The sequence below is a fragment of the Paracoccus alcaliphilus genome (assembly GCF_028553725.1).
Taxonomy (GTDB): Bacteria; Pseudomonadota; Alphaproteobacteria; order Rhodobacterales; family Rhodobacteraceae; genus Paracoccus; species Paracoccus alcaliphilus.
On record NZ_CP067124.1, the window covers coordinates 2,812,033 to 2,919,071 of the forward strand.

Annotated in this window: 126 protein-coding genes, 2 tRNA genes and 4 pseudogenes (2 of these 132 only partly in view); 60 read left to right on the forward strand and 72 right to left on the reverse strand. The window is 63.3% G+C overall.

The genetic code is table 11. From position 1 onward, the window contains the following. The 7 genes in view from JHW40_RS14555 to JHW40_RS14585 are tightly spaced (each overlapping or abutting the next) and all read right to left on the reverse strand, a layout consistent with a single transcriptional unit that may run on beyond the window. Positions 1–248: the 5' portion of a PDDEXK family nuclease gene (locus tag JHW40_RS14555; RefSeq protein WP_170851850.1), read on the reverse strand. 178 nt of this gene lie to the left of the window's left edge; only the first 248 of its 426 coding nucleotides appear in the window; it begins with the start codon at positions 246–248; its stop codon lies beyond the left edge, outside the window. Further along, positions 245–697, reverse strand: a complete 453-nt coding sequence (locus JHW40_RS14560) for an XF1762 family protein (RefSeq protein ID WP_244519239.1) — start codon at positions 695–697, stop codon at positions 245–247. The genes JHW40_RS14555 and JHW40_RS14560 overlap by 4 nt, the downstream gene beginning before the upstream one ends. Next, positions 694–885, reverse strand: a complete 192-nt coding sequence (locus JHW40_RS14565; RefSeq protein ID WP_090613489.1) for a hypothetical protein — start codon at positions 883–885, stop codon at positions 694–696. The genes JHW40_RS14560 and JHW40_RS14565 overlap by 4 nt, the downstream gene beginning before the upstream one ends. Further along, entirely contained in the window at positions 885–1,166 is a 282-nt protein-coding gene (locus tag JHW40_RS14570; protein WP_139208182.1) for a hypothetical protein, read from the reverse strand. The genes JHW40_RS14565 and JHW40_RS14570 overlap by 1 nt, the downstream gene beginning before the upstream one ends. Continuing rightward, positions 1,163–1,360, reverse strand: a complete 198-nt coding sequence (locus JHW40_RS14575; protein ID WP_244519240.1) for a hypothetical protein — start codon at positions 1,358–1,360, stop codon at positions 1,163–1,165. Before JHW40_RS14575 ends, JHW40_RS14570 begins: the two co-directional genes overlap by 4 nt. Continuing rightward, positions 1,357–1,899, reverse strand: coding sequence for an MT-A70 family methyltransferase (locus JHW40_RS14580; RefSeq protein ID WP_090613493.1), 543 nt, complete (start codon positions 1,897–1,899; stop codon positions 1,357–1,359). The genes JHW40_RS14575 and JHW40_RS14580 overlap by 4 nt, the downstream gene beginning before the upstream one ends. Then, the gene (locus JHW40_RS14585; protein WP_090613496.1) at positions 1,892–2,146 is read right to left on the reverse strand and encodes a helix-turn-helix domain-containing protein; all 255 of its coding nucleotides are present in this window, start codon (positions 2,144–2,146) and stop codon (positions 1,892–1,894) included. Before JHW40_RS14585 ends, JHW40_RS14580 begins: the two co-directional genes overlap by 8 nt. Before the next feature lie 121 nt (positions 2,147–2,267). Between JHW40_RS14585 and JHW40_RS14590 the strand changes: the two genes are divergently transcribed. The 22 genes from JHW40_RS14590 (at position 2,268) to JHW40_RS14695 (ending at position 10,643) form a co-directional block, all read left to right on the forward strand. Next, positions 2,268–2,615 (forward strand): hypothetical protein, encoded by a 348-nt coding sequence (locus tag JHW40_RS14590; protein WP_139208183.1) that lies wholly within the window; start codon positions 2,268–2,270, stop codon positions 2,613–2,615. 318 nt (positions 2,616–2,933) lie between these two features. After that, positions 2,934–3,113 (forward strand): hypothetical protein, encoded by a 180-nt coding sequence (locus JHW40_RS14595; protein WP_090613501.1) that lies wholly within the window; start codon positions 2,934–2,936, stop codon positions 3,111–3,113. Then, positions 3,113–3,289, forward strand: coding sequence for a hypothetical protein (locus tag JHW40_RS14600; protein ID WP_170851851.1), 177 nt, complete (start codon positions 3,113–3,115; stop codon positions 3,287–3,289). Before JHW40_RS14595 ends, JHW40_RS14600 begins: the two co-directional genes overlap by 1 nt. After that, positions 3,286–3,612 (forward strand): zinc finger-like domain-containing protein, encoded by a 327-nt coding sequence (locus JHW40_RS14605; protein ID WP_090613503.1) that lies wholly within the window; start codon positions 3,286–3,288, stop codon positions 3,610–3,612. The genes JHW40_RS14600 and JHW40_RS14605 overlap by 4 nt, the downstream gene beginning before the upstream one ends. Positions 3,613–3,635: 23 nt before the next feature. After that, positions 3,636–3,809: a hypothetical protein gene (locus tag JHW40_RS14610; RefSeq protein ID WP_211657328.1), complete on the forward strand. Its 174-nt coding sequence runs from the start codon at positions 3,636–3,638 to the stop codon at positions 3,807–3,809. A gap of 77 nt (positions 3,810–3,886) precedes the next feature. Next, positions 3,887–4,300 carry a methyltransferase domain-containing protein gene (locus tag JHW40_RS14615; protein ID WP_272848998.1) on the forward strand — a complete coding sequence of 138 codons (414 nt, stop codon included), beginning with the start codon at positions 3,887–3,889 and terminating at the stop codon, positions 4,298–4,300. Further along, the gene (locus JHW40_RS14620; protein WP_090613511.1) at positions 4,297–4,677 is read left to right on the forward strand and encodes a hypothetical protein; all 381 of its coding nucleotides are present in this window, start codon (positions 4,297–4,299) and stop codon (positions 4,675–4,677) included. The genes JHW40_RS14615 and JHW40_RS14620 overlap by 4 nt, the downstream gene beginning before the upstream one ends. A gap of 12 nt (positions 4,678–4,689) precedes the next feature. Continuing rightward, entirely contained in the window at positions 4,690–5,445 is a 756-nt protein-coding gene (locus tag JHW40_RS14625; RefSeq protein ID WP_090613514.1) for a hypothetical protein, read from the forward strand. Further along, positions 5,442–6,731, forward strand: coding sequence for a recombinase RecT (locus JHW40_RS14630; protein WP_090613516.1), 1,290 nt, complete (start codon positions 5,442–5,444; stop codon positions 6,729–6,731). The genes JHW40_RS14625 and JHW40_RS14630 overlap by 4 nt, the downstream gene beginning before the upstream one ends. Next, positions 6,728–6,967, forward strand: a complete 240-nt coding sequence (locus tag JHW40_RS14635; protein ID WP_090613519.1) for a hypothetical protein — start codon at positions 6,728–6,730, stop codon at positions 6,965–6,967. Before JHW40_RS14630 ends, JHW40_RS14635 begins: the two co-directional genes overlap by 4 nt. A 66-nt stretch (positions 6,968–7,033) precedes the next feature. Further along, the gene (locus JHW40_RS14640) at positions 7,034–7,420 is read left to right on the forward strand and encodes a DUF2312 domain-containing protein (protein ID WP_336390096.1); all 387 of its coding nucleotides are present in this window, start codon (positions 7,034–7,036) and stop codon (positions 7,418–7,420) included. Then, complete coding sequence (locus JHW40_RS14645; RefSeq protein WP_090613522.1) at positions 7,420–7,803, forward strand: VVA0879 family protein; 384 nt, start codon at positions 7,420–7,422, stop codon at positions 7,801–7,803. Before JHW40_RS14640 ends, JHW40_RS14645 begins: the two co-directional genes overlap by 1 nt. After that, positions 7,800–8,060: a hypothetical protein gene (locus tag JHW40_RS14650; RefSeq protein WP_139208184.1), complete on the forward strand. Its 261-nt coding sequence runs from the start codon at positions 7,800–7,802 to the stop codon at positions 8,058–8,060. Before JHW40_RS14645 ends, JHW40_RS14650 begins: the two co-directional genes overlap by 4 nt. After that, positions 8,057–8,866, forward strand: coding sequence for a hypothetical protein (locus tag JHW40_RS14655; RefSeq protein WP_090613524.1), 810 nt, complete (start codon positions 8,057–8,059; stop codon positions 8,864–8,866). The genes JHW40_RS14650 and JHW40_RS14655 overlap by 4 nt, the downstream gene beginning before the upstream one ends. Next, positions 8,866–9,084 (forward strand): hypothetical protein, encoded by a 219-nt coding sequence (locus JHW40_RS14660; protein WP_090613527.1) that lies wholly within the window; start codon positions 8,866–8,868, stop codon positions 9,082–9,084. Before JHW40_RS14655 ends, JHW40_RS14660 begins: the two co-directional genes overlap by 1 nt. Beyond that, on the forward strand, positions 9,084–9,239 hold the full coding sequence (locus JHW40_RS14665) for a hypothetical protein (protein WP_170851852.1): 156 nt from the start codon (positions 9,084–9,086) through the stop codon (positions 9,237–9,239). Before JHW40_RS14660 ends, JHW40_RS14665 begins: the two co-directional genes overlap by 1 nt. A gap of 4 nt (positions 9,240–9,243) precedes the next feature. Beyond that, complete coding sequence (locus JHW40_RS14670; protein ID WP_090613529.1) at positions 9,244–9,465, forward strand: hypothetical protein; 222 nt, start codon at positions 9,244–9,246, stop codon at positions 9,463–9,465. Then, positions 9,462–9,692, forward strand: coding sequence for a hypothetical protein (locus JHW40_RS14675; protein ID WP_090613532.1), 231 nt, complete (start codon positions 9,462–9,464; stop codon positions 9,690–9,692). The genes JHW40_RS14670 and JHW40_RS14675 overlap by 4 nt, the downstream gene beginning before the upstream one ends. Then, positions 9,685–9,906: a hypothetical protein gene (locus JHW40_RS14680; RefSeq protein WP_139208185.1), complete on the forward strand. Its 222-nt coding sequence runs from the start codon at positions 9,685–9,687 to the stop codon at positions 9,904–9,906. The genes JHW40_RS14675 and JHW40_RS14680 overlap by 8 nt, the downstream gene beginning before the upstream one ends. Continuing rightward, positions 9,893–10,171 carry a hypothetical protein gene (locus JHW40_RS14685; protein ID WP_090613535.1) on the forward strand — a complete coding sequence of 93 codons (279 nt, stop codon included), beginning with the start codon at positions 9,893–9,895 and terminating at the stop codon, positions 10,169–10,171. The genes JHW40_RS14680 and JHW40_RS14685 overlap by 14 nt, the downstream gene beginning before the upstream one ends. Then, on the forward strand, positions 10,171–10,371 hold the full coding sequence (locus tag JHW40_RS14690; RefSeq protein ID WP_090613538.1) for a hypothetical protein: 201 nt from the start codon (positions 10,171–10,173) through the stop codon (positions 10,369–10,371). The genes JHW40_RS14685 and JHW40_RS14690 overlap by 1 nt, the downstream gene beginning before the upstream one ends. After that, complete coding sequence (locus JHW40_RS14695; RefSeq protein ID WP_090613540.1) at positions 10,371–10,643, forward strand: hypothetical protein; 273 nt, start codon at positions 10,371–10,373, stop codon at positions 10,641–10,643. The genes JHW40_RS14690 and JHW40_RS14695 overlap by 1 nt, the downstream gene beginning before the upstream one ends. On the opposite strand, the gene JHW40_RS14700 is transcribed toward JHW40_RS14695, so the two are convergent. Together JHW40_RS14700 and JHW40_RS14705 are read right to left on the reverse strand one after the other, a co-directional pair. Then, a complete protein-coding gene (locus JHW40_RS14700) occupies positions 10,640–11,929 on the reverse strand; it encodes a site-specific integrase (RefSeq protein WP_090613543.1) in 1,290 nt (429 codons plus the stop codon). The genes JHW40_RS14695 and JHW40_RS14700 overlap by 4 nt on opposite strands. A 174-nt stretch (positions 11,930–12,103) precedes the next feature. Next, a tRNA-Ser gene (locus JHW40_RS14705) sits at positions 12,104–12,193 on the reverse strand. A 143-nt stretch (positions 12,194–12,336) separates the two neighbouring features. On the opposite strand from JHW40_RS14705, the gene JHW40_RS14710 reads away from it, so the two are divergent. Beyond that, positions 12,337–13,065, forward strand: a complete 729-nt coding sequence (locus JHW40_RS14710) for an alpha/beta hydrolase (protein WP_419182475.1) — start codon at positions 12,337–12,339, stop codon at positions 13,063–13,065. A 52-nt stretch (positions 13,066–13,117) separates the two neighbouring features. On the opposite strand, the gene phaZ is transcribed toward JHW40_RS14710, so the two are convergent. Further along, positions 13,118–14,470 carry a polyhydroxyalkanoate depolymerase gene (gene phaZ / locus JHW40_RS14715; protein WP_090613548.1) on the reverse strand — a complete coding sequence of 451 codons (1,353 nt, stop codon included), beginning with the start codon at positions 14,468–14,470 and terminating at the stop codon, positions 13,118–13,120. Between the two features lie 471 nt (positions 14,471–14,941). Between phaZ and JHW40_RS14720 the strand changes: the two genes are divergently transcribed. The 4 genes from JHW40_RS14720 (at position 14,942) to JHW40_RS14735 (ending at position 18,306) form a co-directional block, all read left to right on the forward strand. Continuing rightward, positions 14,942–16,741: a PHA/PHB synthase family protein gene (locus tag JHW40_RS14720; protein WP_244519241.1), complete on the forward strand. Its 1,800-nt coding sequence runs from the start codon at positions 14,942–14,944 to the stop codon at positions 16,739–16,741. 181 nt (positions 16,742–16,922) lie between these two features. After that, positions 16,923–17,378, forward strand: a complete 456-nt coding sequence (locus JHW40_RS14725) for a Phasin (protein WP_090613577.1) — start codon at positions 16,923–16,925, stop codon at positions 17,376–17,378. Positions 17,379–17,563: 185 nt separating this feature from the next. Further along, complete coding sequence (gene phaR / locus JHW40_RS14730; RefSeq protein ID WP_090613556.1) at positions 17,564–18,178, forward strand: polyhydroxyalkanoate synthesis repressor PhaR; 615 nt, start codon at positions 17,564–17,566, stop codon at positions 18,176–18,178. A gap of 38 nt (positions 18,179–18,216) precedes the next feature. Continuing rightward, positions 18,217–18,306: transfer RNA gene (locus tag JHW40_RS14735), tRNA-Ser, on the forward strand. Positions 18,307–18,882: 576 nt separating this feature from the next. On the opposite strand, the pseudogene JHW40_RS14740 reads toward JHW40_RS14735, so the two are convergent. The 23 genes and pseudogenes from JHW40_RS14740 to JHW40_RS24230 all read right to left on the reverse strand — a co-directional run. Further along, positions 18,883–19,923: pseudogene (locus JHW40_RS14740) on the reverse strand (recombinase family protein); the annotation flags it as partial. After that, positions 19,920–20,309: an HVO_A0114 family putative DNA-binding protein gene (locus JHW40_RS14745; RefSeq protein ID WP_051231117.1), complete on the reverse strand. Its 390-nt coding sequence runs from the start codon at positions 20,307–20,309 to the stop codon at positions 19,920–19,922. The pseudogene JHW40_RS14740 and the gene JHW40_RS14745, both read right to left, overlap by 4 nt. Continuing rightward, positions 20,306–20,659 (reverse strand): toxin-antitoxin system TumE family protein, encoded by a 354-nt coding sequence (locus tag JHW40_RS14750; RefSeq protein ID WP_029074223.1) that lies wholly within the window; start codon positions 20,657–20,659, stop codon positions 20,306–20,308. The genes JHW40_RS14745 and JHW40_RS14750 overlap by 4 nt, the downstream gene beginning before the upstream one ends. Next, on the reverse strand, positions 20,656–20,976 hold the full coding sequence (locus tag JHW40_RS14755; protein ID WP_029074222.1) for a hypothetical protein: 321 nt from the start codon (positions 20,974–20,976) through the stop codon (positions 20,656–20,658). The genes JHW40_RS14750 and JHW40_RS14755 overlap by 4 nt, the downstream gene beginning before the upstream one ends. Before the next feature lie 135 nt (positions 20,977–21,111). Continuing rightward, the gene (locus JHW40_RS14760; protein WP_029074221.1) at positions 21,112–21,333 is read right to left on the reverse strand and encodes a DUF2274 domain-containing protein; all 222 of its coding nucleotides are present in this window, start codon (positions 21,331–21,333) and stop codon (positions 21,112–21,114) included. A 2-nt stretch (positions 21,334–21,335) separates the two neighbouring features. Beyond that, positions 21,336–22,472, reverse strand: coding sequence for a TraB/TrbI/VirB10 family type IV secretion system protein (locus JHW40_RS14765; protein ID WP_029074220.1), 1,137 nt, complete (start codon positions 22,470–22,472; stop codon positions 21,336–21,338). Beyond that, complete coding sequence (gene trbG, locus JHW40_RS14770) at positions 22,469–23,470, reverse strand: P-type conjugative transfer protein TrbG (protein WP_029074219.1); 1,002 nt, start codon at positions 23,468–23,470, stop codon at positions 22,469–22,471. Before trbG ends, JHW40_RS14765 begins: the two co-directional genes overlap by 4 nt. Further along, positions 23,467–24,156: a conjugal transfer protein TrbF gene (trbF, locus tag JHW40_RS14775; RefSeq protein ID WP_029074218.1), complete on the reverse strand. Its 690-nt coding sequence runs from the start codon at positions 24,154–24,156 to the stop codon at positions 23,467–23,469. The genes trbG and trbF overlap by 4 nt, the downstream gene beginning before the upstream one ends. Beyond that, positions 24,153–25,514, reverse strand: coding sequence for a P-type conjugative transfer protein TrbL (gene trbL, locus JHW40_RS14780; RefSeq protein ID WP_029074217.1), 1,362 nt, complete (start codon positions 25,512–25,514; stop codon positions 24,153–24,155). Before trbL ends, trbF begins: the two co-directional genes overlap by 4 nt. Before the next feature lie 2 nt (positions 25,515–25,516). Then, the gene (gene trbK-alt, locus JHW40_RS14785; RefSeq protein ID WP_029074216.1) at positions 25,517–25,783 is read right to left on the reverse strand and encodes a putative entry exclusion protein TrbK-alt; all 267 of its coding nucleotides are present in this window, start codon (positions 25,781–25,783) and stop codon (positions 25,517–25,519) included. Between the two features lie 14 nt (positions 25,784–25,797). Continuing rightward, positions 25,798–26,574: a P-type conjugative transfer protein TrbJ gene (gene trbJ / locus JHW40_RS14790; RefSeq protein ID WP_029074215.1), complete on the reverse strand. Its 777-nt coding sequence runs from the start codon at positions 26,572–26,574 to the stop codon at positions 25,798–25,800. Next, a complete protein-coding gene (gene trbE, locus JHW40_RS14795; protein ID WP_029074214.1) occupies positions 26,571–29,063 on the reverse strand; it encodes a conjugal transfer protein TrbE in 2,493 nt (830 codons plus the stop codon). Before trbE ends, trbJ begins: the two co-directional genes overlap by 4 nt. Before the next feature lie 13 nt (positions 29,064–29,076). After that, a complete protein-coding gene (locus JHW40_RS14800; RefSeq protein WP_029074213.1) occupies positions 29,077–29,358 on the reverse strand; it encodes a VirB3 family type IV secretion system protein in 282 nt (93 codons plus the stop codon). After that, entirely contained in the window at positions 29,358–29,690 is a 333-nt protein-coding gene (locus tag JHW40_RS14805) for a TrbC/VirB2 family type IV secretion system protein (RefSeq protein ID WP_029074212.1), read from the reverse strand. The genes JHW40_RS14800 and JHW40_RS14805 overlap by 1 nt, the downstream gene beginning before the upstream one ends. After that, complete coding sequence (gene trbB / locus JHW40_RS14810) at positions 29,687–30,634, reverse strand: P-type conjugative transfer ATPase TrbB (protein ID WP_462139497.1); 948 nt, start codon at positions 30,632–30,634, stop codon at positions 29,687–29,689. The genes JHW40_RS14805 and trbB overlap by 4 nt, the downstream gene beginning before the upstream one ends. Before the next feature lie 194 nt (positions 30,635–30,828). After that, the gene (locus tag JHW40_RS14815; RefSeq protein ID WP_029074210.1) at positions 30,829–31,308 is read right to left on the reverse strand and encodes a hypothetical protein; all 480 of its coding nucleotides are present in this window, start codon (positions 31,306–31,308) and stop codon (positions 30,829–30,831) included. A gap of 10 nt (positions 31,309–31,318) precedes the next feature. After that, positions 31,319–33,307, reverse strand: coding sequence for a conjugal transfer protein TraG (locus JHW40_RS14820; protein WP_029074209.1), 1,989 nt, complete (start codon positions 33,305–33,307; stop codon positions 31,319–31,321). A 131-nt stretch (positions 33,308–33,438) separates the two neighbouring features. Further along, entirely contained in the window at positions 33,439–34,422 is a 984-nt protein-coding gene (locus JHW40_RS14825) for a LysR family transcriptional regulator (protein ID WP_051231116.1), read from the reverse strand. 27 nt (positions 34,423–34,449) lie between these two features. Further along, the gene (gene floR / locus JHW40_RS14835; RefSeq protein ID WP_029074208.1) at positions 34,450–35,664 is read right to left on the reverse strand and encodes a chloramphenicol/florfenicol efflux MFS transporter FloR; all 1,215 of its coding nucleotides are present in this window, start codon (positions 35,662–35,664) and stop codon (positions 34,450–34,452) included. A gap of 315 nt (positions 35,665–35,979) precedes the next feature. After that, complete coding sequence (locus tag JHW40_RS14840) at positions 35,980–36,942, reverse strand: LysR family transcriptional regulator (protein ID WP_029074207.1); 963 nt, start codon at positions 36,940–36,942, stop codon at positions 35,980–35,982. Positions 36,943–36,954: 12 nt separating this feature from the next. Beyond that, on the reverse strand, positions 36,955–37,950 hold the full coding sequence (rlmN, locus tag JHW40_RS14845) for a 23S rRNA (adenine(2503)-C(2))-methyltransferase RlmN (protein WP_207896397.1): 996 nt from the start codon (positions 37,948–37,950) through the stop codon (positions 36,955–36,957). A 171-nt stretch (positions 37,951–38,121) separates the two neighbouring features. Further along, positions 38,122–38,517, reverse strand: a complete 396-nt coding sequence (locus tag JHW40_RS14850; protein WP_230998746.1) for a hypothetical protein — start codon at positions 38,515–38,517, stop codon at positions 38,122–38,124. A gap of 60 nt (positions 38,518–38,577) precedes the next feature. Continuing rightward, a pseudogene (locus JHW40_RS24230) lies at positions 38,578–38,679 on the reverse strand (hypothetical protein); the annotation flags it as partial. Positions 38,680–38,703: 24 nt separating this feature from the next. Here JHW40_RS24230 and JHW40_RS14855 point away from each other — a divergent pair. After that, positions 38,704–39,461 (forward strand): IS5 family transposase gene (locus JHW40_RS14855; RefSeq protein WP_090613566.1). Its coding sequence is split into 2 segments (ribosomal slippage): positions 38,704–39,025 and positions 39,025–39,461, totalling 759 coding nucleotides; the frame shifts between segments, so codons are not numbered across the junction. Between the two features lie 165 nt (positions 39,462–39,626). On the opposite strand, the gene JHW40_RS24035 is transcribed toward JHW40_RS14855, so the two are convergent. The 8 genes and pseudogenes from JHW40_RS24035 to JHW40_RS14890 form a co-directional block, all read right to left on the reverse strand. Beyond that, positions 39,627–41,024 carry a DUF3363 domain-containing protein gene (locus tag JHW40_RS24035; RefSeq protein ID WP_371413031.1) on the reverse strand — a complete coding sequence of 466 codons (1,398 nt, stop codon included), beginning with the start codon at positions 41,022–41,024 and terminating at the stop codon, positions 39,627–39,629. Positions 41,025–41,081: 57 nt separating this feature from the next. Beyond that, positions 41,082–41,681 (reverse strand): annotated as a pseudogene (locus JHW40_RS24235) (hypothetical protein); the annotation flags it as partial. 313 nt (positions 41,682–41,994) lie between these two features. Beyond that, positions 41,995–42,927, reverse strand: coding sequence for a lytic transglycosylase domain-containing protein (locus JHW40_RS14865; RefSeq protein ID WP_125902098.1), 933 nt, complete (start codon positions 42,925–42,927; stop codon positions 41,995–41,997). Continuing rightward, on the reverse strand, positions 42,924–43,259 hold the full coding sequence (locus JHW40_RS14870) for a DUF736 domain-containing protein (protein ID WP_029076831.1): 336 nt from the start codon (positions 43,257–43,259) through the stop codon (positions 42,924–42,926). The genes JHW40_RS14865 and JHW40_RS14870 overlap by 4 nt, the downstream gene beginning before the upstream one ends. A gap of 34 nt (positions 43,260–43,293) precedes the next feature. Continuing rightward, positions 43,294–43,839, reverse strand: coding sequence for a S26 family signal peptidase (locus JHW40_RS14875; RefSeq protein WP_029076832.1), 546 nt, complete (start codon positions 43,837–43,839; stop codon positions 43,294–43,296). After that, complete coding sequence (locus JHW40_RS14880) at positions 43,836–44,354, reverse strand: DUF2840 domain-containing protein (protein ID WP_125902099.1); 519 nt, start codon at positions 44,352–44,354, stop codon at positions 43,836–43,838. Before JHW40_RS14880 ends, JHW40_RS14875 begins: the two co-directional genes overlap by 4 nt. Positions 44,355–44,412: 58 nt before the next feature. Continuing rightward, positions 44,413–45,489: a replication initiator protein A gene (locus JHW40_RS14885; protein ID WP_125902100.1), complete on the reverse strand. Its 1,077-nt coding sequence runs from the start codon at positions 45,487–45,489 to the stop codon at positions 44,413–44,415. Then, positions 45,490–45,759 (reverse strand): helix-turn-helix transcriptional regulator, encoded by a 270-nt coding sequence (locus tag JHW40_RS14890; protein ID WP_018426335.1) that lies wholly within the window; start codon positions 45,757–45,759, stop codon positions 45,490–45,492. Between the two features lie 461 nt (positions 45,760–46,220). On the opposite strand from JHW40_RS14890, the gene JHW40_RS14895 reads away from it, so the two are divergent. Beyond that, positions 46,221–46,508, forward strand: a complete 288-nt coding sequence (locus JHW40_RS14895; protein WP_029076834.1) for a DNA -binding domain-containing protein — start codon at positions 46,221–46,223, stop codon at positions 46,506–46,508. A gap of 18 nt (positions 46,509–46,526) precedes the next feature. Here JHW40_RS14895 and JHW40_RS14900 read toward each other — a convergent pair whose 3' ends face one another. The 3 genes from JHW40_RS14900 to JHW40_RS14905 form a co-directional block, all read right to left on the reverse strand. Further along, positions 46,527–47,162, reverse strand: a complete 636-nt coding sequence (locus JHW40_RS14900) for a DUF2285 domain-containing protein (RefSeq protein ID WP_244519412.1) — start codon at positions 47,160–47,162, stop codon at positions 46,527–46,529. Further along, entirely contained in the window at positions 47,095–47,415 is a 321-nt protein-coding gene (locus tag JHW40_RS24240; RefSeq protein ID WP_342665076.1) for a transcriptional regulator domain-containing protein, read from the reverse strand. Before JHW40_RS24240 ends, JHW40_RS14900 begins: the two co-directional genes overlap by 68 nt. A 91-nt stretch (positions 47,416–47,506) precedes the next feature. Then, the gene (locus tag JHW40_RS14905) at positions 47,507–48,034 is read right to left on the reverse strand and encodes an antirestriction protein ArdA (RefSeq protein ID WP_029076836.1); all 528 of its coding nucleotides are present in this window, start codon (positions 48,032–48,034) and stop codon (positions 47,507–47,509) included. A gap of 701 nt (positions 48,035–48,735) precedes the next feature. Here JHW40_RS14905 and JHW40_RS14910 point away from each other — a divergent pair. Genes JHW40_RS14910 through JHW40_RS14920 form a run of 3 tightly spaced genes read left to right on the forward strand, consistent with a single transcriptional unit; the run spans position 48,736 to position 51,714 of the window. Then, a complete protein-coding gene (locus tag JHW40_RS14910) occupies positions 48,736–50,274 on the forward strand; it encodes an ATP-dependent nuclease (RefSeq protein WP_243637709.1) in 1,539 nt (512 codons plus the stop codon). Then, positions 50,261–50,917: a UvrD-helicase domain-containing protein gene (locus JHW40_RS14915; protein WP_090618041.1), complete on the forward strand. Its 657-nt coding sequence runs from the start codon at positions 50,261–50,263 to the stop codon at positions 50,915–50,917. The genes JHW40_RS14910 and JHW40_RS14915 overlap by 14 nt, the downstream gene beginning before the upstream one ends. A 32-nt stretch (positions 50,918–50,949) precedes the next feature. Continuing rightward, complete coding sequence (locus JHW40_RS14920; protein WP_001389365.1) at positions 50,950–51,714, forward strand: IS6-like element IS6100 family transposase; 765 nt, start codon at positions 50,950–50,952, stop codon at positions 51,712–51,714. A gap of 450 nt (positions 51,715–52,164) precedes the next feature. On the opposite strand, the gene intI1 is transcribed toward JHW40_RS14920, so the two are convergent. Beyond that, complete coding sequence (intI1, locus tag JHW40_RS14930; RefSeq protein ID WP_000845048.1) at positions 52,165–53,178, reverse strand: class 1 integron integrase IntI1; 1,014 nt, start codon at positions 53,176–53,178, stop codon at positions 52,165–52,167. 145 nt (positions 53,179–53,323) lie between these two features. On the opposite strand from intI1, the gene JHW40_RS14935 reads away from it, so the two are divergent. The 6 genes from JHW40_RS14935 (at position 53,324) to JHW40_RS14960 (ending at position 57,724) form a co-directional block, all read left to right on the forward strand. Beyond that, the gene (locus JHW40_RS14935) at positions 53,324–54,115 is read left to right on the forward strand and encodes an ANT(3'')-Ia family aminoglycoside nucleotidyltransferase AadA2 (protein WP_001206356.1); all 792 of its coding nucleotides are present in this window, start codon (positions 53,324–53,326) and stop codon (positions 54,113–54,115) included. 163 nt (positions 54,116–54,278) lie between these two features. Continuing rightward, positions 54,279–54,626 (forward strand): quaternary ammonium compound efflux SMR transporter QacE delta 1, encoded by a 348-nt coding sequence (locus JHW40_RS14940; protein ID WP_000679427.1) that lies wholly within the window; start codon positions 54,279–54,281, stop codon positions 54,624–54,626. Then, positions 54,620–55,459: a sulfonamide-resistant dihydropteroate synthase Sul1 gene (gene sul1 / locus JHW40_RS14945; RefSeq protein ID WP_000259031.1), complete on the forward strand. Its 840-nt coding sequence runs from the start codon at positions 54,620–54,622 to the stop codon at positions 55,457–55,459. The genes JHW40_RS14940 and sul1 overlap by 7 nt, the downstream gene beginning before the upstream one ends. Positions 55,460–55,586: 127 nt before the next feature. Further along, the gene (locus tag JHW40_RS14950) at positions 55,587–56,087 is read left to right on the forward strand and encodes a GNAT family N-acetyltransferase (protein ID WP_000376623.1); all 501 of its coding nucleotides are present in this window, start codon (positions 55,587–55,589) and stop codon (positions 56,085–56,087) included. Between the two features lie 355 nt (positions 56,088–56,442). Next, positions 56,443–57,207, forward strand: coding sequence for an IS6-like element IS6100 family transposase (locus JHW40_RS14955; RefSeq protein ID WP_001389365.1), 765 nt, complete (start codon positions 56,443–56,445; stop codon positions 57,205–57,207). 196 nt (positions 57,208–57,403) lie between these two features. After that, positions 57,404–57,724 (forward strand): hypothetical protein, encoded by a 321-nt coding sequence (locus JHW40_RS14960; RefSeq protein WP_210319217.1) that lies wholly within the window; start codon positions 57,404–57,406, stop codon positions 57,722–57,724. 177 nt (positions 57,725–57,901) lie between these two features. Here the strand turns inward: JHW40_RS14960 and tnpC are convergent, their stop codons facing one another. The 3 genes from tnpC to tnpA form a co-directional block, all read right to left on the reverse strand. After that, a complete protein-coding gene (gene tnpC / locus JHW40_RS14965) occupies positions 57,902–59,467 on the reverse strand; it encodes an IS66 family transposase (RefSeq protein ID WP_272848971.1) in 1,566 nt (521 codons plus the stop codon). Between the two features lie 68 nt (positions 59,468–59,535). Then, the gene (tnpB, locus tag JHW40_RS14970; protein WP_119752217.1) at positions 59,536–59,889 is read right to left on the reverse strand and encodes an IS66 family insertion sequence element accessory protein TnpB; all 354 of its coding nucleotides are present in this window, start codon (positions 59,887–59,889) and stop codon (positions 59,536–59,538) included. Beyond that, positions 59,889–60,305 carry an IS66-like element accessory protein TnpA gene (gene tnpA / locus JHW40_RS14975; RefSeq protein ID WP_272848999.1) on the reverse strand — a complete coding sequence of 139 codons (417 nt, stop codon included), beginning with the start codon at positions 60,303–60,305 and terminating at the stop codon, positions 59,889–59,891. Before tnpA ends, tnpB begins: the two co-directional genes overlap by 1 nt. Here tnpA and JHW40_RS14980 point away from each other — a divergent pair. The 4 genes from JHW40_RS14980 to JHW40_RS14995 all read left to right on the forward strand — a co-directional run bounded on the left by JHW40_RS14980 (position 60,294) and on the right by JHW40_RS14995 (position 64,595). Next, positions 60,294–60,836: a hypothetical protein gene (locus tag JHW40_RS14980; protein ID WP_139208201.1), complete on the forward strand. Its 543-nt coding sequence runs from the start codon at positions 60,294–60,296 to the stop codon at positions 60,834–60,836. The two genes, tnpA and JHW40_RS14980, sit on opposite strands and share 12 nt — an antisense overlap. Beyond that, positions 60,833–62,524 (forward strand): hypothetical protein, encoded by a 1,692-nt coding sequence (locus JHW40_RS14985; protein WP_029076839.1) that lies wholly within the window; start codon positions 60,833–60,835, stop codon positions 62,522–62,524. The genes JHW40_RS14980 and JHW40_RS14985 overlap by 4 nt, the downstream gene beginning before the upstream one ends. Positions 62,525–62,778: 254 nt before the next feature. Next, positions 62,779–63,816: a hypothetical protein gene (locus JHW40_RS14990; RefSeq protein ID WP_139208202.1), complete on the forward strand. Its 1,038-nt coding sequence runs from the start codon at positions 62,779–62,781 to the stop codon at positions 63,814–63,816. A gap of 62 nt (positions 63,817–63,878) precedes the next feature. Then, on the forward strand, positions 63,879–64,595 hold the full coding sequence (locus JHW40_RS14995; RefSeq protein WP_029076841.1) for a toll/interleukin-1 receptor domain-containing protein: 717 nt from the start codon (positions 63,879–63,881) through the stop codon (positions 64,593–64,595). A 539-nt stretch (positions 64,596–65,134) separates the two neighbouring features. On the opposite strand, the gene JHW40_RS15000 is transcribed toward JHW40_RS14995, so the two are convergent. The 4 genes from JHW40_RS15000 to JHW40_RS15015 form a co-directional block, all read right to left on the reverse strand. Continuing rightward, positions 65,135–65,464, reverse strand: coding sequence for a M48 metallopeptidase family protein (locus JHW40_RS15000; protein WP_090614334.1), 330 nt, complete (start codon positions 65,462–65,464; stop codon positions 65,135–65,137). After that, complete coding sequence (locus JHW40_RS15005; protein ID WP_090614337.1) at positions 65,451–65,783, reverse strand: hypothetical protein; 333 nt, start codon at positions 65,781–65,783, stop codon at positions 65,451–65,453. Before JHW40_RS15005 ends, JHW40_RS15000 begins: the two co-directional genes overlap by 14 nt. A 140-nt stretch (positions 65,784–65,923) precedes the next feature. Next, entirely contained in the window at positions 65,924–66,397 is a 474-nt protein-coding gene (locus JHW40_RS15010; protein WP_419182447.1) for a DUF411 domain-containing protein, read from the reverse strand. 120 nt (positions 66,398–66,517) lie between these two features. After that, entirely contained in the window at positions 66,518–69,031 is a 2,514-nt protein-coding gene (locus JHW40_RS15015) for a heavy metal translocating P-type ATPase (RefSeq protein WP_090614465.1), read from the reverse strand. A gap of 153 nt (positions 69,032–69,184) precedes the next feature. Here JHW40_RS15015 and JHW40_RS15020 point away from each other — a divergent pair, with 153 nt between their 5' ends. The 4 genes from JHW40_RS15020 (at position 69,185) to JHW40_RS15035 (ending at position 71,535) form a co-directional block, all read left to right on the forward strand. Continuing rightward, positions 69,185–69,382 carry a heavy-metal-associated domain-containing protein gene (locus JHW40_RS15020; RefSeq protein ID WP_090614344.1) on the forward strand — a complete coding sequence of 66 codons (198 nt, stop codon included), beginning with the start codon at positions 69,185–69,187 and terminating at the stop codon, positions 69,380–69,382. Positions 69,383–69,894: 512 nt separating this feature from the next. Then, entirely contained in the window at positions 69,895–70,389 is a 495-nt protein-coding gene (gene copM / locus JHW40_RS15025; RefSeq protein ID WP_090614347.1) for a CopM family metallochaperone, read from the forward strand. A 120-nt stretch (positions 70,390–70,509) separates the two neighbouring features. Then, positions 70,510–70,908: a Cu(I)-responsive transcriptional regulator gene (cueR, locus tag JHW40_RS15030; RefSeq protein ID WP_090614348.1), complete on the forward strand. Its 399-nt coding sequence runs from the start codon at positions 70,510–70,512 to the stop codon at positions 70,906–70,908. Positions 70,909–71,067: 159 nt separating this feature from the next. Further along, positions 71,068–71,535, forward strand: coding sequence for a c-type cytochrome (locus JHW40_RS15035; protein ID WP_090614351.1), 468 nt, complete (start codon positions 71,068–71,070; stop codon positions 71,533–71,535). A 16-nt stretch (positions 71,536–71,551) separates the two neighbouring features. On the opposite strand, the gene JHW40_RS15040 is transcribed toward JHW40_RS15035, so the two are convergent. Both JHW40_RS15040 and JHW40_RS15045 read right to left on the reverse strand, forming a co-directional pair. Continuing rightward, positions 71,552–72,163, reverse strand: coding sequence for a class I SAM-dependent methyltransferase (locus JHW40_RS15040; protein WP_090614354.1), 612 nt, complete (start codon positions 72,161–72,163; stop codon positions 71,552–71,554). Between the two features lie 10 nt (positions 72,164–72,173). Further along, positions 72,174–74,492 carry a heavy metal translocating P-type ATPase gene (locus JHW40_RS15045; RefSeq protein ID WP_090614470.1) on the reverse strand — a complete coding sequence of 773 codons (2,319 nt, stop codon included), beginning with the start codon at positions 74,490–74,492 and terminating at the stop codon, positions 72,174–72,176. Positions 74,493–75,174: 682 nt separating this feature from the next. Between JHW40_RS15045 and JHW40_RS15050 the strand changes: the two genes are divergently transcribed. Continuing rightward, on the forward strand, positions 75,175–76,776 hold the full coding sequence (locus tag JHW40_RS15050; RefSeq protein ID WP_090614473.1) for an exonuclease domain-containing protein: 1,602 nt from the start codon (positions 75,175–75,177) through the stop codon (positions 76,774–76,776). Positions 76,777–76,819: 43 nt separating this feature from the next. On the opposite strand, the gene JHW40_RS15055 is transcribed toward JHW40_RS15050, so the two are convergent. After that, on the reverse strand, positions 76,820–77,005 hold the full coding sequence (locus JHW40_RS15055; RefSeq protein WP_090614357.1) for a hypothetical protein: 186 nt from the start codon (positions 77,003–77,005) through the stop codon (positions 76,820–76,822). Between JHW40_RS15055 and JHW40_RS15060 the strand changes: the two are divergent. Next, a pseudogene (locus JHW40_RS15060) lies at positions 76,953–77,857 on the forward strand (IS5 family transposase); the annotation flags it as partial. The gene JHW40_RS15055 and the pseudogene JHW40_RS15060 sit on opposite strands and share 53 nt — an antisense overlap. Positions 77,858–78,056: 199 nt before the next feature. Here the strand turns inward: JHW40_RS15060 and aroB are convergent. Both aroB and JHW40_RS15070 read right to left on the reverse strand, forming a co-directional pair. Next, positions 78,057–79,166: a 3-dehydroquinate synthase gene (gene aroB, locus JHW40_RS15065; RefSeq protein ID WP_090614360.1), complete on the reverse strand. Its 1,110-nt coding sequence runs from the start codon at positions 79,164–79,166 to the stop codon at positions 78,057–78,059. Further along, positions 79,163–79,711 (reverse strand): shikimate kinase, encoded by a 549-nt coding sequence (locus JHW40_RS15070; protein ID WP_090614363.1) that lies wholly within the window; start codon positions 79,709–79,711, stop codon positions 79,163–79,165. Before JHW40_RS15070 ends, aroB begins: the two co-directional genes overlap by 4 nt. A 138-nt stretch (positions 79,712–79,849) precedes the next feature. Here JHW40_RS15070 and JHW40_RS15075 point away from each other — a divergent pair, with 138 nt between their 5' ends. The 3 genes from JHW40_RS15075 to JHW40_RS15085 are packed head-to-tail and all read left to right on the forward strand — an operon-like array spanning position 79,850 to position 82,474. Continuing rightward, complete coding sequence (locus tag JHW40_RS15075; RefSeq protein WP_090614366.1) at positions 79,850–80,032, forward strand: hypothetical protein; 183 nt, start codon at positions 79,850–79,852, stop codon at positions 80,030–80,032. Then, positions 80,016–81,500: a hypothetical protein gene (locus tag JHW40_RS15080; protein ID WP_090614368.1), complete on the forward strand. Its 1,485-nt coding sequence runs from the start codon at positions 80,016–80,018 to the stop codon at positions 81,498–81,500. Before JHW40_RS15075 ends, JHW40_RS15080 begins: the two co-directional genes overlap by 17 nt. Then, positions 81,500–82,474, forward strand: coding sequence for a tyrosine recombinase (locus JHW40_RS15085; protein WP_090614370.1), 975 nt, complete (start codon positions 81,500–81,502; stop codon positions 82,472–82,474). The genes JHW40_RS15080 and JHW40_RS15085 overlap by 1 nt, the downstream gene beginning before the upstream one ends. Here JHW40_RS15085 and JHW40_RS15090 read toward each other — a convergent pair. Further along, a complete protein-coding gene (locus JHW40_RS15090) occupies positions 82,471–84,432 on the reverse strand; it encodes a tetratricopeptide repeat protein (RefSeq protein WP_090614373.1) in 1,962 nt (653 codons plus the stop codon). The genes JHW40_RS15085 and JHW40_RS15090 overlap by 4 nt on opposite strands. A gap of 112 nt (positions 84,433–84,544) precedes the next feature. Between JHW40_RS15090 and tkt the strand changes: the two genes are divergently transcribed. The 3 genes from tkt to JHW40_RS15105 all read left to right on the forward strand — a co-directional run bounded on the left by tkt (position 84,545) and on the right by JHW40_RS15105 (position 88,454). Next, positions 84,545–86,566: a transketolase gene (tkt, locus tag JHW40_RS15095; RefSeq protein ID WP_090614376.1), complete on the forward strand. Its 2,022-nt coding sequence runs from the start codon at positions 84,545–84,547 to the stop codon at positions 86,564–86,566. A gap of 98 nt (positions 86,567–86,664) precedes the next feature. Beyond that, the gene (locus JHW40_RS15100; protein ID WP_090614379.1) at positions 86,665–87,588 is read left to right on the forward strand and encodes a DMT family transporter; all 924 of its coding nucleotides are present in this window, start codon (positions 86,665–86,667) and stop codon (positions 87,586–87,588) included. Then, complete coding sequence (locus JHW40_RS15105) at positions 87,585–88,454, forward strand: lysophospholipid acyltransferase family protein (RefSeq protein ID WP_090614381.1); 870 nt, start codon at positions 87,585–87,587, stop codon at positions 88,452–88,454. The genes JHW40_RS15100 and JHW40_RS15105 overlap by 4 nt, the downstream gene beginning before the upstream one ends. A 36-nt stretch (positions 88,455–88,490) precedes the next feature. Here the strand turns inward: JHW40_RS15105 and JHW40_RS15110 are convergent, their stop codons facing one another. Beyond that, the gene (locus tag JHW40_RS15110) at positions 88,491–89,897 is read right to left on the reverse strand and encodes a class II 3-deoxy-7-phosphoheptulonate synthase (protein WP_090614384.1); all 1,407 of its coding nucleotides are present in this window, start codon (positions 89,895–89,897) and stop codon (positions 88,491–88,493) included. A gap of 141 nt (positions 89,898–90,038) precedes the next feature. Here JHW40_RS15110 and JHW40_RS15115 point away from each other — a divergent pair, with 141 nt between their 5' ends. The 3 genes from JHW40_RS15115 to JHW40_RS15125 all read left to right on the forward strand — a co-directional run bounded on the left by JHW40_RS15115 (position 90,039) and on the right by JHW40_RS15125 (position 92,831). Then, the gene (locus tag JHW40_RS15115) at positions 90,039–91,016 is read left to right on the forward strand and encodes a GlxA family transcriptional regulator (protein ID WP_090614474.1); all 978 of its coding nucleotides are present in this window, start codon (positions 90,039–90,041) and stop codon (positions 91,014–91,016) included. Between the two features lie 144 nt (positions 91,017–91,160). Beyond that, positions 91,161–92,255, forward strand: a complete 1,095-nt coding sequence (locus tag JHW40_RS15120) for a Hint domain-containing protein (RefSeq protein ID WP_272849000.1) — start codon at positions 91,161–91,163, stop codon at positions 92,253–92,255. A 57-nt stretch (positions 92,256–92,312) separates the two neighbouring features. Next, complete coding sequence (locus JHW40_RS15125; RefSeq protein WP_090614386.1) at positions 92,313–92,831, forward strand: GNAT family N-acetyltransferase; 519 nt, start codon at positions 92,313–92,315, stop codon at positions 92,829–92,831. Here the strand turns inward: JHW40_RS15125 and JHW40_RS15130 are convergent. After that, complete coding sequence (locus JHW40_RS15130; protein WP_090614388.1) at positions 92,792–94,393, reverse strand: bifunctional metallophosphatase/5'-nucleotidase; 1,602 nt, start codon at positions 94,391–94,393, stop codon at positions 92,792–92,794. The genes JHW40_RS15125 and JHW40_RS15130 overlap by 40 nt on opposite strands. A 150-nt stretch (positions 94,394–94,543) precedes the next feature. Between JHW40_RS15130 and JHW40_RS15135 the strand changes: the two genes are divergently transcribed. Then, positions 94,544–94,879 (forward strand): DUF952 domain-containing protein, encoded by a 336-nt coding sequence (locus JHW40_RS15135; protein WP_090614391.1) that lies wholly within the window; start codon positions 94,544–94,546, stop codon positions 94,877–94,879. Then, positions 94,876–95,934: a quinone-dependent dihydroorotate dehydrogenase gene (locus JHW40_RS15140; RefSeq protein WP_090614394.1), complete on the forward strand. Its 1,059-nt coding sequence runs from the start codon at positions 94,876–94,878 to the stop codon at positions 95,932–95,934. Before JHW40_RS15135 ends, JHW40_RS15140 begins: the two co-directional genes overlap by 4 nt. A gap of 75 nt (positions 95,935–96,009) precedes the next feature. Here JHW40_RS15140 and JHW40_RS15145 read toward each other — a convergent pair whose 3' ends face one another. The 12 genes from JHW40_RS15145 to pyk form a co-directional block, all read right to left on the reverse strand. Then, positions 96,010–96,945 (reverse strand): hemolysin family protein, encoded by a 936-nt coding sequence (locus JHW40_RS15145; RefSeq protein ID WP_090614397.1) that lies wholly within the window; start codon positions 96,943–96,945, stop codon positions 96,010–96,012. Beyond that, a complete protein-coding gene (ybeY, locus tag JHW40_RS15150) occupies positions 96,942–97,442 on the reverse strand; it encodes an rRNA maturation RNase YbeY (RefSeq protein ID WP_090614479.1) in 501 nt (166 codons plus the stop codon). Before ybeY ends, JHW40_RS15145 begins: the two co-directional genes overlap by 4 nt. After that, entirely contained in the window at positions 97,435–98,511 is a 1,077-nt protein-coding gene (locus tag JHW40_RS15155) for a PhoH family protein (RefSeq protein ID WP_090614400.1), read from the reverse strand. The genes ybeY and JHW40_RS15155 overlap by 8 nt, the downstream gene beginning before the upstream one ends. A gap of 127 nt (positions 98,512–98,638) precedes the next feature. After that, positions 98,639–99,358 (reverse strand): ABC transporter ATP-binding protein, encoded by a 720-nt coding sequence (locus JHW40_RS15160; protein ID WP_090614402.1) that lies wholly within the window; start codon positions 99,356–99,358, stop codon positions 98,639–98,641. Continuing rightward, positions 99,355–100,125, reverse strand: a complete 771-nt coding sequence (locus JHW40_RS15165; protein WP_170851878.1) for an MlaE family ABC transporter permease — start codon at positions 100,123–100,125, stop codon at positions 99,355–99,357. Before JHW40_RS15165 ends, JHW40_RS15160 begins: the two co-directional genes overlap by 4 nt. After that, positions 100,116–101,132: an alanine racemase gene (gene alr, locus JHW40_RS15170; protein ID WP_090614408.1), complete on the reverse strand. Its 1,017-nt coding sequence runs from the start codon at positions 101,130–101,132 to the stop codon at positions 100,116–100,118. Before alr ends, JHW40_RS15165 begins: the two co-directional genes overlap by 10 nt. A 61-nt stretch (positions 101,133–101,193) precedes the next feature. Then, complete coding sequence (gene pheS / locus JHW40_RS15175; RefSeq protein WP_090614410.1) at positions 101,194–102,273, reverse strand: phenylalanine--tRNA ligase subunit alpha; 1,080 nt, start codon at positions 102,271–102,273, stop codon at positions 101,194–101,196. A gap of 72 nt (positions 102,274–102,345) precedes the next feature. Next, entirely contained in the window at positions 102,346–103,707 is a 1,362-nt protein-coding gene (locus JHW40_RS15180) for a cytochrome P450 (RefSeq protein ID WP_090614412.1), read from the reverse strand. A gap of 106 nt (positions 103,708–103,813) precedes the next feature. After that, complete coding sequence (gene rplT, locus JHW40_RS15185; RefSeq protein WP_090614414.1) at positions 103,814–104,173, reverse strand: 50S ribosomal protein L20; 360 nt, start codon at positions 104,171–104,173, stop codon at positions 103,814–103,816. Positions 104,174–104,188: 15 nt separating this feature from the next. Continuing rightward, positions 104,189–104,389 carry a 50S ribosomal protein L35 gene (gene rpmI, locus JHW40_RS15190; RefSeq protein ID WP_090614416.1) on the reverse strand — a complete coding sequence of 67 codons (201 nt, stop codon included), beginning with the start codon at positions 104,387–104,389 and terminating at the stop codon, positions 104,189–104,191. A 95-nt stretch (positions 104,390–104,484) separates the two neighbouring features. Beyond that, positions 104,485–104,766, reverse strand: coding sequence for a hypothetical protein (locus JHW40_RS15195; protein ID WP_090614419.1), 282 nt, complete (start codon positions 104,764–104,766; stop codon positions 104,485–104,487). A gap of 44 nt (positions 104,767–104,810) precedes the next feature. Continuing rightward, positions 104,811–106,256, reverse strand: a complete 1,446-nt coding sequence (gene pyk, locus JHW40_RS15200; protein WP_090614422.1) for a pyruvate kinase — start codon at positions 106,254–106,256, stop codon at positions 104,811–104,813. 93 nt (positions 106,257–106,349) lie between these two features. On the opposite strand from pyk, the gene JHW40_RS15205 reads away from it, so the two are divergent. After that, positions 106,350–107,039 carry the 5' portion of an N-formylglutamate amidohydrolase gene (locus JHW40_RS15205; protein WP_244519270.1) on the forward strand. The gene runs 69 nt beyond the window's last position, so 690 of the gene's 759 nt are visible here — the first part of the coding sequence; its start codon is at positions 106,350–106,352; the stop codon falls past the right edge of the window.

Sequence of the window (107,039 nt, forward strand, 5' to 3'; positions counted from 1 at the left end):
TCGATGTCGGGATAACCCTTGCGCGTTCCCATGGCCTCGTTGTGGGCGATTTGGCGTTGGATCTGCTTGCCCGACAGGCCAATGCTGTTTGGGCTGTGGTGGATGCTGGCGGCCGGGAACAGGGCGCGCAGATAGGCAAGGATGTCCTTGTGGATCGGACCCTCGACATCGGATCTCTTGCGCTTGGGCGCGCGCAGGCCGGGCGCGCTGCCGTCATCCGGACGCAGGATCCTGACGGGGCGTGTCATGCCAACACCTCCCAGAGCAACTTCGGCCCTGTCGGATGTCGCGGCGCCGCGCGCGGGCGCGAGGGATTGGACCATTCACCGCTCCGGCGCACTCCGATCAGGTGCCATCCCGCGCCGCGCAGCGAAGCGCCGCCCTCGTCCGGTAGCGTGTACGTGCCAATCCGGTCGAACCCTAAGGCGAAGGCTGCGCGAGCGGCCTTGCCGTAAAGAAAGCTGCAAGCATTGGGGGTTCCGTCAGTGCAAAGGCGCGTGACCTCGGCTGTCATCCCGTCGTCGCGGATTCTCGAAACCGGGCGGCCAACAATGACGACGCCCACCAGAATGTCACCCAGCACGGCGCCGATACTGAACAGGTGGCCGACCACGGATGGGTGGTGCCGATGGTGAGCATCGACAAATGCGTTTGCCTCGGCCAACTTGAGGCGGATATGGCGCATCCGGGCGGTCACGGCTTCACCTCAATCCAGATGTTCTGCCGGTCCTCGTCGTGGATCGTTAACCGGCCCGCGCGGTATCCGCGCGAAAGAATGTCGCGTGCCTCGTCCATCGTCAGGCCGGCGCGCTCTGCGATCTCGCGCAGGCCCAGCTTCTGACCGCGCGCGGCGCGCATGAAGGCGATCGAGGCATCAGGCTGCATTACATCGCCCCGACGGAAGCCCGGCGCGGGTCGATGTCCGACGCGGCAACTTGCGACTGGTCGAATTGCGTCCTGACGCTGTGGGGCTCCAGCACACTGCTGCGCAGGTGTTTCGACCACCGCTCATCACGAAGTGCCCGGCGCAGCCTGGTGGGCTGGACGTTCAGTGTCTCGGCCAGATCCTCTATGGTGAAATTTGTGCCGTGCGTCTGGCAATACGCCCATGCGCGGAATTGCATTGTTTTCACGGTCGGGTTGAATGACATACGAGTCTGGGTCATGGGTCGACATCCCAGATGTTGCTGTCCAGATGCAGCGTCTCCGGGTGGTTGGCCGCGTGCAGGGCCAGCGCCGCCGCGCTGTGGTTGATGGCGACATCGGGCGAGCGGTTCAGCGCCATCTCGATCCCGGTGCTGACCCCGCCACCACCGGCGAAGCTGTCGATGATCAGGGGTGGGTGAGATTGATTGTTCATGCCTCAAACTTCACTGTTTCATTGCCGAACAGCGTCCATCCGTCGCGGGGACGGCGTGCGAACAGTTCCAGCTTTCGATGGTCAGGCAGGCGCGCGTCGATGATGTCGTGCAGCCATTCGGGTTTGCGCGAATGCTCGCGGCGCTTTCCGGGGATTATGGATGTCGGAAACAGTGCGGGCTTGGGGCAAGGGAAGCGCCCGCGGGTGGCGATGATGCAGGGCTCGTGCCGGTTCCGAGCCCAATATCCTGTGGCGATCCGGCCTTTATCCCAGATCAACCGGGACTTGGCCTTGAAGCCCCAGCTTTCCAGAACTTCATTCGCCCGATGCTCGAATGGCACCGTGATCCACAGCAGCAATAGCGCCTGCTTGGCCACGATTTCGCGCACCGGCATGGCCGCGATCTGTTCGACGGTCATGGTGGAATAGTGCCGACGGACATTCCTGCCGGGCCGGGCCACGCTGTTGCCCGAAAACGCCCATGGAGGATCTGCGATCACGACCTCGAATCCGCCTTCGGTGCCCGGCAGGTCAGGCATCAGACTTTTTCCGGGCTTTGCCTCGCCCCGTGAACCCGGGGATGAAGGCGGAAACCGGGATGTCGAGGCCGATCTTTTTACCGGCTTCGATGATGGCAGGGGCGTGAGCCTTCGGGATGATTCCGTCAGTCCCGCCCTTTTCCTTGGGTTGCGTCCATTTCCACGGTGCTGATCTCTGCACACCGCAGATTTCCGCTACCTTGGACGCGCCGCCAAGACGGCTGATGATGGTGTGTGCTGGTTCCATGCCTTACTGTAGCCAGAATAGCTACAGCGATCAAGTTGCTTTGTAGCTGTTTTGGTAACTGTAAGGTTGTCGCTATTCGCGATACATCTAATGTCTAGCGATAGACAAAGGTAAGTAAGCAATGACTGATTCGACGCGGGTCAAAAAAGAGCCGCAAACCCTCATGAACCAATGGGCAAAGGAGGCCATCGAACATTCAGGTATGACGATGCAGGCAGTTGCCGACGCGCTCTCGGCGCGCCGAGAATTGGGCGCATATGGCCGGTCGATGGTTCAGAAGATGACGAAGGAGCGCCGAGTTCGACTTGATGAGGCTGCGGCCCTCTCGGAAATCACAGGTTTTCCGCTTCCTGGCGAATCAAAGGGGCCTGAGCTTGTCGAGCAGATTCAGGATCTGAACCCTGAAAACCGGGCGATAATTGGCTCTCTTGTTGCGCAGCTGCTTGCCGCTCAAGAAGCAAAGAAATGACACTTGTCACGATAGATCTATCGGGTGCGGGAAGGGTCTGTATAAGCTGCGCAAGTCTTTCGGGTGTCATTTCCAGATCAGTCATTAAGGAAGGTTCACCCTACTATCCGGCATGAAATGCAGGAGTCCAGCGAAGAAAGTTACCATCCGTCAACCCTCATATTAACTGATTCTTGTATCCCGCCTGACTACGGCGGGATTTTGCTTATCAAAGCAATGCGATATCTGTGTATCCAATACGGCTACAAAAATGATTGCATGATGTAGCCAGTTTAGCTACAACGATTCCAACGGCAACAAACCGCTGGAATCGAACTCATGCCCCGTCGCATCGAAGCAACAAACCACTTTCAATACCACGATCCACGCGAAAACCGGGCACATCCGGGCGCGCAGTATCCCGAGCAAGACACCAATCGGGGGCACATCGCCCTCGGCCTGACCATCGTCGCCATGATCTTGGGCTGGGGCGCGTTCTTCCTGTGGGTGCTGCTGTGATGCGGGCCGCGGCGAATGCAGTGATCCTCGCGGTGCTGGCCTTTCTGGCCGCCGTGACCATGTACATTTTCCTCTTTGCCTTCACCTCTGACCCCGAGGCCGCGCGCCCCGCGCGTTGTGAAGGTCTGGGCGGCGCAGAGTGCTGGGCGGCCATGCAGCAAGGGTGGCAAGAATGACCGCCCCGAAATTCCTCTGTGATCGCTGCGACGGCACAGGCGAGAGATTTGACCGCCGCTGCCACACCTGCAAAGGGCGCGGCGGATGGTCCACGAGCCCGGAAGCGCGCGCCAAGGCGGCCAAGGCCGCGAAGGTGCGGCGCATCAGGGCGGCGCAGGAGCAGAACCGCAGCAACCCCGGCCTTTACATGGCCGTGGTGCGCAACTCGGCGCAAAGCGATTTCCTGAAATCCTTGCGGACGGCCGATGCGCGGGGCGAGGCGTGGACGACTTTCCAGCGCAACGCCGCCCGGCAGATTATCGACGCGAAGGGGTTGGCGTGATGTGGGGCCCGACCGACGGAAACATGATCGCGGCAGATGCGCACTACGGGCAGGACCGGCCCGAGGATCACGATTACTGCGCATCGTGCAACCGACCGTTCCGGCAGCCGGATCTGCTGGGCTTCATCGCACGGCAGGATGATACCGATTTCTCGCTCTGCGACGTGTGCGCATATGCACAGGATGATGAAGAATGAGCATTTGGGAACCCAGCGTCGGCGCGACGGACGAATGGTATACGCCAGCCTATGTGTTCGCCGCGATGGATCCGATTATGTTCGATCTGGACGTGGCCGCGCCGAAAGCTGGCCCGGTTCACGTCCCTGCGCATGAGTGGTTCTGGTCTGACAGCCTGAATTGTCAGTGGTGCGATTTTATCTGGATGAACCCGCCGTTTGGTGGCCGCAATGGGCTGGTCCCGTGGCTTGATAAATTCTTCGCCCACGGCAACGGCATCGCCCTGACACCTGATCGCACCAGCGCCCCATGGTGGCAGGATGCCAACCGGCGTGCTGATGCAACGCTGTTCGTGGCGGGCAAGATCAAGTTCGAGCGCCCAGACGGCAGCATCGGCAAATCGCCCGGCACCGGCACCACTCTGTTCGCAGCCGGTCCCCGCGCTGTCGCTGCGCTGCACCGCGCAGAGGCCGCAGGGTTGGGTGTGACCATGCGGAGGGGCGCAGCATGATCCGCCAGCCTACGCCCCGCGAAACGCAATACGATTTCTGGCGCCGCACAGTTGCCGGTGAGCGTGTCCCGCGCTTCGAGGACGAACCCCAGCCCGGACTCTACAAGCGTCGGATGGTCCGCAACGGGCCGTTCGTGCCGGTCGAAATCTGGCTGGAACAGCAGATCGACCCGGAAACGGGCGAACTGGTGGCAGACGAACGGTTGCGCGCGATCTGTAACGGAAGCCCGCGCGACCCTTATGCGATCTGGTCATACTGCCGCGCGATTTCCGAGTCCGAATACGACGGGCTGACCGGCGCGCACGCAACAATCCCCGACATGGCGGCAACTCACGTCGCCCTGAACTTGCACGAAATGGCCGCGATCCGGCCCTGACAGGAGGTCTAAATGGACGATCAAACACCGGCCGGTCCCGGCCACAACAGCCAGCTTCCCTACGATCCTGATGTGGTCGAGCGGCTGGAAACCCGCGTTCGCGAACTGGCCGACGCCGGGGGCGCATGGCTGGATCTCAAGACGATCGAGACAGAGGAACAGGCCGGGAAGCTGGCTGACCTGATCGCGCAGACGCGAGCCGCGTTCAAGGAAACGGACGATGCGCGCAAAGCCGCAAAGGAACCGCATGTTGAGGCGGGCAAGGCGGTCGATACAAAGTTCAAGACGCTGCTGGACCCCCTCGAAAATCTCGGCAAGTCGCTCAAGGCCATGGCGGCGGCTTACATGGACCAGAAGCGCATCGAGGAAGAAAAGCGCAAGGCCGCAGATCGCGAGGAAGCCCGTCGCCAGCAGGAGGAAGCCGACCGGCTGCGCCGCGAGGCCGAGGCCCGCAATGACGTAATCGCACAGGCGCAGGCCGAGGTAGCGGCGAAGGAAGCCGCCAAAGCCGCCAAAGCCGCCGCGAAGCCGGTCAAGGTGAACGTCGCCAGCGCCACGGGCGGCGGGCGCACGATGGCGATGCGCACGAATTATCGCGCCGAGGCCGAGAACATGAACCGGGCGTTTTCGTTCTTCCGCGACCACGCCGAACACGGCCCGAAGCTGCAAGAGTTCATCGAGCGGATGGCCGAGGCCGAGCGCCGCTCGAAAGACGGCGCAAAGGAAATCCCCGGCATCATTTTCCATGAAGAAAGGACGGCAGCATGAACGCGCCAGTCACCACCGGCCCGCGCGAGGCCCGACTCCCCATCAGCAAAATGCCGCTCCGTCAGGTCAACAGCGTCAAGGAAATGCTGGTCAACGATCAGGCCAAGGGCCAGCTGGGCGCCGTCGCGGCGGCGCACATGAAGCCTGAGCGAATGATGCGCCTGATTGCCAACGCGCTGCGCACCACGCCGAAGTTGGAGCAATGTTCGCCCATGTCCCTGCTGGGGGCGATGATGCAATGCGCCGGGCTTGGGCTGGAGCCGAACACGGTTCTTGGTCACGCCTATCTCATCCCGTTCGACAAGCGCGGGAAGAACAAGCAAACCGGGCGCTGGGAAGTCATCGGCACCGACGTTCAATTGGTCATTGGCTACAAGGGTCTTATCGACCTGGCCCGCCGTTCCGGCCATATCACGTCGATCAGCGCGAACATCCACTATTCGGATGACGAATTGTGGGAATACGAGGAAGGGACCGAGGCCACCTTGCGGCACCGGCCCGGCCCGCAGGACGGAGACAAGCTGCACGCCTATGCCATCGCCAAATTCAAGGATGGCGGGCACGCCTATGTCGTCCTGCCGTGGTCACAGGTGATGAAGATCCGCGACGGCAGCCAAGGCTGGCAGTCGGCGCTCAAGACGGCGACGCAATACAATAAGCCGGTCAATAGCCCGTGGGCATCGCATGAGGACGAAATGGCGAAGAAAACCGCCATTCGTGCGCTGTCCAAGTATCTGCCGCTGTCCACCGAGTTCCGCGATGCGGTCGAGGTCGATAACAGCCGGGCGGCCTTCGCGGATTTCGCGATGAACCCGACCGAAGGGCTGAACGTCGAGCAGACCGATTACATCGACGGCGAATATGGGTCCGGTGACGATCAGGACTATGATCAGGAAACCGGCGAGGTCGCCCAAGTTGAGGACCAGCGCGCGACCCAGCAGTCGATCGACCCGGAGCCGGAAAAGGAACCGGCCCCGCGCCAGCGCCGCAGCACGGCCAAGGCGGCCGATCACACCGACAAAACCCCGCACAATGACCGCCCCAAGCGCAGCGCGCCGAAGGACGGCGACAAGGTGGGCGGCGGCCTGTTCTCGATGTCGGACCTGATCCAGAAAATCGACCAGTCGATCAAAGACAATCTGACCGACGGCGCACCGCTGGATGAGACGCTGGAACTGTTCGACGCGCAGCTTGCCGAGATCAAACGGGATGCGCCCGACGAATATGCGGCGATGATCGAGGAATACGAAGCTTTCGTGGCTGAGCGTGAAGGTGAATCGCAATGAGCGCGGGCAACGAAAACAGCGGCGTGACGCCGGTCGATTGGCCCTATGGCCAGCAGCAGGATGGAAAGCCTGCGCCAGCCCCGAATGACGGCCACTGGCATCGCAGCGACGGCAGCAGGGTCAAGATGTCGGACATGAACCCGTATCACCGCGCCGCCGCGATCAAGAAGGCGGAACGCGCGGGCGACACGGCCGCCGCCGATGCGCTGCGCGCCTCCGGCCCTCTGCCGGAATGATGGTGATTTCCGGTGCGCAGCCCTGTGGGGCTGCCATCCCGAACTCATCATCAGGAGAGGGCAGAAATGTCGGACGACACAAAAGTCACGCTCAGGACGGGCGATGGACAGACCGTTTTGGAAACCACGACGGGGGGCCTGAAGGCTGCCGCAGATCGGCTGAACCGCAAGCCGCCGATGAAGGATGATCCCGATTTCAGCAAGCACAACCAGCAGGCCTACGACGTGACGGCTGGCGAATTGCGGCAGTTCATCGAGCAGGTCGAGCAGCTGGAATCGGAGAAGAAGGAGATCAGTGACCAGATCAGGGAAACCTTCGCAGAGGCGAAGGCGCGTGGCTACGACACCAAGGCTCTCAAGACGGTGATCAGCGAGCGCAAGCGCGACAAGGACGAACTGGCCGAGCATGAGGCCATCGTGGACCTCTACAAGCAATCGCTGGGGATGGCGTGATGCAGACCATGACCATTCCCGAATTCCATGCGGCGCTCATGGCCCAAGGCATGGATGATCGCGCCGACATGGCGATGATATGCCCCTGCTGCGGCACCGTGCAAAGCGCGCGCGACCTGATCGCAGCCGGCGCAGGGCAGGACTTCGACACGGTTGAGCGTTTCTTGGGCTTTTCGTGTGTCGGTCGGTGGACCGGCGCGGGATCGCCCCGTCGCAAGCCTGACGGACAGCCCTGCGACCGGACGCTTGGAGGGATGTTCCGGCTGCACAAGCTGGAAGTCATCGACAGTGACGGTGTGAAGCACCCTCGTTTCGAGGTCGCAACGCCCGAGCAGGCCCAGCAGCACGCGCATGAGATTGCGCAGAAGGTTGGTGCGGCATGACGGATCATATCGAAAACGGCGGCCCCGCGTTCCCGTTCAAGAGTGTATATCGTGACAGCCAAGGTATTGACCACGAAATTGTAAATAAAGGCCTGACCCTGCGCGACTGGTTCGCCGGTCAGGCGCTGATGGGTATTGGCGCATGGTGTCCTCGCAACTGTGAGCCTGGCTCGCCTGAATGGCATGAAGCGAGGGTAAAACTTGCGTATCGCGATGCCGACGCCATGTTGGACGCACGGAAAGGCGGTGCGGCATGACCGACCTTTTCACCAAGCCGGCGAAAGCTATCCGCCTGAAAGCGTCCGACATTCGCGCGGGCATGAAAAAACGCTGGTGCGATCCGCAATGGGCGATCATGTGGGAAGTCGGGGAAGGCACCGGGGCCATGTCCGGGCGCTATGCCGATGCTGTCATGATGTCGCTCTGGCCGTCGCGTGGGCTTGAACTGCATGGCGTCGAGATCAAGATAAGCCGCTCGGACTGGAAGCGCGAAGCAGCGGACCCAAGCAAGGCAGAGGCCATCGCCCGTTACTGTGATCGTTGGTGGGTCCACACCCCGCCCGGCATCGTGGACGATCTGTCAGACCTTCCCCCGGCATGGGGCCTGCGCGAGTTCGACGGCAAGCGTTGGACCACCATCCGCGAGGCAGAAAAAACTCACGCCGAGCAGATCAGCCGATCATTCCTTGCCGCGATGTTGCGCCGCGCCGATGGCGTCATGCAGGGCATGATCGCGGACGCAACACGCGAGGCGCGAGAAATTTCCCATGCGGAAGCCGAGCGCCAGCGCGCGCAGTTCAAGCAACAGGTCGATGATGCCGTGAAGCGGCGCACGGCAGTTCTGGAGGAATCCGCAGCCAATGTCGCCAAATTCGAAGCCGCTTTTGGCGAGGGACAAGCAGCCTCCTGGAACACTGACCCGGTAGCGTGGGGCCGCGCTGCGCGTGCATTGGCCGATTGCAGGGACGGCTTTTCGCCGCTCGTCGCCCGGCTCCGCAAGGCTGCCGACGAGATCGAGGCGCTGGAAGGGTTGGCGAAGAACCAGCCGGAAGGGGCGGCGTGATGTCTGGCCGCCCCGAACCCTTCTGGATGGTCAAGGGCGCTGGCCCGGCATCCTGCACGCACCAAAGCCGCCGAGCGGCCGAGATGGAGGCGGATCGCCTCGCACGGCTGCATCCCGGTCACATGTTCTTCGTCATGGAGGCTGTCGCCATGCATCGCCGCGTCGATGTCGAGCGCGTGGCCTTCCGCGAGGACCAACGAGAGGAAATCCCGTTCTGATGCCCCGCTTTAACGTGACCGTCCGCTATGAGCAGACGAAAGAAATCAAGGTCTATGCCCGCAACGAAACCGAGGCCGAGGAACGCGCCGTCGAGATCGTGGAAAGCTGGAACAACGTCCTTTCGGCCGAGGCCGACGACGTGAACGAGGAATGACGACATGAACAAGCCGATGCCTTCCACCGTTTCTGCCGCCATCGCCGCCGAAGGCCCGTTGCGCAGTCTGTTGAAAGCGATTCAGCGCGACGATGCGACATGCAACGGCGTGCAGGCCGAATGGACCCGACAGCTTCTCGGTTGGGTGATCGACGCTATCGAGGGCGCCGAGCCTGCGTGCGGATGGCCCAACCCGGCGCCCGTCCAGAAGGGTGACGGCCCATGAGTGATACCAACATGCTTGCGAAGCTGCGGGCCGCCGCTGACCAGATACGGTCTGCCGATGACAATTTGCTGCGGGCCATCGCGGCAATTGCAGCACATGCCCGGGTTCAAATCATTCCGAACGACAGCTTGTTCGGCGTCGAGGCCAGACCGGTGATCGTCCTTCCGGTCAGGATGTATGATCGCATGCTGGAAATCATACCGAACGATGGAGGCCGGGATGAGTGATCGGCCGAGATACTTTGCCCGGTCTGCCAGCGACCGCACCAATGACTGGCCACGCTGGTTCGTGGCCGACCGGTCGAAGGGCGGAATGAACGTGACCGCCGACCTGATCCGCGAATATCGAAACCCGGACCATTGCGGCGGGGTATTTCTTCCGAGGATAGCCGCAGAGGCGCTGGCCGCCGAAGCGAATGGGGCCAGCCATGACCCACACTGACCTGATCGCCCGGCTGCGGCTAAAGGGTCCGCAGGCCCACGAACAGCCAAATCATCATATTCGGCGGATGGAAGTCGAGCGCATCGAAGCCGCCGACGCCCTGACCCGGAACAAGACGCTGGAAGATGTCCTGTCAGAAATCCTTCAGCATGAGGAATGTAGCTTCTTTGGTCCCGACGCCGAAAAGCACAAGCGAGCGCAATGGCGAGGTATCAGGCGCAAGATAAAAGCCGCCCTAGCCACCGTCGGGAAGGGGGGAGGTTGATGGCGCAGGTCAACATCAGTCGCATAGAGCGCGCGTTGCTGATCACGGCCCGGGTGGTAGCTCACAACGCCGCTGCCCTGCCGATCTTCGAGCGGTTGGACACAGAATTGCAGGCGGCGCGGGCAGAATTGGCCGCCCGCCACACGGATGATCCTCTGGCGCGCGCACGCGCGTTGGCACAACTGCGGAGGGCTGGCTGATGGATTTCTTTGAACAGCTTGCAACCCTATGCTCGCGGGAAATGACCGGCGCCTTGAAAGACAAGGACGCGGATCGGGTTTCCTGCGTGATCGAGGGCCTGGCGACGATGCTGGGCCGCTCGATCGCCCGCGGCACTGGTGGCGACGGCGCTGAAATCGAGAAACTGCTGATGGGCTGCGAATCTCATGTGGCGGCCGAAGCGGCGGGCATGGCCGGGATGATGAACTTACAGGCCATGATGCGCGAGCGCCGGGGCGGTTCTCGGATTTAGAGGGCAATCGGGGACATTAGCCCGTGGACATGCGCCATATCGCCGCCCAGACCATACCGTTCCCGCTTGAGCCCATGCCCCATAAGGTCGCGCCTGATCCGCTCATCAATCCCGGCCACCAGCAACCGATCCTCGAACGAATGCCGCAGCCCATAGAAGCTGTGCCTGTCGCTTTCCAGCAGCTTGTTTTCGACAAGGAACTTGTTGACCGTTGCAGATAACGTGGCGCTGTTGGACGCATAGCGCGGAAACCCGTTCTTCATTTCCCTGAATGCCTCCAGGCTGATCCCGGTCAGGGGGATATACCTTTCGGAATGGGTGTTTTTCAGGGCCCGGTTGTCGTTCGGCTGGATCAGGATATGCGGAACCTTTCCGTCCAGCTTGATTTCTTTCGGCAGGAGGCCCGCACCTTCGCTTGGGCGATAGCCGGTATTGATCATCCCCAGCAGGATATAGCGGGCATCCGCGTTCAGCCCGTTCAGCGCGCCATCCTTCAACAGCGTGCCGGTGATCCATTCATCCGAGAACGGGACGCGGGTCCGCTTCTTGGCTGCGCTGTCGGACAGCGCCAGACCGTCGGTGGTGAATTTAAGGTCGATCCGTTTGACGCGGGCGACGGCACGCCACATGGCCGCCAGATAGGTGAAATCCTTGTTGGCGCTGGCGGCCAGCACCTCGCCCTTGGCCACGCGCTCCAGCCACCAAGCGCGAAAGGCGAACATATCGTCGGTGGTGATCTCGCTCAGAGGCTTGTTCTCGACGGCCTCGATGAAGTTGCGGGTGGCCTTCTTGCGCGGCGCCTTGTGGCGGCGCATCTGGTCGTCGTTCTTTCCCTGCACGCGGTCGGCAGCGACCTTGTAGAACTCGTCCACGGCTTCCTTGACGGTCAAGGATGGCTTGGGCGCGATGCCAAGGGCGGCGTCGGCTTCCTTCATGTTCAGCCGGTCGCGCTTGTCCACGACCGATTCGACCCGTTTCAGGATCTCGGTCAGCGGCAGCTTGGCCACAGCGTCGGCTTCCAGATACCGATAGCCCCGGCGCTGAGCGAGGTTGTGCGCCGCCTTCAACCGGCGCTCGCCCTCGGCATCGTGGCCTTCCAGCATGGCTTCCCAACCTTCGATCATCTGGGCCCATATCTCGGGGGCTTTGTGCGCGGCGATCTTCGGGCTGTCGGTATAGAGGCAGATGTGGACATAGCCCCGCGGTTCGACGGGGGCATATCGGGCGGGAACGCGGCGGCGGATGTAATAGTGATCCCCGCGCAGGAAGGGCTTGGGCGCTTTCATGGGGATATTGTCGCGGTTTCAGATACGGATTTCAATTTGTATCGTGTCCCTATTTGCGATACATCTTGTGAACCGCCATGTGAACCGATCCGGCACAAAAACAAGCAGCACCAGCGAGGCATCTAATGAAACGCTTACTTTTCAGGGGCTTGCGCGTCTCGAAAAATGGGAAAATGGCGGAGACGAAGGGATTCGAACCCTCGAGGCGGTTTCCCGCCTGCACCCTTAGCAGGGGTGTGCCTTCGACCACTCGGCCACGTCTCCGCCGTGGGGTCTAGCAGCGGGGCGGGCAGCAAAGCAAGGCCTGATCCGCAGCGCGGGCAAAAAATCTTTCGGTTGAAAACAGCCGCCTTTGCAGACAGGGAAAGAGGCAGGATCAAGAAATCGAGGAGGCTCGCGTGGTGGACATGCTTGAAACCGCTCAGGGACGCAGCATCGCCTATCGGCAGCGTAAGGGGCGTGGCACCGGGGTTGTCTTTCTGGGCGGCTTCCGCTCGGACATGACGGGGACCAAGGCGGAATGGCTGGACGAATGGGCGCAGCGGACGGGGCGGCCGTTTCTGCGCTTCGACTATTCCGGGCATGGTGCCAGCAGTGGCGCGTTCGAGGATGGCTGCATCGGGCAGTGGTTCGCCGATGCCACCGCCGCGATCACGACGCTGACTGATGGGCCGCAGGTTCTGGTCGGCTCCAGCATGGGCGGTTGGATCAGCCTGTTGCTGTCACGCGCTATGCCGGAACGGGTGGCGGGGCTGGTCACCATCGCCGCCGCGCCGGATTTCACCGAACAGGGGTACTGGGCCGGCTTCGACGAGGACCAACGACAGGTGCTGCTGCGCGAGGGGCGGATTGCCGTTCCCAGCGATTATGGCGACCCTTATGTCATCACCCGGCACCTGATCGAGGATGGCCGGGACCATCTGATCATGGACCGGGAATTGCCGCTGCCCTTCCCGGTGCGGATGTTGCAGGGCACTGCGGATGAGGATGTTCCGGTCGATTGGGCGCTGCGGCTGCTGGATCACGCCAGGGGCGAGGATGTCCGGCTGACGCTGATGAAGGGCGCGGATCACCGGTTTTCAACCCCCGAATGCCTGGAACTGATCGGGGCCAGCATCGAGGATCTGTCACGCTGACAGACAAAAGGCCGGGCATCGTGCCCGGCCTTGGTCGCCTTGGTGGGCGCGCTCAGACGGCGATCTTGCTGTTGTCACCGATCGAATCGCTGACGCCGCAATCGTCCTTGCGCGAACCGGCGGTCTTGCGGCGGCGCTTGGTCCGTTCGGGCTTGGCGTCGCTGGCATTGTCGTCGATGAAATCCAGCACCAGCGGGCGGATGTTCAGACGCCACGACTTGCCCGCGAAGATGCCGTAATGGCCCGCGCCGGGTTCAAGATGCTGAACCTTCTTCGAATCCGGCACGCCGCTGCACAGGTCCAGCGCGGCGACGCATTGGCCCGGCGCCGAGATATCGTCATTCGCGCCCTCGACCGTCATGATCGCGACATCCTTGATCTTGCTGATATCGACATGGCGGCCGTCCACCGTAAAGCGGTTCTGCGCGACTTCGAGATTCTTGAAGATCCGCTCGACCGTGGACAGATAGAATTCCGCCGTCATGTCCATGATCGCCAGATATTCGTCATAGAACGTGTTGTGCTTGTCGCCTTCCGAGGCCGTGCCGCGCGCCTCGTTGAAGATCTTGTCGATGAAGGCCTTGGCATGGGTTTCCGCATTCATCGCGATGAACGAGGACAGCTGCGCCAGACCCGGATAGACCATCCGCCCCGCGCCACGATATTTGAAGCCGACCGACTGGATCACCAGATGCTCCAGCTCTCCCATCGTCATGCGGTTGCCGAAATCCGTGACCTCGGTCGCAGCGGCGTCGGGATCGACGGGGCCCCCGATCAGGGTCAGGGTGCGGGGCTGGGCCTCGGGCTCCTGCTCGGCCAGCAACGCGGTGGCGGCCAGCGCCAGCGGCGCGGGCTGGCAGACGGCGATCACGTTGGTGTCGGGGCCAAGCACGCGGATGAAATCCGCCAGATATTTGGTGTAATCCTCGACATCGAACTTGCCTTCGCTGACCGGGATGTCGCGGGCATTGTGCCAGTCGGTCACATAGACCTCGCAATCCGACAGCAGCGAGGTCACGGTCGAACGCATCAGCGTCGCATAATGCCCCGACATCGGCGCCACCAGCAGCACCTTGCGCGGCATCGGTTCGCGGCGGGCGACGCGGAAATGGATCAGATCGCCAAAGACGCGCCGGGTGTGGCGTTCGACATAGACGATATGATCCTGCCCCTCGGCCCCGGCGATGGGCGGAATTTCCCAGTCCGGCTTGATGACCATGCGTGAAAAGCTGCGCTCGGTCACACGGCCCCATGCGCTCATCAGCTTGAAGGCCGGATGAGGGATCAGCGCAAAAGCGGGATAGGACGCGATGGCGCGGGCTGAAGCGCCCATCCATTCATTGGTATTCCGGATCGTTTCCATTGCGTCGTAGGAAATGATCCCCTTGACCCCTTTGATCGGCATGGCAGGTTACCCTTTGCTGCGTTGCGGCGGTCACTCTGCGCTTGGCAAGTTGCGGGGATACGGGAAAAGCCGGGTTTACGCCTGGACCGCCCTGCGCATATGATAGGGTGGTATTAGGGGGGATCAGGTTTCATGGCAAGCAGATCGGGACCAGCCGCCACCGGCCGCAAGCAGGCTTCGCGCGCAAAATCGGCATCGAAAGAATCCGCCGAAACGCAGAAAAAACAAGGGGCAAAGCCCATTGCGGCAGGGGTTTCCTCTGCCGCCGTCACGGCCAAACCTGACGTTGCGTCAACGTCAGCAAAACCCGCCCGCAAACGCACGCCAAAGGCCGTATCCGCAGATGCAGCGGCGCAGAAAAAGCCTGCCGCACGGCCTCGGAAAGCCGCCGCCAGACCCGCAGCAGAGGCCACGAAACCAGCCGCGACGGCGCAGGTTCCGCCCGCTTCCGGGACTGACGATGCGCCCACCATGCAAGAGGCGCTGAACCTGCTTGGCCTCGGCGTCAAGGCGCCCACCGCCCAGAAGCTGACCCAGAATATCGAACGGATCGACGCCCTGTCGCAGCGGCTGATGGCGGCGCTTGGCGAACGCATCAAGCATGATCCGGGTGTCGAGGGGCCGGGGCCGGATCTCTATCTGACTGCCGCCGGGGCCTGGATGAAGACGATGGCTGAGCAGCCCGCCCGGGTGATCGAGCAGCAGGTGAATTTCTGGGGCGAGACGCTGAAACACTATACCCGCGCGCAATCGGCGCTGGCGCGGGGCCAGCTGACCGTCACCGATGACGAGGATGACAGCCCGCAGGACAAGCGGTTCAAACATCCCTTGTGGCACAGCCATCCCTTTTTCAACTTCGTGATGAAGCAATACCAGATCAACGCAAAGGCGATGCGCGAGGCCGCGCAGGATCTGGAACTGCCCGACGAGGTCGCGCGCCGCCGTGTCAACTGGCTGACCAATCAGGTCATCGACATGCTGGCGCCGACCAATTTCCTGGCCACCAATCCCGACGCGCTGGAAAAGGCGATCGAGACCGAGGGCGAAAGCCTTGTGCGCGGTCTCGAAAACCTTGTGCGCGATGTCGAACGCCACGGCGGCGAGATGATCGTGTCGCTGGCCGACCGTGATGCGTTTTCCGTGGGCGAGAATATCGGCACCTCTGAAGGTCGCGTCGTCCACCGCACCCCCCTGTTCGAGCTGATCCAGTACAGCCCCGCCACCGAACAAGTGCATGCGCTGCCGGTGGTGATCTTTCCGCCCTGGATCAATAAGTTCTATATTCTTGACCTGAAGCCGCAGAACAGCCTGATCCGCTGGCTGGTCGAGCAGGGCTATACCCTGTTCGTCGTCAGCTGGAAAAACCCCGACGCCAGCTATGCCGAGACCGGGCTGGAGGATTACATCACCGCCTATATCGAGGCGATGGACAAGGTTCAGGCCGTGACCGGGCAAAAGCAGCTGAACGCGGTCGGCTATTGCATCGCGGGCACGACCCTGTCGCTGGCGCTGGCGTTGCTGAAACAGCGCGGGGATCAGCGCGTGAACTCGGCCACCTTTTTCACCACCCTGACGGATTTCTCTGAACAGGGCGAATTCACCACCTTCCTGCAGGACGATTTCGTCAACGGCATCGGCGACGAGATCGAACGTCACGGCATGCTGATGGCGCCGCTGATGTCGCGCACCATGAGCTTTCTGCGCGCCAATGATCTGGTCTGGGGGCCTGCGATCCGCAGCTATATGCTGGGCGAGGCGCCGCCCGCCTTCGATCTGCTGTTCTGGAACGGCGACAGCACCAACCTGCCGGGCCGCATGACGATGCAATATCTGCGCGGCCTGTGCCAGAGCAACGATTTCGCCGGCGACGGCTTCGATATCCTGGGCCACAGGCTGCACCTGTCCGATGTCACCGTGCCGCTTTGCGCCGTGGCCTGCGAAGGTGACCATATCGCCCCGTGGAAGGATTGCTGGCGCGGCGTGGCGCAGATGGGCTCGGACGACAAAAGCTTCATCCTGTCGGAATCGGGTCATGTCGCCGGGATCGTCAACCCGCCCAGCAAGAAGAAATACGGCCACTATACCGGCGGTCGCGATTTCACCAACGGCTTTCAGGCCTGGCGCGATTCCTCCAGCTTTGGCGAAGGCAGCTGGTGGCCGGTCTGGGGCGAGTGGCTGGCGAATCGTTCCGGTGAAAAAGTGCCGGCCAGACAGCCGGGCGAAGGGTTGGGGCCAGCGCCCGGCACTTATGTCCACGAACGCGCCCTCTGATTGCAAAAATAATATCCCGCCTTCTCAGGTTGATGCGCAAAACAGGCGACTGTGGTAGGCTTTTATTCTGCAATGCAGCAAAAATAACTTGAAATGCTGCGCCGCAGCATGCATATTGAGGCAGTGATAGAAATCACGCGGTGGCCCCAATCCATCACCCGCCGCGGAAATGGAGATTGAAATGGCTAAGACCCCCGACTTCACCAAGACCCTGCAAGACCTGTTCTCGAACTTCCCGGTTGACACCTCTTCGGTGAAAGAGGCGGTGAAATCGCAGGCCGTCCTGAACGAAAAACTGGCCCGCGTCGCCCTGTCGGCTGCCGAGCGTTCGACCGAGATTTCGGCCCAGTGGGCCAAGGACACCTTCGCCCGCATCGGCGAACTGGCCGCCCCCAAGGAAGAGCCCGCCGATTACGCCAAGGCGATGACCGATTTCGCGTCGGCCTCGGCTGAAGTCGCCGCCGAGCATATCGCCTCGTTCGGCGAAGTCGCCAAGAAAGTTCAGATGGACACCGTCGATCTGATGCTGACCGCTGGCAAGGACATTGCTTCGGACGCCCAGAAAGTGGCCGAAAAAGCGACCCGCGAAACGCAGGCCGCCGTCAAGAAAGCCACGACCGCTGCCGCCGCGAAATAATCCGGCGCCGATCGTCTGATCTTGTGGAAAGGGGGCCTTGCGCCCCCTTTTCCTATTCCGGCCGGGCCCGCGCCCCGGCATCCCTGCCGATCCTGTCGATTACGGCAGGTGCAGAATTTTTCTTTGCCTTTTCGCTGCGCTGCACTCATCATGCGGGAAATGTGACTGCCGAAAGGGGCCGATGAATGGCCACAAATGCCGCGCCGCTTCTGATCAAACGTTATGCCAGCCGTCGGCTTTATAACACCGAAACAAGCGATTACGTCACGCTGGAGGATATCGCCGCCTTCATCCGCGACGGCCGCGAGGTCAAGATCGTGGATCTCAAATCCGGCGACGATCTGACGCGCCAATACCTGCTGCAGATCATCGCCGAGCATGAAAGCCGCGGCGAAAGCGTCCTGCCAGTCGATGTCCTGACCGATCTGGTCCGCAGCTATGCCACCAACGCGCATTCGGTGGTGCCGCAATTCCTGGCCGCCAGTTTCGAGATGCTGCGCGAAAGCCAGTCGAAGCTGATGGAGAACATGACCACCATCCCCAACCCGATGAGCGGCATGGCCGGTTTCGAGGCGCTGCAACGTCAGCAGCAGATGTTCCTGAAGGCGATGATGGGCGGCTGGCGCAGCACCGGCTCGGCCCCCGACCCCGAGGATCTGCACGACGGCGCAGGCAATTCCGCGTCTCCGACAGCGCCCTCTTCCGGCAATGGCGATACGGGGGCCGGCGACGACGCAGACGACATGAGCGAGATACGCCGGCAACTTGCGGAACTTCAGAACCGCATCTCCAAGCTCTGACTTGCGTCTGCTTTTGCGACGGGCTAGATGATCCCGACGGAGCGGTGGCCGAGTGGTCGAAGGCGCACGCCTGGAAAGTGTGTAGGCGGGGAACCGTCTCGAGGGTTCGAATCCCTCTCGCTCCGCCACTTCGGAACAAAACCGGGAACGCCGATTCCCGCCGATTTCCCTCCCTTGGCGGCTACCAGCGTCCTCAACAGGACGTTTTTGCTTCCTTTGATGTAGATCGCGTCGTCTGCGACCTCGACGTGTTGGGCGAAGGCCCGGACGTGTTCCCGCCGATAGCCGCCCTTTCCAAGCCGCAGTCGGGTGCGTGCTTCGCTCGCCAGTTCCCGCACGGCTGCCCCGGTGAGGCGCTGGTGGGTAGAGCTTGCGAGCATGGCTTCGATCCGCGTGGCATCGGCCCGCGCCTGATCCCGAAGCGCCGTGAGGCCCGCGATGCGCTCGCCAAGGGAAGACTCGGCCGGGTCGAGCGAACCGGCTTCAATGGCATCGTAGAGGCGCTTGAGGCGGTTGTCGGCCTCGGCCGCGCGATGGTTCAACTCGGCAATATGCTGGCTGCGCCGCTCGACGCCTTCCTGCCGGCGATCCAGAAGCGAGGCGAGAACGTCTTCGATCCGCTCGGGGTCGAGAAGCCTTTCCTCGATATGCGTCACCACCATGCGGTCGAGCTTATCCATCGGGATCGCGCGGCCCTTGCAGCCTGTGTCGCCCTGCCGTGCCCGAATCGAGCAAGCATAGTAGCGATACCGGCCGTTCTTGCCGGTGCGCAGCGTCATTGCGCCTCCGCAATTGCCGCAATGGCAGATGCCGGTCAGCAGGTTCGGGCCGCTGACGACGCGCGGCGGCGTCACCTTCGGATTGTTGACCTTCAAGCGATTCTGCACGGCCTCGAATATCTCAAGGTCGATCAGCGGCGGCACGGCGACGGTGACGATTTCCTCCTCCGGCTTCACCACGCCCTTATTGGAGCGGCGATTGAAGCGATGCTCGCCGATATAGGTGCGCCGGGTCAGGACACGGTGAAGCTGGCCGATGCCCCAACGCCCGCCGTTGCGGGTAAACATGCGGTGCTTGTTCAGGTGATTGACGATGTTCTTGACGCCCATGGGGCCGGACGTGCCGTCGCCTTCCGATGCAAGGCGGAAAATCAGCCGCACGGTGTCGGCATGGAGCGGGTCGATCTCCAGCTTCTTCTTCATCTTCGCGCCGCGCTGCTCGGCATCGACGACACGGTAGCCGATGGGCGGCAGGGAGCCGTTCCAGAAGCCTTGCCGGGCGTTCTCCTTCAAGGCGCGCATGACGTGCTTGCCGTTCTCCTTCGACTGGTATTCGTCGAACAGCGCCATGATCTGCCGCATCATGACGTGCATGGGGTCGTCGCCCATCTCCTGCGTGATGGACACCAGCTTGACGCCGTTCTTGGCGAGCTTCCTGACGTTGAACTCCAGCTCGAAGTGATCGCGGAAGAACCGGCTGAACGAATGGACCACGACGACATCGAAGGGCGCGGGCTTGGACGTGCCGGCCTCGATCATCCGTTGGAACTCGGGGCGGCGGTCATTGGTGGCCGAAGCGCCGGCTTCCACGAAGGTTTCGACAAGCTGGTAGCCGCGCGAGACACAATAAGCCTCGCCCTGCTTGCGCTGGTCGGGGATCGACACGTCATGCTCGGCCTGCCGCGTGGTGGAAACGCGCAGGTAGAGCGCGGCGCGCAGCGCAACATGGGGACTTTGCATATTCATGACCGGACTCCTTCCGCCGTGCGACGTTCTATCAGCGGCAATTCCAGCTCCACGCGGTCATGCAGCACCTTAGGGACGAGCTTCTGGCCCTCGCCGGGGTCCATACGGATCAGGCCGTAGCTCGCCATCTTCTTGAGGGTTCGGGACAGGTTAGGCTTCGCCCGTCCCGTGATCCGCGACAGTTCCTCCAGCGAACCGGGTGACTGCTCGTCGATGACGCGCAGCAACTCGCGGTTCCCGCTCGAAAGGAGCTGCGCGAAGGATTCCATGGATGTGAACCACACCTTCGGATCGTCGGGTGCGGGCTTTTCCTCGCCTTTGGCGATCCGCATGGTGCGCGCCTTCATCTCGTCGTAGTCGGCAATCCCGACTTTCAATGTGGTCATGTTACGCCTCGTTCCTTCAACACCGCGTCCGCCGCCTGCCAGAAGTCGGCCAGCAGCGTGGCCGCATCCTCGTAGGCGTAGGGCTTCACGGTCTGGAGGCGATGCCGGTGGTCCATCGGCTCGCCCCGCCTTCCTCGGCCGACCGGATGGGCGTTATCGAATCCGACCAACCGTTCGCCCGAAGGCCCGTGAAGCGTGAGCGAATAATCGAGGCCGTGCGGCTTTTCCGGCGAGGCCGGAACGCGGGTGACGACGAACTTCACCCAATGGCCGCCCTCGGGATCGACAACGAGCACCTGTCCGTCGAGGTCCAGAAGCGTGTCGAGGCTCGGGTCACGATCCTCGCTCATGGCTTAGTGTTATCATCGGAGGATAACCGTTGCAAGTCCTGATTGCCAGGATCGTCGATTGGGCCGAACAGTCGGTCGAGCACGTCACCGAAATACCGCTCGAAGATTTGCAGTTCTTCCTCGGTGATCGGCACCTTCTCGGGCCAGTCGTCGAAGACAGGCAACGACACCACATCGACGATGCGAAGCGGCGACCTGCGGCGCTCCCGGCCGTCCGGCGTAGGTTCGTCGGCATAGTCGAAAAGATCGTCGGGAAGTGTCTCGGGGACCGGCTGTCGCGGTCGCCCTTTGCGGGCGCGACGGCGCTCTGCACACATGGAATCCTCCTTGGTTCTGGTGGATTCCGGGGCGCTGTAGGCCCCGGAATTGGGCGAACCATGGAGGGCAGTCGGCGGGCTGTAGCGTGCCGCATTTGCGTCTATGCGCTGGCGGCACCCCTGCCGGGATGGGACTCAGTTGGCGGCTCGCCGTGCCTTGGCGAAGCCGCGATCCGTGGCGATGAACCGCTCCAGCATGGGCACGATGAGCCTGACGGGATCGGCGACGGGCTGGCCGCTCTCGCGGGCCAGCACCTCGGCATAGGCGGTCAGATCGCGGTGAAGCGGCGCGGGTAGCTCCACCGTCACCTTCACGGGCTTGTCGTCGGGAAGCGGGCCGAGTTTCAGCTTGGTCATGGTCAACCTCCTGCCGGCTCAAATACAAGGTCGCGGGTGACGATGATCCTGACCGGGAAGCCGGGCCGGATGGTGAGAGTCGGCGCAACCTGCAACTGGCGCTGCACGATCTGCTGGCCCGCCTGATTGACGGTATCCTGCGCCCCGTCGCGGATAGCTCGAACAAGCCGGTCCTCGTCGCTGGTCGCCAGCTCCGTGCCGACTGCGAGCAGCGTGGACAGCCCTGCGGCCTTCATCAGATCCCACCAATGGTAATCAACCCCGTCTTCCAGCCCGGCATAGCCGCTGGCGTCCGCGCCCGGCAGGCGCTCAAGGACGATGGAACGGCCACCGGGCAGGATCAGGCGATTCCACACCAAGAGCACCCTGCGCTGGCCGAAGGTCACGCCGTCATCGTATTGACCGATGATGCGCGTCCCTTGCGGGATCAGGAGCAGGCTGCCGGTCGGGCTGTCATAGACGTTCTCGGTCACTTGCGCCGTGATCTGGCCCGGCAGGTCCGAGCGGATGCCGGTGATGAGCGCGGCGGGGATCACGGCCCCGGCCTGAAGGATGTAGGGCGATGCCGGCGGCGCGACGCGATCCGGCGCGATGGTCTGCCGGTCCACGGGTCCGTTGAGGAAAGCCGCGTGCCGGTCTTGCGTCGCGGGCTGTCCGCCGAGGCCGAGTCCTGCAAGGCCGGGCATGGACGTTCCTGCCGGCGCTCCCGTGCGTGGGCCGGACTGGAAAAACACGTTGCTCAAGCGCGCGGCTTCTTCCTCGGCGCGGCGGCGTTCTTCTTCGGGATCGACGGCGGGCGTCGTCATGACGGGCGGCGCGACCGGCTGTCCCCTGTTCTGCGCGTCGAGGATCGGACGGCCGAGGTCGCCGGGCAGCGCCGGGCCGAGCACCGGCCCCGTATAGTCGCGCGGCAAGCCGGACAGGCCGTCCGCCGTTGGGCGGTTCTCGGTCGAATAGAGTTCTTCGCCTCCCGGCCCTGCATCGCGGATCTGGAGCGCGTAGATCAGTGCGCCGCCGATGCCGAGCAAGGCGACCGCGCCGACGCCTGCCAGCATCTTGCGAGACAGGCGGGTGACGCGCGGCGGTTCGGCGCGCAGGCGCATGGGCGCGATGGTGTCGCTGATGGTGTTGTCGGTCATGACGGGGAGCCTCCGGTCGCGCTGGCGGGCTGTGCGGCAGCGGCCTGCGTCGGGTTGATGCGAACGATCCTGACGACCTGCTGGCGGTTGCCGTTGCCAAGGCGCAGCTCGGCCGCGCCGAACAGGCGGTCCACGATCAGGACGTTCTGGTGGACTCGGCTGTTGACGATCTGCGGTTCGCCATTCGTGCCGAGCACGAAAATCGGCGGCATTTCGCCCTGCACGATCCCGGCCGGGAAGACGACATAGACGCGCCGGCCATCGTCGAACACGGAAGCCGGCCGCCATGGCGGGTTGTCGCCCTGCACGTGCAATGCATAGCGGTAGTTCCGCGCAGCCTCGGCCGGGATGATCGGTGCGGCTGGAACGGTGTGACGCTGGCCGGCAGGCGGTGCGGGATAGGCCCATGCGACGGCCGGCATGTAGAGTGATTCCCGCGCGCGCAACTCGATCATGTAGGTGCGCCGGTCGGTGGTGACGACAAGGTTGGTGGAAATGTCAGGTCGCGTCGGTTTCACGAGGATATGGACGCGGCGGTTCGCACCGCTGCCGCTCTCGGTGTCGCCTATGATCCAGCGGGCGGTGTCGCCGGCCGCAATCGGCCCCGCGCCTGTCAGGCTCTCGCCCGGCTCCAGCGCAATGGTCGTGATCTGCCCGACTGCGGCATAGACCTGATAGAGCGCGCCTTCCGACCACGGATAAATCTGGATTGCATTGTAGTAGCCTTCCCGGCGCGGCTCGACGCGGGCGGCTGCATTGGCGTTCTCGACGCGGCCGGCCGGCGTCCCTGCGGCGGTTCCTCCACGCGCGACGGTCCATGCAGGGGGCACACGCAAAGGCCGGGGCGTGTTATCGGTTGCCGCCGCCTGCACGGTTGGCAGCGGGGGTACGCTGGCGTCATAGCTGAATTGCGGCGTCCGGTTGGTGGCGCAGCCTGCGAGCATGGTGGCAGAAAGCAGCACGGCCGCGATTGTGGGGGTGCGGGTGATCGTCCTCATTGGCTCATCTCCCGCGACCACGAAATTGCGTTGACGTAGATGCCGAGCGGATTGGCGCGCAGCCGTTCGGCATCGCGCGGCGGCTGGATGGCGATGGTCAGGATCGCGGTCCATCGTTCCGTGCTGGAAAGCTGGCCGTTCTCGAAATGGCGTTCGGTCCACGCGACGCGGAAGCTGTTGGGGGACGCCCGGATGACGCTAGACACCTCGACGGCGACCTGTTGACGGCCGACCTTGGCGAAAGGATCATTGGCGCGGGCGTAGTCGTTGAGCGCCGCCGCCCCGCGATCCGTGGTCCATTCGTAGGCGCGAAGCCAGTTCTGGCGGACAATGATCGCGTCGGCCGGGATCGCGCGGACCTGCTCGATGAATCGGCCGAGATGGAAAGCGATCTGCGGGTCGGTCGGGCGATAATCGGCGGCGGCCGGCGCGACGGTCTGCGCCTGTCCAAGATTGTCCACCTGCACCACCCACGGCACCACGGTCCCGCGCGCGGATTGCCAGACCAGCGCCGAGGCGAAGCCGGCCGACAGGATCAGGGAACCGAAGGCCATATAACGCCAGTTCCTCGCCTGCACGCGGGCCGAGCCGATACGCTCGTCCCATGCCTGCGCGGCCTTCTGATAGGGCGTCTCGGGTTCCGGCGATTTGCCGTAGTGGGTTGCTGGTCGTTTGAAGATGCTCATGAGCGGTCACTTTCGGAAAGGTTGATGGAGGAACCGGAGCCGTGGCTGTCGCCGGAGCGCACCGCATGGGCGGCCATGGTCGTGCCGTGGTTCATGGCCTGCGAGCGCCGCATCCGTTGCGCCCATGCGGGCGGGCTGCCGGCCGGGCCGGATGCTGCTGCGGTGGGATCGGCGCTCGCGCCGCCGACCGTGCCTGCGGTGGATGAGCCGCCGGTCACACCGAAGGCGGCGCGTGCGCCACCGGAAAAGCTGGACTTGACGCTCTCGGTGGCTTTCGAGACGGCGCGCTTCAAGGGAGAGACGGCGGCCGAGCCTGCGGCGCGGGCAACACCACCAAGGCCGGAAGCAACACCGACCGCGCCGGACTGGCCGAGCGCGCCGACGCTATAGGCTGCGGTTGCCGCGCCCGCGGCGGTCGCACCGCCGCGGACGGCCGCGGCCCCACCGGAGAGGGCGGCAGCACCGCCCTTGGCCGCAAGCATAGCCCCGCCGCCAGCGGCGACACCTGCACCTGCGACCGCAAGGCCGGTTCCCACGGCCGCGCCCGCGCCGAGCTGCGGGCCGCCAGAGACGATGCCGTTGGCGATGCCGGGGCCGAAGATGCCGAGGCCGAGCAGCGACAGGGCTGCCAGCACAATCGCCATGGCGTCGTCGATGGTCGGGGTTGCCCCGCCGAAACCGGCCGTGAATTGCGAAAATAAGGTGCTGCCGATGCCGATGATGACGGCGAGCACCAAGACCTTGATGCCGGACGACACCACATTGCCCAAGACCTTCTCGGCCATGAAGGCGGTCTTGCCGAACAGGCCGAAGGGGATCAGGACGAAGCCGGCGAGCGTGGTCAGCTTGAACTCGATCAGCGTCACGAAAAGCTGGATGGCGAGGATGAAGAAGGCCAGCACCACCAGCGCCCATGCAAACAGCAGGCACGCGATCTGGATGAAGTTCTCGAAGAAGCTGATCCAGCCCATCAGGTCGGAAATGGAATCGAGAAGCGGACGGCCGGCGTCGAGGCCGGTCTGCGCCACGCGGCCCGGCCGCATCAGATCGGTGACGGAAAAGCCGGTGCCCGAGGCCATGAGGCCGAGGCCGGCGAAACTCTCGAAGACGATGCGGGCGAGGTTGTTCCAATTGCCGATGATGTAGGCGAAGACGCCGATGAACAGCGTCTTTTTGACCAGCCGCGCGATAATGTCGTCATCCGCGCCCCATGCCCAAAAGAGCGCGGCGAGCGTCACGTCGATGACGATCAGCGTTGTGGCGATGAAGGCGACCTCGCCGCCGAGCAGCCCAAAACCACTGTCGATGTAGGAGGTGAAGACTCCGAGGAAATTGTCGATGACGCCCGTGTTGCCCATGGTCAGCGCGCCTCGCTGCGGTCACGGCCGAGGAAGCGGTCGCGGGATTCAGCCCAAGCGGCGAGGCAGTCGGCATCGCTTGCGGCGGCCTCGCCGAGCTGCTGGCAACGGCGCAGGCTGGCGCGCAGGGGATCGGGCGGCGGCTGGAGGGCCGAGGCCGGGAGCGGCGCGGAAGGTTCATCCTTCCGCGCCATGTCGATTGCGGTCACTGTCAAGGCAATCGCAACGAACACCACGGCCCCGAGCCGGGCCAGCATCTTGCCGTCCATGGCGAGCCTCCCGGTCAGTTGTTGCCGTTGTTGAACATCTGCGCGTTGCCCGGCAGGTAGCCGGTGCCGGGTGTCAGGAACCGCTCGCGCTGGATGCGGCCCTGTTCAGCAGCGGTCGCGCGCTCGGCCTCGGTCAGCGCGTCGGCCCGGCCATTGGCCGAGATGACCGCGATCAGGTCGGAAAGCTGCTGCGACTGGAGGGCGAGAAGCTGGTTGCCGGCCTGCGTGGCTTGCAGCGCGCCGGTCGCGCCTTGGCTCTGGCCGACCAGCGCGGCCATTTCGGCGCGGTTGCTGTCGATATTGCCGACCGCTCCCGCCTGCACGCGCATGGCGTCCTGCAAGCTGCCGACCGTGTTCTCCCACCGGCTGCGCGCATCGGCGACAAGCTGGGCGTCGGTCGCCGAAAGCGAGACATTGCCATATTGCTTCTGGAACGCTTGGTCGATCTGGCCGACCTCGAAGGCGATGTTCTGTGCCTGCCCGAGAAGCTGCTGCGTGCGCTGGACGCTCTGCTGGAGCTGCTGGAGCGAGGAATATGGCAGGCTCGCCAGATTGCGGGCCTGATTGATGAGCATCTGCGCCTCGTTCTGGAGGCTCTGAATCTGGTTGTTGATCTGCTCCAGCGTGCGCGCGGCGGTAAGCAGGTTTTGCGCATAGTTGGTCGGGTCATAGACGATCCGGCCGAAGCCGAATTGTGCATGGGCCGGGCTTGCCAGCATGGGCGAAAGCGCGACGGGCATGGCGAGCGCCAGCGCGAGGGCCGAGGCCCCAACGATCTTGGGATAGGTCATGGAAGAATCTCCTGTGTGGGGTGGCTATCGAGCGGGGCCGGCGCGGCGGATTCCGGCCGGTCGGCAAGATTGGTGAGGTTCGGGATCAGGTCGGCCGCCCAATCGACGCCGCGCTCGCGCAGCCATGCGGCGAGGAAGCCGTCGCGGCCGCGTTCGGCGACGATCTGCGCAATGAGGGTCTGGTCGGATTTGGCGGATGCGGCGCAGAGGGCGAGGCCGACTTCGGACAGGCCAAGCTCGAACAGGCGATTGCCGCGCCGTGACTGGCAGTAATAATCCCGCTTGGGCGTGGCCCGTGCGAGGATTTCGATCTGCCTGTCATTGAGGCCGAAGCGGCGATAGATGGCCGTGATCTGCGGCTCGATGGCGCGCTCGTTCGGCAGCAAGAGTCGCGTCGGGCAGCTCTCGATAATCGCGGGCGCGATGTTGCTGCCGTCAATGTCGGACAGGCTTTGTGTGGCGAAGATGACGCTGGCGTTCTTCTTGCGCAGCGTTTTCAGCCACTCACGGAGCTGGCCGGCGAAACCCTCGTCGTCCAGGGCAAGCCAGCCTTCATCTATGATGAGCAGCGTGGGGCGGCCATCGAGCCGGTCGCCGATACGATGGAACAGATAAGCAAGCACGGCAGGGGCCGCGCCGGTCCCGACAAGGCCCTCGATCTCGAAGGCTTGCACGTCCGCCGATCCCAAATGCTCTGTCTCGGCGTCGAGCAGCCGGCCATAGGCACCGCCGACGCAGAACGGACGGAGCGCCTGTTTCAGATCGTTGGATTGCAACAGCACCGCAAGGCCGGTGATGGTCCGTTCCTCGACCGGCGCGGAAGCGAGCGAAGTCAGCGCCGTCCAAAGGTGTTCCTTGACCTCGGGCGTGATCGCCAGCCCCTCGCGCATGAGGATGGCCGCAATCCAGTCCGCCGCCCATGCGCGTTCATAGGTGTCGTGGATGCGGGCAAGTGGCTGGAGCGAAACGGACGCCTCATCTCCTTCCGTGAGGCCACCGCCCAAATCGTGCCAATCCCCGCCCATGGCGAGCGCGGCGGCGCGGATGCTGCCGCCGAAGTCGAAGGCGAAAACCTGCGATCCCGCATAGCGCCGGAACTGCAAGGCCATGAGCGCCAGCAGCACGGATTTGCCCGCGCCGGTCGGGCCAACGACAAGGGTGTGTCCTACGTCGCCGACATGGAGACTTAGCCGGAACGGGGTTGAGCCTTCAGTCTTTCCAAAGAGCAAAGGGGGTGCACCGAAATGCTCGTCCCGTTCCGGCCCCGCCCACACCGCTGAAAGCGGGATCATGTGGGCGAGATTCAAAGTGCTGATGGGCGGCTGGCGGACATTGGCGTAGGCGTGTCCGGGCAGACTGCCGAGCCATGCGTCAACCGCGTTGACGCTCTCGGGCATGACGGTGAAGTCACGGCCCTGAACGATCTTCTCGACCAGGCGCAGCTTCTCTTGCGCCACGCGCGGGTCGGCATCCCATACGGTGACGGTCGCCGTGACGTAGGCCATGCCCGCCACGTCTGCCCCAAGCTCCTGCAACGCCATGTCGGCGTCGAGCGCCTTGTTCGCCGCGTCGGTGTCCACAAGGGCGGACGCCTCGTTGGTCATCACCTCTTTCAAGATCGCCGCGATGCTCTTGCGCTTAGCGAACCATTGGCGACGGATGCGGGTCAGCAACCGGGTCGCATCGGTCTTGTCGAGCAGGATCGCGCGCGTGCCCCACCTGTAGGGGAACGGCAGCCGGTTCATCTCGTCGAGCAGGCCCGGCATCGTTGCGGTCGGGAATCCCACGATGGTCAGGACGCGCAGATGTGTGTCGCCAAGGCGCGGCTCCAGCCCGCCAGTCAACGGCTGGTCGGCGAGCAGCGCGTCGAGGTGCATCGGCACCTCGGGCACGCGCACGCGATGGCGGTTGGTTGAGATGGTGGAATGGAGGTAGGTCAGCGTTGCGCCGTCATCCATCCAACGGCACTCGGGCATGAAGCCGTCGAGCAGCGCCAGCACGCGGTCGGTGCGGTCGATGAAGCCGCGCATCAGCTCCCACGGGTCCACGCCGGTTTTCTCGCGGCCCTCATAGAGCCATGCCTCAGTGCGGGCGGCTTCCTCGGCCGGGGGCAGCCAGAGGAAGGTGAGGAAGTAGCCGGACACGAAATGCGCGTCCGCTTCCTCGAAACCAGCCTTCCGTTCCGCATCGACCAGCGCCGACGCGGCATCGGGAAAGCGACTATCGGGATAGGTCGCCGCCTCGCTGCGCTGTGCCTCGACGAAGATGCTCCAGCCGGAGCCGAGACGGCGCACGGCGTTGTTGATGCGGCCGGCGACGGCGACCAGCTCGGCCGCGACGGCGGAATCCAGATCGGGGCCGCGAAACTTCGCGGTCCTCTGAAAACTCCCATCCTTGTTCAAGACGACGCCGGAGCCGACCAGTGCCGCCCATGGCAGATAGTCGGCGAGTCGGGTGGCGGTGCTGCGGTATTCGGCAAGGTTCATCATCGACGCGCCTCCCTCACACCGCCAGATGGCCGGGGATGCGCAGATGCCGCCGCCCGACCTCGACAAAGAGGGGATCGCGCTTTGCCGCCCACACGGCCGCGAAATGACCGATGGCCCAGATGGCGATGCCGACCAGCCAGAGGCGCAGGCCGAGGCCCACGGCCCCGGCCAGCGTGCCGTTCAGAATCGCGATGGAGCGCGGTGCGCCGCCGAGCAAAATATGCTCGGTCAGCGCCCGATGGACCGGGACCGTGAACCCCGGCACCGCGTCGAGCTGTTCGAGGCCGCCCGCCATCAGATGAGCGCCCCGCCGCCGAACGAGAAGAACGACAGGAAGAAGCTCGACGCCGCGAAGGCGATGGACAGGCCGAACACGATCTGGATCAGCTTGCGAAAGCCGCCGCCCGTATCGCCGAAGGCCAAAGTCAGGCCGGTCACGATGATGATGATGACGGCGATGATCTTGGCGACCGGCCCTTCGATGGACTGGAGGATGCTTTGGAGCGGTGCTTCCCACGGCATCGACGAACCGGACGCATGGGCGGCCGGGGCGAGCATGAAGCTGATGACAAGGGTGGATGCGGCGGTCGCGGCGAAGCGATAGCCGCGCGAAATCGTGCGGATCATGAAGATTCTCCTGTGCTGGTGGGGATTGCCAAAGGGATGGGATGCGTGATGCGGTAGTCGCCGTCCGGTCCCAGCCCTTCGACGCGGGCGAGTTCGGCCAGCCGGCGCGCGGAACCGCGCCCGGAAAGGACGGCAACGAGGTCGATTGTCTCGGCGATCAGGGCGCGCGGGACGGTGACGACAGCCTCTTGGATGAGCTGTTCAAGGCGGCGCAGCGCGCCGATGCCGGTGCCTGCATGAATGGTGCCGATCCCGCCCGGATGGCCCGTGCCCCATGCTTTGAGCAGGTCGAGGGCTTCCGATCCGCGCACCTCGCCGATAGGGATGCGGTCGGGGCGCAGGCGCAGCGAGGACCGGACCAGATCGGAAAGCGTCGCCACGCCGTCTTTCGTCCGCATGGCGACAAGGTTGGGCGCGGCGCATTGCAGCTCGCGCGTGTCCTCGATGATGACGACGCGATCCGCCGTCTTCGCCACCTCGGCGAGCAGCGCATTGGTCAGCGTGGTTTTGCCGGTGCTGGTGCCGCCCGCTACCAAGATATTGGCGCGGGATGCGACGGCTTCGCGCAGCGTTTCCGCCTGATCGGTGGACATGATGCCCGCCGCCACATAGTCGTCGAGCGTGAACACCGCGACGGCGGGCTTGCGGATGGCGAAGGTCGGGGCAGCGACCACGGGCGGCAATAGCCCTTCAAACCGCTCCCCGCTCTCGGGCAGTTCGGCCGAGACGCGGGGGCTGCGGGCATGAACCTCCGCGCCGACATGATGCGCGACTAGCCGAACGATGCGTTCGCCATCGGCGGCGGACAGTCGCTCGCCCGTGTCGGAAAGCCCTTCGGATAGCCGGTCCACCCAAAGGCGACCATCCGGGTTCAGCATCACCTCGACGACGGCCGGGTCTTCGAGCAGCCGGGCAATGGCGGGGCCGAGCGCGGTGCGCAACATGCGCGCGCCGCGCGCGATGGATTCCGGTTTTTGGTGGTTGGTGGTCATGTCGGCCCCGTTTCTTCATGGGGCGCGACAGGCAATCCCCAGATCGGGGTCGATTAAGAGAGACCGAAATGCGGCCGGTTCAACAAGTATCTATGAGGCGGCGGTGATCGGCGGCGAACGGCGGTAAATAGGATGGGTCCGAATACTCATTCTTGATCGCCGTTGCTCTCGGACTCGTCCGGCAACTGATCGTCGGGAAGTGAGTCGAGGTCACGCGACAGCTCCTTGAGGAACCTGTCGCCCGTCGCCAGACGCCGGCCGAGATTTTGCATGAAGCCCTCGAACCGCTCCGCGCCTTTCGCTCGGGCAGCGGATTGTGCGGCTCCCGTAAGCGGCGGTGTGATGGTCATCCAGAAATGGATGAACTGCGCGACCGTCTCGCCGAGGACGGCGAGATCCAGGTCGAGCGTGTCGATCTGGCGGCCGAGCTTGTCCATGCGGCGCGACATGGCGGCTTCAAGCTGGTCGTCGGCATCGCCGGACAGGTAAGATATGACCGCCGCCTCCACGATGGCGGATTTTGAGACATTACGGCGCAGCGCCACCGAGCGGCGCAGCGCCATCGCTTCGATCTGCGGAATGAGCGCGGGGTCGAAATAGAGATTCAGGCGGGTTCTGGTTGCCATGGTCGTGTCCTCAAAGGTCGATTCCGTCATCGGGGTTCAATGCGACCTGCCGCGCGACCATCCTCATACGTTGGCGCATGGCGCGGGCCTTGGCCGCGTCAACGTCCGGCTCGTCGTCCACAAACTCGAACTCCTGTTCGGGTGATGGCGGCGGGGCGACGATTTCCTCATGCTCAGGCAGCTCCGGCTCGCGGCGGATGCCAGCATTGGCCGGATCGCCCTCGGCCCCGTGTGCGGCGTCGGTCGCGGAATGGCTTTCCGCCGCGACCACACGGCCGGACCAATCATCGGCGGATGGACTGGGCGCCAGCGGAGCGGCGACCAGATCGGGCGGGGTCAGGATGCGTTCCTGCAACCGCGCGTCCTCGAAATAGCGGGCCTTGGTCGCGCGGATCGGCGGTGTGCCCGCGACCATCACGATTTCATCGGTGGGCGGAAGCTGCATGATTTCGCCCGGCGTGAGTAGCGGGCGGGCCGTCTCCTGCCGTGAAACCATGAGATGCCCAAGCCACGGGGCCAATCTGTGCCCGGCGTAGTTGGTGGAGTCGCGCAGTTCGGTCGCGGTGCCGAGTGCGTCGCTCACCCGCTTGGCCGTCCTTTCGTCGTTCGTGGCGAAGCTGACGCGCACATGGCAGTTGTCGAGGATCGCGTTGTTCGGGCCATAGGCGCGCTCGATCTGGTTGAGGCTCTGCGCGATCAGGAAGCCTTTGATTCCATACCCCGCCATGAAGGCGAGCGCCGATTCAAAGAAGTCGAGCCGGCCGAGCGCCGGAAACTCGTCCAGCATCAACAGCAGCCGATGGCGCTTGCCGGAGGTGGTCAGTTCCTCGGTCAACCGCCTGCCGATCTGGTTGAGGATCAGGCGAATGAGCGGCTTGGTGCGGTTTATGTCGGATGGCGGCACGACCAGATAGAGCGTGACGGGCTGGCGGCTGCCGACCAGGTCGGCAATGCGCCAGTCGCACCGCGCCGTCACCCGCGCCACCACGGGATCGCGGTAGAGGCCGAGAAACGACATGGCGGTGGAGAGCACGCCCGACCGCTCGTTCTCGGATTTGTTCAACAGTTCGCGGGCGGACGACGCGATGACGGGATGAGCGCCTGCTTCGCCGAGATGCGGCGTGTCCATCATCGCGCGCAAGGTTGCCTCGACCGGGCGGCGGGGATCGGACAGGAAGTTGGCGACGCCCGCCAAGGTCTTGTCCTTCTCCGCATAGAGAACATGCAGGATCGCGCCGACCAGCAAGCTATGGCTGGTCTTTTCCCAATGGTTGCGCTTGTCGAGACTGCCTTCGGGATCGACCAGAATATCCGCGATATTCTGCACGTCGCGGACTTCCCATTCCCCTTGCCGGACCTCCAGCAGCGGGTTGTAGGCCGACGATCTGGCGTTGGTCGGATCGAACAGCAGCACGCGGCCATGCTTCGCGCGGAAGCCCGCTGTCAGCGTCCAGTTCTCGCCTTTTATGTCGTGAACGATGGCGGATGCCGGCCATGTCAGCAGCGTCGGCACCACCAGCCCGACGCCTTTGCCGCTACGCGTCGGGGCAAAGCATAGGACATGCTCGGGACCGTCATGGCGCAGATAGTCCCGGTCGTATCGGCCGAGCAAGACGCCATCGGGGCCGAGCAATCCGGCCGCACGGATTTCCCGGTCCTCAGCCCATCGCGCCGATCCGTAGGTGGCGACGTTGCGCGCCTCCCGCGCCCGGATGATCGACATGAAGATGGCGGCGGCGATGGCGAGGAAGCCGCCCGATACCGCGATGATGCCGCCCTCGACGAAGATCGCGGGCGCGTAGGCGTCGAACGAAAACCACCACCAGAAGAAGGCGGGCGGATAATAGACCGGCAGGCCCGCCAGCTCGAACCATGGTGCTCCAAGCTGCGGCTGGAAGCCGAGGCGGAACGCCGTCCATTGCGTCGCTGCCCACACCATCACCAGAACGATGGTGAAGACGGCACCAATCTGCCCCCAAAGGATTCGGCCTCCGCGCATACAGGCTCCAGTCGGCAAAAAAAGACGGAGCCGATCAGAGAGTAGGCAAAATCGGGACGGGCAACAGGAAAGAGGATGCCGGAGGGCTGCCGGATACTATCGGCGGCAAATAGGACGGGTCGCCTTTGCCGTTATCGTGCCGGTCGAGTGCCATCGAGGAAACGATTGGGCGAATCGCCGTCACGCTTCATTTTGCCTGCGAGGTTGAGTAGATTTTTCAGTGCGGAGCTGCGATTGAACGGCGACCAGACGGCTGTAAAGGCAACCGGCTCCGGTTCATCGAGGAAGGGCAGGAAGACGATGCCGGTCGTCGGCAATAATGACGTGGCCTCGCCGACGATAGTGATGCCGAAGCCTTGTCCGACCATAGATAGCAGCGTGCCGCGCCCCACATCAAAGCGCAGGATCGACGGTGCGGGCCAACGCCCGGCAAGGCGCAGCACGATATGGTCATGGACCTGCGGGCCGGTGCCACCATAGCGAACAATGAAAGTCTCGCCGACCAGATCGGACCAAGTGATTGCGGACTGCCCGGCGAGGCGATGCCCATCCGATAGCACCACCACCAGCGGTTCGGTCCAGATCGGTCGGGTATGGCAGTCGGGCATCTCGGGCTTGCCCGCGACGAACGCCACGTCGAGCTGGTCAGCACGAAGCTGCATCACCGCATCGCGGGCCGTGCCTTCGGTTATCTCGACCTCAATGCCGGTATGGGCTTCCCGATAATGACGGATCAGCTCCGTGAGAAAGCTGCGTGGGATCAAGGCATGGATGCCGATGCGAAGCCGGCCACATTCTCCTTGAGCTGTCATGCCGGCGGTCTTCACCGCGTGATCGAGTTGATCGACACCCGCCGTGACACGCTCCATGAAGTGCCTGCCTGCGTCTGTTAGCCGAACGCCCCGCGCATGGCGCTCAAACAGCAGGATACCAAGGTTATCCTCCAGCGCTTTCACACGCGCGCTGACGCTCGACTGGCTGACGCCGAGTGCCTTGGCCGCATGCCGAAAATTCAGATGCTCGGCGACGGCGATGAACTGAACAAGGGAAATGAGCGGTATCCTGCCAGACAGGATACCGCCATTCACGAGGTTTCGATGGTTAGTGCGCCGCATCGGAGCGGGCCTGCCACCAGTCGTCGGTTAGACGACTGGCGACTTCTCGGTGGCAGTCCCACGGAGCCGAAGGAGCGCCAGCCCCAACGACACCAGCACTGCCATCGCCGTGGCGTAACAGATCACCGGCCACGCTGTGTCACCGTTTAACAGCGTCACCGCCAATGTCCCGACAATGCTGACTATCAGGCTTTGAACGCAGAAGTAGAACGCGACCGCTGATCCTGCGATGTCGTCGAACTCTGCCAAAGCGCCGTTCGCGGTAACGGACACAGTGAAGACAATGGCGACCGCCATGACCCACATCGGCACGATGAAGGTGAGGAATGACGGCGAACCGAAGAGTTCGCCGATCCCCAACAGGACCGCCCCGAAAACGAGCAACGCCATTCCACGCGCTACGCATCCCGCGATGCCCCATCTGGTGACAAAGGACTTCGCGAAACGAGTTGTCACGATCATTACAAGCGCGACAGTGGCGAAGGCAAAGCTGAATCCGATCTCGGAATATTCCGCTTGGCCTATGAGCACACGGGGAGCCGTCGAGAAGAAGACGAAGAAGGTGCCCATACCGGCGCTAAAGCCGATGGTGTAAACCCAAAAAGCCGGACTCGCGAAGATCGGCAAAACAGATCGGCGCGTCTTCGCTTGATCCAGAGGGCGGGTTTCGTGCCACCTGAAACCCGCATTTAGGAGTGCGAGCATCGCCAGTATAGCCAAAGCAATGAATATCGCCTGCCATCCCAAGAACTCGCCGATCAACGCTCCGGCGATAGGGCCGAGCGCAGGTACGAACGCCAGCATCGAACTGAAAAGGCCGTAGATGACGACACCCTCAGGACGACTGGCATAAACGTCGCGAACCGTCGCGAACGTCGCCACCAGCATGGCCGACGCGCCGACTGCTTGAAGCAGACGGAAAGCGACAAAGGCTGGTGCAGTTGAAGACCAAGCTGCTCCCAGAGACGCAATGACGAAAGCCGTTGCGCCCGCAAGTAGAATTGGCCGTCGCCCGATGCGGTCTGAGAGCGGACCAAAAATCACCTGGCCCACACCGAGCATCACAATATAGAGGCTCAACGTGAGTTGGATCATGGCGGGCGTCGTGTTCAGGATGCCGGGCATCGCTGGAACGACGGGGAGATAAATATCCATCGCCAGTGAAGCGAGGATGTCGAAGGGAGCCATCAGCAGTAGGGCTGCCGGCAGCGTATAGGCCCATGCAGGGCGTGTGATGGTCATGATAAGTCAACCGCTCGATTAAGAAATCTCGGGCGGCGTCTGCACATCAGCAATCACATGGGATTGGTCTCACAGAGCGCCGCAACAACAATTTTGCTGTTGCGGCTTACTTGTCTGCTGACTTTGGATTTCCCATGCTGACCACTCCACGATCACAAATTTGACTAGCTATCACTTATACGATCAGCTGTTGCCTCGCAATGCCGTATCGCTGGCTCGTAGCCACCCAATCCCCCGCTGTTGACGTTCCCGTCATTCTTGGCCGTATGAAACCCCTATGCCTTGCTTTGGCGGTTGGCTGGAACGGGCAGAGGTTCAGTCGACGCGGATCAGCCGACCCATTTCTTTTGCGAGAGAGAGCAGATCACGGAGCGCGGCGCTTCGATTGAACGGCGACCAGACGGCGGTAAAGGCAACCGGCTCTGGCTCATCGGCGAAAGGCAGGAAGGTGATGCCGGCAGTCGGCAGCAGTGCCGTCGCTGCCCCGACGATGGTAATGCCGAATCCCTGTCCGACCATGGATAGTAGCGTGCCACGTCCTACGTCGAAGCGCAGTATCGAAGGCGCGGGCCAGCGCCCGGCAAGGCGCAGCACGATATGGTCATGAACCTGCGGGCCAGTGCCACCATAGCGGACAAGGAAGGTTTCGCCGACCAGATCGGCCCAAGTGATTGCCGGCTGCCCGGCAAGACGATGCCTATCCGGTAGCACCGCTACCAGCGATTCAGTCCAGACCGGCCGTGTATGGCAGTCGGGCAGCTCTGGTGTGCCAGCGACGAACGCCACGTCCAGCCGGTCGGCACGAAGCTGCATGACCGCATCGCGGGCCGTGCCTTCGGTGATTTCGACCTCGATGCCGGGATGGTTTTCCCGATACTGCCCGATCAGATCGGCGAGGAAGCTGCGCGGAATCAAGGCATGGACGCCGATGCGCAGGCGGCCCCATTCCCCCGTCGCCGCCATGCCTGCGGTCTTCACCGCATGGTCGAGTTGATCGACGCCGGCTGCGATCCGCTCGACGAAGTGGCGTCCGGCTTCGGTCAACCGAACGCCACGCGCACGACGCTCGAACAGGAGGATGCCAAGGTCTTCTTCCAGCGCCTTCACGCGGGCGCTGACGCTGGATTGTGCAACCCCGAGTGCGTTCGCTGCGTGGCGGAAGTTGAGATATTCAGCGACCGCAAGCGTCTGGATCAGCGACAAGAGAGGTATGCGCGACCCGAGCAGCGTTTCACTTGATCGGAAGGCATCGTTCGCATGTCTTTTCGAACGCCGCATCCTAAGCTCCCGCTAGGCGGCCTTTTTTGTGGCTCCGCGTTTTTCGACCGGGATTCCGCGCAGATCGCGCAACCAGAGCTGACCGCATGCCGCCGAAATATCCCGCCCCTGTGTATCCCGCACCACGACCGGCACACCGGCGCGATCCAGCACTTCACGGAAAAGTCCGAGGCTGCGGTCGCCGGTTCGATCAAGCGCGATGCCATCGACAGGATTCCAGCGCATAAGGTTCACACGCGCCCTTCGCTTGTTCATGAGACCGGCAAGCCGTTTCGCATCAGCAAGCGTGTCGTTGATGCCGGGGAGGACCAGATAGACAAAGGTGACGATCCGGTTGTGCCGTTCCGCCCATGACGAAGCGCGCGCGATGACTTCCTTGATGTCGTGCTTACGCGATCCGGGGATGAGACGGTCGCGAACTTCCTGCGTCGTCGCATGCAGCGATATAGTCAGATTGATCGCCAGATGCTCTTCTCGCAATTGCGCTAGAGCCTTCGGTATGCCGATGGTCGAAAGCGTGATTCCCGTGGTGGGAAAATTCATCCCTCGCCGGTCGCGCAGGATACGAATCGCCTTCATCACCTGCTCGTAGTTGTTCAAAGGCTCGCCGATGCCCATGAACACGATCCGGTTGACCTTCGGCCCGAGTTGAACGACCTGTTCGACAATCTCGCCCGCCGAAAGGTTGCGCTTGAGGCCGGCTTGGCCGGAAGCGCAGAACTGGCAGGCGAAGGCACATCCAACCTGTGACGAAATACAGGCGGTGTGTCCGTCGTGACGACGGATCAGAACGCTTTCAACGGCATAACCGTCATGAAGGCCGAAAAGCACCTTCTGCGACCGACCGCCGCGCTCATGCGTGATTTTGCGAAGGCTCCGCAACTGGACGCCCCGAGCCTCTGACCAGTTCCGCAAGGCGCGCGGCAGGTCCATGTGTGGGCAGAACAGGTCGCGATAAGCGATTTGCGGCCCGCTGCTCGCGTTCAACGCATCGAACTCGTCGGCCATGAGGTTCAGCGCCAAGGTTGGCGCAGGCAGTGCTTTTTGTCGTTCGCCCCCCAACGGGCTGGGTTCTTGTATAGGCATGATAGTCGTTCCGGGTTTCCGTGCCCGGCGATACCGTGGCGCACGCCTTATAAATAACCGACACGACTGTTATAAACAACCCTCCAGATGGTGTTACCCGAACACATGGTCGGGATAGAGGACGGACAGAAGCATGTGGGTGCGCTTGGTCATGAAAGCCGCTAGCTCGCCTTCCGGCTCAACGAGCCATTGCATGCAAGACCCCTGAATGACCGTCTGAATCAAGCCGGCGGTATGCTCGGGTGGGCGCGGCCCGGCGGGCAGTCGTGCCTCGATAGCTTTCAGGACCAGTCTGTTCCGCTCCGCCGCAAGGGCGCGAAGCGACGGCTCCTGAACGTCTCCCCACAATAGAAGAAGGTAGCCTTCCGTTCCGGCACCGTCACCCATACCGGCGATGAGGTCCTTGAGCATCGCCCACAGCGGATCGAGGCCCTTTTCGGGACTCGCACCCGCGAAATAGTCGCGCACCTCCTGCGTGTTGCGCTCCATGACCTTTAGATGCAGCGTCGCCTTGTCTTTGAACCGCTGGATCAGTGCAGCCCGCGAGATGCCGACCGCTTCCGCAACATCGGAGAGGGTGAAGGCCGATGGACCTTTCTGAAGAAGGATGCCTAGGCTCAGGACCCATTGATTTGCGGCGTGCGATCTGATTCAGGCTCCTGAGGAGTCTGGATTATGAGCGATCTTTATTGGCTGACGGACGAGCAGATGGCTCGGCTGGAGCCCTATTTCCCTAAGAGCCACGGCAAACCTCGGGTGGATGATAGGCGGGTGTTGAGCGGGATCATCTTCGTCAACCGCAACGGTCTGCGCTGGCGGGATGCGCCGGCAGCCTACGGGCCTCACAAGACGCTCTACAATCGCTGGAAGCGGTGGAGCGAGGCTGGCGTCTTCGTTCGGATGATGGAGGGCCTTTCTGGCGCACAGGCCGAACGCCGGACCGTCATGATCGATGCCACCTATCTAAAGGCGCACCGTACGGCTTCGAGCCTGCGGGTAAAAAAGGGGGCCTCGGGCGACTGATCGGACGGACCAAAGGCGGGATGAATACCAAGCTGCACGCCGTCACCGATGCGAATGGACGCCCCATTAGCCTGTTTGTGACGGCTGGTCAGGTCAGCGACTACACCGGCGCGGCGGCTCTTCTGGATAGTCTACCCCGAGCCCAGTGGCTGCTGGGCGATAGGGGCTATGACGCGGATTGGTTCAGGGACGCCTTGGAAGCCAAGGGGATCACACCTTGCATCCCCGGACGTAAAACCCGCACCGAGCCCATCCGGTATGACAAGCGCAGATACAAACGACGCACCCGCATCGAAATCATGTTCGGTCGTCTGAAAGACTGGCGACGCGTTGCCACGCGTTATGATCGGTGCCCGAACGTCTTCCTCTCCGCCATAGCCCTCGCCGCTACAGTGCTCTTTTGGCTATGAGTCCTGAGCCTAGCGCGGTATCTAGAATGAACTCATCGCTATGAAGTTTCGGTCTCGGCATATCTTCTTTTCTACTGCTCGCTTGAATGATGGCCCCTACAATAGCCGGCATCCAGCGTGAGATACACGGGGCATGATAGATACCGGATGAAACACGCGTATGTGCTAAAGGCCAAGGTCATGCCTTCGCCCCAACTGCCACGACACCGATCCGCCCTGCACGACGCCAGTGATCTCGCGGCCGAGCTGGCGGTCGATCACCGGCCGCCACGGGACAAGCGTGAACTCATGGCTCTTTTCCACCACGGCGAACTTGCCGCTCGATAGCTGAACGGTCCCGGTGAACTTGCCGCTGACGTTCTCGCCGTCCGTGGCGGCACGGAACGGCAACCCCTTGCCCTCGGCCATCTCCGCGCCAATGCGGGCAACCTCCCGCTCGCGCAAGGTGGCGAGAAGGCTGCGCCGGTAGAAGATGCGGCCGTTCCGTGCTCGGGTGGCATCGCCCTGTTCGATGTGATGCTCGCGCCGCTGGTCCATCGCCTCACGCACCTGCTGGCCGAAGCCGGCCGGCGCAAGGTCGGCCGTTTCGCCATGGACCAATCGCCGGTCCAGCCATGTCGTGCCGTCCGATCCGATCTGCTTGCCTAGATCGACCGGGGAAAGGATGCGAACGCTGGCCTGCCGGTCACGGCCGGCGTCATAGGCGGCGGCGCGGCTGACCAGATCATCGGGGATGCGCCATTGGTCGGCGTCGATCCTCTCGACGATCCCGGCGCGGCGCAATGCCTCCAGTCGCCGGACATGGGCATCGACATAGCCCTCATAATCGCCGCCCGGAACGCGGCCCTCGAACTTCGCCTGCTCCAGATGGCGGCTCGGACGATAGATGCCGTCCTCGGTGATGGCGGCAATGGCGCGTTCGGACGGTCGGGCGGTCGCCTCGGCCGGGCCGATCTGGACGACGCTGCAAACGCGGGCGTCCTCCAGCCGCTCGGGCGCGATGCCTGCGATGTGGTGCGTCCTGCCGTCGATCCCGTCCACCACAATGGTCAGGTTCTCGCCCAGCTCGTCCGACAGGTGCTTGTCCACGACGCGGCCGACGATGGGTGTCTCTGGCGCTCCGTCATGGATTTGAAAGCTCATGGGATCGCGTTCGCCTCCCTGCGGGCCGAGCGCCTTCTGCATGGTGCGGATAATGTCGCCGCGCTCGCCCAACTCGCGCAGGGCCGGCTCCATGTCCTTGCTCAACTCCCAAACGCCGGGCGCGTGCTCGGTCGCCAGTCCCATCTTCTCCAGCTTGGCGAGACGGCGCAGGCGTAAGGTGCGCTCGAACTGGCGGCGCGGTGCGGCCGGTTCATGGCGCAGGTCGAGGAACCGGGCATCGGCTTCCTCGGCCATGGCGCGGTCAATCCGGGTGAAACGGTCCTGGTCTATCTCGGCCGACAGCTTGCGGGTCTGCTCGATTTCGGTGACGGGGCCGAGTTCCAGACTGGCAAGCTCGCTGGCGCGCTCCCGTAGGCCGTTGGCGAGGTAGTCGCCATTGATGATTAGATCCTCGCCCATCTCGTCGCGGCCGTTGACGATGACATGCACATGGGGATGGCCGGTGTTGTAGTGGTTGACGGCGACCCAATCGAGTTTCGTGCCGAGGTCGGCTTCCACCTGCTTCATGAAATCGCGGGTGTAGGCCGTGAGGTCCGATAGCTCCGCGCCATCCTCGGGCGAGACGATGAATCTGAACTGGTGGCGGTCGTCCTTGCCGCGATCAAGGAAGGCGTCGCCATCGGCGCGGTCCTCGGTCGCCGAATAGAGCCGGCCCCGCTCGCCGTCGCGTGACGTGCCGTCGCGCTGGACATAGCGCAGATGCGCGCGGGCGCGTGCGCCCTTCCACGCGGCCCGAACGCTGCGCTGCTTGACGATCACGCGGCGGCTGCCGGGCTGGCGATGATGCCATTGGCCGGAGATGTTCCGAGCGCGCACGAAGCTCGCGCCCCGGCCGCGCTTCACGCCCTTGCCGCTGGCGACCACGGCACGGGACCGCCCCGGCGATGACGGGCGAGCGGATGACGGCATGGAAGGATCGCGGGAGGCTGCTGCCTGATGCTGCCGGGTGATCTTCTTGACCTGCGTGAAAAAGCTCTTGGTCTTGCCGGCCTTCGGTGTGTCGGATCGGATACGGCCCGGCTTCGGACGGAAGCGGTTTTCATCGTCGGCGCTCATGGGCGCGACTCCTGATAAAACCACCGAAAAACGGCTGATATGGGCCTATGGTGCCGCTCGAAACCCAGCAAAGCCAAGGCTTTGTGCGAAATCGCGGCACGCGACCCCTCAAAACCATGGTGCCGGAACCGGCCACCTAACCAGTGTGCAGACAACAACAATTTCCAGAAGCGGCCCGATATGGTGCCGTCTTCTTTAATCTTGCCCTCCGCCCTTTCTGTCTTTTCTGCCCCTCCTGCCGGGAATCCTGCCGGGCGCAAACCTGCCCGACCGGATGCCGAAACCAGCGCCGCCGAGCGCGGGAACGCCGCCCTCATGGCGTTCCCCCGTCGCTGGCGCTCGCCACGAAAATGCTGCCGTCCTGCGGCTCCGCACGGGCGGGGTCGCGCGCCGGAACGGCAGCGCGGCCGTCGCTGGATTGCGCCTCGGACGGCGGCGCGGCGGCACCCCGCGTGTCGGCCGGGCGCATGACGAATAGCGGTGCCTCGCGCCAATCGGGCGGCGGTGCCGGTGGTTGCAACGGCGCATCCGATGGAGCCGCGCCGCCAAGGATCGGGGCGAGCGCGGCGACATAGGCGCGTGTCTCGGCGGGAAGCGGTCGGCCCGTCGCGTGGTGCTCGTCGTAGCGGCCGGGACCGGCATTGTAGGCCGCAAGCATCGCGCCGACATTGCCGTAGCGGTCGAACATCTCGCGCAGATAGGCCGTGCCTGCCATGATGTTGTCGCGCGGGTCGTAGGGATCACGGCCGAGGCCATGGCGGACGCGCAGGCCCGCCCATGTGTCGGGCATCACCTGCATCAATCCCATGGCCCCGGCCGACGAAATCGCGCGCACGTCGCCCGCGCTCTCGGCGCGCAGCACCGCGCGAATCCAGTGCTCGGGGATGCCGAAACGCTGCGACGCCTCGGCGATGTGCGCCGCATAGGGATGGGCGGCGGCCGGGCGCTCGACCGACGCGGATTGCGCGACAGCGACGCCCGATCCGATGCAGACGGAAAGCGCCCCCGCCAGCAGCAGGACGGCATAATGCCATGCCGGCCTGTCTCCGCTTCGCCGCCAGCCTGCCAGCGTGCTCGCTGCGGTCAAGGGCAAGGCGCAAGCGCCGGCCGATGGCCGCCCCTGACCTTCGCTGCGCGCGCCGGCCGTCTGGTCGCCGAGCGGGACGAAGGGATGAGACGGCTTTTCCGCGAACAAAGGGATGCCGATCTTTGACCGGATGACGGGCCGGACGCGCGCGGCCGTCATTCCTCATCCTCGATCTTCCGGGCGTGCTTCCAACGCAGGGTCCAGACCGAAGGATTGTCGTTGGACTGGAACAGTTTGGCGCGGATGGGGAACGGGAAAACCGGCCCCTCCAACCGCATCGACACGAAGTCGCCAGCGTTGTCGCTGGAGTCTTTCCATGCGGGGCCGGCGTCAGGGCCGTCCTCGCTATCGAGGCGCACGCGGTAGTCGGGCGCGTTTTTCACATCGCTCGGTTTGGCCGGGACGATGAACAGCTTTTCGTGGAGGCCGAACGAATGAAGCTCCCCCGCATAGCCGGTTTCGGTGCGGGTGAAGGTGCCTATCTCTGCCATGGAAATCTCCTGCGGTTGGTTTTTTTTGGGGGGGTCAGTACGTCGGCACGCGCCACTCGTAGCGGCCGACGCCTTCCTCATCGGTCCAGAGCGGAACCGCTCGGCCGATGACGGAATCTGCGGGGATGGGTCCGAAATAACGGCCGTCGAGGCTGTCGCGGACTTCCCAATTCATGAGGAAAAGCTGGTCGCCGCCGATGACGCGGCAGCCCTTCCAGACGGGCAGATCGCGACCGAGGCTGTCGCGCTCCAGCGCCTCGCCCATCTCGATCCCGTCAACCGTGATCGTGCGGCCGGCTCGGCAAACCCGCTGTCCGGGCAGGCCCAAGACGCGCTTCAAGAGCGGGACGCCTCGCGCGATATAGCCGCGCTCGACCATGAAGCTGGCGAGCGGTTCGGGCGGCATGATGGCGACCAGCTCGGGCACGTCGATCCGGTCTGCCGGCTCGACGGTGTAGAACCCGACTGGCGCGCTGGCGGTGGCGTTCCATATGAGTTTCGTCGGCGTCTTGACCGCGCTTGCGGCGGCGATGCCGATCACCGCCAGCGCCGTCACCGTAAGGGTGCGGCGGCGCGTCATGGCTCGATCCTTCGACGGTGAAGCCAAGCGGCATGTCGCTCAGGCGTGTAGGCGTGCGGTTCCAGATTGGCGGTCAAACGGTTGTGGACGTGCCGCCAGTGATCCGGCGAGGCGTCGGCCGGATCGAGGCCGAGCGCATCCACGGCGTCGATAGCTACAAGCGCACGCTGCACCTTGGGCCAGCCGTCGAGGCGCAACAGGATTTCGCCACCGGGGCGCACGAAGGGCAATGTCTGGAACGGCTCGCCGCGCCCGATGGCGCGCACAATGTCGATGCGCGAAATGACAGTGCCGTGCTCGCCAGATGCCCAACGGACGAAGGCGAAGACGCTGCCCGGCGCGAAGCCGACGACGCTGCGGCGGCGGTCGATGATCTGCTCGTAGCTCTTGCGGCCGAAGCGTATCCAGTGCTCGACCTTGCGTTTCTCGAAGGTCAGCTCGACCAATGTGGTGAAGGGCGCAGGTCCGTCCGGCAGCGGACGGCCGTGCGCGCTGCGGTGGGCGCGACGGGTCATTGTTCGTCTCCGGGGATGTGCTGGGGGCTGCGCGGGCACAGCGCGTCGAGCGCGGCCCTCATGGCTCGCCCCTTCGGGCAGAACCGGCACCACGCTTCGCCTGCGCGCGCGTCAAAGAAAAAGAGTTAGATTCTCTGTTAGATAAGTTAGCGGTCGGATTCCGCGTTTCAGGCCAAAGCGTTAGCTGCGGTTCGTGCGCCTGATCTGCCGATAGTGCTGCGCCTGATGTGCCGATACCCCGTGCGCCTGATCTGCCGATGGCATTAACAGGGTTATCAACAGTGCCTGTTGATGAGCTTTCGGGGCGGATGCGCAGCAGTTCGCGGTCGTCTTCCCGCTCGATCTGGAGCAGGTAGCCGGGAAGTTGCTGGCGGGCCGCGATCCGGCGCAGGTCGAGCGCGAAGTCGGACGGCCGGGCGAGGCTGCCGGATTTCTGGTGGAGGTGCGCGACCTCGAAAACCCAGCCGTGGCGCTGGTGCCCGGCGTGCTTTCGGGCGACGCGGTAAAGCCATCGCTCGATGCCGCCAGTCAGGCGGAAATAGGCCGGGTCGATGGTCAGGACCAGCGAACGGTCGATGACGCTGTTGTAGAACCATTCGGGCAGGACGAACTCCATGCCCTCGACGCGGCCGGCGCGCGTCGTCATTTCCTCCCACTCGTTGATCCATGAGAATTGCCGGCGACGCCAATGCGGGCCGTTGCGGATGGTGGTGGCGATGACGGTCGATTGCAGCCGCGCCAGCGCGGCTTTCAGAAGCCGGTATTGATGATTGCCGGTCGGCCGCCCGATGGCGCGCAACAGATGGTAAGGCGTAAACCGGACAAAGCGCGAAGTGGTGAGGCCGTTGTTCTCGGCCGCAACGATCTGCGAGGCCGCCCATATCAGCACATCGGCGTCCCATATGGTCGCCATGCCGTGCTCGGGCATCCCGAACACCTGCACCTCTATGTCGGCGGCCTTGTAAAGAATCGGCTTGGTGCGCGGGGTCTTCGCCAGCGAGAAGAACGGCCGTTCCATCAAGTCGCGCTGGTCGCGCGGCGGCGCGTCGCCGGTTGCGACCACGAAGGGGTCTAGGCGGCTACGCTCGCTGTCCTCGGTCGGCTGTGCGGGATCGTGGTCGTCCTCGCGCAGCATCTAGCAGTCGCCCCGTTCTTCGGGCGTAAGCGGACGCGCGGGAAAGACGGTGCCGGCGGTCTTGTCGCGGGTGGATTTGCGCTCGCCCGCCGCGCTCCAGTCTTCCAGATCGCGGACGGTGTAGAGGACGCGACCGCCGACTTTGCGATAGGTCGGCCCGGTGCCATAGGTGCGATGCTTCTCAAGGGTGCGGATGGATATGCCGAGGAAGCGCGCGGCTTCCTTGGTGCGCAACAGGCGCGGCGGCAGGCCCGCAAGTGGGTTGGGCATGGATCACCTCCAGTCGGGATTGGGCTGCCGGGGGCGGCAGCGGACTGTGGCGAACCATGGCGAGGGATCGGCGGCGCGTAGCGTGCCGCATTTGCGCCTATGCGCTGGCGGCACCCCCTTCGGGGCGGTGCGCGGCCAATAGATGAGGGATTTCAGCGGCTCATTGCCTGCTGCGCCGAAAAGCCAGAGACATTCCCACGCGGTTCGGTTAAGAATCGCAGCGGAGCAGACGCGCTGCTCTGGGGCGTAGTAACCCCTCACGAATGGCCGGTGCCAGCCAGAACGGCACCAACTCCTTGACCTATGGTCGGGGAGCCTGTGGCGTATACAACAGGCTTTCCGAGCTAAAGGCCATGGGGCCGTTTCGTGACGGTTACTAACTCCCCGATCACCAAGAGTCAGAGAGAATCGTTTGCGGGGGCGCACCGCAGACAAAGCTCTCTCGGATACGGGGAATGACTATGCGGGTTCCCGTCGAACTCGATCCAGATGTGGACGATGAAGCGCCGACCGGCGACACCATAACCGTCTATGACGAACAACATTACGTCACATATCTGCGTTTGCTGGATGCGAAGGCCGAGGGCGCGGACTGGAAGGAAGTCGCGCGGATCGTGCTGCACCGTGATCCGGCCGCTGAGGAACTGCTGACCCGCCGTTGCTGGCAAAGCCATCTCGAACGCGCGCAATGGCTATCGCGTGAAGGCTATCGGAAGATTCTGGAGCAGGCGGCAGCCAATAGGGCGTGAGGTCGATGGCCGTGCCCATCAACGCTTGTCGGGCTTGATCGGATAGTGGAGCAGAAGGCGATAGCCCCCGCGCATCATCTTGATGCCGTGCGCGACCAGGCGGCGGGCTTTGTTCTTGCGCGGATCGCTCTCGAAATCCTCCTTCGTGCCGCGAAAGCCGAGCAGGACTTCAGCGATGGTGCGATAGCTTTCGCCGCGCAACCGCGCGTCAAGCGCGCGCAGGGTCAAGATATGCCATTGCCGGAGTTGGGCAGGCACGGCTCGGAAATCAGGACCGGGCGCGCGACCGTTGAGGGACCGCCAAAATCGGCGGGCCGCGTGAGCACGCAGTTCCAGAAACGAATCCATCGGCAACGTGACGGCGTAGAATGCGGCGGCATCGGGCACGGCATCGGGCAGCCAGAATTGATGCGCGACGCCATCCACCTGCCAGATGCCGTGCCAACCATCGGCGGCGCGGCGCAAGTCAAGGCCATCGAGATGCGCCAGCGTCAATATTGGTTCGGTATCGCCGTTCTTGTGATCGACCGGCGACAACATCACCGCTTGCGGGTGAAGATTCGGATTCCAGATCGGCGATTGCGGGTCATGCTGCGCGTCGGGATCGCACGGGAAATCGCAAGCCCCAGCGATGTGCAAACATTTCGAGGTCACTGCCGGTCGGTTCCCCGGTCCTAGCGATGGTCTCGAAGTCCTGACGATAATCGTCATTCCGGCGCAGGTATTCCCAAGCGAAACCGGCGGCCGGAATTTGCTTCGCGTGTCTGTATGCCGCCGGCAAACGCCAGTCGATGCTTAGCATGGCGTCACCTCTCAAAGCCGGGGCGCGCGAGGCTGCGCCCGGACAAGAGAGATTCAAGTATCTATTCAAGTAATATAAGATGCTCAAAGCAGATATATTGATCATCTAACGCGATCAATATTGGTTATTTTCTTCTTAACACTATCTCGTTGAGTTTTACAGTCGTCGCCCGCATGTGCGAGCAAGCGACCGGCCTTCATCTGCTGGAAAACACATGGACCTCATCATGTGCGGTCTCTACGGTGAAAAGGTCGCCACTCATTTCAGCGTCTCGCGCCATTGCCTGCCAATCGACATAGTAGCGTAGCGCCTCGGGAATCGTGATGCTCTCGGTGGTCAGTTCCTCCATGTAATCGGCGAGACTGCCAAACTGACCATGATAGCAGTCCTGCAAGGCGGTTTCGGCTTGGTCCATGTCGCCGATGAACTGCTCCAGCAAGCCCGCGCCGAGTGCGCCATGCTCTGAGATGAAAGCGCCTATACGCGCCACGGTGTCGATGCCGGCATATTCGCTGATCGTGATGCCCTCGAAGCCTTCAAAGTCGTGGATGGCGTATTCCTCTGCGTGCGCGATGGGGGACCGTGCCAGCATGGTCACAATCTTATCCCTGATTTGGTCCGCGTCCTGATCCGCGTCGATCCAAGCCCCATGCAGATAGCCGCTATTGTAGGCGGCAAGGCAGGCCACATAGATGCGGGGGCTGCTCTCGGATATGTTGGTCATGTCTCTGATCCTCGGGTCTGAAGGTCAGCGAAGCGGAACGCCGCGCCTGACCTTCTGGCCGTCGCCGAGACTGGGGTAGCAACGAGCAAGGGCGACCGGGGTGGAGGGGGATCACCCGGCATGCACAAGCCCCTCGGGGTGCGGAAGGCTGGGGATGCCGCCCCGGACGGTTCCACTTACCTTGCTGGCGCGAGGGCAAGGCCCTTAGCAAAATTGTTGAGGATCGCGCGGCGGCGGCCGTGCCGGCCCGGAGGCGAACGCGCTTCCACATTGCGCTGTAGAGAGCCGGAGGGCAGCGAGTGGCAAAGCCACGCCACCACCTTTTCTCCGTCGCAAACATCCTGCAACAGACTGAACAGAAAGGATATTTCAGCGGTTCAAACGGCATCGAGCCAGTTCCGCGCCAATGGGGAGACTTCGGCCCTCCCCAAATCCCATCGACAAGGAAGCGTTCCTGCTCCCATTGACCCATAACCGAGGAGCTTTCGAGCTCCTCTGGACACTCCCGGTCAACCCTGAGCGGATTGGATGCCTTCAGGAGTTTCGCGCTCTGAACCATGGCCGAGCAACCAACAGGCGGATATTGACCTTTTGCTTCAGGGAGTCTCGATGCTATTCTAGGACACAGGGGGAGTGTCAAAGTGTTCATACATCGCGTCGTTATTCAAAATTACCGCTGCCTAAAAGCAGCGGATGTCATAATGAACGACAATCTAAACGTGATCGTCGGAAACAACGAATGCGGAAAATCTACGCTTCTTGAAGCCGTTCACCTCGCGTTGTCCGGTCAGCTCAATGGCCGACCGCTTGTGGTGGAGATGCACCCGTATCTGTTCAATCTCGACCTTGTACGCAAATACATCGATAGTCTAGCAGCAGGCGAGAAACCACACCCCCCGCACATCCTCCTTGAGGTTTATCTCGCCGACGACCCGAACCTGACTAAGCTCAAGGGCGATCACAATTCGCTTAAAATAGACCGCCCCGGCGTATCGCTCAGCATTGAGCTTAATCCATCACATGCCGAAGACTTCATTCAGTATGTCAGCGATCCCGCAGAAATTCGCACCGTTCCGATTGAATATTATCGTATCGTATGGCGCAACTTTGCAGGCAACGACATTGCCCACTCTCGCGACATTCCACTTCACGCGAGCCTCATCGACGCCAGCACGCTCAAGAACAATGCTGCCGCAAGCAGGTATGTCGTGGACATTGTTAAAGAGAGCCTGTCGGCACAAGAAAAAGTCGATCTTGCTCTCACTTATCGTCTGATGAAGGACCGCTTTCTGGAGCAGCCCAAGGTCAAAACAATCAATGACGCGCTTGCTCTAAAAAAAGGGAAGATCAGCGAGAAAACCATATCTGTTTCGCTCGACACGTCGGCCCGTGCGAGTTGGGAGGCAGGGGTAATGCCCCACCTCGACGACATTCCGCTCACGCTTGTCGGCAAGGGTGAGCAGAACGCCGTCAAGATCAAGCTCGCGATGGAGACGTCCGCCAAGTCCCACATCATCCTGATCGAAGAGGCGGAAAACCATCTCTCCTACGCCAGCCTCAACGAGTTGATCGGGCATATTTCCGCGAACGCGGGCACGAGACAGATTTTTATTACGACCCATAGCAGCTTTGTGCTGAACAAACTGGGCGTAGAGTCGGTGCTCCTGTTCCAGCGAGGCAGCGGCGTTCGGCTTTCTGATTTAGCAAATACGTCAACACAAGACTATTTCATGAAGCTGCCGGGCCACGACACGCTGCGTCTTATTCTCGCTAAGCGGTCCATTTTGGTCGAAGGCCCATCCGACGAGCTGATTGTGCAGCGCGGCTACCAAAAAAAGCACGGAAAGATGCCACTGGAAGATGGAGTCGACGTGATTTCCGTCAACTCCCTCGCCTTTAAACGCTTTCTCGAAATTGCGGTTCTGCTAAAAACCGAGACCGATGTCGTGACCGACAATGATGGCAGCGTGGCCGGGCTGCTGGCGAAATATGCTAATTACCTCACCTCGGATGTTGTCAAAATCCGGTACGACACGGACGAGACGGCCAAGACCCTTGAGCCACAGCTCGTCAAAAAGAACGGGCTGACAACCATAAATGCGGTACTCGGCAAGACTTTCACCGACGAAGCGAGCGCCATCGAATACATGGTCAAGAACAAGGCAGATGTAGCCTTGAGGTTCTTCGAGACCACCGTGGATTGGTCCGTGCCGGACTATATAGCCGATGCCATCCGCTAGCCGCATCGTTATAGCCGCCGCCGGCGGCGGCAAGACCACCCGCGTCGTCGATCAGGCGCTAGGTGCTGACACAGGCATTACGGCGCTTGTGACATACACGCGGAATAATATCCGCGAGATCGGGCTCAAGATGCATGAACGCTCAAGGGCGATCCCTCCGCATGTCGAGGTGATTTCGTGGTACACGTTCCTCTTGCATGAACTGGCCCGCCCCTACCAGTCAGCAATGCACTCCCGCAGGATCGATGGATTTTTTTGGACCGAAGGAAAGTCGGTCATTTATGCGCCGGAGGCCAACACGGCAGCACATTATTTTTCCGATGGCCGCCTAATCTACTCCGATAAAATCTCGAAGTTCATCTGCGCGTGCGACGCCAAATCCGGCGGTTCGGTGATGCGAAGGTTGCGGCAGCGGTTTGCCCATATCATCATCGACGAAATTCAGGACATGGCGGGCTACGACCTAGATTTGCTGGAGCTGATGCTCAGGTCGAACGTCAGGGTGACGTTCGTCGGCGATCACCGCCAAGCCACCTTTGCCACCAACAATGCTCCGAAGAACAAGGCTTTCCGAGGCCCGGCTATCATCAATAAGTTCGAAGCATGGAAGAAGGGGCTCTGTTGCAAAAATCGTGAAGCTTGAGCATGCTTGGCGGAGATTGGACGGACGGAACGATGACGGATTTCAAGTGGCGCCATTTCCAGGGTGATGTGATCCTGTGGGCGGTGCGCTGGTATTGTCGCTATCCGATCAGCTATCGCGACCTTGAGGAAATGCTGGCGGAACGCGGCATTTCGGTCGACCATACGACGATCTATCGCTGGGTCCAGTGCTACGCCCCGGAGATGGAGAAGCGGCTGCGCTGGTTCTGGCGGCGTGGCTTTGATCCGAGCTGGCGCCTGGATGAAACCTACGTCAAGGTGCGGGGCAAGTGGACCTACCTGTACCGGGCAGTCGACAAGCGGGGCGACACGATCGATTTCTACCTGTCGCCGACCCGCAGCGCCAAGGCAGCGAAGCGGTTCCTGGGCAAGGCCCTGCGAGGCCTGAAGCACTGGGAAAAGCCTGCCACGCTCAATACCGACAAAGCGCCGAGCTATGGTGCAGCGATCACCGAATTGAAGCGCGAAGGAAAGCTGGACCGGGAGACGGCCCACCGGCAGGTGAAGTATCTCAATAACGTGATCGAGGCCGATCACGGAAAGCTCAAGATACTGATCAAGCCGGTGCGCGGTTTCAAATCGATCCCCACGGCCTATGCCACGATCAAGGGATTCGAAGTCATGCGAGCCCTGCGCAAAGGACAGGCTCGCCCCTGGTGCCTGCAGCCCGGCATCAGGGGCGAGGTGCGCCTTGTGGAGAGAGCTTTTGGCATTGGGCCCTCGGCGCTGACGGAGGCCATGGGCATGCTCAACCACCATTTCGCAGCAGCCGCCTGATCGGCGCAGAGCGACAGCCTACCTCTGACTGCCGCCAATCTTTGCAACAGAGCCTCCGTCGCCATGCTCACCTCGCTTTGGTGCACACGAGTATTGAGCATAGTCGAGATTGGTGCAGATCACTTCTGATATTGAACTGTCAGGAGCTGGCTGCACAACAGCCATTACGCCCAATCAACTGGTGCAGTCGTCTTCTGAAAATGACATGCAGGGCGTGTCGCAAAACTTAGGACTTATGCGACGCTTACTGTCGTTTTCAGAAGACGGCTGCACTGAACGTCAGAAGCCGACTGCACTATAGCAGCGGAGGGGTTGGATCCATCAGGCAACGACGGGCTGCTGCCGGCCATCAGCGGACGCAGGGAGGACTTTCCGCAACCGGCCGTTCGATGCGGCACCGATGGCCTTCGCGCAGGGGTAGTGAATCCGCCAGGATTGACTTGCGCTGCCCTACCTCTCACTAGTGAGGGGCGGCAGCGCATCAAGCGGTGAGCGCACTCCGGCACCGCCAACTTTCAGCACATGCGTGTAAATCATCGTCGTAGAGACGTCGGAATGGCCGAGCAGATCCTGCACGGTTCGAATGTCGTAACCGCTGCGGAGCAAGGCCGTCGCGAACGAGTGGCGGAGGGTGTGCGGTGTGGCGGGCTTCGTGATGCCTGCTTGTTCTACGGCACGTTTGAAGGCGCGCTGAAAGGTCTGGTCATACATGTGATGGCGACGCACGACACCGCTCCGTGGATCGGTCGAATGCGTGTGCTGCGCAAAAACCCAGAACCACGGCCAGGAATGCCCGGCGCGCGGATACTTCCGCTCAAGGGCGTCGGGAAGCGCAACGCCGCTGCGGCCCTCGGCCTGGTCCTTCAGCCACCATGCCCGTGCACGCGACAGCTGCTCGCGCAGGCTGGGTGCCAAGCTCTCGGGTAACATCAAGGCCCGATCCTTGGAGCCCTTGCCCTCCCGCACGATGATCGTGCCGTGATCGAAATCCAGATCCTTGACCCGCAGTTGCAAACCCTCACTGATCCGCATGCCCGTTCCATACAGAAGCTGGGCGAACAAACGATGCTCGCCTTCCAGAAAACCGAGGATGCGAACCACTTCATCCGGGGTCAGCACCACCGGCAAGCGCCGCGACGGCCGAGGTCTTCCGATCTCCTGAAGCCAGGGCAGATCCGTGCACAGCACCTTGCCGTAGAAGAACAGCAAGGCCGCCAATGCCTGACGATGCGTGGAGACCGAAACCTTGCGCTCGTTCGCCAGCCAGGACAGAAATGCCTCGACTTCGCTGCTGCCCAAGGTTGCCGGGTGACGCACACCGTGGAAACGGATGAAGGCACGAACCCAGTGGACATAAGCCTGTTCGGTTCGTAAGCTGTAATGCAAGTAGCGTATGCGCTCACGCAACTGGTCCAGAACCTTGACCGAACGCAGCGGTGGTAACGGCGCAGTGGCGGTTTTCATGGCTTGTTATGACTGTTTTTTTGTACAGTCTATGCCTCGGGCATCCAAGCAGCAAGCGCGTTACGCCGTGGGTCGATGTTTGATGTTATGGAGCAGCAACGATGTTACGCAGCAGGGCAGTCGCCCTAAAACAAAGTTAGACATCATGAGGGAAGCGGTGACCATCGAAATTTCGAACCAACTATCAGAGGTGCTAAGCGTCATTGAGCGCCATCTGGAATCAACGTTGCTGGCCGTGCATTTGTACGGCTCCGCAGTGGATGGCGGCCTGAAGCCATACAGCGATATTGATTTGTTGGTTACTGTGGCCGTAAAGCTTGATGAAACGACGCGGCGAGCATTGCTCAATGATCTTATGGAGGCTTCGGCTTTCCCTGGCGAGAGCGAGACGCTCCGCGCTATAGAAGTCACCCTTGTCGTGCATGACGACATCATCCCGTGGCGTTATCCGGCTAAGCGCGAGCTGCAATTTGGAGAATGGCAGCGCAATGACATTCTTGCGGGTATCTTCGAGCCAGCCATGATCGACATTGATCTAGCTATCCTGCTTACAAAAGCAAGAGAACATAGCGTTGCCTTGGTAGGTCCGGCAGCGGAGGAATTCTTTGACCCGGTTCCTGAACAGGATCTATTCGAGGCGCTGAGGGAAACCTTGAAGCTATGGAACTCGCAGCCCGACTGGGCCGGCGATGAGCGAAATGTAGTGCTTACGTTGTCCCGCATTTGGTACAGCGCAATAACCGGCAAAATCGCGCCGAAGGATGTCGCTGCCGACTGGGCAATAAAACGCCTACCTGCCCAGTATCAGCCCGTCTTACTTGAAGCTAAGCAAGCTTATCTGGGACAAAAAGAAGATCACTTGGCCTCACGCGCAGATCACTTGGAAGAATTTATTCGCTTTGTGAAAGGCGAGATCATCAAGTCAGTTGGTAAATGATGTCTAACAATTCGTTCAAGCCGACCGCGCTACGCGCGGCGGCTTAACTCCGGCGTTAGATGCACTAAGCACATAATTGCTCACAGCCAAACTATCAGGTCAAGTCTGCTTTTATTATTTTTAAGCGTGCATAATAAGCCCTACACAAATTGGGAGATATATCATGAAAGGCTGGCTTTTTCTTGTTATCGCAATAGTTGGCGAAGTAATCGCAACATCCGCATTAAAATCTAGCGAGGGCTTTACTAAGCTTGCCCCTTCCGCCGTTGTCATAATCGGTTATGGCATCGCATTTTATTTTCTTTCTCTGGTTCTGAAATCCATCCCTGTCGGTGTTGCTTATGCAGTCTGGTCGGGACTCGGCGTCGTCATAATTACAGCCATTGCCTGGTTGCTTCATGGGCAAAAGCTTGATGCGTGGGGCTTTGTAGGTATGGGGCTCATAATTGCTGCCTTTTTGCTCGCCCGATCCCCATCGTGGAAGTCGCTGCGGAGGCCGACGCCATGGTGACGGTGTTCGGCATTCTGAATCTCACCGAGGACTCCTTCTTCGATGAGAGCCGGCGGCTAGACCCCGCCGGCGCTGTCACCGCGGCGATCGAAATGCTGCGAGTCGGATCAGACGTCGTGGATGTCGGACCGGCCGCCAGCCATCCGGACGCGAGGCCTGTATCGCCGGCCGATGAGATCAGACGTATTGCGCCGCTCTTAGACGCCCTGTCCGATCAGATGCACCGTGTTTCAATCGACAGCTTCCAACCGGAAACCCAGCGCTATGCGCTCAAGCGCGGCGTGGGCTACCTGAACGATATCCAAGGATTTCCTGACCCTGCGCTCTATCCCGATATTGCTGAGGCGGACTGCAGGCTGGTGGTTATGCACTCAGCGCAGCGGGATGGCATCGCCACCCGCACCGGTCACCTTCGACCCGAAGACGCGCTCGACGAGATTGTGCGGTTCTTCGAGGCGCGGGTTTCCGCCTTGCGACGGAGCGGGGTCGCTGCCGACCGGCTCATCCTCGATCCGGGGATGGGATTTTTCTTGAGCCCCGCACCGGAAACATCGCTGCACGTGCTGTCGAACCTTCAAAAGCTGAAGTCGGCGTTGGGGCTTCCGCTATTGGTCTCGGTGTCGCGGAAATCCTTCTTGGGCGCCACCGTTGGCCTTCCTGTAAAGGATCTGGGTCCAGCGAGCCTTGCGGCGGAACTTCACGCGATCGGCAATGGCGCTGACTACGTCCGCACCCACGCGCCTGGAGATCTGCGAAGCGCAATCACCTTCTCGGAAACCCTCGCGAAATTTCGCAGTCGCGACGCCAGAGACCGAGGGTTAGATCATGCCTAGCATTCACCTTCCGGCCGCCCGCTAGCGGACCCTGGTCAGGTTCCGCGAAGGTGGGCGCAGACATGCTGGGCTCGTCAGGATCAAACTGCACTATGAGGCGGCGGTTCATACCGCGCCAGGGGAGCGAATGGACAGCGAGGAGCCTCCGAACGTTCGGGTCGCCTGCTCGGGTGATATCGACGAGGTTGTGCGGCTGATGCACGACGCTGCGGCGTGGATGTCCGCCAAGGGAACGCCCGCCTGGGACGTCGCGCGGATCGACCGGACATTCGCGGAGACCTTCGTCCTGAGATCCGAGCTCCTAGTCGCGAGTTGCAGCGACGGCATCGTCGGCTGTTGCACCTTGTCGGCCGAGGATCCCGAGTTCTGGCCCGACGCCCTCAAGGGGGAGGCCGCATATCTGCACAAGCTCGCGGTGCGACGGACACATGCGGGCCGGGGTGTCAGCTCCGCGCTGATCGAGGCTTGCCGCCATGCCGCGCGAACGCAGGGGTGCGCCAAGCTGCGGCTCGACTGCCACCCGAACCTGCGTGGCCTATACGAGCGGCTCGGATTCACCCACGTCGACACTTTCAATCCCGGCTGGGATCCAACCTTCATCGCAGAACGCCTAGAACTCGAAATCTAACGTCCGTTCGGGCATCGAGGTCCATGTCGGGGTGGGACGGGCCCGTGGCTTCAAGATCACTTGCAGTCCGACCGCGATGTCTTGGTTGCGCGAGAGGTTGTCGATATCCTCCACTTCCATCATCAACCCTGGATAATGCCGCCGCCGTCATCGCCGCCGACGCCCGTGCCGGGCTTTTCGGGCCTGTCAGGCTTGCTCGGCCTTCAGCCTGCCTGGGCGAGATCTCCGGCGGACGGATTAACGGCGGAGCTTCGCCGCCTTTCGTGCGTGTGAAGGCCGAAGATAGTTCTCTCAGGCTCTGTTGCAAAAATCGTGAAGCTTGAGCATGCTTGGCGGAGATTGGACGGACGGAACGATGACGGATTTCAAGTGGCGCCATTTCCAGGGTGATGTGATCCTGTGGGCGGTGCGCTGGTATTGTCGCTATCCGATCAGCTATCGCGACCTTGAGGAAATGCTGGCGGAACGCGGCATTTCGGTCGACCATACGACGATCTATCGCTGGGTCCAGTGCTACGCCCCGGAGATGGAGAAGCGGCTGCGCTGGTTCTGGCGGCGTGGCTTTGATCCGAGCTGGCGCCTGGATGAAACCTACGTCAAGGTGCGGGGCAAGTGGACCTACCTGTACCGGGCAGTCGACAAGCGGGGCGACACGATCGATTTCTACCTGTCGCCGACCCGCAGCGCCAAGGCAGCGAAGCGGTTCCTGGGCAAGGCCCTGCGAGGCCTGAAGCACTGGGAAAAGCCTGCCACGCTCAATACCGACAAAGCGCCGAGCTATGGTGCAGCGATCACCGAATTGAAGCGCGAAGGAAAGCTGGACCGGGAGACGGCCCACCGGCAGGTGAAGTATCTCAATAACGTGATCGAGGCCGATCACGGAAAGCTCAAGATACTGATCAAGCCGGTGCGCGGTTTCAAATCGATCCCCACGGCCTATGCCACGATCAAGGGATTCGAAGTCATGCGAGCCCTGCGCAAAGGACAGGCTCGCCCCTGGTGCCTGCAGCCCGGCATCAGGGGCGAGGTGCGCCTTGTGGAGAGAGCTTTTGGCATTGGGCCCTCGGCGCTGACGGAGGCCATGGGCATGCTCAACCACCATTTCGCAGCAGCCGCCTGATCGGCGCAGAGCGACAGCCTACCTCTGACTGCCGCCAATCTTTGCAACAGAGCCGAAGAAGGCAGGACTAGTCTCGATTGACTACGAGAGCGAAACTTACCGCTGCAATCAGGCGCTTGCTAATCTTGGCGACAGCTTCTTCCCGAACGAGCCGAAAACGAAATCACTCAATGGCACGATCACAGGACACGACGGCGTGTTCCTCGTCAAAAGTGCCGACGTGGACGCCTACATGCATCAGTTCGCGCCGCAGGCTCTACGCTACTCCGCAGCAACGAACTGCGAGCTTCCCGGAGTCATGAATTTTGGAGAATCGAAAGGGCTCACGTTCGACCGCGTCATGATCTACCCGCACGGACTTGCTAAGAAATGGCTGAAAACCGGAGACCTCACTCATGTAGCTAAGTCGGTGGCGAAGATGTATGTTGCATCAACACGCGCGCGGTATAGTGTCGCGTTTGTCTATGACGGCGCGACCTGTGCTATCCCCGCCACTCGGTGGATGGCAGTCGTCTGATGGGCAACATCAAAACCAACTCAGCACCTAAAATCGCCTGTATCGGCTGGGGTTCGCTCATATGGGAGCCGCGTGATTTGCCTATAATTGGCGATTGGCATTCTAACGGGCCTAGCCTTCCGGTGGAGTTTGCTCGGCAATCCTCCGCAGATCATATGTAAGCGCGACGTTGCGGCCCTATGCTGCGAGGCTTGACGGCTGGTTGAAGCGCCATGGCATGAGGTCTTCGATACCGCTTTGTGGGTGACCGTCGAGGATGGCGCGCAGTGTGGCGGCGAGATAGTCGACCGGGTTCACGTCGGACATCTTGCAGGTAGCGACCAGCGAGGCGAGCATAGCCCAGTTTTCGGCGCCGACTTCATTCCCGGCGAAGAGTGCATTTTTTCTTGTCAGGGCAATCGGCCTGATCTGGTTCTCGACCGGGTTGGTGTCGAGCTCCAGCATGCCGTGCTCGAGGAAGCGGATCAGTCCGGGCCAGTGCGCGAGGGAGTAGCGGATGTCTTCGGCAAGCTGGGATTTCTGCGGTATGCGCGAGAGTTGGGCTTCCAGCCAGGGTTTCAGCGCCGCGATGATCGGGGCCGAATGCTCACGCCGGGCAGCAAGGCGCATAGCGGCCTCCTTGCTCCGCACGGACTTCTCGATCTGATAAAGCAGCGCGATCTGGCGCAGCATTTCCTCGGCAATGGGTGAACCATCGCTCTCGAAGCGCTTTACGAAGCGGCGGCGGACATGGGTCCAGCAATAGACCAGTTGCCACGGGCCATTGTCGCGCGCGATCTCGGTCATCGCGTTGTAGGACTGGTAGGCGTCGCATTGCAGGAAGCGGCCGTGGTATCCGGCGAGGAAGTTCAGCGGATGCGCCTTACCCCGGCCAGGGGCATAGTGGAAGAGCACGATGGGTGGGCCAGCCCCGCCATGGCCGCGATCATCGGATACGACGGCCCAGAAGAATCCGCTCTTGGTGCGTTTCAGGCCCGGTTCCAGCACCGGCGCGCGGGTTTCATCCACGAAGATGCGGTCTGCGCCACGCAGATGGGCACGCATCTGGTTGATGACGGGCATCAGGTGGAAACAGGCGCGCCCGACCCAGTTGCCGAGTGTGCCGCGGTCCAGATCGATCCCTTGCCGCTTGAAGATCTCGGCCTGCCGATAAAACGGCAGGTGGTCACCGAACTTCGAGACGATAATCCAGGCGATGAAGAGTTCCGTGGGCAGCCCGCCGGGCACGACATGCTCGGGGGCATGGGCCTGCGCGACAGCTTGCGAGCAACGGCGGCAGGCGTATTTCGGGCGCCGCGTGACCAGCACCCGGAACTGGGCGGGGATCACGTCGAGACGTTCGGACACGTCTTCCCCGATCCTGGACATCTCGCCGCAACCGCAGGGACAGAGCGTGCTGGCAGGCTCGATCACGCGCTCAACCCGAGGCAGATGGGACGGCAGATGCCCGCGGTTGCGCTTGGGCTTGCGGGGTGTTTCCCCGCGCGCCCGCTGCATCGCCGCTTCGGCCTTTTCTTGTGCTGCCTCGAGCACACCTTGAGCAAATTCGGCATCTTCCAGGGGCAGGTTGAACTGGTCGGGCGAGAGCTTTTCGGAGCGCTTGCCGAATTTCTCGCGCTGCGCCGCGTGCAGGATATCCTGCAGCCGCCGATTGGCCTCTTGCGTCTCGGCCAGCGTCGCCTCCACCTCGGCGAGGCGGGCCTTCAGCAGGGCGTTTTCGCGCGCAAGATCAGCTGTTTCCATGGCGGGAAGTGAATCACAGGATGCCCTTGCAGGCCAGCAAAAACAGGCGTTTCGACGCAGCCTGCCAGTCACCCCGCCGCCAGCGGGCGCCGCGCCCGTTCGGGTCGGACCAGCCGCCAATCCACGCCCTCAAACAGCGCTGCAAACTGCGCTCCGGACATGCGCATGACCCCGTCGCGCACCTGTGGCCAGACGAACTTGCCGCCCTCGAGCCGCTTGTGAACCAGCACCATCCCGGTCTGATCCCAGATCAAGAGCTTGATCCGATCCGCCCGCTTCGCTCGGAACACAAAGGCGGCTCCGCAGAACGGGTCCATCCCGAACATCTCCTGCACCGCCAGTGCCAGACCGTCGATCCCCTTGCGAAAGTCGACAGGCCGGGTCGCCACGAAGACCTTCACCGGGCCGCCCTGGCCGAACATCACGACGCCGCTGCCCGTGCCGCGCGGATTGCCCGGGTCAGTTGGCCCTCGTCGACACCAGGACCCGCGCGGATGGCGATGTCGCCCACCACGATTTCGAGATCGGACCCGGCGACAGCCGCCGAAGCCTCAGTCGCGCTGTCATCAACCACCAGTTCCGCGAAGAACGGCAAGGCCGCCACGCTTTCGGGCACCACCAAATTACCTTTGCGTATCTGCTTGCGCCAATCGTAAATCTGCCAGCGGGTCGTGCCGTGCTTGCGCGCAGTATCTGCGACCGTCACCCCGGGCATCATGCTCTCCGCCGCGATCCGCGCCCGCTCTGCCTTCGTCCGCCGCCGACGACCGCTTGGCCCCCCGATCACCTCAAGCCGCGAGACCCCGACGCCTATAGAGCCGTCCAATTGGACGCCCATTTTGCCGTCTCTCTCCAAATCCAAAACCTCCGCTGCACATGTCCAGCGGAGAATGAAGGCATCAACTCAAAAATGGCAGGAGGGGATCGGCGTCGCGCTTACGATCATATCACACTCGTCATAGTTGAAAGCGATCATCGCGTTCCCACGCTGTGGGCCGAGTTGAATGTGGAGACCGTCGCTCAAGCCGTTGAGGCGCTCAGGGTAAGGGAGGGCGTGCCCTATGAAAGTTCAATCGGCCGTTGGCCTAACGATACTCAAAAAGAATATCTATCGAGCGATGCTATAGCCGAGTGGGCAACAGCGAATGGAGTGCAGGCAGTTGTATGGACCGCGCTGCTGCCGGGAATGAAGGGAAATAGGGGTTCGATTCCAACCCTGGACGAATTAACCGTCCACCTCGCAAAGCTGGAAGGCTCAGCTCTCTCAAAAGCCAAAATCTACATAGCGAATGCGCCGTCTCAGATAGCCACGCCTTATCGGCAAGACCTTGCCAAGGCTTGCGAAACCTCGTCGAGCGATACGCTATGACAGATGGCGGCCGTAAGTTTTCTGAGCTGCGTCACGACCTGCTTGATCCACAAGCGGACCACTATGAGGTGCCTTTGACATTCGCCGCGACGCTGCGTGCGCACGGTTCATATGAGACCACGCGCTTCGTGCTGCGCCTCAGCCCGAAAAATCATGAGCTGGTGGATAAGCTTGAGGTAAACGCATACGGCGACGGTCCCATCCCTTGGGAAGCGATACAGGCTTACTCGACCTACATTCACGAGACCATACACTGGTGGCAGCATGTGGGCTCGACGTCAGGACTGCTGCTGAGCCTGAGCTATTTCTCGCAGCTACATTCGACAATGGACGAGCTTCGGGAATGCCTGAAAAGGTTTGGCCCGATCAAATCGCTGAAACGATATACCGATGAGGTGTTGCTGGACGAAGGATGGGAGGCTCAGGAAAAGCTCGCTCCAGCAAACTTTGCTGTAAATAATGCGCTCGATATATTCTACTATAAATCATACGCTCTTCGCCCAAGGCAGGCAATACAATGGATGATTAAAGATAATCATTTCGAAGACATTGGATATATGTATAGCATCGTTTACGGACAGCTTATCGGCTTGGTTTCAGGTGCTATCGATCCAGAATTCCAATTTTTGCCAAGCCTAGAGCGCCTCAGCGAAGAAACTCTTCGCTTACATACAGAAGGCCATGAGGGGTTTGTAAAAAACTCAAACGTGCATCTTCCTTATGTTGGACTTCACGCGATTTACGAAGGGCAGGCACGTTTCATTCAGCTTGATTTTCTTAATCGCGCGCGGGACGAGCCGTTGACCTGCGAGGAGTGGCGAACCGAGGGCTATCTCTCAGGCATATACGTTGAGGCTTTTGAAAGCTTCCTGAAGCATACGGAAACGGAATGGCCCTCTTCTCTTTCCGACCCGATTGTCCCGCTTTTCCTTTTGGTGTGCGATCTCGCGATCAATCCTACGCGCGGGCTCCCGTTTGATTTCGGCCATTTGGAAAACTTGATCCACCACGTCGATGTAGGAATACGGTTTGCCGAATTTTGCTTCGCGATCAAAGACGCACCGAATTTGAAATCCGCGATAAAGAAATTATCTTTAGAGGAATATGTTGAGGTTTCAAGCGAGCTTTGTAAAGCGCGCCATTACGACCATCCAATGGCAGCTTTGGAAGAGGTAGTGCGATGGGCGGAGGAATATCCGCTTGTTCAGCGGCTTATGGAGGAGCACCGGACATTCAAATTCAACCCTGAGAACCTGAATATCAGAGTCTTTCTTTCGCACTACATTTCGATGTGTAAAGACAAGTACGAACATCCGCACTTTTTCTGCTGGCCGGGGGCATATATGGCAGGTCATCCGAGCGAGGTGGATTTCCGACAAGTATGGTTGCGCCACTTGTCGCTGTTTAGCGACAAGGCCGACAAGGACGGGGTATACCCCCGAAAATGGCCCGACCGCTCTGAAAAGGCTGTGATGGAAACCTTCAATCGCTTTTATGGCACGATGGCGCTCTATGAATTAACCGAGCAATGGATTTTGCGCGATGGGCCGTTCAATTGTGATTTTAGCTGGATGTCTGACAATTACGATGAACAGTCTTTCAGAGGCTGGGCAAATGACAGTTTCAGAAAGGCTTTCGGGGCTGATCTTTCCGCGTTCAAAATTCTAGGCTCCAAGCCGCAGACGTAAATGGCAGGGGCGAAGTCCATCCAAACGTTGAATGCGCGCGGCAATGTCATGCTTTAGGTCACGTGCGACTATTTTAGAAAGCCGCCGATTCTAAGCTATGACCCGATATTCTGGTAGCGGCACACGGCAGCTTCCCACTCCATTCCCGACAAAACTACCACTGATTGTCACCTCTACTTGGAATACTTCCATTTCGGTTCTTGCTTGATCATTCTCGGCCCCGTACGCTCTTCGTCGCAGCGGGGGGCTGAACAATGGCAAAGCGTTTTCCATGGAAAAGAAATTACCTTATAATTCCGCCGTTTGTGCAGAGCGCACTTAATGACATTGACGGCGACTTCATCGCTGTCGCTGCGACAAAGAAAATCAAACGTGAAGATATTGAAGCGGGGCAGTATAGTCACGCTGGATTAAGCATAGACGGCTCCTTCATCATCGCCGTTGGTCCAACCCACCCCCCTGCCGATGCAGGAAAGTGGTCTGAGCGGAACGCTTATGGCTGGGACCGTAAGCGTGAGGATTGGCCGATGGTCCAGAAGACATGGACCTTCGAGTCACCCAACTTCGGGGACGGCGCGCGCAACGGCTGGACAATGCGTTCTTGGACAAAAGACGTTTACCAGCACCAAATTTTTGAACCGCAGGGCATGACCATCGAAGCGAGTGTACTTGAAGATAGAGGCGGCGAGCAGGTGGTAGTCAAATTTGCTCTCGCGCCCATGCTTAGCCGAAGCGCAGCCGAGTTCGACTTAATGCTGCTTTGGGCGATCAACGTCCTGCAAGAGAATACGGGCGTCACGGGCGTGTTCGCGAGCGACGCGACGCGCGAAGAATACATTTCAACCGTCGCGCTGGACTGGCAAATTTTCCCGCCGGGCAACGCTGACGAAGTTGTTGCTCGCTTGTTGGGATCGGCCGATCCGACGAACGCCGCCGACTTTGAGAAGCATGTTCGCGAGCGGGTGCGACTGTTCGAGGGTTTCGAGCCGAGGGCCTACATACGCGGTCAGGGCGGCTTCGGCTCATATTTCGGAGCACAGTTTGCTGACGATTTAGTCGTGTTCGAGAACCTTAGATACGGCAACGCGGTCTATTTGCTGTATCAAGATTGGAATGAAGCATCGCAACGGTCGCGGCTCGATCTTCTCCGCGATCAGGACGCACACTTTGATCGCGTAGTGCATACTGATGGATGGCAAGATAGGCTTGTATCACTGTTGCACGATAAGCTCTTTGAACGCGGCCTACGGCGGCGGCGGAGTGGCTACCGGTCAAAACGTAGCGGCCGCTGACTTGCTGGAAAACAACTTCAACGTTCCGACAGAACAGTGGATGAGCAGGAGGGGGAGAGCATATGGCTAGATGTACTGCACCAGTAAGGGGACACCGCTCGGCGGCGGCGGCAGCCGACTGCCCCGCATGCGGAGGGCGTTATGGTCGCTCGGGGGGGTATGGCAGCTACGGCAGTTACAGTGATTATAGTAGCTATCGGCCATCTCCCACCCCTTCTTCGTCGGTTAACCGGGGCGGTGGCAGTTCGGGGCAGCGCAGCTCAAAGCCGCGCTGGTCCCCATCGAGTTCCGGGGTGTGGTACACGACTGAAGAAGTGAGGACACTTACTCCTGTCCGTGAATCTGTCGAAAGCCTCGCAGTTTCGCAGCCTGATCTCCGAGACGTTTTCCTGTGCCACGCGTGGGATGACCGACAGGGGGCCGCGAAAGACCTTCATGACCTTCTCGAAGCGCGCGGTGTTCGCGTGTGGTTTAGCGAAAAGGACCTCGGCCTTGGGGTGCCAATGATGCGGGCGATTGACAAGGGCTTGGTGAACTCTCGCGTAGGTATCGTGCTGGTTACGCCGGCCATGTTGCGTCGCCTACCGGCAGAAGGTGTCGCGGACAAAGAGCTTTCAGCGCTTCTTCGACGTGAGCGGCTCGTGCCAGTTGTACACGGAACGACGTACGAGGAACTTGAGAAGGTCAGCCTTCTACTAGCGTCTCGGGCTGGGTTGAACACTGCCGAAGAATCTATGGCGGCAGTTGCGGCTAAGATTGCCGAGTTGGTCGCGGCTTAGGAAAATCGGGTGATAAGCGGGTTGAGCGTCCGAACTCGGGACTAGGTGCCACCAGATCGCGATTGTGCCTGAAAGGCGGGTTTCATGGAATGTCCGCTGGAACCCGCTACTCCGCTTCGCACCCCATTTTAGCCATTCGTTCTTGCTTCAATTTAGAGGGCTATAGCGTAGGTGTAGTTCTCCGTTTCGTCGGCTTCGGCCCGCCACTTGCCCTCGCGAAAGCGTTCTCCCCATCCGGCTCCGGCCGGATTTTTCCGTTGTTTTCGAGGGTTATGCGGGAAGAGCTGAGCACCGTGCCTGCCGCGCGGCGGCACGGAAGCGGTCTCTCAGGGTCGATATTCTCCGGACCTGATGACTGCGCCAGTTTGGTGAATTCTTCACAAGACATTGAATTTACAGAGGTTAATCTCCTGCCTGCTGAACACTTCGATTTCAGGGACATTCTTTGAGAAGGAACAGAAATCGAACCTTTGGTCGAATTACGAAGTGGCTGGGCTGTCCCTTCGACCCTCGAGTGGGACTTGTGTGGTGATGCCCGATCATCGAGAAACCCCTGACCGATTTCCGGCCAAGCGGTGCTTCTCATGTTCACGCCAGCGGGGCACATGCGCTGTCATCAGCGCCTTGAAGACTTTGCCATGGTTGGGAACCCGTAGATGCAGCAACTCGTGTGCGATCACGAAGTCCTGGAAGCACTTCTCCTGATCGGCCAGATCCTCGGCAAGTGTGACGATACCGCCGGTTGAGCATGATCCCCACTTGCGCGTCATGCGCTGGATTCGGACAATGCGCGGTGTCGCCTTCAGACGCTCACACCAGTAGTCGACCCGGGCGCGGAGAGAGGCGCGTCGGTCTTCAGGACTCGGCATCGTGATCGCCGTCGAGGAGGATCGCCAGCACCAGATCTACAACCCGGCCGCGATCCTCTTTGCCGAGCCCGAGAAGCGGGCGGTAGAGGGTGGCGCGCAGCTTCCGACGTTCGTCGTCATTGACCCTGGCGTTCGGGAAACGATGCATCTCAGTTTCCGCGTCGCGCGCCAGTTCCATGGCAGAAATGCCGGCGTTACGGAGAGGTTCGTCGTCCTTGAGGTTCCAGTAGACACCAAACGCTCGCGCGGAGAGCCCGCTATCCTTGGCGGCCTTGATCGCCTCCTCCTTTTCCTTTGCCAGCGCCGCCAGCATGTCCATGGCCGCGAGACCAGTGGTGTTTCGATTCTCCAGATCCTTCAGGATCCGCTCGGCCCGGTCCTTCGCCGACTACGGCGTCATGCGGGATCAGGCGCGCGCTTGCACTCGCCCCTGACGGCTATCGACTGGCTGCTCGGAACTCAGGCTGCGTCATAGCTCGAGAAAACTTCGGTCGATCCGTCACGCCAGATCAGGAACACCTCGTAAGCCTCGCGCTCGGTTTCCGGACCCATGCCGGGCGAACCGTAGGGCATCCCCGGCACCGCGAGCCCGATGGAGTCCGGGCGTTCCTCCAGCAGCCGACGGATATCGGCTGGCGGAACATGACCTTCGATCATGTAGCCCGCGATCCTGCCGGTGTGGCACGAACCCATCTCTTGCGGGATCCCGTTGTCGAGCTTGTAGCGGGCGAGCGCCGTTCCCATGCTCTCCTCGACCGTCACCTCGAACCCGTCGGCCTGAACGATCTCGACCCAGGCAGAGCAACATCCGCAATTTGGGTCCTTGAGCACATGAAGAGCAGGTCTTGCGTCGGCCACCGCGGGAACAGCGGCGGCGACCGAGGCAGCGCATGCGCCCAGCATCAAGCCTCGACGGGTAAATTTCAGTTTCATTTCTTCCTCCATTCTTTGAGGCATCGCCTGCGATTTTCCCGGTGCTTCATGGCATCTGTCCGCGAAGCTTTACCTCACGCACCGGGCTCTTTCCATGCGGCAGCATTTCTCAGTTCCTCATCATCGGCCGACGTCAGCCATCGGAGCACGGAAGCGCTTCAGCCTCAGTGCATTGCCCATCACGAACACGCTCGACATCGCCATGGCACCCGCCGCCAGGACCGGAGACAGGAGCCATCCGAAGGTGGGATAGAGCGCCCCGGCTGCAACCGGGATGAGCGCGGTGTTGTAGGCGAAGGCCCAGAACAGGTTCTGCCGGATGTTCCGGATCGTCGCCTTTGACAGCGCGATCGCATTCGGAACGCCCTTGAGGCTGCCCGACATGAGGACGACATCGGCGGCCTCGATGGCGATGTCGGTTCCGGTGCCGATGGCGATGCCGACATCCGCCTCGGCCAATGCGGGCGCGTCGTTGATGCCGTCCCCGACATAGGCAAGCCCGCCATGTTGGCGCTTCAGCGCCCTGACGGCCTCCACCTTGCCGTCCGGCAGCACCTCGGCCACGACCTCGTCGATCCCGAGCTGTCGTGCGATGGCGTCCGCCGTGCGCCGGTTGTCGCCGGTGATCATCGCCACCTTCAATCCGAGATCGTGCAGGGCCCGGATGGCCTCCGGCGTGGACGGCTTGATGGGATCGGCGACGGCGATGATTGCGGCGAGCTCGCCCTCGACAGCGGCATAGAGCGGCGACTTGCCCTCGTCGGCCAGTCGCGCGGCGATTGTGGCGAATGCACCGACATCGAGCCCGAGCTTCTCCATGAACCGGTCGGCACCGACCTCGACGTGGCGTCCGCCGACATCGGCGCTGACGCCATAGCCCGTCACGCTCTCGAACCGGGTCAGATCGGACAGCTTCAACCCGTCTGCCTCGGCGGCTTCGACGATGGCGCGCGCGATCGGATGCTCCGATTTCACCTCGACGGAAGCGATCAGTGCCAGAACGTTGTTGCGGGCATGACCACCGGTGGTCTCAAGGTCAGTCAGAGTGGGCTTGCCTTCGGTCAATGTTCCGGTCTTGTCGAGCGCGACCACGCGGGCGTCCTTGAGCGACTGCAGCGCTTCGCCCTTGCGGAACAGCACGCCCAACTCCGCGCCGCGCCCGGTTCCGACCATGATCGACGTGGGTGTCGCGAGGCCCATCGCGCAAGGGCACGCGATGATCAGCACGGCAACCGCATTGACGAGCGCGAAGGTGATCGCAGGCTCCGGGCCGAAGATCGCCCAGACAAGGAAAGTGAGCGCGGCCGCCGCCATGACGGCAGGCACGAACCACAGCGTCACGCGATCAACGAGCGCCTGGATGGGAAGCTTGGAGCCCTGAGCCTCCTCGACCATACGGATGATCTGCGCGAGCATGGTGTCGGCGCCGACCGCGGTTGCGCGGAAGGTGAGTGCGCCGGTCTGGTTGACGGTTCCACCCACCACGGTCGCGCCAGCCCGCTTCTCGACCGGCACCGGCTCTCCGGTGATCATGGCTTCGTCGACGAAGGACGCGCCCTCGACGACCTCGCCGTCCACGGCGATCCGCTCCCCGGGTCGGACATCGACAAGGTCGCCTGTCACGACGTCGCCAAGCGCCACCTCGACAACCCTGTCATCGCGGCGGACGCGGGCCGTCTTCGGCTGGAGACCGACAAGGCGCTTGATCGCTTCCGAGGTCCTGCCCTTGGCCCGAGCCTCCAGGTAGCGACCGAGAAGGATCAGCGTGACAATGACGGCGGCCGCCTCGAAATAGACGTTCACCGTTCCTGCGGGCAAAAGCTGCGGCGTGAATGTCGCCACAACCGAGTAGGTCCAGGCGGCCAGCGTGCCGACGGCGACGAGCGAATTCATGTCCGGCGCGGCCTTGATGAGCGCCGACAGGCCGATCCGGTAAAACCGCAGGCCCGGCCAGAACAGCACCACTGTCGTCAGAACGAACTGCAGGTACCAGCTTTCGCGCATGCCGATGGTGGTCATGACGAGGTCATGGACGGCCGGGATCAGGTGCGAGCCCATCTCCAGCACGAACACCGGCAGCGTCAGGATGGCCGCAACAGTGACGTCGCGGCCCAGGGCCGCTTGCTCCGCCTGCTTGCGGGACGCATGGGCCTCGTCGTCTTCGTTCCCGCTTACCGTCCGAGCCTCATACCCCGCAGAGGCGACTGCTGCGACGAGATCGCGATCCGTGACAGTGCCGGAAGTCGAGAGCGAAGCACGTTCGGTCGCCAGATTCACGGTGGCGGATGCGACGCCCGGAACTGCGAGCAGCGCCTTTTCCACACGCCCCACGCAGGACGCGCAGGTCATGCCATCGATGGCGAGCGTGACCCTGCGGCCTGGAACCTCGTAGCCTGCGTCTTCGATCGCCTGGACCAGCCTGGCCTGATCGACAGGCTGGACCAAGGTTACATCGGCACGCTCGGTGGCGAGGTTGACCGTCGCCTTTCCCACGCCTTCAACGCGGTTCAAGGCCTTCTCGACTCGCCCGACGCAGGACGCACAGGTCATCCCGACGACCGGTAGCGAAACGGTGGCAAGTTTTGGTGTCAGGTTGGAAGCGATCTTGGCGCTTCCTGTCGCGTGGACGTTCATCGTCAACTCCATTGGCGAGTGCTGTTGGAGCTCTTCTGCTCTTTCCAGTCACTGGAAGGTCAACACCCGATTTCGTGTTGATGTCGCCCCTTGACCTTCCACCAACTGGAAGCCCCATCTTGAAAGGTAAGCAGAACCCTTCAGGAGAGTGCCATGCAGTTCCAGATCGACAACATGACGTGCGGCGGCTGCGCCAGGAGCGTCACCAAGGCGATCCATTCGGTCGATCCGCAGGCGAAGGTCGACATCGATTTGCCCCAGAAGCGGGTGACCGTGGAGTCGGGCGTCGATCGATCTGCTGTTGCGTCCGTGCTCGAGGACGCCGGGTTCTCGCCTCGCCCCGCGGCATGACGCTCGGCCAATAGTCAGAAGCAGCGCCAAGAGGAACGCGCTTACTTGAAGCGGGTTGTAACTGCTGAGTAAGCGTCTTCCCTGGTGGATAACCATTGATGAAAAAATCAGCGCGGATTTCGAACCTGGCAATGGCAGCGTTACTGGCGCTGGCATTCGCCTTCGTCTGGCCGCCTGCCAACTTTGGCTCCCCATCATCCTATGATCACGCAGCGCAAGCGGAAGCCCATACTCACCAGGCTCATGCCAAACCGAGCGACCAGCACAGCCTTGTCACCGTTCAGATGGACGCCGACTGTGATGCTGCGGCACTAGGCTGTTGCATGATGGCTCATTGCTGTCCGGGGATTTCCGTCGCCCCGCATGAAATGACCACGATGGCTGTCTGCGACGAGACGACGACGGCAGCGGCGGTGTGGGGCCTAGGCAGCGACCCAGGGGTGATCCTCCCCCCTCCGCGACGTCCGTGGCTTTGATCGCTCGACAAACCAATACATTCAGGAGACCTCAAGATGACTATCGCAAAGACGATCCTTGCCGCGGCTGTCGCCGCAACCGCCTTCTCGGCACCTGCTCTGGCGCAGGACGCGGAATTCCAGCTCCCCGAGCAGTGCACGACAGCTGCAGCCTCGGGTGGCATGGACCATTCGGCCATGGGCCACGGTGGCATGCACGGCGATCAAGCCGGCGGCATGGACGCGGGCATGATGGAGATGATGGGCATGGGAGGCATGGACCTCGAATCCATGCCCGAGCATGTGCAGGAGAACATGCGCAAGATGATGATCACGATGCCGGCCATGCACGAAGGCATGATGATGGAGGATGCCGACGTTGCCTTCGCCTGTGGAATGATCGCCCATCATCAGGGCGCCATCGACATGGCCGAGGTTTTGCTCGAGCACGGCGACGATCCGCAGATGCGCGCGCTCGCCGAGGAGATCATCGCGGCACAGGGCCCCGAGATCGAGCGGATGACCACGTGGCTCGCTGAAAGCGCCAACTAAAGCCTCGCTGGCCGCGCGGGACAACCCTCGCGGCCACTTCTGTCCGCGCGCATCGAAATCACTTGAGCTTCCAGCGGCTGGAACGCTTATGTTGGCGGGAGCAGTGATGGAGATGCCGCCATGAACATTGGAACAGCCGCCAGGCAATCGGGCCTGCCGCCCAAGACGATCCGCTACTACGAGGACATCGGGCTCCTGACGGCCGACCGGGCTGCGAACGGCTACCGTGACTATTCCAACGAGGACGTCCACCGGCTGCGCTTCGTCCAGCGGTCCCGCAGCCTCGGGTTTTCGGTCGAGGAATGCAGGCAGCTGCTTTCCCTCTATACCGACCGCGACCGCGCCAGCGCGGATGTGAAGGCGATCGCCACCGAAAAGCTCGGCGAGATCGACCGCAAGATCGCGGAACTGACCGGGCTGCGGGAGATGCTCGGGCATCTGGTCGAAACCTGTCATGGCGACGCCCGCCCCGAATGCCCGATCATCGACGGGCTCTCGGGAAAGTCGCGCGACCATTAGGACTCAGGGGATCGGAATGATGATGGGCGACGGCATGATGTGGGGAATGGGACTGTGGGGCCTTGTGGTCGCTGTCCTCTTGGCGCTCGCCGTCGCCGCTCTCGTCAAATACGTTTTCTTTCGCTGATGGCCGGGTCCTGGCGCAGACGGGCGCACCGGATGCCGGTCAAACCTATCTTGCCCGACCTACTTCTGTTGCCCGCATTGTCCGCGTTGATCGGGCTCATGCCGCTTCCGGCCGCGGCGTTCCTTCACGCATCCGAGACAGATACCGGTGCCGGCCGCGCGCTTTACGTAGAGCACTGCGCGGCCTGCCACGGCGTCGATCTGGAGGGACAGCCCGACTGGCGCAGCTCCGACGCCAACGGCCTCTATCCCGCGCCGCCCCATGATGAGACCGGCCACACCTGGCATCATGATGATGCGATGCTCATCGACTACATCACTCGAGGCGGTCAGGCTGTCCTGGACGACATGGACGTGACCTTCACGTCGGGCATGCCGGGCTTCGGTTCTGTGCTGGACCAGAGCGAGATCGAAGCGATTCTGGACTACATCAAGTCAACATGGCCCCAGCACATTCGCGACGCGCAGGCGCAGCGGTCGAACGCGGCCTCCGCTGATTGATCGCCATCGGATTGAGTCAGGCCTTCCGGAAGAGCGCGAAGTGGAACCGCTGCACGCTGTCCCACGGCGTTCGGTGTTCGTGGCTCAGCGATCGGACGAGCCAATAGGCGCTACCCAGCCGTTCCGAAAGCAGGGCCGCATCATAACGTGCGACCGGCAAGCCGCTGCACGACGACGGACCATCTGGCGCGAACGTTCCGATGATGGCGTGGCCGCCGGGGACAAGGGCCCGATCCATGCCCCGGAGATAGGCGTCCTGATCGGAAGCCTCGGTCAGGAAATGGAACGCGGCCCGATCATGCCAGACGTCAAATCGGCCGGAGGGCTGCCAGTGCAGGACGTCTGCCACCACCCACTCGACCGGTGCATCCGGCGATAGCCGCGCGCGCGCCGTGCGCAAGGCGGTTTCGGAGAGATCGAGAACCGTTATGCGGCGGAACCCCTGGTCCAGCAGGCAATCCACCAGCCTCGTTGAGCCGGCACCGACATCGACGATGGCCGCATCCTTGCCCGCGCCTGTCTCCGCTATGAGGTCGAGCGATACCTGCGGACGGTCCTCGAACCAGTTTGTCTCGGCCTCCTGCTTGCTCTGGTAGACGCCTTCCCAGCGGTTCGGTGTCTCGGCCATCGTCAATCCCTCACAACTCGATCCGCCTGAGCCGCAGCGCGTTGGTGATCACCGACACCGACGACAGGCTCATCGCCGCCGCGGCGATCATGGGCGACAGCAACATCCCGGTAAGGGGGTAGAGCAGCCCGGCCGCGACCGGCACGCCAAGGGCGTTGTAGGCGAAGGCGAAGAACAGGTTCTGCTTGATGTTGCGCAGGGTGGCGCGGGCCAGCTTGCGCGCCCGGACGATGCCCATCAGGTCACCGCCAAGAAGGGTGATCCCGGCGCTTTCCATCGCCACATCGGCCCCCGTGCCCATGGCGATCCCGACATCGGCGGCAGCCAGCGCGGGCGCGTCGTTCACCCCGTCACCCGCCATCGCGATCTTGTGGCCGTCGCGGCGCAACTGGTCGATCAGATCCTTCTTGGCCTCGGGCAGGACGCCGGCGCGAACCTCGTCGATCCCGAGTTTGCCCGCGACCGCCTGCGCCGTGCGCTCGTTGTCGCCGGTCGCCATGATGACCCGCAGTCCCTGGGCATGAAGTTCCCTGATGGCCTGTGCGGTGCTGTCCTTGATCGGGTCGGCAACCGCCACGATGCCGGCAAGCGTGCCGTCGACCGCGATGAACATCGCCGTCTTGCCCTCGGCGCGCAGGATGTCTGCCTTTGCCTCGGCCTGCGTTGAGTCGAGCCCCATCTCCTTCATCATTGCCGCGTTGCCGAGCGCCACGACACGGCCGCCGACGCGGCCCTGCACGCCCTTGCCGGTCACAGCTTCGAAGTCCGTGGCCTCCTGGCGCGCGGCGCCCCGTGCCTCGGCTCCCTCGACGATGGCCTCGGCCAGCGGGTGTTCCGAGCCGCGCTCCAGCGCCGCAGCCAGCGACAGCAGGTCGGCCTCGGGAACATCGGCCAGCGCCACTGTGTCAGTCAGCTTCGGCTTGCCCATGGTCAAGGTGCCGGTCTTGTCCACGATCAGCGTGTCGACGCTTGCCATGCGCTCCAGCGCCTCTGCGTCCTTGATCAGCACGCCCGCCTGCGCGCCGCGCCCCGCCGCCGTGGTGATCGAGATTGGCGTCGCCAGCCCCAACGCGCAGGGACAAGCGATGATCAGCACCGAGACCGCCGAGGCGATGGCGAAGACCAGCGCGGGCTCGGGGCCGACGGTCAGCCAGACGACGAAGGCTATAATGGCGATGGCGACCACCGTCGGCACGAACACCGCCGACACACGGTCGGCCAGACCCTGGATCGGCGCGCGGGACCGGCGCGCGTTCGACACCATGGCCACGATCTGCGCCAGCACGGTGTCGGAGCCGACCTTTCCTGCCTCGATCACCAGAGAGCCGTTCTTGTTGATCGTGGCCCCGGTCACCGCATCGCCCGGGCCCTTTTCCACTGGCATCGACTCGCCAGTCAGCATGCTCTCGTCCAGCGAAGACCGCCCTTCGATCACCGTCCCGTCCACCGGTACGGCATCGCCGGGGCGCACGCGGAGCCGGTCGCCCTCCATGATGTTCTCGAGCGGTGCGTCGTATTCGGTGCCATCCGGCAGGATGCGCCGCGCAGTCTTGGGCGCGAGGTCGAGGAGCGCGCGGATCGCATCACCGGTCCGTTCGCGCGCCCGTAACTCTAGGACCTGACCCACGAAGACCAGCGCAACGATCACCACCGCCGCCTCGTAGTAGGTACCCACGCCGTGGCCCATCCGGTACTGCTCCGGGAACACGCCAGGCAGGAAGGTCGCGACCAGCGAATAGAGATACGCCGCCCCTACGCCAAGGCTGATCAGCGTCCACATGTTGGGTGACCGGTTCAGCACCGAGTCCCAGCCACGGCGGAAGAACGGCAGGGCCGCCCAGAGGATGATCGGCGTCGCCAGCACGAATTCGAGATAGCTTGCCGTCTGGTGACCGATCCAGTCGCGCACCGGCAGCGCCACCAGTTCGCCCATCGTCAGGATGATGAGCGGCACCGCCGCGGCGGCCGAGATCCACATCCGCCGCGTGAAGTCGGTCAGTTCCTCGCTGGGCTCATCCGAGGGTACCATCGGTTCCAGCGCCATACCGCAGATCGGGCAGGACCCCGGCGCATCGCGCACGATCTCCGGATGCATCGGGCAGGTGTACTGGACGTTAGCCGGAACAGCTTTCTTGCGGCCTGCGGCACGACCAGAGGCGTAGAACCAGGGATCGGCCTGGAACTTCGTCTGGCACTTGCCCGAACAGAAATGGAAGTCCTGTCCGTCGAAGGTTTCCGATCGGGTCTCCGGCTTCAGGGTCACCGTCATGCCGCAGACAGGGTCGATGGCCGTCGGTCCGGTTGCAGGCGCATCGTGGACCTTCGGCATTTCGGCGTCTGAGTGGACGTGGCCTGCGTGAGGATTGACGGTGGACATGGTGTTCTCCTTTCGCGGTCTCAGCCGCGTGAAGGCCGATGTTCGGGCCTTCAGGATCAATGTGCTCCTTCCTGTCACTGGAAGGTCAAGGTCTGATTGAACCAACCGCCGTCATAGCACATCGATGCATTGAGCTATGCTTGAGGACGCCCCACCGTCTTAAGGAAATCAATAACTTAAGGTGGAGAAGGTTGGATATCAGGCCCATTCCCTCCGCCACATTCAAATCGCGAACCCACGACGAGGCCCCTGACAGGGCCTTTTTTCTTTCTGTTTCAAAGGAGTTTAGCCGAGCCATCCGACTTTCGGAGACTGGGCGATGGCCCGAAATCGGTCTCTGAACGCTCTGCGTCTCTTTCCACCCGCCCTTCACCAAGATCGAGGCGGATTCAAAAGGTGACGTTCTTTCAGCCACTTGGCAGAATCGGATTGAGCCGGGGTTGAGGCGGGTTCGACCGCTGTCGATGCGATCAGAGACACCTGAGGGCGGCGTGGTTGTGCGGGGTGGCGCGAAGTCCTTGATGACAATCCAGCTTCTCCCTCATAGCGTGGAGCAATGTCGAACGGGCCTTGGACGGATGAGAAAACGGCCTGACCGCCGCCAGCTGATGTCCATGTGATCCGGATTTTGATGATGCATTTTTCTGCCGAAGACCTGCTTTCCGCCCTTCTCGAAGCGGCGCCCCGCCCGACTGTTGAGGCGCCGCGCGATGCGCGCGGCCTTTACGGCCTCGTCGATCATCTTGGTGATCTTCGCTATATCGGATCGACCAGTTCGACCGATCAGACCTTCCATGAACGGATCCACCAGCGCCATCGGACCGGCTCGGAAGGTATGAGCCACTACTTCTCGCAGATGTACAACACCGGCCGAATGTGGCGCGACCGCAAGGATGCGCTGACCAAGGCCGATGGCGATATCGCCAAAGCGCTGCGCAACGAATTTGTCGTCGATCACTGCCGGGCGGTCTGGCTGCCCCTGCCTGACGCCGTCGATATCGCCCGGCTGGAGGCGGAGGTGCTTTCCCTCGCGCCCGACCACGCCATTGCCTGGAACCGGCGCCGGACGCAGACCTATGATGAACCGACCGATCTGGTCGAAGCCACGCTGAGCCGCCTTGGATGGGGCGCACGGGAACTGGCGGCCATCGAGCGGCAGCGGCTGCGCTTCCTTGTCGCTATGGCCCGCAGCGGCGCGGCACCAGCGCCGAAGCCCGCGCCCATCCGGCTGGCCCGTGTCGCTCCCTTTCCGAAGGGCCCGTTCCGCTTCTTCGCGCTGGATGTCGAGACGGCGAATACTGACCGCGGGAGCATCTGCCAGATTGGCATGGCCTGCGTGCGCCCCGACAATTCCATCGAGACCTGGACGACCTATGTTGATCCGCAGGTGGATCGCTGGGTGTTCACCTATCTGCACGGGATCAGCGCCCGCACGGTCCAAGGCGCCCCGACCTTTGCCGAAGTTCTGCCAGTCCTGCAAAGTGCCTTGCAGGGTACGACTGTCTATCAGCACTCGGGCTTTGACCGCAGCGCGGTCGCTGCCGCTTGCGGAAACCGTGGCCTGCCGATCCCGCAGTGGGACTGGCGCGACAGCGTCCATGTTGCCCGCGCCGCCTGGCCCGAGTTGCGGGGCAACGGTGGACACGGCCTTGCAAGCCTCAAGCAGCGTCTTGGCCTGGTATTCGATCACCATGACGCAGGCGAGGATGCCCGCGCGGCGGCAGAGGTCGTTCTGCGCGCCGAGGGCGTTCAGCCTCTCCGCGCAGAGGCCCCGGTGCAGGCCGCGCAGAACCCGATTGCGGACGACGATGATTTTGATCTGATCGAGGGTGACGACCACATCGTGATGGCTGTGTCCGAACCTGCGGCGGCACCAATGCCGTCAGGCCCGATCCGGCACCCGCATGCCGGACGCCACATCGGTACGACCGAAATCACGCAGGGCAACATCGACAACAACCACATCTATCTGCGGAGCTTCTTCGAGAAGTTCCCAGCCGATGCAATCGGCGGATCGAACCGTGCCTCAGCCGCCCGGCGCGAGATTGCCGTCGACTGGGGCGGAGGCGCTGCGGTCATGACCGACCTCGACGGCGCGAAGCGGTTCTTCCGCAAGCGCAGCTGGATTCGCGAATTCTTCGAGGCGAACGGCACGCGAGCCGGGGACATGGTGACGGTCGAGGAGGTCGCGCCATACAGCTATCGTGTGGCGCACCAGCGGCGCTCCCCAGAATAAGGAATGGCTGGCGATGGAGGCTTGGCTTCCGCGCACCTGAAGGTCAGCCGAGCGCACGCTCGGCCTGTTCCTGCCAAGTCTCCCCCGCAAGAACGCTCAGATCGTAGAGGCTGACCGCCGAGGCCTCGCGTCCGCAGGTCAGCCGCTTCAGCACCTCGGGCGCGAGATAGGCCACCGACAAGAGCCTGAAGCGGATCGCAGTCGATACGACCGTGATGGAGAAAAACATCGCCCATCCGACGGATGCCCGGCTTTACGAGCGCGCCCGGGCTCTGATGGTCGGTCTGGCGAAGGAGGCCGGGATCGAGTTGCGCCAGAGCTATGCCCGTCTTGCACCGCGGCTGGCCATCCAGGTCGGGCGCTACGCCCATGCCCGCCAGTTCAAGCGCATGCGCAGGGCCCTGCGCCAGTTCAAGGGCTATGCCGGCAGGATCCGCCGGGACCTGCGCCGGCATTTGCAGGACATTCCGCAAGGCCCCCTGCGCGAGAGGGTTCTGGACGCGCTCTGGCTGGTCGGGCGCCTGCTGGAACAGGGGCCGAAGAGCAAAGACAAGCTCTTTTCCCTGCATGAGCCCGAGGTCGATTGCATCTCCAAGGGCAAGGCGCGGGTCCGCTACGAATTCGGCACCAGGGTCAGCCTCGCGACCACCCTCGACGGCGGCTTCATGGTCGGCGCCCGCAGCTTTCCCGGCAACCCTTATGATGGCCACACCCCGGCACCTGCACTGGAGCAGGTCGCGATCCTGACCGATACGAGGCCCAGCCTCGCCGTGGTCGACCGCGCCATGGCGTGGGCACCACCAAGATCCTGATCAGCGGCATGCGGCGCGGCATCACGCCGTTACTGGCCAAGTTCCTGAAACGACGCAGCGCCATCGAACCCGAAATCGGTCACATGAAGAGTGACGGACGTCTTGCCAGATGTCCGCTGAAGGGCCGCATCGGCGACGCGGTCTTCGCCGTTCTCTGTGCCTGTGGCCACAATATCCGCAAGATCCTGGCCCATATCAGGGCGCTTTGGGCCCTGCTACTCCATCTGATTGCGGTAACCACCTGGCGCGAAAGGCCCCTTCACAGGTAAGCATTGCCCGCCTGACACGGTTGTTCAGAGCCGACAACCTGGCCTATGCCACAGCAACTGCGAAAGACTGGACATCCGCCCGGCCTTTTTCGTGACAGCATATGCGGAACGTATCCGGCGGCTTGTCCGCCCAGCCTTTCCGCCCCCTCGATGGGGGTGGAAAGGCTGCGCCCGGCCGGGACGGAAGGCAGCCGCGCGGTCAGTCGCGCGCCGACGCCAGAACCTTATGCAGAACCTCGCCCCGCACGTCGTCGCTGACGAAAGCCTCACCGATGTCGCGGGCCAGAACGAAGCGCAGGCGGCCATCGACCACCTTCTTGTCCTGACCCATCAGCGCGATCAGCGCCGCGTCATCGGGCAAATTGTCCGCGATATCCGACAGCCGCGACGGCATCCCCATCTGCCGCAGATGTTCCAGCACGCGCGACGGTGCCTCCTGGCTGCACAGGCCCATCCGCGCCGACAGATCGAAGGCCAGCGCACAGCCGATCGCCACCCCTTCGCCATGCAGCAGCCGGTCGGAATAGCCGGTCGCGGCCTCCAGCGCATGGCCAAAGGTATGGCCCAGATTCAGCAGCGCGCGTTCACCCTGCTCGGTCTCGTCGCGGGTCACGATCCCGGCCTTCATCCGCACCGAATGGGCCACGGCATAAAGCCGTGCATCCATGTCGCACGACAGGTTCGGCGCGTTCTTTTCCAGCCAGCCGAAGAATTCCGCATCCCCCAGCAGCCCGTATTTCGCCACCTCGCCATAGCCCGCCAGAAAATCGCGCGGGCGCAGCGTGTCCAGCACCGCGATATCGGCCAGCACCAGCGAGGGCTGGTGAAACGCCCCGATCAGGTTCTTGCCGTGGGCCGAGTTGATGCCGGTCTTGCCGCCGACGCTGCTGTCCACCTGCGCCAGCAGCGAAGTCGGGACCTGCACGAAACGCACCCCGCGCCGCAGGATTGCGGCAGCGAAACCGACCAGATCGCCGATCACGCCGCCACCGAAGGCAATGACGATATCGCGACGCTCGATCTTCTGTTCCAGCAGCCAGTCCACGACCCGCATCAGATGCGGCCAGCTTTTGGTGGCCTCTCCGGCAGGCAGGCTCAGCGCCACGCTGTCGATCCCATCGGCCTTCAGCGCCTGCTGCAACCGCGCCAGATGCAGCGCCGCCACGGTCTCGTCGCTGACGATGGCCACGCGGGGACGCTGCAACAGCGGCGCGATTTCGGCGCCCGCGCGGTCGATCAGACCGGGGCCGATGCGCACGTCATAGGCGCGATCCCCCAGCGGCACATGAACGGTGGCTGTCTCGGTCATTTCATCTCCAGCAGGTCGGGTTGGGTCTTGCGGATCGCCTCGAGCAACCGGCTGGTCGCGGCCTCGACCGTCTCGCCGGATTGCGAGGGGAAACTCATCTCGGCCAGTGCATAGACCGGATTGCGCGCAGCCAGCAACTCGGTCAGCACCGCCTTGGGGTTGCTGGTCTGCAACAGCGGCCGTGTCTGGCGTTGGCGGACCCGGTGCCACAGCGTCTCCAGATCGCAGTTCAGCCAGATCGACAGCGCCTGCGCCGAGATCAGCTCGCGGTTTTCGGCCCGCATCCATGCCCCGCCGCCGGTCGAGATCACCCCCGGCGTGCCCTTCAGCAGCCGCGCCAGCACCTGCGTTTCGCGGTCACGGAAAAACGCCTCGCCGTCGCGGGCGAAAATCTCGCTGATGCTCATCGCGGCGGCGGATTCGATCTCGACATCGGAATCGGTGAAACCGACATGCAGCCGCCGGGCCAGTTCGGTTCCGATCACGGTCTTGCCCGCGCCCATCATGCCGATCAGGACGATATGACGCTTCAGCCGGCCCTTCATCCGCAACAGTCCCCCATTTCAGTCTCACAATTGCCGTGAATGGCGTGATCTTTCGGAAATTGCCATATATATTCGGGTTGACCGGCGAAAGACCGGGTCCGGCAAGGACGAAAAGGCAGGAAACAAGGGGCAAGACCGATGCGGCTGCTGAAGCTTGTGGTGGTGGTGATTCTGGCGGCCGTGGTCGCTCTGGTGGGCTATGCCTATTTTGGCGACATGGAGCCCCGGCAGAGAGAGGTTCGCGTGCCGGTGACGGATGCCGCGCCTGCCGCCGGCGACACTGCCGCGACCGATAGCGAGACCGATGCCGACAGCGAATAGAGCGTCATATGACCTGATCGCCGCCACCGCGCTGTGGCTGGCCATAAGTGCCGGGGCGGCGCTGGCACAGCAACAGCCGCTGTCGGCCAGCGACTGGCTGTCGGGCAGCGTGCAAGCCCCCGAGCGCGAAAGCTCGGCCTGGCGGCCCGGCGATGCCTCGCCTCCGGGGATGGGGCCGGGGGCGGTTCAGCCGGTGGCGGAATCCGGCGCCGTGGGCGAGGTTCAGGTGACCCGGCTGGATGGCGGCGATCCCGATGCGGGCGGCACCATCACCGCCCGCCGCGCCGGTCTGCCGCGCGATCTGTGGCAGGGCAGCGATGCGCAGGTGCTGGCGCCGCTGATCCTGCAAACCCCGGCCCGCCTGCCCGCGATGAATGTGCTGCTGCGCCGGGTGTTGACCGCGCAGCTGACGCCTCCGACCGGCGCCGATGGCAGTCGTCGCGGCCATCTGTTTCTGGCCCGGGCCGACCGGCTGCTGGACATGGGCGCGCTGGAACAGGCGCAGGCGCTGCTGGTGACGGCGGGGCCGGGCGATCCCGAAGTGTTCCGCCGCCTGTTCGACATCGCCCTGCTGGAGGGCGACGAGACCCGCGCCTGCGACATCATGAATGGCACGCCTGGCATCGCCCCCAGCTTTGCCGCGCGGATCTTCTGTCTGGCGCAGGGCGGCGACTGGGCCGCCGCCGCCGTCAGCCTGCACGGTGCCGAAATTCTGGGCCTGATCGACGAGCGGCAGGCGATCATGCTGACCCATTTTCTGGACGATGCCTTCGTTGACAGCGATGACGTTCTGGACCCCGCCGAACGCATGACGCCGCTGGATTTCCGCATCCACGAGGCGATCGGTCAGCCGCTGCCGACCTCGCCGCTGCCGGTGGCCTTCGCGCAATCCGACCTGCGGCTGAACAGCGGCTGGAAGGCCCGGCTGGAGGCCGCCGAGCGTCTGGCCCGCGCCGGGGCGATTCCCGCCGCCCGGCTGCGCCAGATCTATGCCGAACAGAAGCCCGCGGCGTCGGGCGGGGTCTGGGAACGCGCCAGCGCCATGCGCACGCTGGAGGCCGCTATGGCCGCCGGTGATGTCAGCACCGCCCTGCCCCGCGCCTTCGACGAATTCCGCGGCGCGGGCATGGCCGATGTGCTGGCGTCGATGGTGGCGGCGGATCTGCCCGAAACCACCGAGGGCCGCGCGGCCGAGATCGCCGGCTGGCTGCGGCAATGGCACGGGTTGCCCGTCGCCGATCCCGTCGCCGCCGATGACGCCCTGACCGCCGATCCCGTCCACCCCCCCGCCGAGGCGCGCGGAGAGGCGCTTCTGGCTGCGCTGGCCGATATCGACGCCGGGCTTGACGGTGATCTGACGCGGGCCGGGCGCGGGCTGGCGATGCTGACGGCGCTGGGGCTGGATGAGGATGCCGATCTGGCCCGCGCGCAACTGTCGCTGCAACCCCTGATCGGGCCCGAGAACTGATGGCCTCGGTCCTGCCCAAAGGCGATGGCACCGCGATCTCGGCCTTTCTGGATGCGCAGGCCGCCGAGGCCGGGGCGGCGCGCAATACGCTGCTGGCCTACGGGCGCGATCTGCGCGACCTGTCCGAATGGCTGGCGCGGCGCGATCTGTCGCTGGCCGGACTGACCCGCGAAATCGTCAAGGATTATCTGGCCTTTTGCGATGCGCAGGGCCTGTCGCGGGCAACGCGGGCGCGGCGGCTGTCCTCGATCCGCCAGTTCACCCGCTTCGCGCTGGAGGAAGGCTGGCGCGAGGACGATCCCGCCATCCGCATCAGTGGCCCCGGCCGCCCCCGCCGCCTGCCCAAGACGCTGGACCAGGCCGAGATCGAGGCAATGCTGGCCGCCGCCCCGGGCATCGGTCGCAAGCCCTCGGACCGGGTGCGCAACCTGTGCCTGATCGAGCTGCTCTATGCCACTGGCATGCGCGTCAGCGAGCTGGTTGCCCTGCCCGTCGCCGCCTGCCGGGGCGATCCCGCCGTGCTGCTGATCCGCGGCAAGGGCGGCAAGGAAAGGCTGGTGCCGCTGACCCCGCCCGCGCGGCAGGCGCTGACCGACTGGCTGCAATTGCGCGACAACCCGCCCGAGGGCAGCCCTCTGGCCCGGCTGATCGCGGGGCGCGGCGCGCGCTGGCTGTTTCCCGCGCCGGGTGCGGCGGGACATATGCCGCGTCAAAGCTTTGGCCGGTTGCTGAACGACATCGCGGTGGCGGCGGACGTCGATCCGTCCCGCGTCACCCCGCATGTGATCCGCCACGCCTTCGCAACGCATCTGCTGGAAGGCGGCGCCGACCTGCGCAGTATCCAGACGCTGCTGGGCCATGCCGATCTGGGCACGACCGAGATCTATACCCATGTGCTGGACGAGCGTATGCGCGATCTGGTGCTGAACCACCACCCGCTGGCCCGCAACGACCCCGCAAGGGACGAGGATTAAGCCGCCGCGCCCTGCCTTGGCCCGCGCCCCGGCTGACCGGTCTGGTCCAGCGCCATCGAAATCCGCCGCTGCTGACGCTGCATCAACGGGCTGTCCGGTCGCTGTTCCAGCGCCTGCTGCATGATATTCCGGGCCTGATGCGGCTTTCCCGCCTCGGCCAGCCGCCGCGCCATGGACAGTTGCAGCAGGGACGGATCCTCGGCCAGTTGCAGCGCCTCGCGCATATGCCCGATGCCGCGCTGCACATTGCCCAGCCGGAAGCAGGTATCAGCCAGCCGCTTGCGGATCAATGCATCCTCGGGGTGCAACCTTTCCAGCCAGTGCAGCATCCGCAGCGCGCGGGCATAGCGCCCGTGCAGCGACAGGATCGCCGCGGCCAGCCCGATTCGCTGCGCGTCCTCTTCGGTGTCAGGGGCTGCGGGCTCCTGCCCTTCGGTCAGTGCCTTGTCCATCTCTCGCGGAACAGGACCAAGGCCGCGTAGCTTCAGATGAATGTCGGGACCGCCGACCAGCGGGCGGCGCGCTGCATCATCGTCCAGCAGTTCCTCCCAATCAGCCAGATAGAACCATGGCCGCAGAATCGTGCTTTCCTCGCCGGTTTCGGTCAATTCCGGCGCAAGTCGGTGCGGAAACATCATCGCCCGCGATAACGGCCCATCACCTCCCAGCAGTTCCGCCGCCATCTGGCCCGTCCAAGGGGTATCGCCTGCCGCCTGCGAAAAAACCAGCGACAGAAATTCGTGCGCCGATGCCTCGCTGTCGGGATCGGCCTGAACATGCATCGCCACCAGCATGCTTCGGCAATGCTTGCGGTCGCGGCCAGCCATTCGCGGATCTGACATCCCGGCGCGGGCCGTGCGGCGTGCCTCGGGCAGTCGCCCCGCCGCCACCAGACATTCCGCCTGAATGCGCCGCACGAAGGGATGGGCCTGCATCAGCGCCTCGCGGTCCTTCAGCGCATCGGCCAGCCGCCCCGCCTGCCCCTGCCCGATGGCGTGGCGAGAGGCATATTGCAGCGATTGCGCCAGATCGCCGGGGGCGAAAAAGCTGTCCGGCGCGTCGATGACCCGGTCCAGCAGCGCCTGATAGGCCGCGATCCGCTGCTCGGGCGACAGGTTCTGCGGCAGGGGCACGAATTCGGCCTTGCCGATCGAGGCCGCCGCCAGCGAAAAGGCGCTGCCGCTGGAGGCCCCGATCCGGGCGCAGCGCGACATGATCAGCAGTTCCAGCATGTCGCGCTCGGTCGCCGTCAGCTTGTCCATGTCCAGCAGGCTGTCGATGGGCATGATCCGGTCGTTGCCCGCCGCCATGTGACGCGCCGCCGCCGGGGTATCGGTAAAGACGATCACCGCACCAGGCTGGGCATCGGCCCAGATCCGCAAAAACTCGTCCGGGGCGAATTTGGCCGCCCATGAGCTGAGCGACCACGGGTCGCCGTCCAGTAGATCGCCGCGCCGCATATGGATCGCCGCCGCCTGCGCCAGCCCGCCATCGACCCGTCTGGACAGCCGCTTTTCGGCGCGGGCAAGGATTTTGGCCAGACGCGGCGCCAGCGGCAGATCAGTGGCCAGCGCGGCAATCTCGGCACGTGCGGCATCGGGCGGCTCGCCCATGAAGGAGATGACATCGAAAGCCGCATCGCTGACGAAACGCTCGCCCACCCCAAGGCGCTGGCGCATATGGTCGGCGTCCAGCTTTTTTGCCAGCAGACCAAGATCACCACGCCCCGACAGATCCGGGGCCCTGTCCACGACAGAGATGTGGCGGGCGACGAAATCCTTGTCCAGAAACTCTCGTGGGTCGGTCAGTTCGGGATAGGGGCCGCCCGGCTCGGACAGCCAGATGAAGCGCGCCGGGCAATCGAATTTGCGCCCCAGCCGCAGAACGTTCAGCAGCCCGGTCAGACGTGCGCCGATCCGGTCCTTGCGAAAGCCGATGATTGCGGGAAATTCGCTCATGGAAAAGGTCCGTTCTGTTGCCGGAGGGACGCTAGCCCTGAACCCTCGCGCTTGCAACCGCACGGCTTCATGCCTAACAGGTTTGCAAAGTCACCAGCCCAGAGGGACCGCCATGGACATCGACGCCCGCCGCAAGGCCGACCCCGAACATTGGAAACTGGCCAGCGCGATCCGCGTGCTGGCGATGGACGCGGTCGAGGCCGCCAATTCCGGCCATCCCGGCATGCCGATGGGCATGGCCGATGTGGCGACGGTGTTGTTCCGCAACCACCTGAAATTCGACGCATCCGCCCCCAACTGGTTCGACCGCGACCGTTTCGTGCTGTCGGCGGGCCACGGCTCGATGCTGATCTATGCGTTGCTGCACCTGACCGGATACGAGCAGATGTCGCTGGAGCAGATCCGCAATTTCCGCCAATGGGGCGCGATCACCGCGGGCCATCCGGAATACGGTCATGTGGAAGGCGTCGAGACCACCACCGGCCCGCTGGGTCAGGGCATCGCGACCTCGGTCGGCATGGCCATGGCCGAAGAGGCGATGCGCGCCGAATTCGGGCCGGAACTGTGCGACCACCGCACCTGGGTCATCGCCGGCGACGGCTGCCTGATGGAAGGCATCAGTCAGGAGGCCGTGGGTCTGGCGGGCGCGCAGGGCCTGGGCCGGCTGATCGTGCTGTGGGACAATAACGACATCACCATCGACGGCCGGGTCAGCCTGTCGGACCGCACCGACCAACTGGCGCGCTTTGCGGCCTCGGGCTGGCGGGTGCTGTCCTGCGACGGCCATGACGCCGCCGACATCGACCGCGCCCTGACCGAAGCCGCGCAGGACGATGGCCGCCCGGTGCTGGTGTCGTGCAAGACCATCATCGGCTTCGGCGCGCCCACCCGGGCCGACAGCGCCAAGGCCCACGGCTCGCCCCTTGGGGCCGACGAGATCGCCGCCACCCGCAAGGCCTATGGCTGGGACGGCGTGGCCTTCGAGATCCCCGAGGACATCGCCGCCGACTGGCGCGCGATCGGCGCGAAAGGCGCCGGGGCCCGCAAGGCATGGAACGCCCGCGTCGATGCGCTGACCGGCGATTCCCGTGCCGAATTCAGCCGCCGCATCGGCGACGACGTGAACCCGCAACTGGCCCCGGCCATCGCCGCGCTGAAACAGCAGACGGTGGATGCCAAGCCCAAGGTCGCCACCCGCAAGGCCAGCGAGAATGTGCTGGAAGTGCTTAACCCGCATATGCCGGAAAACTTCGGCGGCTCGGCCGACCTGACCGGATCGAACAACACCAAGACCTCGGATCAGGGGATATTCAACGCCGAAAACCGTCTGGGCCGCTATATCCATTACGGCATCCGCGAGCATGGCATGGCCGCGGCGATGAACGGCATCTGGCTGCATGGCGGTTTCCGCCCCTATGGCGGCACCTTCATGTGCTTCACCGATTACGCGCGCGGCGCAATGCGGCTGTCGGCGCTGATGGGGCTGCCGGTGGTCTATGTGATGACCCATGACAGCATCGGTCTGGGCGAGGACGGCCCGACCCACCAGCCGGTCGAGCATCTGGCCATCTGCCGCGCCACCCCGAACACGCTGACCCTGCGCCCCTGCGATCAGATCGAGACCGCCGAGGCCTGGGAAATCGCGTTATCGCAGAAATCGACGCCTTCGGTTCTGGCCCTGTCGCGACAGAACCTGCCCTTGCTGCGCGAAGAGGGTTCGGGCGAGAACCTGACGGCGAAAGGCGCCTATGTGCTGCGCGAGGCCAGCGCCGCGCCTGCGGTGGTGCTGATGGCGACGGGTTCCGAGGTCGAGATCGCGGTGGCCGCGCGCGAGGCGCTGGAACAGGGCGGCACGCCAACCCGCGTGGTCTCGGTCCCCTCGATGGAGCTGTTCCGCGCGCAATCCGCCGATTACCGCCGCGAGGTTCTGCCGGAAAACTCCGTGCGCATCGCCGTCGAGGCCGCCATTCGCCAGCCTTGGGACTGGCTGTTGCTGGGCGAGCGCGGGCGCGAGGAGAAATCCGATTTCGTCGGCATGACCGGCTTTGGCGCCTCGGCCCCGGCGCCGACCCTTTACAAGGAGTTCGGGATCACCCCGGAGGCCGTGGTCGAGAAGGTCCGGGCGCTGCTTTAAGGGATTCCTGCCTCCGGCGGGGATTTTTTCACACCAGAGATGCAGCCGGTTTTTCGGGTCCGGCTGTGTCTTTTTGGGTTTGATCATGGGGTGCGGTGATGCGGGTTCTGGCGCGGGCCTTTGCGCTGATGGGGCGCGAACGCGACGGGCTGCGCCAGCCCGGAAATGACCAGCCCACAGGCATCGCGCTGCTGTTGCTGGCGGTGCTGGGATTCACCCTGATGGATGCGACGGCCAAGGCGCTGACGCAGGATTATCATCCAGTGCAGGTGGTCTGGACGCGCTTTGTCGGCAATCTGATGATCTTCGCGGTGATCTTTCGGGGGCGTCTGCTGGTGCAGTTGCGCACCCGCCAGCCCGGGATGCAATTCGCGCGGGCGCTGATGCAGCTGGCCTCGGTCGGGTTGTTCTTTACCTCGTTGCAATTCATCGGGCTGGCCGAGGCCACCGCGATCATGGATATCAACCCGGTGCTGATCACCCTGGGGGCGGCGCTGTTTCTGGGCGAGAGGATCGGGCCGCGCCGCATTGCCGGGATCGCCGCCGCGCTGGTCGGGGCGATGCTGATCATCCGTCCGAGTCCGGGCGTGTTCGAGGTGGCGGCGCTGCTGCCGCTGGCCGGGGCCTTCACCTATGCCGCAGGCGCCTTGCTGACGCGGATGGTGCGCAGCGATTCCGTCGCCACCTCGGTCACCTGGTCGGCGGTGGTGGGCACGGTGGCGACATCGCTGCTGGTGCCATTCCTGTGGCAGCCGGTCGCGCGGGGCGATCTGTGGCTGTTTCTGGCGCTGGCGCTGTTCGGCACGCTGAGCCAGTGGTTTCTGGTCCGCGCCTTCAGCATGGCCGAGGCCGGGGCGCTGGCGCCCTTCGGCTATACCGGGTTGTTATGGGCAGGTGTCTGGGGCTGGTTGTTCTTTGGCCAGTTCCCTGATCTCTGGACCATCGGCGGGGCGGCGATTATCGTGGCGGCGGGTCTTTATGTCTGGTCGCGTGAGGCGCAGGCGGCGAAAGCGAAAGAATGAGCGATACGACACCTTCCCTGATCGACCGGCTGACCAATGGCGTCTTTCTGGGGCTGATGGGTCTGGCCCGGCTGCTGCCCTATGAGCGGCGCATTCCCGCGATCGGCTGGTTCTTTTCCCGGGTCATTGCGCCCGTTGCCGGATGGCGGCAGCGGATCCGCGACAACCTGGCGATGGCGCGGCCCGATCTGGATCGTGCCGAGGTCGAGGCGCTGGTGCGGGCGGTGCCCGACAATGCCGGGCGGTCGCTGGCCGAGATCTATTCCGGGGACGAGTTCACCGCCCGTATCCGCGAGCGCGGCGTGATCGAGGGGCCGGGGCTGGTGGCGCTGGAACAGGCATTCGAGAGCCAGCGTCCGGTGATTCTGGCCTGCGCGCATTTCGGCAATTACGATGCGATGCGGGCGATGCTGGTGGCGCGGGGCTGGCCGGTCGGCGCGCTGTACCGGCCGATGAACAACGAGGCCTTCAACCGTCATTACGTCCCCGCCATCACCGCCATTGCCGAGCCGCTGTTTCCGCGTGGCCGGGCCGGGCTGGCGGCGATGATCCGCTTTCTGAAGGGCGGCGGCTGGCTGGCGCTGGGTTTCGATCAATATGACCGTCACGCCACCGAGCTGCGCTTTTTCGACCTGCCGACGCGGACCGTTCTGACACCGGCCGATCTGGCGCTGCGCCATGATGCGCTACTGGTGCCGATCAACGGTATCCGTCAGCCGAACGGGCTGGATTTCCGCATCCATATCGGCGACCCGGTCGAACATGGCGAGCCGCGCGACATGATGCAGGCGCTGAATGACGGGCTGGAGATGCTGATCCGCCGCCATATGGAACAATGGTTCTGGATCCACCGGCGCTGGAAGTGAAGGCCCCGCCGGGATGCGGCGGGGCGAAAGGCGGGGTCAAACGGCGCGAACCTGCCCATGCGGGGCGGCGGCTTCGCGGCGGTCGCGCAGTTCCTCGGCCACGAGGAAAGCCAGTTCCAGCGACTGGCTGGCATTCAGGCGCGGATCGCAGGCGGTGTGATAGCGGTCGGACAGATCCTCGTCCTTGACCGCGCGCACGCCGCCGGTGCATTCGGTCACGTCCTGACCGGTCATCTCGAAATGGACGCCGCCCGGAATCGTGCCCTCGGCGCGGTGGATGGCAAAGAACTCGCGCACCTCGCGCAGCACCGAATCGAAGGGCCGGGTCTTGTAGCCCGAAGCCGATTTGATCGTGTTGCCATGCATCGGATCGCAGGACCAGACGACATTCGCGCCCTCTTGCTGGACGGTCCGGATCAGGCGCGGCAGATGATCGCCCACCTGCCCCGCGCCGAAGCGCGCGATCAGCGTCAGCCGGCCCGCCTCGTTGCCAGGGTTCAGCTTCGCCATCAGCACCTTGAGGTCATCCGCCGTGGTCGAGGGGCCGCATTTCAGCCCGATCGGGTTCTGCACCCCGCGACAGAATTCGACATGTGCGCCATCGGGCTGCCGGGTGCGGTCGCCGATCCAGATCATGTGGCCCGATCCCGCCACAGGCAGGCCGGTGGTCGAATCGGTGCGGGCCAGCGCCTCTTCGTATTCCAGCAAGAGCGCCTCGTGGCTGGTATAGAAATCGACCTTGGACAGCTGATGCGCGGTGTCGGAGTTGACCCCCGCCGCCTGCATGAAGGCCATCGCGTCGCGGATCCGGTCGGCGATGTCGCGATATTTCGCGGCCTCGGGACCGCCGGTGAAGTCCGCGATCCAGCTTTGCACGCGATGCATGTCGGCAAACCCGCCGGTCGAGAAGGCGCGCAGCAGGTTCAGCGACGCCGCTGCCTGCGTATAGGCCGCCAGCATCCGCTGCGGATCGGGGATGCGTGCCTCGGGCGTGAAGTCGAAGCCATTGATGATGTCGCCGCGATAGCTGGGCAGTTCGACCCCATCCATCACCTCGGTGGGCGCCGAACGCGGCTTGGCGAACTGGCCCGCCATCCGGCCGACCTTGATCACCGGCAGTTGCGCCCCCCAGGTTAGTACCACCGCCATTTGCAGCAGGACCATGAAGGTGTCGCGCAGGTTGTCGGCGCTGAATTCGGAAAAGCTTTCGGCGCAGTCCCCGCCCTGCAACAGGAAGGCACGGCCTGCCGCCACCTCGGCCAGTTGCTGACGCATGCGCCGCGCCTCTCCCGCAAAGACCAGCGGCGGATAGCGGCGCAACTGCGCCTCGACCGTGGCCAGCGCCTGCGCGTCGGTATATTCGGGCATCTGGATGCGCGGATAGGCGCGCCAGCCGGCCTTGTCCCAGCTTTGGGTGGCGGTCGTGCGGTTCTCCTGCGTCATGGCATCTGCTCCTTGGGAATGCTGGGGCTGATATAGTCGCAAGCGCCGCGTGATGAAAGGGAAGAAACCCCGAAGATCCCCCCCTTGCGGCAAAGGGGTTTCGCGCTGATATTCGGGCACCTGAACGCGCGAGACAGCCCGATGCCATCCGTCAAACCAAAACGCTTTACCTTTCTGCTGCTGGATCATTTCACAATGCTGCCCTTCAGCGCCGTGATCGAGCCGCTGCGGCTGGCCAACCGCGCCAGCGAGACGCTGCAATATGAATGGCGGCTGGTCGGGCCGTGGGGCGCTTTCGCCACCTGCTCGAACGGGACGCGAATCGTGCTGGATGGCGGGCTGAGCGACGATGTGCCGGTTTCGCGCGATGATGTGGTGATCGTCTGCGGCGGCACCAATATCGCCAGTCAGGCGACCAAGCCGGTGCTGAACTGGCTGCGCCGGCAGTCGCGCGGCGGGGCGACCATCGCAGGGGTCTGCACCGGCGCCTGGATCATGGCCGAGGCGGGCCTGCTGGACGGGCGCAAGGCGACGATCCACTGGGAAAACCACGACGGCTTTGCCGAGGCCTTCCCCGAGGTGGACCTTTACCGCTCGGTCTTCGTCAATGACGGCAACCGGCTGACGGCGGCGGGCGGCACCTCTTCGATCGACCTGATGCTGCACCTGATCGCTCAGGCCCTGGGCGAGGCGATCGCCTCCGAGATCGCCGACCAGATGCTGCATACCGCGATCCGCAGCGATCAGGACCATCAGCGCCTGTCGATCCCGACCCGGATCGGCGTGCGCCATCCGCGTCTGGCCGCCGTGATCGCACGGATGGAGGCCAATCTGGAGGACCCGATCAGCCCCGCCGAACTGGCCGCAGATGCGGGCATGTCCACCCGGCAGCTGGAGCGGTTGTTCCGCCGCTATCTGAACCGCAGCCCCAAGCGGTACTATATGGAAACCCGGCTGGCGCGGGCGCGCAACCTGCTGATGCAGACCGAAATGTCGATCATCGAGGTGGCGCTGGCCTCGGGCTTTTCCAGTCCCTCGCATTTCTCGAAATGCTATCGCGCGCGTTACGGCAGCACGCCCTATCGCCAGCGCGGCACTGGCACCACCGGCACCGGCTGAATCCATAACGCGAAAAATTTTCGCGAAACCGGCCGGTATTAATCCTTCATTAACCTCTTGGCTTTACCTCGAAACGAGGGGCCGGACGGTGAACGCCCCATGAACAAGGTCCGGGCCAACCGGGCGCGGTCATGAGGCGGTGGAATGGCGTATGAGGTGACAGTGTTATCCGTATCGGCCCCGATCCCCACGGGCGGCAGTGCCTCTGGTCCGTGGGGATACCAGGCCGGTCAGACCATCGAATTCACCGACCCGACGCTGCACCGGATCGAAATCCAGGACGACGATCCGAATTTCGATTCGCAGTTTTACCAACGCGACGACCAGCAGACCGTCGCGGAAGAAGTCACCATCGGGAACCTTTACATCCCCGCAGGAACACGCCTTTCGACCTATCTCGCGTCGGTCATCGCGGATGAGGATGGCAACCAGTATTTCGTGATGTTCCCGCGGCAGGCGGAACCGGGCAGCTTCGGGGCCGAACTGGGCAGCAAGACCGAACTGCTGATCCTGCCTTATAATGGCGGGCAGGCACCCCACGAGGTCCCGTTTGACCCGGTGGCAAAAACCTACACGATGGTGCGGGTACTGAACAGGCCCGCCGATATGTCGGTCCCCTACGGCGTGCCCTGCTTTGCCGGCGGCACCGTGATCGACACCCAGCTTGGTCCGCGCCGGATCGAGGCGCTGCAACCCGGCGACATGATCCGCACCCGCGACAACGGAATGCGCTGGCTGTGCTGGATTGGCTCGGTCGAACTGACCTGCGACCAGTTGCAGCAGCGGCCCAACCTGCGCCCAATCCGCATCCGCGCGGGGGCGCTGGCCCCCGGCATCCCGGCGCAGGATCTGACCGTCTCGCCGCAGCATCGAATGCTGATCCGCTCCTCCCTCTGCGCCCGCCTGTTCGGAGAGGTCGAGATGCTGGTCGCCGCCAAGCACCTGCTGGAACTGCCGGGGATCGAGGTTGTCCAGCCCGACACCGGCATCCGTTATTGGCACATGCTGTTCGACGGGCACGAGGTCGTGCATTCCAACGGCGCATGGAGCGAAAGCCTGTTCACCGGCCCTCAGGCGCTGAAATCCATCAGTCCGGCGGCGCGGCGCGAAATCCTTGAACTGTTTCCCGAGCTGGCGGCGCCGGGCTTCACCCCACGCGGCGCAAGGCGTTTCGCCACCGGACGAGAGGGCCGCAAACTGGCCCGCCACGCCGGACGCGCCTTAATACGGCAGGACTGACCCATCTTGCCCGGCCCGGCCCTTGCCCGGCCCAGTGCGATTTGCATAAGTCGCGCCATGACCATCACCATCCGCCCTGCCCGCTTTCCTGCGGAAACCGACAGCGTCCGCCACCTGTTCCGCCTCTATGCCGAAGGATTGGGGCTGGATCTGGGCTTTCAGGATTTCGAGGCCGAACTGGCCGCCCTGCCCGGAAAATATGCGCCGCCCGCAGGTGCCACCCTGCTGGCAGAGCGTTCCGACGGGCTGGTGCTGGGCTGCGTCGCGATGCGCCCGCATGACGGCCCCACCTGCGAGATGAAGCGGCTGTTCCTGCGCCCCGAAGCGCGCGGGCTGGGCCTTGGCCACAAGCTGGCGCAGGCCATCATCCAAAGCGCGCGGGATGTCGGCTATCGCCGGATGGTGCTGGACACGCTGGCGACGATGCAGGGCGCGCTGGCCGTCTATCGCGGGCTGGGGTTCCAGCCGATCCCGCCCTATTATCACAACCCGCTGGAAGGCGTGGTCTTCATGGCGCTGGATCTGGCGCCCGCCTATCAGCGAACAGTGATGCGCCCATCCAGAACGGGCGCGTAATCCGCCCCCTGTGCGGCCAGATATTCGGCCAGAACCTCGGCCAGATCGGGGCCGAAATCATAGGCATTCTGCGCCTTTGTGGCAAAAACCTGATAACCGTCCCCGCCCGACCGCATATAGTTGTTCGACGCCACCCCATAGGTTTCATCGGGCTGGATCGGCACCCATTCCTCGCCCTGTTGCACCAGAACCTCGCTGATCCGGCTGCCCGGCGCGGCCGCCGGATCGACCGTGTATTTCAGCCCGGCCACCTGCGCGAACCGGCCCGCGCCTTCCTCATACTGGCTGGCGCCGTTTTCCAGTGCCTCGACCACATCGGCACCGTTCAGCTGAAAGGTCGCCAGCGTGTTCTGGAACGGCAGCACCGTATAGACCTCGCCCATTGTCACCGGCCCGGCATCGATCGAGGCCCGCAACCCGCCGCCATTGGCAATCGCGATCGAGACCCCCTGATCCCTCACCCGGTCCAGCATCGCATCCGCGACCAGCGATCCCATCTCGCATTCGCGCGCCCGACAGTTCACCCGGTCGCCATCGATGGGCGCGGCGGTCTGTGCCACCACCTGCTGGCGCAATTCCTCGATGGGCGCGGCCATTTCCTGCACCCGCGCCAGCAGCCCCGCATCGGGCTCGACCGAGGCGTCCAGCAGCACCGGCTGACCCGCAATATCGGTCACATTGCCCGCATCATCGAAGGTCAGCGTCAGATGCCCGATATATTTCGAATAGGCATAGGCGGTTACCACCGGAACCTCGACACCGTCCGGCCCCGCAACAAGGGTCGGATATGGCCCCTCGGCCCCGTCCATATCGCCCAGCAGGGTATGCGAATGGCCGCCGACAACGGCATCCAGCCCGGCTACTTCAGCGGCAAAATCCTGATCGCGCAGATAGCCGACATGGGTCAGCGCGATGATCTTGTCGACACCCTGTTCGGTCAGTGCCTGAACCCCGGCCTTCAGGCTTTCCATATCATCGACAAAGATCACATCGTCACCGGGCGATGCCGTTTCAGGCGTGTCCATCGCCAACGCCGAGATGATCCCGACCCGGTCGCCGCCCACATCCAGCACCAATGCGCGCTCGACCTTGTCCTTCAGCAGATCCGACTGGGACAGATCCAGATTCGAGGATATGACCGGAAAATCAGCGCCTTCCAGCAGAACATTCAAGCCCTCATTGCCATCGTCGAACTCGTGGTTGCCGATCGCCATCGCGTCATAGCCGATGGCATTCATGAACTCGACCACCTCCTCGCCCTTATAGGTCGTATAGAACAGGCTGCCCTGATACTGATCGCCCGCATCCAGAACGATGACATGGCCGCCATCCGCCGTGATCTGGTCGCGCAATTCGTTGATCTTGGTGGCAATCCGCGCCACGCCCCCGAAACATTCCCCCGCGGCCGAGGTTTCCGCGTCGCAGGTGCTGTCGAAGGCGTTGATCTCTTCGATGCGGCTGTGAACGTCATTCGTATGCAGGATATGCAGGACCATCTCGGCCTGCGCGGCCCCGGCATACAGCGCGGCAGCACAAACCGCAGTCAGAAGGCGACGCTTCATGGCTGATTCCCCTTTCACCCTGTTGGACGGATGCTGCCAGCTTGGCCCAAGCGGCAGCGTCGGTCAAACATCCAGATGACATCCGCGAAATGACGCGATGATGACCGCCGGCATCTTGACCCGCCACCCCCCGCGGCTGCAAATGCGGGCATGTTGATCTACAAGATTTTCCGCCCCTCGGAATGGGCCACGATGCAGGCGCAGGGTGAAACCGCTGGCGCCCCGGTCGATATCACCGATGGCTATGTGCATTTCTCGACCGCCGGACAGGTGCCGGGAACGCTGGCCCGACATTTCGCGGATGAGGGCGAATTGTATCTGCTGGCCTGCAACGCCGACACGCTGGGGGCCGATCTGCGCTGGGAACCGGCCCGCGGAGGCGCGCTGTTCGCGCATCTCTATCGCCCCCTGCGGATGGCGGATGTGCTGTGGACGCGGCTGATCTCCCCCGGACCCGACGGCCACCAGACCGGAGAGCTGGAATGAACATCATCGAGCGGCTGGGCCTGACCGCGCTGCACCGGCTGGACCCCGAGCGGGCGCATGACCTGTCGATCCGCGCACTGGCTGCCGGGCTCGTGCCCCTGCCCGGCGCGCCGGTCACATCGGAGCGGCTGCGTATCGAACTGGCCGGGCTCAGCCTCCCCAACCCGGTCGGGCTGGCGGCGGGGTATGACAAGAACGCCCGCGCCACCCGTGCGCTGATGACTGCGGGCTTCGGCTTTGTCGAACTGGGCGCGGCCACCCCGCGCCCGCAGTCCGGAAATCCCCGCCCCCGCCTGTTCCGGCTTCGCCAGGACGCCGCGATCATCAACCGTTTCGGCTTCAATAACGAGGGCGCGCAGGCGATTGCCGCACGGCTGCGCAAACGGCCTGCGGGCATACCGGTCGGGCTGAATATCGGCGCGAACAAGGACAGCGCCGACCGCGCCGCCGATTTCGCCGAGGTCGTGCGCATCGCCGGAAACGCCGCCGATTTCCTGACGGTCAATGTCTCCTCGCCCAATACCGAAAAACTGCGCGATCTGCAGGGCGCGCAGGCGCTGGCCGCCCTTCTGACCGGCGTGATCGAGGCCCGCGACCAGTTGCAGTCCCGCCCCCCGGTCTTCGTCAAGATCGCGCCCGATCTGGATGACGCCGGCCTTGCCGATATCGCCGCCGTCGCAAGGGAAACCGGCGTACAAGCCATCATCGCCACCAACACAACCCTCTCGCGTGAAGGTCTCAGCGACGCGCAACGCGATCAGACGGGCGGGCTGTCGGGTGCACCGCTCTTTACCCGCTCGACACAGGTTCTGGCGCGGCTCTACCGCGAAACCGGCGGCACGATCCCGCTGATCGGCGTCGGCGGAATCGGATCGACGGAACAGGCGTGGCAAAAACTGCGCGCCGGGGCCAGCGCGGTGCAGATCTATTCCGCATTGATCTATCAAGGCTTTTCGCTGGCGGCAAAGATTGCTCAGGAACTGGACGCCCGGCTTCAACGCGACAGGCTGTCCCTCAACGAACTGACCGGCAGCGGCACCACAGACTGGTTCTGACCGCCCCCATCTTTGGTGCATAAATATCCCGGGGGTCCGGGGGGGGACCCCCGGGCGGTGCCGCATACAGCCGGCTTATCGCATCAGCCGCACTGCTTCGGCGGCGGTTTCGGCGGCCTGTTGCGCTTCGGGCATGCGCATCCGCACACGCTTGATGCGGCGGGGATCGGCCTCGACGATCTCGAATTCGGCACCGGAATCATGGACGATCACCTCGCCCTCTTCCGGCACCCGGTCGGCCAGCGCGATCACCAGACCGCCGATCGTGTCGATATCCTCTTCCTCTTCCGCGTCGAACAGGCGCAGGCCGGTCTCGGATTCGACCTCGTCCAGCGGCGCGCGGGCACGGATCAGCCACTGGCCGGGCTTTTCCTGCACCCACAGCACATCATGGCCTTCGTCATGCTCGTCCTCGATCTCGCCGATGACCTGCTCGATCAGATCTTCGATGGTGACCAACCCGTCCACGCCGCCATATTCGTCGATCACCAGCGCCATATGGATGCGTTTCTGCTGCATCTGCTGCAACAGCACGCCAATCGACATCGAGGGCGGCACATAAAGCAAGGGGCGCAGCATCGGCCGCAGATCGAAATCGCTTTCGTGGCCAAAGCCGTGCTTCAGCGCCAGATCCTTCAGGTGGATCATCCCCAGCGGACTGTCCAGAGAGCCTTCATAGACCGGCACACGGGAAAAGCCGTGCTCGCGGAACATGCCGACCAGTTCCTCCAGCGATACCGTGTCGGGCGCGGCGACCAGTTCGGCCTTGGGCACCGCGACATCATCGACCCGCATCCGTCGCAGATTCAGGATGCTTGGCGCGTCGGATTGATTGCCGTTCCGGGCGGCCTGCTCTTCCCCGCCATCGTCATTTCCGGTCAAGGCGCCGAAAAAGCGGCCGAAAAAGCCTTTTGGACTGGGAAGATCGCGGCCATCGCCACCAACACCATCTGCCGCCCCCGCAGGCGAATCGCCCAAGGGGTGGTCAGGTAATCGCGGCTCGGAATTCATCGCATTTCCTCTTGATAGGGATCGGGAATCTTCAGGGTCTGAAGGATAGAACGCTCCGCCGCCTCCATCGTTTCGGCATCCGGATCGTTTTCGTGGTCATAGCCCAGCAGGTGCAGCACCGCATGGACCAGAAGATGGCTGACATGGTGATCGAAGGGTTTGCCCTGCGCCTCGGCCTCGGCCCGGCAGGTCTCCCAGGCGATGGCGATATCGCCCAGTTCCGCCTGATCGGGCAGATTGGGACGCGCGCCGGGTTCATGCGCGGGATGATCGACCGAGGGCCAGGACAGCACATTCGTCGCCCGCGCCTTGCCACGGAAATCGGCATTCAGCGCGGCGATGCGGGCATCGTCGCAGCCCATCACCACGACCTCGGCCTCACGCAAGCAATGCCAGACCAGCGCGGCATTCACCGCGCTGCCGGCAAGGGCCTCAAGGCCCGCTTTCCCCCATCGCTCATCCTCGATGACGGTATCGACGCATATATCGTCAGGCATCGTCTCGCTTTGGCCGACGGGGCACATAGGTGCCACGCGACTCCTCGGTTTCCCCCCTTGCCAGCGCGGCCTCGGTCTCGGCGTCATAGGCCTCGATGATCCGGGCGACAAGCGGGTGGCGCACGACATCGCGCGCGGTGAAATAGCTGAAACTGATTCCCTTCACCCCGTCAAGGATCTTTTCAGCCTCGACCAGCCCCGATCCCATGCCGCGCGGCAGGTCGATCTGGGTGCGGTCACCGGTGATGACCATGCGCGATCCCTCGCCCAGACGGGTCAGGAACATCTTCATCTGCATGGTGGTGGCGTTCTGCGCCTCGTCCAGCACCACAAAGCTGTTGGCCAGCGTCCGCCCGCGCATGAAGGCCAGCGGCGCGATCTCGATGCGCTTTTCCTCGATCAGCTTCTGCATCTGCTTGCCGGGCAGGAAATCGTTCAGCGCATCGTAAAGCGGCTGCATATAGGGATCGACCTTGTCCTTCATGTCGCCGGGCAGAAAGCCCAGACGCTCTCCCGCCTCGACGGCGGGGCGCGACAGGACGATCCGGTCCACATGGCCGCCGATCAGCATGGTGACGCCGACCGCCACGGCCAGATAGGTCTTGCCAGTGCCCGCAGGTCCGATGCCGAAGGCCAGTTCGTTCTCGAACAGCGCCCGGACATAGGCCTTCTGCGCCTCGGTGCGCGGCTCGACCGATTTCTTGCGGGTACGCAATTCGTAATTGCCGGATGCGAACATCTCCAGCTGGGCCGTGGGCGAGGCATCGCCGCCCTCTTCGATGCCCATGCGCAGCGCGGCTTCGATCTCGGGCAGGGCGACGGTGCGGCCCTGCTCCAGCCGGGCATAGAGACCGCGCAGCAATTGCGCCGCCTCGGCCTGCGCCTCGGGACCGCCGACGATGGCAAGCTGGTTGCCGCGTCGCAGGATGTGAATCCCAAGGGCCTCTTCGATCCGCGCCAGATGCCGGTCATTGGCACCGCAAAGATCGATCAGCAGTCGATTGTCGGGGAATTCCAGCAGGGTTTCGGCTGGATGGCTTGCGACGGGTGGCGTAGGCGTCAGGCCCAAAATAATCTCCGGCTAGAGTCGTCTGTCATGTATGGTGGCAATCGCAAAGGATTCGCACAAGATGCAGTTATCGGATTGTGAAGCTTCGGTGACGCAGGCCCTGTAAATCCGGCTGAAATCCGCGCCCTCATGGCGGCGTCACAGCCAGCGGGCCCAGAAATCCGGCCAGCGGTGCCGCGTCCCGCATCGCCGAAACCGGACCATCCCAGGCAATGTGGCCGTCCTGCAACAGCGCCACCCGGTCACCGATCACCCGCACCGATTCCATGTCATGGGTGATGGTGATGGCGGTCGCCCCGGTCTCGGTCACGATGCCCCGGATCAGCGCATTGATCCGCGCCGCCCGGATCGGGTCCAGCCCGGTCGTGGGCTCGTCAAAGAAGATCACCTGCGGATCGTCGGCAATGGCGCGCGCCAGCCCGGCCCGTTTCGCCATGCCGCCCGACAGCTCGGCAGGCATCAGATCGGCGGTTTCCGGCCCCAGCCCGACCCGCGCCATCTTGTCCAGCGCGATGGGCCGCGCCTGCCTGTCCGGCATGCGCTGACGCAGGCGAAAGGCGACGTTCTGCCAGACGGTCAGGCTGTCGAACAGCGCCGCGCCCTGAAACAGCATCCCGAACTGCGCCATGAAGGCCGGACGGGTCGAGCGGTCCAGCGGCCGACCCTGCCACAGCACCTGCCCCGCATCCGGCGCCTCCAGCCCGAGGATGCATTTCAGCAGCACCGATTTGCCCATGCCGGACTGGCCGATCACGCACAGGCTCTCGCCCTGCGCGACGTCAAGGTCGATGCCATCCAGCACCGCCCTGCCACCGAAACGCTTGTGCAGCCCGCGAACGCCGATCATCGGAAGAACAGCCCGGTCAGGATGAAATTCGCAGCCAATATGCCGACGGCGGCGACCACCACGGCGGATTTCGTGGCCCGCCCGACCCCCGCCGCGCCGCGTCCCGCATGCAGCCCGAACCAGCAGCCGCTGAGCGCGACGACAAAGCCGAAAACCGCGCCTTTCAGCAGGCCCGACAGCACGTCCCAGACCTCCAGATAGGCCCAGCTGTTGGCGATATAGCTGGCCGAGACGAAGCCGAGCGATTGCGTGCCGACCAGCCAGCCGCCCATGATGCCGATGATATCGCCGACCGCGACCAGCAGCGGCACGGTCAGGATCGCCGCCCACAGCCGCGGCGTGACCAGCCAGCCCATCGGATCGGTGGAGAGCGTAACCAGCGCGTCGATCTGTTCGGTCACCTTCATCGTGCCGATCTCGGCGGCGAAGCTGCTGGCGACGCGGGCGGCGACCATCAGCCCGCCCAGCACCGGGCCAAGCTCGCGCACCATGCCGATGGCGACGATGGCGGGCACCACGTCGCTGGCCTGAAAGCGCGCGCCGCCAGAGTGGATCTGCAAGGCCAGCGCCGCGCCGGTGAACAGCGCCGTCAGCCCGACCACCGGCAGCGACAGCCAGCCGACCTGCACCAGTTGCGCGGCAAAGGCGCGGGCGTGAAAGGGCCGCCACGCGAACAGCCCGCGCAGGGCGAACAGCGTCACCGCGCCGATGGATCGCAGCAGGCGAAGACTGGCCCGTCCGGTCAGCCGGACCGGGTTCACAGCCATGTCCGGGGATAGCGGTTCCCCAGCGAGGTCAATATCTCGTACCCGATGGTGCCGGCGAAATAAGCAACTGCGTCAATGGGTTGTTCGTCACATATCAGGTCCAGCGCCTCCGGCACCTGCGACAGGGCGCTGACATCGGCGGTAATCAGGTCCATCGACACGCGCCCGACGATCGGACAGGCCACGCCCCCGGCATAGAGGCTGGCCCCGCTGGAAGACAGCGCGCGCAGCACCCCATCGGCATAGCCCGCCGCAACCGTCGCGACGCGGGTCGCCGCGCCCGCATACCATGTCGCGCCATAGCCCACCAATTCGCCCGGCTGAACGGAGCGGGTCTGGATCACCGGCAGCGACAGGCGCACCACCTGCCGCGCATCCGCGAAGGGCATCCCGCCATAAAGACCGACACCGGGCCGCACCAGATCGAAATGGTAATCCGGCCCCAGCAGGATTCCCCCGGTCGCCGCCAGCGACAGCGGTACGTCGCAGCCCTCGGTCATCTGTCGAAAGGCGGTCAGCTGGGCGGCATTGGCAGGGTGGTCGGGCTCATCGGCGCAGGCCAGATGCGACATGATGAAATCGGGGCGCGCGGCGATGGCCTCGTCGCGCAGACCGGCCCATTCGGCGGGTTCCATCCCCAGACGGTTCATGCCGGAATCAAGCTGGATCGCGAAGGGCTGGCCGGGCCGCGTGGTGCGGTCGCGGAAGAACTGCTCGGGACTGTTCAGCACCGGCACCAGCCCGGTCAGATCCTCGCCCGCCATATGTCCCGACAGCACGTTGATCCGCGCGTCATCAGGCAGCAGGGGACGGATCGCCCGGCCCTCTTGCGCCAGCGCCACGAAGAAATCCCGCGCCCCGGCTTCATAGAGCGCAGGCGCCACATGTGCGGCCCCCAGCCCGTAACCATCGGCCTTGACGACCGCAGCGGCGCGCGCGCCGGGGGCTTTGGCCGCCAGCGCCTTCCAGTTGGCCACGATGGCCCCGATATCGATCTGCAAACCCATGCGCATCCCTTGCTGCCGGATCCTAGAAAATGTCGATAATCACGCCACAATCAATTGATATCTATCGGTTAAATCCGCCCGCCACGCTTGGCACATCGCCGGGGACAAAACCGTAATGCTTCAGCCAGCGCAGATCGGATTCAAAGAAGGCGCGCAGGTCGGGGATGCCGTATTTCAGCATCGCGATCCGGTCGATCCCCATCCCGAAGGCAAAGCCCTGCCACTCGTTTGGGTCGATCCCGCCCGCACGCAGCACATTGGGATGAACCATGCCGGAACCCAGGACCTCCAGCCAGTCATCGCCCTCGCCCACCTTCAGCGCGCCGCCGTTCCATGAGCACTGGATATCGACCTCGGCCGAGGGTTCGGTGAAGGGGAAATGCGACGCGCGGAAGCGGGTCTTGACCCGTGTGCCGAAATAGGCCGAGAAAAACTCCTCCAGCACCCATTTCAGCTGTGCCATGGAGATGTCGCGACCGATGGCCAGCCCCTCGATCTGATGGAACATCGGCGTATGGGTCTGGTCCATATCCATGCGATAGACGCGGCCCGGACAGATCACCCGGATCGGCGCGCCCTGTTCCTGCATCGCCCGGATCTGCACAGGAGAGGTATGGGTGCGCAGCACATGCGGCGGGCGGTCATCGTCAGGCGCGCGGTGCATGAAGAAGGTGTCATGTTCCTGCCGCGCGGGATGTTCGGGGGCGATGTTCAGCGCGTCAAAATTATACCAGTCGGTTTCGACCTGCGGCCCCTCGGCCACGGCGAATCCCATATCGGCAAAGATGGCGGTGACTTCCTCAGTCACCTGGCTGACCGGATGGATCGTGCCTGCTGGACGGGTCCGGCCCGGCAGCGTCACGTCCAGCCATTCGCCGGCCAGACGCGCCTCAAGCGCCGCGTCGTCCAGCGAGGCACGGCGCGCGCGCAGGGCCGCGTCGATCTCGTCGCGCAATTCGTTCAGGGCGCGGCCGGTGGTCTGGCGTTCCTCAGGGCTCATCCGGCCCAGTTCGCGCATCTTCAGGCTGATCTCGCCCTTCTTGCCCAGTGCGGCAAGGCGCACCTCCTCGATCGAGGCGGAATCGCCTGCGGATTTGATGCGGTCCAGCCATTGCTGGCGGAGGGGGTTCAGATCATCCATCGTCTTGCCTCGGCGTCCTTGTCGGCGCCTGCGTTAGCACTTGTCGGCGCAATGGGAAAGCCTTGGGCGCGATCAGCGCGGGGTGACGTTCAGCCAGACCCCGCCACCGGGGCGCAGGGTCAGGATCATCTGCGGATGCGGCTGCCGTCCGGGGATCGCGGTGAAACGGAACCGCGACAGCAACGTGGCAAGGATGATGACCGCCTCTTGCACGGCGAAACCGGCGCCGATGCAGATGCGCGGCCCGGCCCCGAAGGGCAGAAAGGCAAAGCGGTCGGGCGTGGTCAGGAAACGGTCGGGATCGAAGGCATCGGGGCGGTCCCACAGCAGATGATGGCGGTGCAGCGCATAGATCGGCAGCATCACCGTATCGCCGGGACGCACCTCTCGTCCGCACAGCCGGTCCTGCACCTGCGCCGTGCGCGACAGAAAGGCGGCGGGGGGATAAAGCCGCAGCGCCTCGTTCACGATGCGGTGGATCAGGGGCAAGGCACCCAGATCGGTGGCGCTGGCGGTGCGGCCTTGCAGCGCGTCACGGGCCTCGGCTGCGGCGCGTTCCTGCACGGCCGGGTCGAAGGCACACAGATACAGCGCCCATGCCAGCGTCAGCGCCGTCGTCTCGTGCCCGGCGACGATGAAGGTCAGCAGGTTGTCGCGCAATTCGTCGCGGGTCATGGCGCGGCGGGTCTCGGGGTCCTGCGCCTCCAGCAGCAGGTCCAGCAGATCGGGCGGGCCATCGCTGCGGGCGGCCTCGGACCGGGCCTGAATGGCGCGGTCAGCAATCGCCTTCATCCGCTTCAGCCCGCCCCCGGTCATCAGCCGCCCCGGACGCGGCACCCATGCGGGCAGGCCCAGAATGTCGAACAGCGAAACCTTGGCGGCCTGCGCGATATAGCCTTCGACCGCCGCATGCACGCCGTCGCGGTCGAACCCGCCCTGCCCCGAAAAGGTCACGTCCGAGATCACCTCGAAGGTGGCGGCGACGGTTTCGGCAAAGATATCGACCGGCCCGCCCTCCGCACCCAGCCTGCGGCAAGAGGCATCGGCGGCGGCAGACATCACCGGCCCCAGCGCCTCGACATTGCGCGGAGCAAAGGTCGGGGCCATGGCGCGGCGCTGCCAGCGCCAATGCGCGCCCTCGGCCACGAACAGGCTGTCACCGATGGCCGGTTTCAGCAGCAGCTTGGTGGTGACGGACTTGGGATAATCCTCGACCCGGTCCTTCAGGATATGGCGCAGCGATTCGGGGTCCACCACCATATGCCAGCGAATCCCCAGCCGCCCCGAGACGATGGGCTGGTGCAGGGCCAGTTCCGGGATCAACTCCAGCAGATTGCGCCGGGCGGTCATGGCGGTGGCCAGCAGCCCCAGCGGGCGGTCGGCCAGCGCGACCCTGACCGGCAGCGCATCTGTCGTGGCGGTTGCGGCACTCATGGCACCAGCATAGCCGCCGCGCGCGCCTTGGCAACGCGCCACATGGCCAACGAAAAAGGCCCGTCCGGGCGGGGACGGGCCTTTCGGAAATCGAATGCAGCGCGTCTTACGCGGCGGCCTTCGCCTTTTCGACGATGGCGCCGAACGCTTCGGGCTCATTCACGGCCAGATCGGCCAGAACCTTGCGGTCAACCTCGATCCCGGCTTTCGCCAGCAGGTTGATGAAGCGCGAATAGGTCAAGTCGGCATCGACCAGACGCACGGCGGCGTTGATGCGCTGGATCCACAGGGCGCGGAAATTGCGCTTGCGGGTCTTGCGGTCGCGGGTGGCGTACTGGTTCGCCTTGTCCACAGCCTGCGTGGCGGTGCGGAAGTTGCGCGAACGGGCGCCGTAATAGCCTTTCGCCTGCTCAAGAACCTTCTTGTGGCGGGCGTGGGTGACCTTGCCGGATTTAACTCGTGCCATGTTTCAGTTCCTCGATCAGCGGTTATAGGGCATGTATTTCTTGACGATTTTGGCATCAGCTTCGCTGAGAACCGTCGTCCCGCGCGCGTCACGAATGAATTTCGTGGTGCGCTTGATCATGCCGTGGCGCTTGCCGGCCTGGGCGGATTTCACCTTGCCCGTGGCCGTGAACGAGAACCGCTTCTTGGCGGCCGCTTTGGTCTTCATCTTCGGCATTTTCGTCTCCTTGCGTCAGAGTGAACGCGCGACTCGGCAATGCCATTCCGGCCGGCCGCACGGGTAGTGGAAGCGCGCCCTATAAGCGCATCGGATCAGTTTGACAAGGGCAGTTCAGCCCCGGCGGCATCCGTATCGGGCGCCATATCGGTCGCGGGGGCAACCTCGCCCCCCGTCAACCGCGTCCAGGCATCGCAGATATGCGCCAGCCGGAACGGCTGTGGCGCCAGCCACGCCCCCGACAGCAGCGCCACGATGGCCAGCACCAGCAGAATCGCCCCCGCCCGGGGCGGGCGCATCTGCAACAGCTGGATGACCGCCACAATTACCGACAGCACGCCAAGGGCGACCCCGCCAAGCAACAGAAGATCGGACATGAGATCGCCCTTTCGCTTATCGCGTCAATACCGTTGCCAAGGGCTTATTCCGGATCGGATGCGAAGATCAAGCGTTCGTCGCAGGGCGCGATCCGCAGGATATTGGTCGTGCCCGGCACGTTGAAGGGCACCCCGGCCATGACCACGACCTGCCGCGTCTCATCGGCGAAACCGAAGCTGCGGGCGGCGCGGGTGGCGTTGACCACCGCCTCCTTGAAGCGGCTGAGCTGCGGCGTGCTGACGCAATGCGTCCCCCAGGTCAGGCACAACCGGCGCAGCACCTGGTCGATCGAGCTCAGCGCGATGATCGGCACCCGGGGCCGTTCGCGCGCCACCAGACTGACGGTCTTGCCCGATTGGGTAAAGGCGCAGATGGCGGCGATGTCGGTCGTCTCGGCAATCTCGCGCGCGGCGGTGACGATGGCATCGGCGACGCTGTGCAGCTCGGCCTTGCGCGAGGCCTCGATGATGGCGCGATAATTCGCATCCGCCTCGACCGAGCGGGCGACACTGTCCATGGTGGTGACCGCCTCGATCGGCCAGGCACCGGCGGCGCTTTCGGCAGACAGCATCACCGCATCCGCACCCTCATAGATCGCGTTGGCCACGTCGCTGACCTCGGCACGGGTCGGCATCGGGCTTTCGACCATCGATTCCAGCATCTGCGTGGCGACGATCACCGGCTTCGCGGCCGAGCGGCACCTGCGCACCAGACGCTTCTGGATCGGCGGCACCGAATGGACCGGCAGTTCGACCCCCAGATCGCCCCGCGCCACCATGATCCCGTCCGAGACCTGCAGGATCTCGTCAAAGGCGTGAACGGCGGCGGGCTTTTCGATCTTGGACATGACGGCGGCACGGCCACCGGCCAGACGCTTGGCCTCCTCGACATCCTCGGGGCGCTGCACGAAGGACAGCGCCAGCCAGTCCACGCCCATCTCGCAGGCGAATTCCAGATCGGCGCGGTCCTTGTCGGACAACGCGGCCAGAGGCAGCACCACATCGGGCACGTTCACGCCCTTGCGTTCGGAAATCATCCCGCCCACCGTCACCGTGCAATTGGCGAAATCATCGCCGCAATCCTCGACCCGCAGACGGATCTTGCCATCATTGACCAACAGCTCACTGCCCGCCACCAGCGCCTGAAAGATCTCGGGATGGGGCAGTTGCACGCGCGAGGCGTCACCCGGCTCGGGCGACAGATCGAAACGGAAGGCATCGCCCTCGGCCAGATCATGCCCGCCCGATGCGAATTGTCCCACCCGCAGCTTCGGCCCCTGCAGGTCGGCCAGAATGGCGATGGGGCGCCCGGTCTCGGCCTCGATCTCGCGGATGGCGGCATGGCGGGCGCGGTGGTCGTCCTGGCTGCCATGGCTCATGTTCAGGCGGAACACATCGGCGCCGGCATCGAACAGCTTGCGGATCATCTCCTTGTCGCTGGAAGCCGGTCCCAGTGTTGCCACGATCTTTACATTGCGATGTCGTCTCATGATCCTGCCCTTCAACGTTTAGCGCTATCTATTCAGAAAATCGCGATGCGGCAACTGGCGTCTTGGCAATCTCTGCCCTATTCAGCAGTAAGGATGAAAGATGAACGCGACATGAAGGAACGCGCCTGCCGGATCAGCGGCGAGGATCGGCCGTCACGCTGGCTGATCACCTGCGATCACGCCACCAACCGCGTACCCGACTGGATCAATGACGGCGATCTGGGCATCGCGCCCGCCGATATGGCGCGCCATATCGCCTATGACGTGGGCGCGGCGGGACTGGCCACCAAACTGGCCGAGCGGCTGGACGCCCCGGCGATCTTCTCGGATTTCTCGCGGCTGGTGATCGACCCGAACCGGGGTGAGGACGACCCCACCCTCTTGATGCGGCTTTACGACGGCACCATCATCCCCGCCAACCAGCATGCCGACGCGGCCGAGCGCGAACGCCGCCTGACGCGCCTCCACCGCCCCTATCACGCCGCGCTGGGGGCGCTGGCCGCGCGCCACCCCGCACGCTGCGTCTGCGCCGTCCACAGCTTCACCCCGCAACTGCGCGGCCGCCCGCCCCGGCCCTGGCAGATCGGCATCCTCTATTCGCATCGCGACGCCCGCCTTGGCCCGGCCATGGTGCAGGCCTGCCGCGCCGAGGGCTGGATCACCGGCGAAAACCAACCCTATTCCGGCCATCTCGACGGCGATTCCATCGACCGCCACGCCCTGGCCCATGACCGCCCCAACCTGCTGATAGAACTGCGCAACGACCTGATCGCCACACCCGAG

Bases quoted from the DNA above. Each gene is read 5' to 3' on its own strand.
- JHW40_RS14565 (WP_090613489.1), bottom strand. From the start codon at position 885: ATGCAGCCTGATGCCTCGATCGCCTTCATGCGCGCCGCGCGCGGTCAG.
- JHW40_RS14570 (WP_139208182.1), bottom strand. From the start codon at position 1,166: ATGACCCAGACTCGTATGTCATTCAACCCGACCGTGAAAACAATGCAA.
- JHW40_RS14575 (WP_244519240.1), bottom strand. From the start codon at position 1,360: ATGAACAATCAATCTCACCCACCCCTGATCATCGACAGCTTCGCCGGT.
- JHW40_RS14580 (WP_090613493.1), bottom strand. From the start codon at position 1,899: ATGCCTGACCTGCCGGGCACCGAAGGCGGATTCGAGGTCGTGATCGCA.
- JHW40_RS14585 (WP_090613496.1), bottom strand. From the start codon at position 2,146: ATGGAACCAGCACACACCATCATCAGCCGTCTTGGCGGCGCGTCCAAG.
- JHW40_RS14590 (WP_139208183.1), top strand. From the start codon at position 2,268: ATGACTGATTCGACGCGGGTCAAAAAAGAGCCGCAAACCCTCATGAAC.
- JHW40_RS14595 (WP_090613501.1), top strand. From the start codon at position 2,934: ATGCCCCGTCGCATCGAAGCAACAAACCACTTTCAATACCACGATCCA.
- JHW40_RS14600 (WP_170851851.1), top strand. From the start codon at position 3,113: ATGCGGGCCGCGGCGAATGCAGTGATCCTCGCGGTGCTGGCCTTTCTG.
- JHW40_RS14605 (WP_090613503.1), top strand. From the start codon at position 3,286: ATGACCGCCCCGAAATTCCTCTGTGATCGCTGCGACGGCACAGGCGAG.
- JHW40_RS14610 (WP_211657328.1), top strand. From the start codon at position 3,636: ATGATCGCGGCAGATGCGCACTACGGGCAGGACCGGCCCGAGGATCAC.
- JHW40_RS14615 (WP_272848998.1), top strand. From the start codon at position 3,887: ATGTTCGATCTGGACGTGGCCGCGCCGAAAGCTGGCCCGGTTCACGTC.
- JHW40_RS14620 (WP_090613511.1), top strand. From the start codon at position 4,297: ATGATCCGCCAGCCTACGCCCCGCGAAACGCAATACGATTTCTGGCGC.
- JHW40_RS14625 (WP_090613514.1), top strand. From the start codon at position 4,690: ATGGACGATCAAACACCGGCCGGTCCCGGCCACAACAGCCAGCTTCCC.
- JHW40_RS14630 (WP_090613516.1), top strand. From the start codon at position 5,442: ATGAACGCGCCAGTCACCACCGGCCCGCGCGAGGCCCGACTCCCCATC.
- JHW40_RS14635 (WP_090613519.1), top strand. From the start codon at position 6,728: ATGAGCGCGGGCAACGAAAACAGCGGCGTGACGCCGGTCGATTGGCCC.
- JHW40_RS14640 (WP_336390096.1), top strand. From the start codon at position 7,034: ATGTCGGACGACACAAAAGTCACGCTCAGGACGGGCGATGGACAGACC.
- JHW40_RS14645 (WP_090613522.1), top strand. From the start codon at position 7,420: ATGCAGACCATGACCATTCCCGAATTCCATGCGGCGCTCATGGCCCAA.
- JHW40_RS14650 (WP_139208184.1), top strand. From the start codon at position 7,800: ATGACGGATCATATCGAAAACGGCGGCCCCGCGTTCCCGTTCAAGAGT.
- JHW40_RS14655 (WP_090613524.1), top strand. From the start codon at position 8,057: ATGACCGACCTTTTCACCAAGCCGGCGAAAGCTATCCGCCTGAAAGCG.
- JHW40_RS14660 (WP_090613527.1), top strand. From the start codon at position 8,866: ATGTCTGGCCGCCCCGAACCCTTCTGGATGGTCAAGGGCGCTGGCCCG.
- JHW40_RS14665 (WP_170851852.1), top strand. From the start codon at position 9,084: ATGCCCCGCTTTAACGTGACCGTCCGCTATGAGCAGACGAAAGAAATC.
- JHW40_RS14670 (WP_090613529.1), top strand. From the start codon at position 9,244: ATGAACAAGCCGATGCCTTCCACCGTTTCTGCCGCCATCGCCGCCGAA.
- JHW40_RS14675 (WP_090613532.1), top strand. From the start codon at position 9,462: ATGAGTGATACCAACATGCTTGCGAAGCTGCGGGCCGCCGCTGACCAG.
- JHW40_RS14680 (WP_139208185.1), top strand. From the start codon at position 9,685: ATGAGTGATCGGCCGAGATACTTTGCCCGGTCTGCCAGCGACCGCACC.
- JHW40_RS14685 (WP_090613535.1), top strand. From the start codon at position 9,893: ATGACCCACACTGACCTGATCGCCCGGCTGCGGCTAAAGGGTCCGCAG.
- JHW40_RS14690 (WP_090613538.1), top strand. From the start codon at position 10,171: ATGGCGCAGGTCAACATCAGTCGCATAGAGCGCGCGTTGCTGATCACG.
- JHW40_RS14695 (WP_090613540.1), top strand. From the start codon at position 10,371: ATGGATTTCTTTGAACAGCTTGCAACCCTATGCTCGCGGGAAATGACC.
- JHW40_RS14700 (WP_090613543.1), bottom strand. From the start codon at position 11,929: ATGAAAGCGCCCAAGCCCTTCCTGCGCGGGGATCACTATTACATCCGC.
- JHW40_RS14710 (WP_419182475.1), top strand. From the start codon at position 12,337: ATGCTTGAAACCGCTCAGGGACGCAGCATCGCCTATCGGCAGCGTAAG.
- phaZ (WP_090613548.1), bottom strand. From the start codon at position 14,470: ATGCCGATCAAAGGGGTCAAGGGGATCATTTCCTACGACGCAATGGAA.
- JHW40_RS14720 (WP_244519241.1), top strand. From the start codon at position 14,942: ATGCAAGAGGCGCTGAACCTGCTTGGCCTCGGCGTCAAGGCGCCCACC.
- JHW40_RS14725 (WP_090613577.1), top strand. From the start codon at position 16,923: ATGGCTAAGACCCCCGACTTCACCAAGACCCTGCAAGACCTGTTCTCG.
- phaR (WP_090613556.1), top strand. From the start codon at position 17,564: ATGGCCACAAATGCCGCGCCGCTTCTGATCAAACGTTATGCCAGCCGT.
- JHW40_RS14745 (WP_051231117.1), bottom strand. From the start codon at position 20,309: ATGACCACATTGAAAGTCGGGATTGCCGACTACGACGAGATGAAGGCG.
- JHW40_RS14750 (WP_029074223.1), bottom strand. From the start codon at position 20,659: ATGAGCGAGGATCGTGACCCGAGCCTCGACACGCTTCTGGACCTCGAC.
- JHW40_RS14755 (WP_029074222.1), bottom strand. From the start codon at position 20,976: ATGTGTGCAGAGCGCCGTCGCGCCCGCAAAGGGCGACCGCGACAGCCG.
- JHW40_RS14760 (WP_029074221.1), bottom strand. From the start codon at position 21,333: ATGACCAAGCTGAAACTCGGCCCGCTTCCCGACGACAAGCCCGTGAAG.
- JHW40_RS14765 (WP_029074220.1), bottom strand. From the start codon at position 22,472: ATGACCGACAACACCATCAGCGACACCATCGCGCCCATGCGCCTGCGC.
- trbG (WP_029074219.1), bottom strand. From the start codon at position 23,470: ATGAGGACGATCACCCGCACCCCCACAATCGCGGCCGTGCTGCTTTCT.
- trbF (WP_029074218.1), bottom strand. From the start codon at position 24,156: ATGAGCATCTTCAAACGACCAGCAACCCACTACGGCAAATCGCCGGAA.
- trbL (WP_029074217.1), bottom strand. From the start codon at position 25,514: ATGGGCAACACGGGCGTCATCGACAATTTCCTCGGAGTCTTCACCTCC.
- trbK-alt (WP_029074216.1), bottom strand. From the start codon at position 25,783: ATGGACGGCAAGATGCTGGCCCGGCTCGGGGCCGTGGTGTTCGTTGCG.
- trbJ (WP_029074215.1), bottom strand. From the start codon at position 26,574: ATGACCTATCCCAAGATCGTTGGGGCCTCGGCCCTCGCGCTGGCGCTC.
- trbE (WP_029074214.1), bottom strand. From the start codon at position 29,063: ATGATGAACCTTGCCGAATACCGCAGCACCGCCACCCGACTCGCCGAC.
- JHW40_RS14800 (WP_029074213.1), bottom strand. From the start codon at position 29,358: ATGGCGGGCGGCCTCGAACAGCTCGACGCGGTGCCGGGGTTCACGGTC.
- JHW40_RS14805 (WP_029074212.1), bottom strand. From the start codon at position 29,690: ATGATCCGCACGATTTCGCGCGGCTATCGCTTCGCCGCGACCGCCGCA.
- trbB (WP_462139497.1), bottom strand. From the start codon at position 30,634: ATGTTGCGCACCGCGCTCGGCCCCGCCATTGCCCGGCTGCTCGAAGAC.
- JHW40_RS14815 (WP_029074210.1), bottom strand. From the start codon at position 31,308: ATGGCAACCAGAACCCGCCTGAATCTCTATTTCGACCCCGCGCTCATT.
- JHW40_RS14820 (WP_029074209.1), bottom strand. From the start codon at position 33,307: ATGCGCGGAGGCCGAATCCTTTGGGGGCAGATTGGTGCCGTCTTCACC.
- JHW40_RS14825 (WP_051231116.1), bottom strand. From the start codon at position 34,422: ATGCGGCGCACTAACCATCGAAACCTCGTGAATGGCGGTATCCTGTCT.
- floR (WP_029074208.1), bottom strand. From the start codon at position 35,664: ATGACCATCACACGCCCTGCATGGGCCTATACGCTGCCGGCAGCCCTA.
- JHW40_RS14840 (WP_029074207.1), bottom strand. From the start codon at position 36,942: ATGCGGCGTTCGAAAAGACATGCGAACGATGCCTTCCGATCAAGTGAA.
- rlmN (WP_207896397.1), bottom strand. From the start codon at position 37,950: ATGGCCGACGAGTTCGATGCGTTGAACGCGAGCAGCGGGCCGCAAATC.
- JHW40_RS14850 (WP_230998746.1), bottom strand. From the start codon at position 38,517: ATGGAGCGCAACACGCAGGAGGTGCGCGACTATTTCGCGGGTGCGAGT.
- JHW40_RS24035 (WP_371413031.1), bottom strand. From the start codon at position 41,024: ATGGGCGAGGATCTAATCATCAATGGCGACTACCTCGCCAACGGCCTA.
- JHW40_RS14865 (WP_125902098.1), bottom strand. From the start codon at position 42,927: ATGACGGCCGCGCGCGTCCGGCCCGTCATCCGGTCAAAGATCGGCATC.
- JHW40_RS14870 (WP_029076831.1), bottom strand. From the start codon at position 43,259: ATGGCAGAGATAGGCACCTTCACCCGCACCGAAACCGGCTATGCGGGG.
- JHW40_RS14875 (WP_029076832.1), bottom strand. From the start codon at position 43,839: ATGACGCGCCGCCGCACCCTTACGGTGACGGCGCTGGCGGTGATCGGC.
- JHW40_RS14880 (WP_125902099.1), bottom strand. From the start codon at position 44,354: ATGACCCGTCGCGCCCACCGCAGCGCGCACGGCCGTCCGCTGCCGGAC.
- JHW40_RS14885 (WP_125902100.1), bottom strand. From the start codon at position 45,489: ATGCTGCGCGAGGACGACCACGATCCCGCACAGCCGACCGAGGACAGC.
- JHW40_RS14890 (WP_018426335.1), bottom strand. From the start codon at position 45,759: ATGCCCAACCCACTTGCGGGCCTGCCGCCGCGCCTGTTGCGCACCAAG.
- JHW40_RS14895 (WP_029076834.1), top strand. From the start codon at position 46,221: ATGCGGGTTCCCGTCGAACTCGATCCAGATGTGGACGATGAAGCGCCG.
- JHW40_RS24240 (WP_342665076.1), bottom strand. From the start codon at position 47,415: ATGATCAATATATCTGCTTTGAGCATCTTATATTACTTGAATAGATAC.
- JHW40_RS14905 (WP_029076836.1), bottom strand. From the start codon at position 48,034: ATGACCAACATATCCGAGAGCAGCCCCCGCATCTATGTGGCCTGCCTT.
- JHW40_RS14910 (WP_243637709.1), top strand. From the start codon at position 48,736: ATGAACGACAATCTAAACGTGATCGTCGGAAACAACGAATGCGGAAAA.
- JHW40_RS14915 (WP_090618041.1), top strand. From the start codon at position 50,261: ATGCCATCCGCTAGCCGCATCGTTATAGCCGCCGCCGGCGGCGGCAAG.
- JHW40_RS14920 (WP_001389365.1), top strand. From the start codon at position 50,950: ATGACGGATTTCAAGTGGCGCCATTTCCAGGGTGATGTGATCCTGTGG.
- intI1 (WP_000845048.1), bottom strand. From the start codon at position 53,178: ATGAAAACCGCCACTGCGCCGTTACCACCGCTGCGTTCGGTCAAGGTT.
- JHW40_RS14935 (WP_001206356.1), top strand. From the start codon at position 53,324: ATGAGGGAAGCGGTGACCATCGAAATTTCGAACCAACTATCAGAGGTG.
- JHW40_RS14940 (WP_000679427.1), top strand. From the start codon at position 54,279: ATGAAAGGCTGGCTTTTTCTTGTTATCGCAATAGTTGGCGAAGTAATC.
- sul1 (WP_000259031.1), top strand. From the start codon at position 54,620: ATGGTGACGGTGTTCGGCATTCTGAATCTCACCGAGGACTCCTTCTTC.
- JHW40_RS14950 (WP_000376623.1), top strand. From the start codon at position 55,587: ATGGACAGCGAGGAGCCTCCGAACGTTCGGGTCGCCTGCTCGGGTGAT.
- JHW40_RS14955 (WP_001389365.1), top strand. From the start codon at position 56,443: ATGACGGATTTCAAGTGGCGCCATTTCCAGGGTGATGTGATCCTGTGG.
- tnpC (WP_272848971.1), bottom strand. From the start codon at position 59,467: ATGGAAACAGCTGATCTTGCGCGCGAAAACGCCCTGCTGAAGGCCCGC.
- tnpB (WP_119752217.1), bottom strand. From the start codon at position 59,889: ATGTTCGGCCAGGGCGGCCCGGTGAAGGTCTTCGTGGCGACCCGGCCT.
- tnpA (WP_272848999.1), bottom strand. From the start codon at position 60,305: ATGGGCGTCCAATTGGACGGCTCTATAGGCGTCGGGGTCTCGCGGCTT.
- JHW40_RS14985 (WP_029076839.1), top strand. From the start codon at position 60,833: ATGACAGATGGCGGCCGTAAGTTTTCTGAGCTGCGTCACGACCTGCTT.
- JHW40_RS14990 (WP_139208202.1), top strand. From the start codon at position 62,779: ATGGCAAAGCGTTTTCCATGGAAAAGAAATTACCTTATAATTCCGCCG.
- JHW40_RS14995 (WP_029076841.1), top strand. From the start codon at position 63,879: ATGGCTAGATGTACTGCACCAGTAAGGGGACACCGCTCGGCGGCGGCG.
- JHW40_RS15000 (WP_090614334.1), bottom strand. From the start codon at position 65,464: ATGCCGAGTCCTGAAGACCGACGCGCCTCTCTCCGCGCCCGGGTCGAC.
- JHW40_RS15005 (WP_090614337.1), bottom strand. From the start codon at position 65,783: ATGGACATGCTGGCGGCGCTGGCAAAGGAAAAGGAGGAGGCGATCAAG.
- JHW40_RS15010 (WP_419182447.1), bottom strand. From the start codon at position 66,397: ATGAAACTGAAATTTACCCGTCGAGGCTTGATGCTGGGCGCATGCGCT.
- JHW40_RS15015 (WP_090614465.1), bottom strand. From the start codon at position 69,031: ATGAACGTCCACGCGACAGGAAGCGCCAAGATCGCTTCCAACCTGACA.
- JHW40_RS15020 (WP_090614344.1), top strand. From the start codon at position 69,185: ATGCAGTTCCAGATCGACAACATGACGTGCGGCGGCTGCGCCAGGAGC.
- copM (WP_090614347.1), top strand. From the start codon at position 69,895: ATGACTATCGCAAAGACGATCCTTGCCGCGGCTGTCGCCGCAACCGCC.
- cueR (WP_090614348.1), top strand. From the start codon at position 70,510: ATGAACATTGGAACAGCCGCCAGGCAATCGGGCCTGCCGCCCAAGACG.
- JHW40_RS15035 (WP_090614351.1), top strand. From the start codon at position 71,068: ATGCCGGTCAAACCTATCTTGCCCGACCTACTTCTGTTGCCCGCATTG.
- JHW40_RS15040 (WP_090614354.1), bottom strand. From the start codon at position 72,163: ATGGCCGAGACACCGAACCGCTGGGAAGGCGTCTACCAGAGCAAGCAG.
- JHW40_RS15045 (WP_090614470.1), bottom strand. From the start codon at position 74,492: ATGCCGAAGGTCCACGATGCGCCTGCAACCGGACCGACGGCCATCGAC.
- JHW40_RS15050 (WP_090614473.1), top strand. From the start codon at position 75,175: ATGCATTTTTCTGCCGAAGACCTGCTTTCCGCCCTTCTCGAAGCGGCG.
- JHW40_RS15055 (WP_090614357.1), bottom strand. From the start codon at position 77,005: ATGTTTTTCTCCATCACGGTCGTATCGACTGCGATCCGCTTCAGGCTC.
- aroB (WP_090614360.1), bottom strand. From the start codon at position 79,166: ATGACCGAGACAGCCACCGTTCATGTGCCGCTGGGGGATCGCGCCTAT.
- JHW40_RS15070 (WP_090614363.1), bottom strand. From the start codon at position 79,711: ATGAAGGGCCGGCTGAAGCGTCATATCGTCCTGATCGGCATGATGGGC.
- JHW40_RS15075 (WP_090614366.1), top strand. From the start codon at position 79,850: ATGCGGCTGCTGAAGCTTGTGGTGGTGGTGATTCTGGCGGCCGTGGTC.
- JHW40_RS15080 (WP_090614368.1), top strand. From the start codon at position 80,016: ATGCCGACAGCGAATAGAGCGTCATATGACCTGATCGCCGCCACCGCG.
- JHW40_RS15085 (WP_090614370.1), top strand. From the start codon at position 81,500: ATGGCCTCGGTCCTGCCCAAAGGCGATGGCACCGCGATCTCGGCCTTT.
- JHW40_RS15090 (WP_090614373.1), bottom strand. From the start codon at position 84,432: ATGAGCGAATTTCCCGCAATCATCGGCTTTCGCAAGGACCGGATCGGC.
- tkt (WP_090614376.1), top strand. From the start codon at position 84,545: ATGGACATCGACGCCCGCCGCAAGGCCGACCCCGAACATTGGAAACTG.
- JHW40_RS15100 (WP_090614379.1), top strand. From the start codon at position 86,665: ATGCGGGTTCTGGCGCGGGCCTTTGCGCTGATGGGGCGCGAACGCGAC.
- JHW40_RS15105 (WP_090614381.1), top strand. From the start codon at position 87,585: ATGAGCGATACGACACCTTCCCTGATCGACCGGCTGACCAATGGCGTC.
- JHW40_RS15110 (WP_090614384.1), bottom strand. From the start codon at position 89,897: ATGACGCAGGAGAACCGCACGACCGCCACCCAAAGCTGGGACAAGGCC.
- JHW40_RS15115 (WP_090614474.1), top strand. From the start codon at position 90,039: ATGCCATCCGTCAAACCAAAACGCTTTACCTTTCTGCTGCTGGATCAT.
- JHW40_RS15120 (WP_272849000.1), top strand. From the start codon at position 91,161: ATGGCGTATGAGGTGACAGTGTTATCCGTATCGGCCCCGATCCCCACG.
- JHW40_RS15125 (WP_090614386.1), top strand. From the start codon at position 92,313: ATGACCATCACCATCCGCCCTGCCCGCTTTCCTGCGGAAACCGACAGC.
- JHW40_RS15130 (WP_090614388.1), bottom strand. From the start codon at position 94,393: ATGAAGCGTCGCCTTCTGACTGCGGTTTGTGCTGCCGCGCTGTATGCC.
- JHW40_RS15135 (WP_090614391.1), top strand. From the start codon at position 94,544: ATGTTGATCTACAAGATTTTCCGCCCCTCGGAATGGGCCACGATGCAG.
- JHW40_RS15140 (WP_090614394.1), top strand. From the start codon at position 94,876: ATGAACATCATCGAGCGGCTGGGCCTGACCGCGCTGCACCGGCTGGAC.
- JHW40_RS15145 (WP_090614397.1), bottom strand. From the start codon at position 96,945: ATGAATTCCGAGCCGCGATTACCTGACCACCCCTTGGGCGATTCGCCT.
- ybeY (WP_090614479.1), bottom strand. From the start codon at position 97,442: ATGCCTGACGATATATGCGTCGATACCGTCATCGAGGATGAGCGATGG.
- JHW40_RS15160 (WP_090614402.1), bottom strand. From the start codon at position 99,358: ATGATCGGCGTTCGCGGGCTGCACAAGCGTTTCGGTGGCAGGGCGGTG.
- JHW40_RS15165 (WP_170851878.1), bottom strand. From the start codon at position 100,125: ATGGCTGTGAACCCGGTCCGGCTGACCGGACGGGCCAGTCTTCGCCTG.
- alr (WP_090614408.1), bottom strand. From the start codon at position 101,132: ATGGGTTTGCAGATCGATATCGGGGCCATCGTGGCCAACTGGAAGGCG.
- pheS (WP_090614410.1), bottom strand. From the start codon at position 102,273: ATGGATGATCTGAACCCCCTCCGCCAGCAATGGCTGGACCGCATCAAA.
- JHW40_RS15180 (WP_090614412.1), bottom strand. From the start codon at position 103,707: ATGAGTGCCGCAACCGCCACGACAGATGCGCTGCCGGTCAGGGTCGCG.
- rplT (WP_090614414.1), bottom strand. From the start codon at position 104,173: ATGGCACGAGTTAAATCCGGCAAGGTCACCCACGCCCGCCACAAGAAG.
- rpmI (WP_090614416.1), bottom strand. From the start codon at position 104,389: ATGCCGAAGATGAAGACCAAAGCGGCCGCCAAGAAGCGGTTCTCGTTC.
- JHW40_RS15195 (WP_090614419.1), bottom strand. From the start codon at position 104,766: ATGTCCGATCTTCTGTTGCTTGGCGGGGTCGCCCTTGGCGTGCTGTCG.
- pyk (WP_090614422.1), bottom strand. From the start codon at position 106,256: ATGAGACGACATCGCAATGTAAAGATCGTGGCAACACTGGGACCGGCT.